Annotated in this window: 76 protein-coding genes and 4 tRNA genes; 39 read left to right on the top strand and 41 right to left on the bottom strand. The window is 68.9% G+C overall.

The window, feature by feature from the left end:
* The 3 genes from ACWEPG_RS26460 to ACWEPG_RS26450 form a co-directional block, all read right to left on the bottom strand.
* A partial coding sequence (locus ACWEPG_RS26460) for a phosphoadenosine phosphosulfate reductase domain-containing protein (protein ID WP_452595736.1) occupies positions 1-316 on the bottom strand: 316 nt, incomplete at its 3' end.
* Positions 313-1,095, bottom strand: a complete 783-nt coding sequence (locus tag ACWEPG_RS26455; protein ID WP_452595735.1) for a 3'(2'),5'-bisphosphate nucleotidase CysQ — start codon at positions 1,093-1,095, stop codon at positions 313-315. The genes ACWEPG_RS26460 and ACWEPG_RS26455, both read right to left, overlap by 4 nt.
* 12 nt (positions 1,096-1,107) lie before the next feature.
* Positions 1,108-1,719: a TetR/AcrR family transcriptional regulator gene (locus ACWEPG_RS26450; RefSeq protein WP_452595734.1), complete on the bottom strand. Its 612-nt coding sequence runs from the start codon at positions 1,717-1,719 to the stop codon at positions 1,108-1,110.
* A 77-nt stretch (positions 1,720-1,796) separates the two neighbouring features.
* Between ACWEPG_RS26450 and ACWEPG_RS26445 the strand changes: the two genes are divergently transcribed.
* From ACWEPG_RS26445 to ACWEPG_RS26425, 5 genes are all read left to right on the top strand, one after another.
* A complete protein-coding gene (locus ACWEPG_RS26445; protein ID WP_452595733.1) occupies positions 1,797-2,564 on the top strand; it encodes an SDR family NAD(P)-dependent oxidoreductase in 768 nt (255 codons plus the stop codon).
* Positions 2,565-2,569: 5 nt separating this feature from the next.
* Positions 2,570-3,838 carry a sulfotransferase family protein gene (locus ACWEPG_RS26440; RefSeq protein ID WP_452595732.1) on the top strand — a complete coding sequence of 423 codons (1,269 nt, stop codon included), beginning with the start codon at positions 2,570-2,572 and terminating at the stop codon, positions 3,836-3,838.
* Positions 3,835-5,136 (top strand): alkyl sulfatase dimerization domain-containing protein, encoded by a 1,302-nt coding sequence (locus ACWEPG_RS26435; protein WP_452595731.1) that lies wholly within the window; start codon positions 3,835-3,837, stop codon positions 5,134-5,136. Before ACWEPG_RS26440 ends, ACWEPG_RS26435 begins: the two co-directional genes overlap by 4 nt.
* Before the next feature lie 20 nt (positions 5,137-5,156).
* Entirely contained in the window at positions 5,157-6,341 is a 1,185-nt protein-coding gene (locus ACWEPG_RS26430) for an NADH:flavin oxidoreductase (protein ID WP_452595730.1), read from the top strand.
* 335 nt (positions 6,342-6,676) lie between these two features.
* Positions 6,677-7,657, top strand: a complete 981-nt coding sequence (locus tag ACWEPG_RS26425) for an alpha/beta fold hydrolase (RefSeq protein WP_452595729.1) — start codon at positions 6,677-6,679, stop codon at positions 7,655-7,657.
* Between the two features lie 120 nt (positions 7,658-7,777).
* On the opposite strand, the gene ACWEPG_RS26420 is transcribed toward ACWEPG_RS26425, so the two are convergent.
* Positions 7,778-8,968, bottom strand: coding sequence for a PucR family transcriptional regulator (locus tag ACWEPG_RS26420; protein ID WP_452595728.1), 1,191 nt, complete (start codon positions 8,966-8,968; stop codon positions 7,778-7,780).
* Positions 8,969-9,165: 197 nt separating this feature from the next.
* Here ACWEPG_RS26420 and ACWEPG_RS26415 point away from each other — a divergent pair, with 197 nt between their 5' ends.
* From ACWEPG_RS26415 to ACWEPG_RS26405, 3 genes are all read left to right on the top strand, one after another.
* Positions 9,166-10,719 carry a flavin-containing monooxygenase gene (locus ACWEPG_RS26415; RefSeq protein WP_452595727.1) on the top strand — a complete coding sequence of 518 codons (1,554 nt, stop codon included), beginning with the start codon at positions 9,166-9,168 and terminating at the stop codon, positions 10,717-10,719.
* Positions 10,716-11,615, top strand: a complete 900-nt coding sequence (locus ACWEPG_RS26410) for an alpha/beta hydrolase (protein WP_452595726.1) — start codon at positions 10,716-10,718, stop codon at positions 11,613-11,615. The genes ACWEPG_RS26415 and ACWEPG_RS26410 overlap by 4 nt, the downstream gene beginning before the upstream one ends.
* 204 nt (positions 11,616-11,819) lie before the next feature.
* Positions 11,820-12,767: a hypothetical protein gene (locus ACWEPG_RS26405; RefSeq protein ID WP_452595725.1), complete on the top strand. Its 948-nt coding sequence runs from the start codon at positions 11,820-11,822 to the stop codon at positions 12,765-12,767.
* Between the two features lie 70 nt (positions 12,768-12,837).
* On the opposite strand, the gene ACWEPG_RS26400 is transcribed toward ACWEPG_RS26405, so the two are convergent.
* A complete protein-coding gene (locus ACWEPG_RS26400; protein WP_452595724.1) occupies positions 12,838-14,430 on the bottom strand; it encodes a DUF2235 domain-containing protein in 1,593 nt (530 codons plus the stop codon).
* 429 nt (positions 14,431-14,859) lie between these two features.
* Between ACWEPG_RS26400 and ACWEPG_RS26395 the strand changes: the two genes are divergently transcribed.
* From ACWEPG_RS26395 to ACWEPG_RS26380, 4 genes are all read left to right on the top strand, one after another.
* Positions 14,860-15,234 (top strand): hypothetical protein, encoded by a 375-nt coding sequence (locus tag ACWEPG_RS26395; protein ID WP_452595723.1) that lies wholly within the window; start codon positions 14,860-14,862, stop codon positions 15,232-15,234.
* Between the two features lie 120 nt (positions 15,235-15,354).
* Positions 15,355-15,753 (top strand): DUF7144 family membrane protein, encoded by a 399-nt coding sequence (locus ACWEPG_RS26390; protein WP_450115086.1) that lies wholly within the window; start codon positions 15,355-15,357, stop codon positions 15,751-15,753.
* A gap of 125 nt (positions 15,754-15,878) precedes the next feature.
* Positions 15,879-16,355 (top strand): MarR family winged helix-turn-helix transcriptional regulator, encoded by a 477-nt coding sequence (locus tag ACWEPG_RS26385; RefSeq protein ID WP_452595722.1) that lies wholly within the window; start codon positions 15,879-15,881, stop codon positions 16,353-16,355.
* A 23-nt stretch (positions 16,356-16,378) separates the two neighbouring features.
* Positions 16,379-16,801 carry an organic hydroperoxide resistance protein gene (locus ACWEPG_RS26380; RefSeq protein ID WP_452595721.1) on the top strand — a complete coding sequence of 141 codons (423 nt, stop codon included), beginning with the start codon at positions 16,379-16,381 and terminating at the stop codon, positions 16,799-16,801.
* A gap of 12 nt (positions 16,802-16,813) precedes the next feature.
* Here the strand turns inward: ACWEPG_RS26380 and ACWEPG_RS26375 are convergent, their stop codons facing one another.
* The gene (locus tag ACWEPG_RS26375; RefSeq protein WP_450115168.1) at positions 16,814-17,338 is read right to left on the bottom strand and encodes a VOC family protein; all 525 of its coding nucleotides are present in this window, start codon (positions 17,336-17,338) and stop codon (positions 16,814-16,816) included.
* Positions 17,339-17,351: 13 nt separating this feature from the next.
* On the bottom strand, positions 17,352-18,230 hold the full coding sequence (locus ACWEPG_RS26370; protein WP_452595720.1) for an oxidoreductase: 879 nt from the start codon (positions 18,228-18,230) through the stop codon (positions 17,352-17,354).
* An 82-nt stretch (positions 18,231-18,312) separates the two neighbouring features.
* On the opposite strand from ACWEPG_RS26370, the gene ACWEPG_RS26365 reads away from it, so the two are divergent.
* Positions 18,313-19,449 (top strand): Gfo/Idh/MocA family protein, encoded by a 1,137-nt coding sequence (locus ACWEPG_RS26365; protein ID WP_450133025.1) that lies wholly within the window; start codon positions 18,313-18,315, stop codon positions 19,447-19,449.
* 79 nt (positions 19,450-19,528) lie between these two features.
* Here ACWEPG_RS26365 and ACWEPG_RS26360 read toward each other — a convergent pair whose 3' ends face one another.
* Together ACWEPG_RS26360 and ACWEPG_RS26355 are read right to left on the bottom strand one after the other, a co-directional pair.
* A complete protein-coding gene (locus ACWEPG_RS26360) occupies positions 19,529-19,672 on the bottom strand; it encodes a hypothetical protein (RefSeq protein ID WP_450115091.1) in 144 nt (47 codons plus the stop codon).
* A 116-nt stretch (positions 19,673-19,788) separates the two neighbouring features.
* Positions 19,789-21,759, bottom strand: a complete 1,971-nt coding sequence (locus ACWEPG_RS26355) for a CocE/NonD family hydrolase (RefSeq protein WP_452595737.1) — start codon at positions 21,757-21,759, stop codon at positions 19,789-19,791.
* A 256-nt stretch (positions 21,760-22,015) separates the two neighbouring features.
* On the opposite strand from ACWEPG_RS26355, the gene ACWEPG_RS26350 reads away from it, so the two are divergent.
* The 3 genes from ACWEPG_RS26350 (at position 22,016) to katG (ending at position 26,773) form a co-directional block, all read left to right on the top strand.
* Entirely contained in the window at positions 22,016-22,915 is a 900-nt protein-coding gene (locus ACWEPG_RS26350; RefSeq protein WP_452595719.1) for an RluA family pseudouridine synthase, read from the top strand.
* An 86-nt stretch (positions 22,916-23,001) separates the two neighbouring features.
* On the top strand, positions 23,002-24,210 hold the full coding sequence (locus ACWEPG_RS26345; protein ID WP_452595718.1) for a globin domain-containing protein: 1,209 nt from the start codon (positions 23,002-23,004) through the stop codon (positions 24,208-24,210).
* 337 nt (positions 24,211-24,547) lie between these two features.
* Positions 24,548-26,773, top strand: a complete 2,226-nt coding sequence (gene katG / locus ACWEPG_RS26340) for a catalase/peroxidase HPI (RefSeq protein ID WP_452595717.1) — start codon at positions 24,548-24,550, stop codon at positions 26,771-26,773.
* A 58-nt stretch (positions 26,774-26,831) separates the two neighbouring features.
* On the opposite strand, the gene aztD is transcribed toward katG, so the two are convergent.
* The 6 genes from aztD to ACWEPG_RS26310 form a co-directional block, all read right to left on the bottom strand.
* On the bottom strand, positions 26,832-28,055 hold the full coding sequence (aztD, locus tag ACWEPG_RS26335; RefSeq protein ID WP_452595716.1) for a zinc metallochaperone AztD: 1,224 nt from the start codon (positions 28,053-28,055) through the stop codon (positions 26,832-26,834).
* A 148-nt stretch (positions 28,056-28,203) separates the two neighbouring features.
* A tRNA-Phe gene (locus ACWEPG_RS26330) sits at positions 28,204-28,277 on the bottom strand.
* Positions 28,278-28,313: 36 nt separating this feature from the next.
* Positions 28,314-28,387: transfer RNA gene (locus ACWEPG_RS26325), tRNA-Asp, on the bottom strand.
* 97 nt (positions 28,388-28,484) lie between these two features.
* Positions 28,485-28,557 (bottom strand) — tRNA-Glu (locus ACWEPG_RS26320).
* Positions 28,558-28,638: 81 nt separating this feature from the next.
* A complete protein-coding gene (locus ACWEPG_RS26315; protein ID WP_450115096.1) occupies positions 28,639-29,340 on the bottom strand; it encodes a ScbR family autoregulator-binding transcription factor in 702 nt (233 codons plus the stop codon).
* Between the two features lie 245 nt (positions 29,341-29,585).
* A complete protein-coding gene (locus tag ACWEPG_RS26310; RefSeq protein WP_450115097.1) occupies positions 29,586-30,599 on the bottom strand; it encodes a magnesium transporter CorA family protein in 1,014 nt (337 codons plus the stop codon).
* 201 nt (positions 30,600-30,800) lie between these two features.
* Between ACWEPG_RS26310 and ACWEPG_RS26305 the strand changes: the two genes are divergently transcribed.
* The 5 genes from ACWEPG_RS26305 to ACWEPG_RS26285 all read left to right on the top strand — a co-directional run bounded on the left by ACWEPG_RS26305 (position 30,801) and on the right by ACWEPG_RS26285 (position 34,044).
* Positions 30,801-31,232, top strand: coding sequence for a MarR family winged helix-turn-helix transcriptional regulator (locus ACWEPG_RS26305; protein ID WP_450115098.1), 432 nt, complete (start codon positions 30,801-30,803; stop codon positions 31,230-31,232).
* Positions 31,229-32,614 (top strand): MFS transporter, encoded by a 1,386-nt coding sequence (locus ACWEPG_RS26300; RefSeq protein ID WP_452595715.1) that lies wholly within the window; start codon positions 31,229-31,231, stop codon positions 32,612-32,614. Before ACWEPG_RS26305 ends, ACWEPG_RS26300 begins: the two co-directional genes overlap by 4 nt.
* A 14-nt stretch (positions 32,615-32,628) precedes the next feature.
* Positions 32,629-32,701 (top strand) — tRNA-Lys (locus tag ACWEPG_RS26295).
* A 396-nt stretch (positions 32,702-33,097) separates the two neighbouring features.
* Complete coding sequence (locus ACWEPG_RS26290) at positions 33,098-33,460, top strand: hypothetical protein (protein WP_450115156.1); 363 nt, start codon at positions 33,098-33,100, stop codon at positions 33,458-33,460.
* A 128-nt stretch (positions 33,461-33,588) separates the two neighbouring features.
* Positions 33,589-34,044 carry an SPW repeat domain-containing protein gene (locus ACWEPG_RS26285; protein WP_450115157.1) on the top strand — a complete coding sequence of 152 codons (456 nt, stop codon included), beginning with the start codon at positions 33,589-33,591 and terminating at the stop codon, positions 34,042-34,044.
* A 7-nt stretch (positions 34,045-34,051) separates the two neighbouring features.
* Here the strand turns inward: ACWEPG_RS26285 and ACWEPG_RS26280 are convergent, their stop codons facing one another.
* Positions 34,052-35,305 carry an MFS transporter gene (locus ACWEPG_RS26280; protein WP_452595714.1) on the bottom strand — a complete coding sequence of 418 codons (1,254 nt, stop codon included), beginning with the start codon at positions 35,303-35,305 and terminating at the stop codon, positions 34,052-34,054.
* An 82-nt stretch (positions 35,306-35,387) separates the two neighbouring features.
* Here ACWEPG_RS26280 and ACWEPG_RS26275 point away from each other — a divergent pair, with 82 nt between their 5' ends.
* Complete coding sequence (locus tag ACWEPG_RS26275; protein ID WP_450115159.1) at positions 35,388-36,263, top strand: LysR family transcriptional regulator; 876 nt, start codon at positions 35,388-35,390, stop codon at positions 36,261-36,263.
* A gap of 6 nt (positions 36,264-36,269) precedes the next feature.
* On the opposite strand, the gene ACWEPG_RS26270 is transcribed toward ACWEPG_RS26275, so the two are convergent.
* Positions 36,270-36,887, bottom strand: a complete 618-nt coding sequence (locus ACWEPG_RS26270; RefSeq protein WP_452595713.1) for a hypothetical protein — start codon at positions 36,885-36,887, stop codon at positions 36,270-36,272.
* A gap of 128 nt (positions 36,888-37,015) precedes the next feature.
* On the opposite strand from ACWEPG_RS26270, the gene ACWEPG_RS26265 reads away from it, so the two are divergent.
* The 6 genes from ACWEPG_RS26265 to ACWEPG_RS26240 all read left to right on the top strand — a co-directional run bounded on the left by ACWEPG_RS26265 (position 37,016) and on the right by ACWEPG_RS26240 (position 43,892).
* A complete protein-coding gene (locus ACWEPG_RS26265) occupies positions 37,016-37,609 on the top strand; it encodes a DUF937 domain-containing protein (protein WP_450115161.1) in 594 nt (197 codons plus the stop codon).
* Positions 37,610-37,807: 198 nt separating this feature from the next.
* Positions 37,808-38,767, top strand: a complete 960-nt coding sequence (locus tag ACWEPG_RS26260; protein ID WP_450115162.1) for an acyl-ACP desaturase — start codon at positions 37,808-37,810, stop codon at positions 38,765-38,767.
* Between the two features lie 91 nt (positions 38,768-38,858).
* Positions 38,859-40,013, top strand: coding sequence for a tRNA dihydrouridine synthase DusB (gene dusB / locus ACWEPG_RS26255; protein ID WP_450115163.1), 1,155 nt, complete (start codon positions 38,859-38,861; stop codon positions 40,011-40,013).
* Between the two features lie 116 nt (positions 40,014-40,129).
* The gene (locus tag ACWEPG_RS26250; protein WP_450115164.1) at positions 40,130-42,052 is read left to right on the top strand and encodes an LCP family protein; all 1,923 of its coding nucleotides are present in this window, start codon (positions 40,130-40,132) and stop codon (positions 42,050-42,052) included.
* 100 nt (positions 42,053-42,152) lie between these two features.
* On the top strand, positions 42,153-42,824 hold the full coding sequence (gene phoU / locus ACWEPG_RS26245) for a phosphate signaling complex protein PhoU (RefSeq protein WP_450115165.1): 672 nt from the start codon (positions 42,153-42,155) through the stop codon (positions 42,822-42,824).
* A 93-nt stretch (positions 42,825-42,917) separates the two neighbouring features.
* Positions 42,918-43,892, top strand: a complete 975-nt coding sequence (locus ACWEPG_RS26240) for an endonuclease/exonuclease/phosphatase family protein (RefSeq protein ID WP_450115166.1) — start codon at positions 42,918-42,920, stop codon at positions 43,890-43,892.
* Positions 43,893-43,927: 35 nt separating this feature from the next.
* Here ACWEPG_RS26240 and ACWEPG_RS26235 read toward each other — a convergent pair whose 3' ends face one another.
* The 8 genes from ACWEPG_RS26235 to ACWEPG_RS26200 all read right to left on the bottom strand — a co-directional run bounded on the left by ACWEPG_RS26235 (position 43,928) and on the right by ACWEPG_RS26200 (position 51,830).
* The gene (locus ACWEPG_RS26235) at positions 43,928-45,094 is read right to left on the bottom strand and encodes a serine hydrolase domain-containing protein (RefSeq protein ID WP_450115167.1); all 1,167 of its coding nucleotides are present in this window, start codon (positions 45,092-45,094) and stop codon (positions 43,928-43,930) included.
* 187 nt (positions 45,095-45,281) lie between these two features.
* A complete protein-coding gene (gene pstB / locus ACWEPG_RS26230; RefSeq protein ID WP_450115334.1) occupies positions 45,282-46,058 on the bottom strand; it encodes a phosphate ABC transporter ATP-binding protein PstB in 777 nt (258 codons plus the stop codon).
* A gap of 48 nt (positions 46,059-46,106) precedes the next feature.
* Positions 46,107-47,009, bottom strand: a complete 903-nt coding sequence (gene pstA / locus ACWEPG_RS26225; RefSeq protein ID WP_450115335.1) for a phosphate ABC transporter permease PstA — start codon at positions 47,007-47,009, stop codon at positions 46,107-46,109.
* Position 47,010: 1 nt separating this feature from the next.
* Positions 47,011-48,060 (bottom strand): phosphate ABC transporter permease subunit PstC, encoded by a 1,050-nt coding sequence (gene pstC, locus ACWEPG_RS26220; protein WP_450115336.1) that lies wholly within the window; start codon positions 48,058-48,060, stop codon positions 47,011-47,013.
* A 55-nt stretch (positions 48,061-48,115) separates the two neighbouring features.
* Complete coding sequence (gene pstS / locus ACWEPG_RS26215) at positions 48,116-49,240, bottom strand: phosphate ABC transporter substrate-binding protein PstS (RefSeq protein WP_450115337.1); 1,125 nt, start codon at positions 49,238-49,240, stop codon at positions 48,116-48,118.
* A gap of 182 nt (positions 49,241-49,422) precedes the next feature.
* Entirely contained in the window at positions 49,423-50,148 is a 726-nt protein-coding gene (locus ACWEPG_RS26210; RefSeq protein WP_452595712.1) for a lysophospholipid acyltransferase family protein, read from the bottom strand.
* A 2-nt stretch (positions 50,149-50,150) separates the two neighbouring features.
* Positions 50,151-51,065 (bottom strand): mycothiol synthase, encoded by a 915-nt coding sequence (gene mshD / locus ACWEPG_RS26205; protein WP_452595711.1) that lies wholly within the window; start codon positions 51,063-51,065, stop codon positions 50,151-50,153.
* Positions 51,066-51,830, bottom strand: coding sequence for a winged helix-turn-helix transcriptional regulator (locus tag ACWEPG_RS26200; RefSeq protein ID WP_450115340.1), 765 nt, complete (start codon positions 51,828-51,830; stop codon positions 51,066-51,068).
* Between the two features lie 149 nt (positions 51,831-51,979).
* Between ACWEPG_RS26200 and ACWEPG_RS26195 the strand changes: the two genes are divergently transcribed.
* The 6 genes from ACWEPG_RS26195 to ACWEPG_RS26170 all read left to right on the top strand — a co-directional run bounded on the left by ACWEPG_RS26195 (position 51,980) and on the right by ACWEPG_RS26170 (position 56,087).
* Positions 51,980-52,759: an LmeA family phospholipid-binding protein gene (locus ACWEPG_RS26195; RefSeq protein ID WP_450115341.1), complete on the top strand. Its 780-nt coding sequence runs from the start codon at positions 51,980-51,982 to the stop codon at positions 52,757-52,759.
* The gene (locus ACWEPG_RS26190; RefSeq protein ID WP_452595710.1) at positions 52,756-53,235 is read left to right on the top strand and encodes a thioredoxin family protein; all 480 of its coding nucleotides are present in this window, start codon (positions 52,756-52,758) and stop codon (positions 53,233-53,235) included. Before ACWEPG_RS26195 ends, ACWEPG_RS26190 begins: the two co-directional genes overlap by 4 nt.
* A 213-nt stretch (positions 53,236-53,448) precedes the next feature.
* Positions 53,449-53,940: a DUF4395 domain-containing protein gene (locus ACWEPG_RS26185; protein ID WP_452595709.1), complete on the top strand. Its 492-nt coding sequence runs from the start codon at positions 53,449-53,451 to the stop codon at positions 53,938-53,940.
* A 46-nt stretch (positions 53,941-53,986) separates the two neighbouring features.
* Positions 53,987-54,820, top strand: coding sequence for a sulfurtransferase (locus tag ACWEPG_RS26180; RefSeq protein WP_450115344.1), 834 nt, complete (start codon positions 53,987-53,989; stop codon positions 54,818-54,820).
* A 5-nt stretch (positions 54,821-54,825) separates the two neighbouring features.
* Positions 54,826-55,131, top strand: coding sequence for a DUF1416 domain-containing protein (locus tag ACWEPG_RS26175; RefSeq protein WP_450115345.1), 306 nt, complete (start codon positions 54,826-54,828; stop codon positions 55,129-55,131).
* A gap of 314 nt (positions 55,132-55,445) precedes the next feature.
* The gene (locus ACWEPG_RS26170) at positions 55,446-56,087 is read left to right on the top strand and encodes an FABP family protein (RefSeq protein ID WP_450115404.1); all 642 of its coding nucleotides are present in this window, start codon (positions 55,446-55,448) and stop codon (positions 56,085-56,087) included.
* Between the two features lie 274 nt (positions 56,088-56,361).
* On the opposite strand, the gene ACWEPG_RS26165 is transcribed toward ACWEPG_RS26170, so the two are convergent.
* The 6 genes from ACWEPG_RS26165 to ACWEPG_RS26140 all read right to left on the bottom strand — a co-directional run bounded on the left by ACWEPG_RS26165 (position 56,362) and on the right by ACWEPG_RS26140 (position 64,748).
* Positions 56,362-57,579, bottom strand: a complete 1,218-nt coding sequence (locus ACWEPG_RS26165; RefSeq protein WP_450115346.1) for a lipase family protein — start codon at positions 57,577-57,579, stop codon at positions 56,362-56,364.
* Between the two features lie 89 nt (positions 57,580-57,668).
* Complete coding sequence (gene cydC, locus ACWEPG_RS26160) at positions 57,669-59,384, bottom strand: thiol reductant ABC exporter subunit CydC (RefSeq protein ID WP_450115405.1); 1,716 nt, start codon at positions 59,382-59,384, stop codon at positions 57,669-57,671.
* 44 nt (positions 59,385-59,428) lie between these two features.
* Positions 59,429-61,135 carry a thiol reductant ABC exporter subunit CydD gene (gene cydD, locus ACWEPG_RS26155; protein WP_450115347.1) on the bottom strand — a complete coding sequence of 569 codons (1,707 nt, stop codon included), beginning with the start codon at positions 61,133-61,135 and terminating at the stop codon, positions 59,429-59,431.
* Positions 61,136-62,179, bottom strand: coding sequence for a cytochrome d ubiquinol oxidase subunit II (cydB, locus tag ACWEPG_RS26150; RefSeq protein ID WP_450115348.1), 1,044 nt, complete (start codon positions 62,177-62,179; stop codon positions 61,136-61,138).
* A gap of 10 nt (positions 62,180-62,189) precedes the next feature.
* Positions 62,190-63,683, bottom strand: coding sequence for a cytochrome ubiquinol oxidase subunit I (locus tag ACWEPG_RS26145; RefSeq protein WP_450115349.1), 1,494 nt, complete (start codon positions 63,681-63,683; stop codon positions 62,190-62,192).
* Between the two features lie 192 nt (positions 63,684-63,875).
* Positions 63,876-64,748, bottom strand: coding sequence for an aminodeoxychorismate lyase (locus tag ACWEPG_RS26140; RefSeq protein WP_450115350.1), 873 nt, complete (start codon positions 64,746-64,748; stop codon positions 63,876-63,878).
* A gap of 66 nt (positions 64,749-64,814) precedes the next feature.
* Between ACWEPG_RS26140 and ygfZ the strand changes: the two genes are divergently transcribed.
* The 4 genes from ygfZ to ACWEPG_RS26120 all read left to right on the top strand — a co-directional run bounded on the left by ygfZ (position 64,815) and on the right by ACWEPG_RS26120 (position 67,891).
* Positions 64,815-65,942 (top strand): CAF17-like 4Fe-4S cluster assembly/insertion protein YgfZ, encoded by a 1,128-nt coding sequence (gene ygfZ / locus ACWEPG_RS26135; protein ID WP_450115351.1) that lies wholly within the window; start codon positions 64,815-64,817, stop codon positions 65,940-65,942.
* On the top strand, positions 65,939-66,592 hold the full coding sequence (locus tag ACWEPG_RS26130) for an MOSC domain-containing protein (protein ID WP_450115352.1): 654 nt from the start codon (positions 65,939-65,941) through the stop codon (positions 66,590-66,592). Before ygfZ ends, ACWEPG_RS26130 begins: the two co-directional genes overlap by 4 nt.
* Positions 66,589-67,545 carry an asparaginase gene (locus ACWEPG_RS26125; RefSeq protein WP_450115353.1) on the top strand — a complete coding sequence of 319 codons (957 nt, stop codon included), beginning with the start codon at positions 66,589-66,591 and terminating at the stop codon, positions 67,543-67,545. Before ACWEPG_RS26130 ends, ACWEPG_RS26125 begins: the two co-directional genes overlap by 4 nt.
* Before the next feature lie 139 nt (positions 67,546-67,684).
* Entirely contained in the window at positions 67,685-67,891 is a 207-nt protein-coding gene (locus ACWEPG_RS26120; protein ID WP_450115354.1) for a DUF3073 domain-containing protein, read from the top strand.
* 165 nt (positions 67,892-68,056) lie between these two features.
* On the opposite strand, the gene purM is transcribed toward ACWEPG_RS26120, so the two are convergent.
* From purM to ACWEPG_RS26085, 7 genes are all read right to left on the bottom strand, one after another.
* Positions 68,057-69,142: a phosphoribosylformylglycinamidine cyclo-ligase gene (gene purM / locus ACWEPG_RS26115; RefSeq protein ID WP_450115355.1), complete on the bottom strand. Its 1,086-nt coding sequence runs from the start codon at positions 69,140-69,142 to the stop codon at positions 68,057-68,059.
* Positions 69,143-69,245: 103 nt separating this feature from the next.
* Positions 69,246-70,835, bottom strand: a complete 1,590-nt coding sequence (purF, locus tag ACWEPG_RS26110; protein ID WP_450115356.1) for an amidophosphoribosyltransferase — start codon at positions 70,833-70,835, stop codon at positions 69,246-69,248.
* A gap of 136 nt (positions 70,836-70,971) precedes the next feature.
* Positions 70,972-71,358, bottom strand: a complete 387-nt coding sequence (locus ACWEPG_RS26105) for a sterol carrier family protein (protein WP_450115357.1) — start codon at positions 71,356-71,358, stop codon at positions 70,972-70,974.
* 31 nt (positions 71,359-71,389) lie between these two features.
* Positions 71,390-72,019: a CPBP family intramembrane glutamic endopeptidase gene (locus tag ACWEPG_RS26100; protein WP_452595708.1), complete on the bottom strand. Its 630-nt coding sequence runs from the start codon at positions 72,017-72,019 to the stop codon at positions 71,390-71,392.
* A gap of 80 nt (positions 72,020-72,099) precedes the next feature.
* Positions 72,100-73,836, bottom strand: a complete 1,737-nt coding sequence (locus ACWEPG_RS26095) for an alpha/beta hydrolase (RefSeq protein ID WP_450115406.1) — start codon at positions 73,834-73,836, stop codon at positions 72,100-72,102.
* 115 nt (positions 73,837-73,951) lie between these two features.
* Complete coding sequence (gene purL / locus ACWEPG_RS26090; RefSeq protein WP_452595707.1) at positions 73,952-76,231, bottom strand: phosphoribosylformylglycinamidine synthase subunit PurL; 2,280 nt, start codon at positions 76,229-76,231, stop codon at positions 73,952-73,954.
* Positions 76,232-76,414: 183 nt separating this feature from the next.
* Positions 76,415-77,434, bottom strand: coding sequence for a hypothetical protein (locus ACWEPG_RS26085; RefSeq protein ID WP_450115360.1), 1,020 nt, complete (start codon positions 77,432-77,434; stop codon positions 76,415-76,417).
* A gap of 356 nt (positions 77,435-77,790) precedes the next feature.
* Here ACWEPG_RS26085 and ACWEPG_RS26080 point away from each other — a divergent pair, with 356 nt between their 5' ends.
* Entirely contained in the window at positions 77,791-78,009 is a 219-nt protein-coding gene (locus ACWEPG_RS26080) for a S4 domain-containing protein (protein ID WP_452595706.1), read from the top strand.
* Between the two features lie 86 nt (positions 78,010-78,095).
* Here the strand turns inward: ACWEPG_RS26080 and ACWEPG_RS26075 are convergent, their stop codons facing one another.
* The 3 genes from ACWEPG_RS26075 to ACWEPG_RS26065 all read right to left on the bottom strand — a co-directional run.
* Complete coding sequence (locus ACWEPG_RS26075; RefSeq protein WP_452595705.1) at positions 78,096-79,082, bottom strand: anion permease; 987 nt, start codon at positions 79,080-79,082, stop codon at positions 78,096-78,098.
* A 6-nt stretch (positions 79,083-79,088) separates the two neighbouring features.
* The gene (locus ACWEPG_RS26070) at positions 79,089-79,706 is read right to left on the bottom strand and encodes a DUF47 domain-containing protein (protein ID WP_452595704.1); all 618 of its coding nucleotides are present in this window, start codon (positions 79,704-79,706) and stop codon (positions 79,089-79,091) included.
* A 107-nt stretch (positions 79,707-79,813) separates the two neighbouring features.
* Positions 79,814-81,307, bottom strand: a 1,494-nt coding sequence (locus ACWEPG_RS26065; protein WP_452595703.1) for a CotH kinase family protein, incomplete at its 5' end; no start/stop codon positions are given.

Here is an 81,307-nt window from a genome sequence, read left to right as displayed (position 1 = left end):
GATTGATCCCCTTCTCCACGCACTCCGGGTTCTGGTACACCAGCAGATCGAAATCCCCTGCGGCAGCGGACTCGTCACGCAGCTTGTACATCTCCCGGAACTTCCAGGTGGTGTCGACGTGCAGCAGCGGGAACGGCAACCGCGACGGGAAGAACGCCTTGCGGGCCAGGTGCAGCATCACCGCGCTGTCCTTGCCGACCGAGTACAGCATCACGGGGTTCTCACTCCCCGCGACCGCCTCTCGCATGATGTGGATGCTCTCGGCCTCGAGCCGCTCGAGATGGGTCAAGGTCCTGTTCGTCGTGGGACTGCTCATCGCCGAAGTGCCTCCAAGGCTTCGCCGGCCAGTTCGGGCCGGCAGATCAGTAGGTCGGGAAGCCAGGGATTCTCCTGGTTGTAGATCAGCGCGGAGCCGTCGATGCGCGAAACATGCAGTCCCGCAGCACGAGCCACCGCAACCGGCGCGGCCGAGTCCCACTCGTACTGACCACCGGCGTGGGCGTAGATGTCCACGTCGCCGCGGACCACTGCCATCGCCTTCGCGCCCGCCGAGCCCATCTCGACCAGCTCCGCGCCGAGCGCGGCGGCCATCGCCATCACCGGTTCGGGCCGGCGGGTGCGGCTGACGACGACGCGCGGCACAGCCGGGATCGGTTGCGCGGTGGCGTCGAGGTGCCCGTCACTCGAATAGGTGACGCCGAGCGCCGGCATCGCCACCGCACCGGCCGTCAGCTCACCGCCCTCGACCAACGCGACGTGCACAGCCCAGTCGGTCCGGCCCTGCTCGCCGAACTCCCGAGTGCCGTCGAGCGGATCGACGATCCAGACGCGGTCGGCGCCGAGGCGGACGAGATCATCGGCGCCCTCCTCGGAGAGCACAGCGTCACCGGGGAATCGCTCGGCCAACAGCGCGGCGAGCAACTCGTGACCGAGTCGATCGCCAGATTTCCTCAGCTCGGCGGGACCCATTCCCGCGGCGAGGTTTTCGCGATGGGCGAGTAGCAGCTGCCCCGCCTCGGTCGCCAACTCCGTGGCCGCGGCGGCACTACTGCCCGACCCCGCCCGGGGGCGGGCGGGGTTGTCTGCTCTGTTCATTCACAGCTCCAGTCATTCGGTGATGGCCCTTGCCACGGTGTCAGCGGAGTACGCGATCAACGCGTCCGATTCGACGTCTCGGGCCCAGTTGTTGACGAGGGTGTCGGCCAGGCCCATCAAGCCGGACCAGACGAAGGGGATGAGCGCGGGGTCGTCACGAAGTCGGAGCCCTTCGGCTGCGGCCGCTTCCATCAGTGCGCGCCGCAGTTCGGCGAACTGGTGATCTGTCGATTTACGCAACACGTGAACCGATTCACGCTCACCCGTCTCGCCGTCGACGTCGCGCCAGGTCCCCACGAGATGTCCCACGCGCGCCCATTGTCGGGTCGATGCGGGCACTATTCCGGCAATGAGCGCCGCAACACCCTCGTCGCGAGGCAACGCGGCGATGAACTCGGCCAACTCCACCTGGCTCTCGTGGAGCAGTGCGATGAAGATGTCCTGCTTGTCGACGAAGTACTGGTAGATCAGCCCGGGACTGATGCCGGCCCGTTTGGCGACCGCACGGTTCGTGAGGGCGCCGTAGCCGCCTTCGTCGAGTAGTTCAGCCGCGGCATCCAAGACTCCGCGACGTCGCGCCTCGGCGTCTCCGTAGGCCGAATTGCCGCCGTTCGTTGCTCTCATGGAGCCACTGTAGGCGCAGATTGATCAATGGTCAATATGGATTGACCATTGATCAATCTGTGCCTACAGTCACACCCATGACGACGCATGATGTGAACAGTGTTGTGACATACAACTTTTCGGGATCACAGGTTTTGGTCACCGGCGGATCCAACGGGCTGGGCCTGGCGATCGCACGGGGCTTCGTGGCAGCCGGGGCGAAGGTCACCATCACCGGTACGCGACCCGCAGCCGGCGACTACGAGCACGATCTGGACGACTTCGGATACCGGCAGTGCGTCATGACCGACCGGGAGCAGATCGCCGACGTCGCGGCAGGGCTGTCGGCGCTGGATGTCCTGGTGAACAACGCGGGGCAGACCCTCACACAGAAGGGCGAATGGAACCCGGAAGTCTTCGAGGAATCGCTCTCGGTGAACCTCGTGAGCGGTTTCCGCATGGCCACCGCATGCCTGCCGCTCCTGACGGCCAGCGAACTCGACGGCGGCGGAGCCATCGTCAATGTCGCCTCCATGGCGAGTTTCTTCGCGGTCGGCATGGTGCCGGGCTACGGCGCGTCGAAGGCCGGCATCGTGCAGATGACCAAGACCATGGGCGCCCAGTGGGCGACCGAGAACGTGCGGGTCAACGCGATCGCCCCCGGCCTGACCGCCACGAACATGACATCCGGATTGCAGCAGCGACCCGAGCACAGCAAGCCGTCGCTCGATCGCACCCCGATGGGTCGGTGGGCCGATCCCGAGATCGACGTCGCTCCGGTGGCGCTGTTCCTCGCCAGCCCGGCCGCCCGATTCGTCACCGGCCAGACTCTGCCGGTCGACGGCGGCTTCTCGATTCAGGGCTGATCCCGGTGACCACTACCACCGGTGGGCGGATCCGGATCACCGATCTGCGCAACCCGGTCCTGACCGACTCCCAACGCGAGACCTGGGCGTACGCCGAGGCGAATCCGGTGGAGCTCAGCGTCGATGCGGTCCTCGCGGCGGCCGCCGAGCAGGCAGGTCTCGACGACTTCGGACCTGATGACTTCCACGAGCGCCTCGCCTTGCAGCTCGACGAGATCGACTCCGATCCCAACCGCTCCCCCGTCTCGCGCATGGTGACGTTTGCAGGCAGCGTGCGGTACGCGGCCAACCGGCTGCGTGTGCTGGACCTGCTCAAGAGACATCCCGAGATCCGCGATATCGAGATCGAGGCACCGATCGTGGTGGTCGGGCTGCCGCGTTCGGGAACGACGCATCTGGTGAACCTACTGGCGGCGGACACGCGCTTCCGGTCGCTGCCGCTGTGGGAGAGCCAGGAGCCGGTGCCGTTCGCGGGAGACGTGGTGGGCCCGGACGGGATCGACCCCCGCATCGTCCGCTCCCAGCGCAGGTGGGACCAGATGCAGGCCAAGAGCCCGCTTGTCGCCGCCATGCACCCGATGAACCCCGACCACATCCACGAGGAACTCGAACTCGAGTGTCTGGACTTCTCCAGCTACAACTTCGAGTGGGGATCGTCTATGGCGCCTCGGTGGCGGGACTACTACCTGTCGCACGACCAGCGCCCGCACTACGCCTTCATGGCGACGATGCTCAAGGTCCTGCAGTGGCAGCGGGGACCGAGTCGATGGATCCTCAAGTGCCCACAACATCTCGAGCAGCTCGGTCCGCTGATGGACACGTTCCCCGACGCGACGGTCGTGATGACTCACCGGGATCCGGTGTCGGTGGTGCAGTCTGCGGCGACGATGGTCGGATACGGTGCCCGCTCGAACTTCCTCGTGCCGGACATGGATGCCGTGTGTGACTACTGGACCGACCGCGTCGGCCGCCTCCTCGACGCCGGAACCCGGGACCTCGCACTCATTCCCGAGGAGCGTCGGGTCGACGTGTATTTCGACAGGTTCATGGCCGACGACGTCGGCACCGTCGAACGCATTTACGCGCACAGCGGGATCGAGTTCACCGACGAGGCCCGTGCGGCCGTCGACGATCACATCGCACATCATCCGCGCGGCGCGAACGGTCAGGTCGTCTACGACCTGCGCGCCGACTTCGGTCGCGAGCCGGCCGAGCTCAGAACCCGATTCACCGAGTACTGCGAAACATTTCCCGTGAAAGTGGAGGTCCAGTGAGCCCCGTGTCCGCCGCCCAGATCGACGAGTTCATCAAGAATCGTCCCGGCAAGGTCCTACTCGACCACGTCTACGCCTCCGAGGCGGTCCGCCTGGGCGACTTCATCTACATGTCGCCGGGCTCGAGCGCCGCCTACATGCTGGTCACACCGGCAGGACGGGTGATCGTCAACACCGGGCTCGGCTACGAGGCGCCGCACCACCGCAAACTGTTCGACGACGTCTACGCGGGGCCCACTCGCTACATCGTCACAACTCAGGGGCACACCGACCATGTCGGCGGTGTCGCCGGATTCCGTGAGCCCGGCGCGATCTATGTGGCCAATGCGCTCAACCCGGCGGTGCAGCACGACGACGAACGTGTCATCACGCGGATGCGGCAGTGGGCGCCGGTGTGGTTCGGCCGCGACGCCGAGACGGTCCGCGGCTTCATCGAGGCCCGCCCCGACGTGTCGCCCGCGCAGGACATCCCCACCCCCGACCTGATGTTCGACGAGCGTCTCGAACTCAACGTCGGCGGGCTGCAGATCGAACTGCATTCCGGCGTCGGCGAGACGGTCGACGGGGCGATGGTCTGGCTTCCCCAGCACCGCATCGCGCTGATCAGCAACCTGCTCGGGCCGCTGTTCGGACACTTCCCGAACCTCAACACCATTCGAGGGCAGCGCTACCGCTTCGCGGAGCCGTACCTCGCAACGATCACCAAGCTGCGCGATCTGCGACCCGCAACGCTGATCACCGGACGCGGCGAGCCGATCGAGGGAGAGGACCTCATCGACGCGGTGCTCGAGCGAATGCACGACGCCGTGTCCTACATCCACCAGACGACGCTCGACGGCATCAACGCCGGCAAGGATGTCGAGACTCTCGTTCGCGAAGTGACGCTGCCGGATCACCTCTACGTCGGGCAGGGCTACGGTCAGGTCAAGTGGGGCGTGAAGACGATCTGGGAGACCTACCTGGGCTGGTTCCACCACAAGGCGACCTCTGAACTGCACGCCGTTCCGCGCGAGCGGACGCTCGCCGACCTGGTCCGCCTCGCCGGCAACGAGGCCGTCCTCGAGCTTGGTCGCTCACATCTGGACGGGGGCCGACCCGAGGAGGCGACCGCACTCGCGGAGGCGGTGCTGGCCCATGCGCCTGACGACTCGGCGGCGACTGCGCTCCTCCTCGACTGCCACCGTGACCTCCTCGCCGATCCGGTCACGGCCGAGAACTTCTGGGAATCAGGATGGCTGACGCATCGCATCGGCCTGCTCGAACAGCAGCTCGAATCGACGGCGACGACGGCCGGATGACCAACCCAAGAAGGAGTTCCATGAGCACCGATACGGAAACCGTTGTCCCGGACGCGTTCGCACCCGCCCGGCTCGGCCCGATCACCCTGCGCAACCGCATCATCAAGTCCGCGACGTTCGAAGGGCGAACCCCCAAGGGTCTGGTCACCGACGGACTGATCGAGTTCCATCGCCAGTTCGCCACGGGCGGAGTCGGAATGACGACGGTGGCGTATTGCGCTGTCGCTCCCGAGGGCCGCACGTCGCCGGGCCAGATCCTGTGGACCGACGAGGCCATGCCGGGCTTGCGTCGCCTCACCGACGCCATGCACGCCGAGGGTGCTGCGGTGTCCGCGCAGATCGGACACGCCGGTGCGGTGGCGCCGCCGAAGGCACTCGGGAGCGCCTCCCTGGCACCTAGCCGCCACTTCCACCTGACCACACTGAGTTTCGCGCAGGCAGCAACGGCAGCGGACATCGCGCGGATCAGACAGGCACACGTCGATGCCGCCCTCAAGGCAGTCGAGGCCGGATTCGACGCCATCGAAATGCACTTCGGCCACGGCTATCTGATCAGCTCGTTCCTGAGTAAGCGGCTCAACCACCGCACGGATGAGTACGGCGGCAGCCTCGAGAACCGGGCCCGATTCGCCCGGGAGACGGCCGTTGCCGTGCGGGCGGCAGTGGGCGACCGGATCGCGATCATGGCGAAGGTCAGCATGGACGACGGTGCGCCCGGCGGCTTCTGGCTCGCCGAAGCCATCGAACTGGTCAAATGGCTCGAGGATGACGGGTCCGTGGATGCAGTCGTCCTCACCGCGGGCAGTTCGCTCGAGAACCCGCTCTACACGTTCCGCGGCGATGCGCCGCTACGGGAGTTCGGGGCACTGATGAAGCAGCCCCAGAAGCTTGGAATCAAGCTGGTGGGCAAGCATTTCCTGCGGACCTACCCGTACCAGGACACGTACCTGCTCGACTACGCGCGTCAGGTTCGCGCGGCGGTCGATCTGCCGCTGGTGCTGCTCGGCGGGGTCACCGGCAAGGAGTCGATCGACCGTGCGATGACCGAGGGCTTCGAGTTCGTCGAGATGGGACGCGCGCTGCTCAGCGATCCCGACCTCGTCAACAACATTCGATCGAATGGCAGTGGACAGTCGCTGTGCATCCACTGCAACAAGTGCATCACAACCATCTATGTTGGGGCGCACTGCGTTCTGCGCCCGTGAACGTGTCCTGTTCCCGCCGATCGCCCCGACGCTGACGGTCGGTGGCCGACCCGGATCTTCTGGGGCGGCCACCGCCCGTCGACGCAGTTGCGGTCAGGTTCGAGCGATTGGCACCCGGTGGGTGGCGCGAAGACTTGATTACTACGAATTGTAGTAAACCTCCCAGCTGCGAACGCGACGTCGGTTAGGTTGGGCGAATGGGGATACCGGGGAGGCCTGATCTGCCTATCGCCGACACAGATTCAGGCGAGTGGACCGATGACTGTCGACCAGGGGCAGCGGAGGATTCAACGGTTCCGACACCACGGCGCCGGCTGTTTCGTGTCATGCGACGGATGTTCATCGTGCTTGTCTCGATAGTCGTTGTTGCCGTTGCAACTTCAACGACGGTCCACTGGTGGCAGACGCCACGCGACAAGCAGGCCATCGTACGGCTGATCGGCCCCGAGCACCGGTACGTCGACGTGAACGGGCACCGGATGAGCGTCGCGGTCCAGGGTTCAGGACCACGAATCATCGTCCTGATGCCCGGCCTGGCCACACCGGAACCGATCCTCGGCTTCACTCCACTGGCCCGGAACCTGGCCGAGCAGAACACGGTCGTCACCGTCGAGCCGTTCGGGCTCGGTCTCAGCGACGGCACCGACGTCCCCCGCACCAGCGAGGCGATCGTCGACGAGACCCGGTCCGCGCTCCGAGAACTGGGAATCAGCGGTCCCTACGTCCTGATGCCCCACTCGATTTCGGGTCTGTATGCGATGTGGTGGACCACCCACCACCCGGACGAGGTCGCCGCAGTGGTGGGCCTGGACGACGAGCGCTACACCTCGGGCGGCGCCCAGGACTCCCCCGACTGGCCTCGTTGGATGGCCGGCGTCAACGCTGTCGGCGGAACCCGGGACCTGATCACCCTGGACAAGAGCACCGACTACCTGGGGCTGGTGGCCGACTACCGGGACAGCCTCGGCGAAGCGGCCGAATACACCCCGGACCAGCAGGACCTGTACCTGCGTGCGTACTCGTGGGTGTTGAACCCAACCGTGCTGGACGAAATGGCCCGCGGGGCGGAGAACGTGCGAGCAGCCGAGGGCGCCATGTTCCCACCGACTCTGCCCGCCCTGTCGATCCTCGCCGCCTCCTCCCTCGAAGTGGAACCGGAGTGGGAACCCTCGCACCGCGCCGCGATCAGCAACCCGGCGATCCAACAGATCACGATCATGAACGGCCACCACTACCTGTTCCACGCCCACGCGGGCGCGATTGCCGAGGTGACACAGCGATTCCTCGACGAGCACGTTCAGACTCAACAACGATGAAAGGCCGCTGCCGCGCCCGTCCAGGAGCCCGGCACCGAGCTCCGGCTGCACTGTGACCGGCGAACGCCCAACCACGATCATCGCGGCTCCGAGGCCTCCGAGGCCTCCGAGCCAGGTGAATCAGCCTCGTGGTCCGAGCCAGTGGTCGATCTCGAGGGCCACGCCGACCTCCAACGAGCTTGCGGCCCAGCGCTGGGGCAGCAGCTGTTCGGCGCGCTGCACACGATTGAGCACCGTGTTCCGGTGCGTGAAGAGGGCACGGGCGGCACGGGCGGCGCTGTGGCCCTCGCGGACGTAGGCACGCACGGTCTTGCGCAGGTCCGGGTCTGCGGTGGACAGCCGCCCCAGGACCCGGGAGACGTAGGCGCGAGCCGCCTGCTCGTTCTGCGTCGCCAGATGGACCAGGACTACGTCGTCGAAGGCCGCCGCGCGCACCTGATGTGTCCGGAGCAGGAGTAGTTGGGCGCTCACCGCCTCGAAATGGCTGCGCCGGAAGCCCTCGACGTCGATGCCGTTGCCCCCCACCGCCAGACGCACCGCACGCTCTTCGGGCGCAACCGAGCCGTCGCCGAAGGCGTCGGCGAGGACCCGCGGGTCCAGTGGCTCGTGGGACCCCAGCCAGAGCCACAGCGAGGAGGAACTGGCGGGCACGGCCAACACCTGCGTCGCCCCGGCGCGCCGCATCAGTTCGGTCGCCGTTCTCATCAGCGCGGCTTGGTCGGGCATGGAGGCGACGGTCCACAGCACACCGGCGAGTTGGTTGCCGCCCAGTCGGTAGCCCAGGTGGTGCTCGGCGACACCGATGTCCGTCGGGTCCTCGTCCAGGAGTTGGGTGACGGTCGCGAGTCGCTCGGTGTGCGACTGCCACAGGTAGTCCTCACGTTCCCGCTGGACGAGCGCCGTCAGCTGGTCGAGGGTGGTTTCGATCAACGATTCCAGCGAGCGGGAGATCAGATCCAGCGCCGGGGCCAGGATCGCCGGATCCGCTTCCAGTTCGAAGATTCGCTGCATACAGAGCCGCCAGGCCTCCTCCTTCGCGACGTGGTACGCCTTCCATATCGCGCGATCGGCGCCCCGCCGGATCACCTCTCGGGCGATGCCGACGACGGGCAGTGCGAGCGTCGGCATCACGGGATCGTATGGGTTGGCCGCAATCGTCGTGGCCCAGTGCTGGACGTTGAGGCGGGTCGACTCCCGTACCTCCTGCACCATCACAGGATCGGTGTTGAACGGATCGCCGACCCCGGTGAGCGCTGCGTCCTCGACGCGAGAGAGCGCTCCGCTGTCCGGGTCGAGTGACCAGGTCGCCACTGTGCGCACAAGATTCTCGACGCCCCGGCGCTGTGCGCTCGACGCCTGTCGAGGATTCGGTTCGTTACCGGTCGGCACGACTGAACCCTACCCCTCTTGTGCATCTGCCCATTCATTCTCAAATTTCTGTGCACATCGCCGTTGTCTGGTGACCTACATCACGTGACGATGGACACATCGACCAGATAGGAGTTGTCGTGACGAAGACAACGCGACCCGTCCCCACTCGCACCGTGGAAGCCCATGCGCACCCCTCGGGCGCCCCCGAGGTTGATCTGCTCGTCGTCGGCGCCGGCCTCACCGGACTCGGATTCGCGTCGCGCCTGAAAGTTGAGAAGCCCGAGAAGTCCGTGCTGATCGTCGACGCCCACGAGGAAGTCGGAGGCACCTGGCACCTGTTCCGCTATCCCGGCATCCGGTCGGACTCCGACCTGATCACCTACGGCTACCAGTACAAGCCGTGGACCAAGGAGAAGGCGATCGCGCCGGGCGCCGAGATCAAGGAGTATCTCGTCGAGACGGTCGACGAGTTCGGCCTCGCCGACCGACTGCGCCTGGGCACCCGGGTCGAATCACTGGCCTGGTCGTCGACGGAGTCGCAGTGGACGGTGACGCTGCGCGACGTCGCCACCGGAGAGGTGGATACGCTACGAGCGCGGTGGATCGTTTCCGGCACAGGGTATTTCGATCACGCCGGCGGCCACCGCCCGACGTGGGAGGGCGAGCCGGACTTCGCCGGAACACTGGTCCACGCACAGCAGTGGCCCGAGGACCTGGACTACACGGGCAAGCGCGTGGTGGTGATCGGCAGCGGCGCCACGGCCGTGACCCTGCTGCCCGCCTTGGCGGAGAAGGCCGAGTTCGTCACCATGCTGCAGCGCTCGCCCAGCTACATCCTGCCGCTCCCGGCCAAGGACGTGGTTTTCGATCTGCTGCGGCGCTTCCTGCCCACCACCACCGCTTTCGAGCTGACCCGCAAGGCCAACATCCAGCGACTGCGCACGGTGGTCAGTCTCAGCCGACGCTATCCGCGTCTCATGCGGAAGCTGGTCCGGCAGATCAACAAGGCGTTCCTGCCGAGCGGCTTCGACGTCGACACCCATCTGAATCCCTCCTACAACCCGTGGGAACAGCGGATGTGCTTCGTCCCCGACGCCGACCTCTACGGGGCCATCAAGCGCGGACGCGCCACGATCGCCACCGACACGATCGAGCGGTTCGTCCCGGAGGGCATCGAACTGACGTCGGGTCAGTTCCTGGCCGCCGACATCGTGGTCGCTGCCACCGGCCTGAAGTTGCTGCCCTTCGGTGGCATCGCGGTCGAGGTGGACGGCGAGCCTCTCGACTGGTCCGATACCGTCGCCCACAAGTCGGTGATGCTCAGTGGCGTACCGAACTTCTTCTTCGGATTCGGCTACACCAACAACTCGTGGACCCTCAAGATCGACCTCGCCAGCGACTACCTCGCACGGCTGCTCGAGCTGATGGACGCTCGAGGATTCGACACCGTCGTACCTCGGCTCGACGACGCCGACGCCGAGCGAGAGCCGATGATCGACGATCTCAAGGCCAACTACGTGAACCGAAGCATCACCGCCTTCCCTCGCCAGGTCAAGGACGGGCCGTGGAGTTTCAAGAGCCACTACGGTTTCGACCTCGAACGCCTCGCGGGTCCGATCGACGACGGCACCCTGGAATTCGGGCGCAGCGCCGACCGCGTGCGGCTGACCGCGGCGGGGAGTGTCGCATGAGCCGCACCGACGTCACCTTCCGCAGCGCGGGCACCACCTGTGCCGCATGGCATTACACCGGGCAAGGCGCGGCGTTCGAAACCGAGGCCGGTCGCCCGTGTGTCGTGATGGCCCACGGCTTCAGCTGCACACGGGATGCCGGCCTCGAGGGTTATGCCGAGGGGTTCGCCGCGGTCGGCCTCGACGTACTGCTCTTCGACTATCGCGGGTTCGGCGGGTCCGATGGTGAGATGCGCCAGCACGTCGACTACCGCGGCCAGCGGGCCGATTACCGTGCCGCGGTCGCTGCCGCCCGGCGACTGGCCGGGGTCGACCCCGACCGGATCGTCCTGTGGGGTACGTCGTACTCCGGTGGACACGTGCTGGACGTCGCCGCGCACGACCAGCGGATCGCCGCGGTCCTCTCGCTCACACCCGCGGTCGACGGAGTGCCGGTGCTCGGCATGGTCGTCAAGTCGGAGGGGATCCGCAAGATTCTCGCACTCACCTGGGCCGGCCTGCGCGACCGCGTCGGTCGACGCCCGCACATGCTTCCCGCGGTGGGACCGGCCGGATCGTCGGCCGTGATCGCCAAAGACGGTGCGCTGGAGGAGTTTCTCGCGGTGGTGGGTCCGTCGTGGCGCAACGAGGTGCGCGCCCGTTGCACCCTCGACGTCGCGTTCAACCGCCCGGTGCTGAGTGTCCGCAAGATTGCTGTGCCACTACTGATTCAGGTCGGCGACCTCGACACGGTCGTCTCGTCACCTGCTGCCGAGCGGGCCGCGCGCAAGGCGACCGCTCCGAGCGAACTGCGGAATTATCCCGTGGACCACTTCGACGTGTACAGCGATCCCTGGCAGACGACCGTCCTGCGCGACCAGATCGACTTCCTGTCCCGCCGAATACTCCAGGGGTGACCTCTGCTCGCCGGCACCAACTCCACCATCCCATCCCCTGCGAAGTCACCGGTACTGGAAGGAAACTCACGCCAACCACTACCCGCGTCCAGGCCCACACAGCGAACGCGGTCGATTGGGAAGGATCGCTCCACCGTACGGGGCAAATCCTTCCCAACAGCTGCGCACCGCTCCGCTGCCGATCGGGGCGGGTAGGCTCGCATCATGCCGGTCACCTGGTCGGACGGCGTCGACGACATCCTCGGCGGCGATCTCACCTGCGGTCTCGCCTGCCTGACCCCGACGGGGAGTGCGGTCGTGGCGAGCGTCTCGCCGTTCGGCCCGCGCGACCGCGAACGCGGCAGCGTCAGTTTCACCACCTCCCTCGGCTTCGGCCGCAAACTCGAACGCATCAGGGACAATCCCCGGGTCGCGCTGGCCTACCACGCACGCGAACACGGCCTCGGCGACACCAGCAATCGACGGTTCGTGCTCGTCCAGGGCGAGGCGAACTTCGACGTCCACCCCGACCGCACCACCGTCGAGGACATCGGCCGGCGTTCGGAACCGTACCTGGGCTCACCGCGACGGGGCTGGTTCTGGAGTCGCTGGCTACACGCCTATTACGAGGATCGGGTACTGGTGACGGTGACGGCGTCCCGGGTCGTCTCCTGGCCAGACCTACGCGCGGCGGGCGAACCGGAGGTATTCGGTGAGCCGCTGCCCGACCGTCCCGCCGAACCCCAGACCCCACCCAAGAAGGGCACCGGCCCACGAGTGGATGCCGCACGGACCTGCGCTCGTGCAGCGGCGCTGCCGCACGTGCTGCTCGCGTACCGGCAGGGAGACGGATATCCCGCCGTCGCCCCGGTCGAAGTGATGTCGGCGGATTCCGCGGGTGTGCACCTGCGGGTGCCCACCTGGGTTCCTCACGGCGGCCGCCGCGCCGGCTTGCTCGCGCATTCCTACCGAGCCCAGCTCATCGGCCTCGAATCCCGCCAGAACACCGGCTGGATCGAGGTCACCGACGACGGGGCGGTGTACGCACCGCACACCGAGTCCGGATTCCGGGCACCGGCAAACAAGACGATCATCCTGTTGGCCAACGGGTTCCTGGCACGGCGCGGACTGGCGCAGGCCCGGAAGCAGGGCCGCCTGCAGGCGCTCGGCTGACCACTGCCATTCAAAGGGTAGATACGGTCGCGCCGGCCGTTGTTTCGGTCGCCCCGCGCGACCGCCGCCGTCACCGCGTCCTGGTCACCGTGAGGTGCACACTGCCCCTGTTGTTCCCGTAGAAGCCCCACGCGTCGTTGGCGAAGGCGTACAGATATCCGGAGCGGCACACGCGGTGGTTGGTTCCCGCACCGATGGCGATGCGCTCGTGCAGGGCCTGCGCACCCTTGAGGGCGATCGCGTCGTTGGCGACGACGCCGATCAGCGACATCCACGGCTGGTCTTCGTCCCGGCGGGCCAGCAGGAAGTCGGCCTGTGGGTTCCCGGTCACGCGCCGGAACAACCGCTCGCCCTGACCGAGCACGGTGCCGGCCAGGCGGAGGGCCTCCCGGGGATGGAACCGCGCCCAACCGGTCGTGCCGGCCGGGCCGGACGCGACGTTCTGGTCCGTCCATTCGCCGGTGGCGGCGAAGGCGTAGTCGCCGGCGTCGAGGTAGAGGCCGGTCCAGTTCCACGGATCGCGGGCGGATACGCCAACCGTGGCGGACTCACCGGGCGCGAGGGTCCGGGTGGTCCGGTACGGGCCGCTGGTGATCGGTGGTTCATCCTGACGGTCGTACACCGACTCGTGCACCGAGGGGCTTCTCTCGCTCGCGTCGATCTTGGGGACGGCGCGGGGCCGCGGCTGCACGAACGGCTCGATCAGCGGGCGCAGGACGGGCTCGTACAGCGGCTCGAGCAGGCCGTAGATACCTTGGTTGTCGTCGTGCAGCATGCCGAGCGGGTCGGGTTCGATCTGTTTTTCGACCGCACCGCGGAACGCGAGCTCGATCGCCTCGTGTGACTCGTCGATCATCCATTGCAGCGCACCATCACTCAGCCCCGTCTGCGGGTGCCCGCCACCGACATCCATGTGGCTGCCCGGGAACCACACCTGCTTCACGTCCTGGCCCGGCCCCAGATCGGACCACAACGTCGGTGTGAACGGTGCCCGCAGCTCGTCCATCGCCACCGCGTGGCGTCCGTGCCGCACATGGCGGTTGAACTTGACGTCGTGGAAGGCGTACCGGGTCGGCGGGTCGAGCAGGTTGGTCCACCCGAGCGTGTCCGGGACACCCAGCGCTCCGACGGTGTCCCACACCCCGACGAAGTCCACCGGGATCCGATCCGGGTGCTCGAAGTTGTAGGTGAAGCGGAGACCGTCACTCCAGCTCGGATCGGCGTCTCGTCCGCGCCGATACCGCCGCAGATAGGCGTGCCGGATCTGACGCCAGGTCGCGGCCTCGTCCAGGCAGGTGGTGTCGATCAGCCCGCACGCCGCGATCATCCCGGCGAGGCTGCGCGCGGTGAACGCGCCGCGGCTGAAACCGAACAACGCGATGGTGTCCCCGGGCCGGTACGTGGTGGTCAGCCAGTGGTAGGCGTCCATCACGTCGCTCGACAGCCCGACTCCGGCGGCTCCCCCCAGCAGCCAGCCGAACAGGCCACCACCGGTGGTCCCCACCCCGGGCTGGTACTGCGTCAACTGCTCGTGCCCGTCGGTCGCGGCCTCCCCGTCCGTCGCGGTATCCACCAGGGCGCTGTAGAAGCGGCGCACATTCGAAGGTGCCAACTGGCCCGGCGTGTTCCAGGTGCCGTCGCAGCACATGACCAGACGACGCATCTCTCGACCTCCCCTACCGGAAAGTGGACAGATCCCCTTGGGGTGGTGAAAAACCTTGGTGGACTCGGGCCGCCGCCTGCTGGATCCCCATCTCCATGGGCGACAACCCCTGAAAGGCAGGTGCGTTCATCCTGCTCTCCCGGATGTGCGGTTGTCACTGGTCGTTAGGCTTCGCAAACACCGGGTTCGCCGCCGGTAGCCACACCACATCACTCTCCGGCGAGCCTGTTACGCTGCCCGTCACGGTGACCCCGCACCCGAGCGCGTCGACGCTCGGACCTTGCCGAGTGTGCGGGGCTGAACAATGAACTCCGAACGCGCACGCCGCATCCCGGACGATGCGGGCTGCCACCGCAACAGCGTTACCGACACCCCCACGCGCGCAGTACGTGCGCCTCTCGACGAAAGGGCCGCGTCCCTTCCCCGCCGGTGAACCGGCACCGCACGCGCGCCGCGCGTCAGGACGGCGCGGCGATCCGCTACCTGGCGCAATGGCGTCAAACCGTGGAGTCGGTCGAACGCTCCGTCGCACGCGGCCCGCGACGGGGACCGGTGATCGACAACGCGATCGCCGCCAGGACCGTCATCAGCGGCGAACTCACCGATTGCCCCGCGTGCGACGCCCGACTCCTCGGCGACGGTCCCCGGGACCGGTTGGAGAGCCTCATGCGACGCGACGGCCGCCGCGCCCATCGTCTCCGCGCGGCGGTGACCCGCCTCGACGAGCGGTACCGGGACGCGACGGTCGAAGTCGAGGCACCCGCCACCCTGCCGTGGTGGGACAGGCGTGTCCCCTGGGCGTGACCTTGGTCAGGACACGAACCGGACTCGCCAACAGGCGGATTGGCGAACTGTCGCCGACAATGGGAGCGTCGGGCGCCCGCCCGCGCTCAGGATCGATCAGTCCTACGGAAGGGGACGGTCATGTCCGAAACTATGTCAACGAAGCAGGGCTGGGCGGCGGGGACGTCGCTCGGAGCGGCCATCATCATGGTGACCGTCGGCATCGTCCAGTTCTTCCAGGGGATCGCCGCGGTCGCCGAGAACGAAGTGTTCGTGGTGGGCATCGACTACGTCTACAAGTTCGACCTGACCACCTGGGGTTGGATCCACATCGTGCTCGGTGTGATCGTCGCAGGGGTCGGCTTCGCACTGTTCACGGGCGCTGGGTGGGCGCGGGTATCGGCGATCGTGGTCGCCGCGATCTCGATCATCGCGAACTTCCTCTGGATTCCCTACTACCCGTGGTGGTCGATCCTGATCATCGCTCTCGACATCGTGGTGATCTGGGCCGTGTCGACCTGGAAGCCGACCACGGTCTGAGGCATTTGCGCGACTCGGCCCGTCCCACGTCAGGGGCGGGCCGAGTCGCCCGTTGCCCGGGGAGTGGCGGTCCTCGCCCCTACGGAGACCGATGCCCTCGCGCAGATAGGTTGTGCACAATCAAAATGTGCACTACCTTTGTGCGGGTGACCGACGAACTCGCCCTCGACAATCAGCTGTGCTTCGCGTTGTACGCGGCGTCGCGGGCCACCACCGCGGTCTACCGCCCGCTGCTCGACGAACTCGGCATCACCTACCCGCAGTACCTGGTGCTGCTCGTGCTCTGGGAGCGCGACGGGCGCGGCGTGCGCGAGATCGGCGACGCACTCGACCTCGACACCGGCACCCTCTCCCCGCTGCTCAAGCGGATGGAGACGCTCGATCTGATCGAGCGGCGCCGGCTGCCGGAGGACGAACGTCGCGTCCAGATCCAGCTCACCGACGCCGGGCGGGCGCTGCGCGGACGCGCACTGGGCATACCCCGGCACCTCGCCGGATGCATCGGGCTGCCGGCCGAGGAGGCCATCGCGCTGCGGTCGACCCTCGAGCGCCTCACCGCCGCTCTGCGCGAAGCGGCGCAACCGAACGTTTCACCCGAATAACCCGACACCGCAAGGAGAATCGAATGGAAGCCATCTACACCGCCGAAGCCCTCGTCACCGGCGACGGCCGCAACGGCCAGGGCCGCAGCTCCGACGGGCGCCTCGACCTGACCCTCGCGATCCCGGTCGAGATGGGCGGCAGCGGCGAGGGCACCAACCCGGAACAGCTGTTCGCGATCGGCTACGCGGCCTGCTACCACTCCGCACTGCGGATGGTGGCCCGCCAGGCCGGCGCCGACGTCACCGACTCCGCGGTCGGCGCCCGCGTCGACATCGGCCAGATCGAGGGCGGCGGCTTCGGACTCGCGGTGACCCTCGAGGTGTCGCTGCCGCACCTGTCGCGCGATCAGGCACAGGAGCTCGCCGACAAGGCACACCAGGTGTGCCCGTACTCGAACGCCACCCGCGGGAACATCGACGTCACCGTCCTCGTCACGGAGGACTGAGCCCGTCGGCCCTCAGCGGCCCGCGAAGATTCGCTGCCACACGGCCGGGTCTTCGCGCGGTCCGCCGAGGGTGTCGGCTCCGTAGCGATCGATCTCGGCGGCGAAGTCCAGCGGCCGGGTCGGCGGCATCCCCGGTACCAGTTCCTCCTCGATCCGGTCGTCGGGAACGAGCCAGCACACCTCGAACTCGATGCCGTCGGGATCGCTCGCGTACAGCGCCTTCGTCGAGCCGTGGTTGCTCGCCCCGGTCAGTGCACCTGCGGCACCGAGCTTTTCGGCCATCGTCCGGAGTTCGGCCAGAGTGCCCACCTCCCACGCCAGGTGGTAGAGACCGACGTCGCCCGGCCGGCGCACCCCGGGGCCGTTCGGGCTCTGGAACAGCCCGAGGTCGTGGTCGTTGGCCGAATCCGAGGCCTGCAGAAACGCCGCCCCGGCGAACCCGCCCGGCAGCGGACGGAAGCCCAGGACGTCGCGGTAGAACGCTAGGCTGCGCTGCAGATCGGAGACGAACAGGACGGCATGGTTCAGACGACGAATCACTTTGCTCCTCTTACTTTTCGAACCGGTAGGTGACGCCGGTCAACCGTTCCGACTCGCCCCACAGCGACGCCGCGACGGCCCGGTCGTGGGACCGGCCGGACGAACCCACGACCTTCGGGTACCCGCGCTGCTCGAACGGACCGTTCGGGCCGACGTAACTGCCGGAGGTCACCGACTCGTCGGTCGCCGCGTACAACTCGGGCAGGGCACCCATCGCGGCGCTCTGCCCGAACAGGTTTCCGACGACCATCAACCGGTCCCAGAACGACTTGGTGTGACTCTGCAGCCCGGTCACCGCGTACCCGGGATGCGCGGCAAGCGATTTCACCTTCGATCCCGACGCCGTCAGCCGACGGTCGAGTTCGTAGGCGAACATCAGATTCGCCAGTTTCGACTGTCCGTACGCCGCCCACCGGTTGTAGCGGCGGCGCCGCCAGTTCGGGTCGTCGAGGTTGATCGCGCCCATCCGGTGCATGAGACTCGACATGGTCACCACCCGGTCGGCGATCCGGTCCAGGAGCAGTCCGGTCAGGGCGAAGTGTCCGAGGTGGTTGGTGCCGAACTGCGACTCGAAGCCGTCGACGGTGGTGGACTTCGGCACCGCCATGATGCCGGCGTTGTTGATCAGCACGTCGACCTGCTCGACGCCGTCCGCGAACTCGCGCACCGACGCGAGATCGGCGAGGTCCAGGCGTCTGACCTGCGCGTTGGAGCCGATGCGTGCGGCCACCGGGGCGGCCTTGTCCACGCTGCGGCAGGCCAGGATCACGGTCGCACCGGCAGCACCGAGCGCCGTCGCCGCCTCCGCCCCGAGCCCACTGTTCGCACCGGTCACCACGAACGTGCGGCCGGTCTGGTCGGCGATGTCGCGAGTGGTCCATTTCCCCATGTCGCCAGCCTACGTCGGTGCCCCGTCCCGGGAGACGGGAAGTTCCTCCGAGCGGGATACGAAGCGGCTATCGTCCCCTCGCATGACCGACGCCCAAGACAGCCGGACAACCGGACCGCTCAGCCCTGGTCGATCACTCGGACTCGCCGTCATCGGCACCGGATTCGGCTGCATCACCCACGTTCCCGCCTTCCGCGACGCAGGCTTCGAGGTCCGCGTCCTGATCGGCCGCGATCGGGAGCGCACCGCCGCGCGGGCGGAGCGGTTCGGCATTCCGCATGCGGCCACCTCGCTCGAGGAGGCGCTGTCGCTGACCGAGATCGACGCCGTCACCGTCGCCACTCCCCCACACACCCATGCCGACCTGGTGATCGAGGCGGTCGGCCACGGCCTGCACGTGGTCTGCGAGAAGCCGTTCGCCGCGGACCTGTCGCAGGCACGCAAGATGCTCGACGCGGCGGAACGCGCGGGCGTGGTGCACCAGGTGGGCACCGAGTTCAGGTACGCGCCGCCCCAGGCGCTACTGGCCCGGCAGATCGCGGCAGGGGTGATCGGCACGCCCAAACTGGCCACCCTGCTGCTGCACCTACCGATGTTCGCCGCCGACGGCGCCGAGGCGCCGGACTGGTGGACGGACGGAGCCTCCGGCGGCGGGTGGCTCGGGGCGCAGGGCACCCACATGATCGACCAGATCCGCTGCACGCTCGGCGAATTCGACACCGTCAGCGCAGGGCTTCCGGTCGTGGCCGATCGCGGACAGACCGCCGAGGACTCGTTCACGGTCCACTTCCGGACGGTCACCGGTGTGGACGGGGTACTGCAGAGCACCGTCGGCGCCTGGGGACCGATGATGATGACGACCCGGGTCGCGGGAACCGCCGGAACGCTGTGGCTCGACGGGGACCGGGTCCGCCGCGCCGACGCGAGCGGCGACCACGAAGTACCGATGCCGGACGACCTGGTGTCCGGGGCGCCGGTACCGCCGCCGTTCGACCTGTTCTCCACCACGTACGACTGGCTGCACGCCTCCGGGATCGACCGCGCGCCGTACACCAGGCTCGCGGACGCCTTCCGGCGCCGCATCCTCGGCGAGCCGGTCGGCGCGGGCGAGCCGCGACCGGCCACCTTCGAGGACGGAGTGGCCGGGCAGGCTGTCCTGGATGCGATTCGGATCTCAGCGGCCGAGCGACGCTCGGTGCGGCTGACCGACCTGGACTGACGCGGAAGCCGTCCAACAAGCGACGGTAGGGGCGCGGATCACTCCGCGCCCCTGCGACGATCGACTTCCCTCAGCCCGTCTACACGGGGATCTGGGGGGCGGTGACCCCACCGGCCTGGGTCATGCTTGCGATCCAGTTGAGCAGGTCGATGATCGTGGTGAGGGACGAACCGCCGCCCCCGGTCTCGTCGGTGGTCTCGTCGGCGATGAAACCCAGGGCCATACCCGTCTCCATTTCGTGTGGCCGTTGCCGCCCGTCGGCACCGGCTTTGCCGGAGGACGGTACCGCAAATCGCCCGATCACAGAACCGAAACGAAAGGAACTCCGGTGCAGAGGATTTAGTGTTCAACACCAAGGGTCGGGAAGGTCACGAAGCTCGGCTGCGCCGGGTCCAACTGCAGGTGCTGCGGGAGGAGCCCGCCGTCGGCGCGCATCGGACCGAGCGGCAGGTACCGAGGCACGCTGAGTGCGTACACGTCCACGCGCAGCCGATGCCCCGTCGCGAGCACCGCATCGGTGGGCACCATGTTCACGTCGAGGACCGTGGGCTGCCCCGGCACCGTCGGCTGCCGCTGCGCCAGGGTCAGGTGATGACGGGTGTCGGTGTAGTCGCCATTCGGCGCCTTCCCGGACTTCGCGTCGTCCACCGCACGCAGCGACGACGTGAGGGCACCGCTGGTGACAACGGTCGAGGTGCCGTCGGGCGCGACGTCGTTGACGGTCACCGCCCAGAATCCGTCCGGCGCGTCGTGAACGGTGTTGAGGTGCACGTTGATCGGGCCGGAGATCGCGGTCGGTTCGGTGACCGGCGCGCCGGTGAAGGTCAGACCGTCGCCCTCCTGGATCCGGGAGTCCTTGCTGCACACGCTGCCCAGGATCACGGTGACTCCGGCGGTTCCCTGCGCGGAGTCCCGCGAGCAGAAACCACGCACGCCGGGCGCGACCGTGAGCCGGGTGCTGTCACCGGGCGCCTGCGCGACCAGGCTGCCGTCGTGCACGCTGTGCCCTGCGGTTCCGCTGGGTGCCGCCGACAGATACAGGCGCTGGTACTCCGATCCCGCACGGGGGAACTGGTCGGTGGTGGTCCAGCCGCCGCCCTGCTGCCACAGAGTCACCGGGCCGTACTCGTCGATGCCGTTGTCGATCCCCTTGAGCCACTTGTCGAACCAGGCCCGCTCGAGGACGTCGATCCGGGGCGGCGCACCGGCGGTGCCGAAGCCCTGGCCGGGGTTCAGGTGATAGGTGTCGCCCATGACGAGCTGCTTGCGGCCGGGCGGCAGGTTGATGCCGTTGTAGATCCGCGGCTCACTGTTGGCGAAGATGTCGTGCCAGCCACCGAACACCATCGTCGGCACGGTGATGTTGTCCAGGTCGGCCAGCCGCTGCTGATAGAACGGCCCGTCCTGCGCGACGTCGAGGGTGGACGGGGTGACCTCGTCGACGGTCGGCGCCGTCACCGCCTGCACGAGCTCGGGGATCTTGACGGCAGGGTCGGCGAGGCGATCGGCGAGCCACTTCTGATCGATGGTGCCGCGCAGGATGTCCTGGGCGTTGGGTATGAGCTTCGTTCCGTTCACCAGAGTCAGCCACAGCGGCATGAAACCGACGCCGAGCCCGCCGCCGGTACCGACGATGTCGCGAAGGAGATCGTTGCCCGGTTCCACGGGAAAGATCGCCTGCAGTGCCTGCGGCCGGTGTCCGGCGGCCTGGACGGAGTTGATACCGGAGTACGAGACCCCACCCATCCCGACCGCACCGTTGGACCACGGCTGCCTGCTCGCCCAGTCGATGATCTCCACGCTGTCCTGCTGCTCGCGCGGCCCGAGCACGTCCCATACGCCCTGGGAGAATCCGGTGCCGCGGGCGTCGACGACGACCTGCGTGTACCCGCTCTGCACCAGGGGCCGGTTGACGCCGAAGGCCTTCATGCCGCCGCTCGCGACGAGCCCGGTCAGCTCCGGAAGCCCGTCGAGCGGGGTACCGGTCAGGTTGAGCTGGTTCAGGAAGGGCACCAGCGTGGCGTCCACCCCGGGAAGCGACAGGCCCGCGTCGGAGACTGCGCTCACGAGCTTGGTGTACGGGGTGACGTTCAGGATCGCCGGCAGCTTCTCGTCGACGGCGCGTCCCTGCGCGTCCGCGGGGCGATAGACGTTGGCCCGCAGCACGGTGCCGTCGCTCATCGTGATCGGCACGTCCCACTCGATCGCGATCCCGGGATACTGCGGCGCCTCGTCAGCGGTGGCCTGCCACCGCTGACCGGCGGTGCCACCGGACGGATCCGCGGCGGCGACGGCGGGGCTCACCGCCATGCCCACCCCCACCGCGAGGACGGTGATCAACGACCCCCATCGGAACCTCGTACGCACGCGCAACCGACAACCCCCTCGTGTCAGGAAGGCGACCCGGCCCACCCAGCCAGGTGACCGGCGCCACAAACCTACCGGAGGGTAGCGGTGACCGGTTACACCGTCAATGCCTCCGATCCGTGCATGTTTCACCCCGGTCGGGTGGGGCCCTCTGGGGAGAAATTCACGCAAGGGTGGCGGAGCCGCATACGGTTCTCACGTGTCCTCCGCTCCACTGCCCGTGCGCGACGGCCTCAACCCGACGCGGTTGCGGCTGCCCGCCGACGGCGCCTGGCCGACGGTGCTCGACTACCTCCTCGGCCGGTTCCCGGACGACACGACCCGACTGCGGGAGAAGGTCGACGCCGCCGAGGTCGTCGACGAGCACGGGACCCCGATCACCTGCGAAACTCCTTATCGGGCACACACTTTCGTGTACCTGTACCGAGACCCACCCGTCGAGCCGCGGGTGCCGTTCGAGGTGGAGATCCTGCACCGCGACGAGGATCTCCTCGTCGTCGACAAGCCACATTTCCTCGCCAGCACACCCCGTGGCCGGCACGTGGTGGAGTCGGCGCTGGTCCGGCTGCGCCGCGACCTCGACCTGCCGGACCTGACGCCCGTGCACCGACTGGACCGGGCGACCGCGGGAGTACTGGTGTTCACGGTCCGTCCACGGGTGCGCCGCGCCTATCAGGAGTTGTTCGCGCACCGGCAGATTCGCAAGGAGTACGAGGCGATCGCCGGGTTCGATCCGGGCCTCGCCCTCCCCCGGACCGTCCGCAGCCGCATCGTCAAGCCGGACGGCGAGCTCCGGTGCGTCGAGGTACCCGGCGAACCGAATGCGGAGACCCGGGTCGAGCTGATCGAGTCCCGCGGCGAGTTGGCCCGGTACCGGCTGCTGCCACACACGGGGAAGATGCACCAGTTGCGGGTGCACCTGAACTCGCTCGGCATCCCGATCGTCGGGGACAACTTCTATCCGACGCTGCACGACATCGCCCCGGACGACTACTCGAACCCGCTCCAACTGCTCGCCCGGTCGCTGACCTTCACCGACCCCCTGAGCGGACGCCCCCGCACCTTCACCAGCCGCCGACGCCTCGCCGCGTGGCGCTGACCAGTACCGTCATCGACTACTACATGCCGTAGTGGACTGCGTCACACTATCTTGCATCTCAAATGCAAGATTAATACCGTCAGGTCATGAGCCTCTCCGCAGCGTCCACCGAAGTCATCCGAGCCACCCTTCCCGTCGTCGGGGCAGCCATCGAGGACATCACCCCGCTCTTCTACAAGAAGATGTTCGCGGCCCACCCGGAGCTCGAACGCGACCTGTTCAACCGCGGCAACCAGCAGCAGGGCCAGCAACAGAAGGCGCTGGCCGGTTCGATCGCCGCCTTCGCCGCGATGCAGGTCGGCGACGACGCCGCGAGCACCGACCTGATCATGTCGCGCATCGCGAACAAGCACGCTTCGCTCGGCATCACCGCCGACCAGTACCAGATCGTGCACAAGTACCTCTTCGAGGCGATCGTGGAGGTGCTCGGCGCCGCCGTCACCCCCGAGGTCGCCGCGGCCTGGGACGAGCTCTACTGGCTCATGGCCGACACCCTGATCGCGATGGAACACGGCCTCTACACCGATGCCGGGGTGGAAGACGGGGATGTCTGGCAGGAGGTCGTGGTGAGCCGGCGGGTCCTGCAGTCCGCCGACACCGCCTCGTTCGTCCTGAGCCGGGCCGACGGCCACCCACTGCCGGACTACCTTCCCGGCCAGTACATCTCGGTCGGCGTCACACTCCCGGACGGAGCCCGCCAGATCCGGCAGTACAGCCTGGTCGGATCTCCCACCGCGGACGACTGGCAGATCAGCGTCAAGGCGGTCGCGGCGACCGCCACCTCGCCGGCAGGAGAGGTCTCGAACTTCCTGTACGACAACGTCTTCGAAGGCGACGTCCTGCAGGTCTCGCTGCCCTTCGGCGACCTGGTGCTCGAGGAGAGCGACGCCCCGCTGCTGCTGGTCTCCGCCGGCATCGGGTGCACTCCGATGATCGGCATCCTCCACCACCTCGCGACCACCGCCGACGAACGGCAGGTCTCGGTCCTGCACGCGGACCGCTCCCCCAGCCGGCACGCCCACCGGGCGGAGCTCACCGAGCTCGTGCAGCGGATCCCGTTCGCCACCATGCACCGCTGGTACGAGGACCTCGGGCAGCGCGAACAGGACGCCAACCTCCACCTCGGGCTGGCCGACCTGGCGTCGGTGGACATCGCCGACGGCACCCAGGTGTACCTGTGCGGCCCCATGCCGTTCATGCTCGCGGTGCGGGAATCGCTCCTCGAGCGGCAGGTGCCGGCGGCGTCGATCCACTACGAGGTGTTCGGTCCGGACAGCTGGACCGCCTCGATCTGACGCTCCATCCGGCGAGACCCCGCCGGTGAACTCCCGCGGCCCCCGGCTCTATTCGAGCCGGGGGCCGCGGCGCTTTCCGCCGATGACACGACCAATTCGTGGCCCGTCAAAGTGTTGACTGATTCCAGAAAAGTGCCATATTGACTATGTGTCCTCGATGCCGGACCACGCAGCACCGCTGCGTGACGCAGGTCCACGGACGGCCCCTCCACGGGTCGCGGCGATGGAGGCGGCCCCGGTACACCCGGCCTATGCGGACACGCTTCTCGAAGGTTCGTTCTCGTCGAGACCGCACACCTGAGCACACGTCGATTCACCCCCTCCCGGAAGGAATGCCGTGTCCGAAGAAACCAAGCCCATCGCTGAGGAACCCCGCGCCGATCGCAGCGATAGCGAGAATCCGGCGATCGCGTCTCCCACCCCCCAGGCGCATCGACCGCAGACGAACCGGGACTGGTGGCCGAACCAACTCGACCTGCGCGTCCTCGACCGACAGACGCCCGGCGCCAATCCCCTCGGTGAGAACTTCGACTACACCGAGGCATTCGCCGGCCTCGACGTCGACGCACTCAAACGTGACGTCTTCGAGGTGATGACCACCTCCCAGGACTGGTGGCCCGCCGACTACGGACACTACGGACCGCTCTTCATCCGGATGAGCTGGCACGCCGCGGGCACCTACCGCATCGCGGACGGCCGCGGTGGCGGCGGCCAGGGCGCCCAACGCTTCGCCCCACTCAACAGCTGGCCCGACAACGCGAGCCTGGACAAGGCTCGTCGGCTGCTGTGGCCGGTCAAACAGAAGTACGGCCAGAAGATCTCGTGGGCCGACCTGCTGGTCTTCGCCGGCAACTGCGCGCTGGAGTCGATGGGCTTCGAGACCTTCGGCTTCGGCTTCGGCCGGGAGGACATCTGGGAACCGGAGGAAATCTACTGGGGGCCGGAGGACACGTGGCTCGGCGACGAGCGATACAGCGGCGAACGCGACCTCGACAATCCCCTTGGCGCAGTTCAGATGGGGTTGATCTACGTCAATCCGGAGGGGCCGAACGGGAAACCCGATGCGCTCGCCGCAGGCAAGGACGTCCGCGAGACCTTCGGTCGAATGGCGATGAACGACGTCGAGACCGCCGCGCTGATCGTCGGCGGCCACAGCTTCGGCAAGACACACGGCGCCGGTGACGCCGCCCTCGTCGGACCGGAACCGGAGGCCGCGCCTCTCGAGCAGCAGGGACTCGGCTGGAAGAGCGCCTACGGCACCGGCGTGGGCAAGGACGCGATCACCAGCGGCATCGAGGTGGTGTGGACGCCGACCCCGACCAAGTGGGACAACACCTTCCTCGAAACGCTCTACGGCTACGAGTGGGAGCTGACCAAGAGCCCGGCCGGAGCCTGGCAGTACGTGGCGAAGGACGGTGCCGGCGCGGGCACGATCCCCGATCCGTTCGGCGGTCCGGGACGCGCCCCCACGATGTTGGTCACCGACATCACGCTGCGGGTGGACCCGATCTACGGGGAGATCACCCGACGTTGGCTGGATCATCCCGAAGAGCTGGCCGTGGAATTCGCCAAGGCCTGGTACAAGCTGCTGCACCGCGACATGGGACCGGTCACCCGCTACCTCGGCCCCTGGGTTCCGGAGCCCCAGCTGTGGCAGGACCCGGTTCCCGCCGTCGACCACCCGCTGATCGACGACAAGGACATCGCGGACCTGAAGGGCAAGGTGCTGCAGTCCGGCCTGTCGGTCGCGCAACTGGTCGGGACCGCCTGGGCCGCGGCGGCCAGTTTCCGAGGCACCGACAAGCGCGGCGGGGCCAACGGTGCGCGGATCCGCCTCGCGCCGCAGAAGGACTGGGAGGTCAACAACCCGGCCGGGCTCGCCGACGTACTGCCCGTACTCGAGCGGATTGCGCAGGACTTCAACGGCTCGGCCTCCGGCGGCAAGAAGGTGTCACTGGCCGACGTGATCGTGCTGGCCGGATCCGCGGGCGTCGAGAAGGCAGCCAAGGACGCCGGGTTCGACATCACGGTCCCCTTCACTCCGGGCCGGACCGACGCCTCCCAGGACGAGACCGACGTGGAGTCGTTCGCGGTGCTGGAACCCAGGGCGGACGGATTCCGCAACTACGCCCGGACCGGGGAGAAGGCCCCGCTGGAGCGGTTGCTGCTCGATCGGGCCTACATGCTGAACCTGACTGCCCCCGAGGCGACGGTGCTCGTCGGTGGTCTGCGCGGCATCGGCGTCAACCACGGCGACACCAAGCACGGCGTGTTGACCGACCGGCCCGGGGCGTTGAGCAACGACTTCTTCGTCAATCTCCTCGACATGGGAACGGAGTGGTCGGCTGCGGAGTCCGGGGAGAACGTGTACGAGGGTCGCGATCGTGCCACCGGAGAGGCGAAGTGGACCGCTACCGCTGTCGATCTCATCTTCGGCTCGAACTCGCAGCTGCGGGCGCTCGCCGAGGTGTACGCCGCCGACGACGCAAAGCAGAAGTTCGTGACGGACTTCGTCGCGGCGTGGACGAAGGTGATGAACCTCGATCGGTTCGACCTCGCCTGATCGGCAGGTGCTCGCCGGGCCCCCGGTTCGATCTTCAGCCGGGGGCCCGGTCGTGCCGTCAGCCGGTGACGCCGGTCATCTCGTTCGGCGTCTCGGGCAGCTCCGTCGTCGCGACGGCCTCGCCGGTGTGCAGGTTCACCGCGGTGAGCGCGTTGCGGGCCGGGTCGGTGACGTAAGCGGTCGCGCCCTCGACGAACAGGGTCGGCCGCGGATCCTGCCAGCGCTCCGGTTCCGTCCACGGGTCGACCACCGCAATCCGGCGGCTCACCGCGCCGGACTCGGGGTCGATCACGTGCAGGGCCCCGTCGGTGCCGAGCACCACGCCCTCGCCGTCCGGCCCGCGGCCGAGCGACCGGAAGCTGTAGCTGGCCCCGAGATCGACCGGCGTCATTCGATGTGCCACGGTGTCGACGAGCATCACCCGCTGCGGCCGTTCCAGCTCGGCATCCGGGTCGGTCTTGTAGTCCCCCAGCACGATCGGCGAGGCCTCGCTGCCGGACTGATTTCCGATGCGTCCGTACGCGTCCGGGCTCTGCACCTTGGTGATCACACCGTCCCGGACGACGAGGATGCCGTCCTGGCAGCCGAACACGAACGTCTCGTCGGCGGCCGCCGCCTCCCCGTGCACGCCCGGGCACTGCTCGTTGCGCGCGATCTCGCGGCGGTCGCGGTCGAGCACGACGATGCCGGTGCGGGCCTTGTCGTCGCCGATCGTGGTGATCAGCCCACCGTCGGGGAGGGTGACCGCGACCCCGTGGTGCGGGATGGGGACCGAGTACTCGTCGACGTCCGGCCTGCCCGCGGCGAGGTCGGCGGGATCGAAGGACACGACCTCGCCCGACCCGTCCGCGAACAGGGTGGTGCGCCCGGCGTGGCGGACGACGTGCCCCGGCTCGTCCGCGTCGAACGCCCAGTCCGCGACCCCGGGCGCGGCGGTGCGGTGGTGGGCGTGGTCACCGTGCGTCTGGGACCAGGTTCCGGTGTCGAGCACCCGGAACTGCGACCCGGCCGTGACCAGCACGTGCCGGCCGTCTCCGGCGGGATTGAGGCGGGTGAACCCGTCGACGGGCAGGGTGTCGACGACCCGCAGGGTGGTCGCGTCGACCACCATCACCCCGCCCTCGTAGGAAAGTGCCAGTCGCGGCTGCGGCGAGGGCTGCTCGGCGGGTGCCGACGTGGCGGTGGCCGACACGGGTCCGGATTCGTCGGCGGCGGCGGAGCATCCCGACAACACGGCTGTGAGCACCGTCACCGAGGCGAGGGTGTGGAGTGTCTTCGTCATGCCAACAGCTTCGCCGCTCATGAAAATCATTGTCAAAGACTTCTATGCGCATAAACCGATGGGTGCGGCGGAACCCCGAAATGCAGAAAACTCCCAACTCGAAACGAGTTGGGAGTTTCATGACCTGGTGGCCGTTTTCATGACCTCGTGGCCAGGGCCGGGATCGAACCGGCGACCTTCCGCTTTTCAGGCGGACGCTCGTACCAACTGAGCTACCTGGCCGGGCGGCACCCGAACCGAATGCCATCGCTTGTGAAGCGACCCTGACGGGACTCGAACCCGCGACCTCCGCCGTGACAGGGCGGCGCGCTAACCAACTGCGCCACAGGGCCTTGCTGTACCTCTTTTTTCTTGAGAACCACTGGCTTGTGGCTCTCGGTCTTGCTCGGTTTGAAACCTAGCAGGCGAACCCGCTACTTCCAAAATCCGTACCCCCTACGGGATTCGAACCCGCGCTACCGCCTTGAAAGGGCGGCGTCCTAGGCCGCTAGACGAAGGGGGCCCGCCGAATCTCTCCGGCAAGTACCCTCAACGGCTGTTCCGTTGGGAGCTCGCATAGCTTAGGACACATCTTTCGCAGAACTCAAATCGGCTGGTCATCGCCGGTTTTCGGCTCGTTTTCGACACTCTCGGCAGCCGCCTCGGCCAGCGGGGTGAGGTCCTGCCAGCCTTCGCGACGCCAGTTCTCCAGCCACTCCTCGGACGCCATGGCCTGCAGCAGCACCTCGAACGCCTCCTCGAACCGCTCCCGCAGGCCGGTGCTGTCGGTGGACATGTCGAGCATGTAGCGCTGGCCGGCCAGGCAGGCCCCGAGCACACGCGAGAACACGACCGGGTCGGCACCCGGCCGCAGGTGCCCCTCCCGCTGAGCCCGCAACACCAGCTCGTGCGCGGTGTGCCCCCACACCTGGCTGCCTCCGGCACGCACGTCGGAGTAGAACTCCGGCTCGATGATCAGCCGGAATTCGGCCTGGACGATCACCTCCGCGGCGAATCGATCGGCCAGCTCGACGATGATCGCGCGCAGCACCTGGAAGGGATCCGCGTCGACCCTCCTCCAGCGGTCGGTGGACTCGGTGTACTTCTCGAGCGCAGCGGTCAACACCGCCCGCGCGAGATCCTCCTTCGACTCGAAGTGGAAGTACATCGCGCCCTTGGTCGCGTGTGAGCCCTCGAGGATGGTGTTCACCGATGCCGCCGCATAGCCGCGCCGAGCGAATTCGACCGCCGCGGCCTCGACAATCGCTGCGCGGGTCCGTCGCGCGCGTTCCTGTTGACGTGCCATGTGAGCTTGTCTCGCCTCCGAAACCTGCAAGTCGTGTAGTGCGCCCCGACAGGCCACAGAAGACCTCGAACAACACTAACCCCGGGCACGGCGGATTGGACACATCGCCGCACGGGGGTCGAACAGGTATGCTCCTTACCGGCCAGTAGGGTTGGCCGAGCGATAACACACCGAGTGGTACGCTTTGAGTGACTCGGGTGCGCCGGAGGGGGGTGCGCACCCGAGTTACCCAACCACCGAGGCGGTCACAACCAGCCCCTCCGCCGGAAGTTCCACCACAGGCCGAGCCCCAATCCCAAAAGCAGCGCGACGCTGAACCAGAAGCCCGACGGCTCGCCGTACCCGGGGAACGGGATGTTCTGCCCGAAGTAGCCGGTGACGCCGGTCGGAATCGCGATGATCGCCGCCCAGGCCGTCAACCTCTTCATGATCTCGTTGAGCGAATTTCCTTGCATGGCAAGATGAGTCGCGAGAATCGACTCGATCGTGTCGCGCAAGCCGTCGATCCGCTCGGTCGCCCGCAGGGTGTGGTCGTAGACGTCCTGGTAGTACGGCACCAGACTGCCGTCCAGCACGTGGACCCCCTGCCGCAACAGGGCACTGAACGCCTCGTTCATCGGCAGCACCGCCCGGCCGAGCTGGGCCACCGCCTTGCGCAACACGAAGCTCCGCAACTGCACGGCGTTCTTCCGCCCCGAGCCGAGCAGCAGTTCGTCCTCCAGTAACTGGATCCGGTCGTCGAGGGCGTCGATCGCCTCGAAATAGCCGTCGACCAGATTGTCGAGCACGCTGTGCAGCAGGAACCCCACGCCGTATGTCGTCAGGTCCGGGTTGTCGTCCCAGTCGGCGAGGATCGGGTCGAGCGAGAACCGATCGTCGCCGCGGATCGTGATCAGAGCCCGAGTCAGGATGAAGACCGAGATGTCGGTGCCTGTGAGGCGGTCGGTCGTCGCGTCGAAGTGCACCGCGCGGGTGTGCAGCAGGCTGTGGTCGCGAAACCGGACCAGCCGCGGCCGCTGCCTGCCCGAGATCGCGCCCTCGACAGCGAGCGGATGCAACTCGACCTCACCACCGACCAGCGGCGACAGCGCGACGATGTCCGCAACCGACGGCGCGAGCAGGTCCACCCAGATCAGCGCGTTCTCGTCGGCGCGATGCGCGGCGAGTTCGTCCAGCGGCAGATCGGTGCCCGACAGCACTCCGTCGACGTACAGACGGTTGCGAATCCCGCACGACACCTGCACCCCAGTTGACTCCATCGGCCCTCCGCATCGTCGATCCACCCCATCTTCGCCCGTGCCCGCGGGGTGCCGGCGGAACCGATCCGAGCCCGCGACGCATATACTCAGTCTTGCTTTCTACTTCTTTCGATACAGTCCAGAAAATCGGCAGAATTTGGCTCGGAACAATTCAGCTAACCTGAATTGATCTGGACACACCAACACGGACCGAGGCGATCGATGACCGACACCGGAGACGCGGCGATCGAACTCCGCGAGAACATCGCCACCTTCTTCCGCCGACTCCGCGCGCAACGCGCCGAGCACATGCTCACGCCGTCCCAGCTGCAAGCCCTCGGGCACCTCGAACGCGGCGGACCGATGACGGCGTCCACCCTCGCCGCGCACGAACAGGTCACCCCACAGTCGATCTCGCGGACCGTGACACTGCTGGAGGACGCCGGCGCGATCGCACGCCGTTCCGACCCCACCGACGCGCGCGCCAGCCTGATCAGCCTCACCGACCACGGCCGGGCAGTCCTGGCCGCGGACCGCGAGCGCCGCACCCGCTGGCTCGCGGACGCCCTGGAAGCGGACTGCACCGAAGCCGAGCGGGAACTGCTGTACATCGCGGGCCGGATCCTGGGCAGACTGGGAGAGCAACGCTCGTGACCTCGACCGTCGACGTCCGCGAGCGCGCGGTCCCCCGCCGGCTGAGCATCGGTCTCGGGTCCGGCACCATTCTGCAACCGCTGAACTCGTCGATGATCGCCGTCGCGATCGTCGGGATCGGCGCACACTTCGGCTCCACGGCGGGCACCGCGTGGGTGATCTCCGCGCTGTACATCGCGACCGCCGTCGCCGCACCGACCGCCGGCCGCCTCGGCGCCCTGTTCGGTGCGCGGCGCGTCTACCTCGCCGGCCTGGCACTGATCGCGATCGGCGCCATCGCAGGGGCGCTTGCACCGAGCCTGGGCTGGCTGATCGCCGCCCGGGTGCTGCTCGGACTCGGGACCGCCACCCAGTACCCGACCGCCATGACGATCGTCCGCGAGTACGCCGACCGGCACGGCGCCGCGCCTCGGACGGCCATCGCCACGCTCGCGGCCTGCGCGCAGGTCGTGGTGGCGCTCGGGCCGACGCTCGGCGGTCTGCTCGTCGGGGCGTTCGGCTGGCAGTCGATCATGTGGGTCAACCTTCCGGTCGTCGCGATCAGCGCGATCTGGGTACTCACCGTCGCTCCACCCGACGGCCCGCGCCGGGCCGGCCACGGTGCCGCCGAGGTCCTGCGGTCGCTCGACCCGGCCGGGACGGTTCTGTTCGTGATCGGCACGTCGACGCTGATGCTGTTCCTGCTGTCGCTGACAACGACCCCGCGGTGGTGGACCGCGGGCGTGTCGGCCATCGCGTGGGTGGCGTTCGTCGGCTGGGAGGCGCACTGCGCGGCACCGTTCATCGACGTCCGGGCGCTGGCGTCCAACGGCGTGCTCAGCGCCACCCTCGCCCGCACACTGGTCACCTACACCGCGTTCTACTGCGTCTTCTTCGGGCTGCCGCAGTGGCTACAGGGCGGCCGCGGGCTTTCGCCGGCCGAGGCCGGGTTGATGATGCTGCCCGTCGCCGGGGTCGGGGTGTTCGCGACGATGACCGCCTCGCGCGTCTACGGCCGGTACGGCGCCCGCCGCACGCTGCTCGTCGGCACGACCGGGCTGCTGGCCGGCGGGCTGCTGCTCGCGCTGGTCGAGGACTCGAACTCCCCGGTGTGGCTGATGCTGGTCGTCGCTGCGATCGTCGGCATCCCCAACGGCTTCAACAACATGGGAAACCAGAACCTGGTCAACGCCGCGACCGGTGCCCGGGACGTCGGAACGGCCATCGGGATGTACCGGACGGTCCAGTACGTCGGCGCCAACCTGGCCGCGGTCGTCATCGAGGTCACGATGCACGGCGGCGCCACCGACCCGGGCCTGCACCGCACCGGGGCGGCCATCGCGGCCATCGGCGCGGTCCTGCTGGCGGGGGTCCTGTTCTCGCGTTCACTACGCGCGCACTAGACTCCAGCAGCACTGCCCCTTTAGCTCAGTTGGTAGAGCTACGGACTTTTAATCCGCAGGTCCTCGGTTCGAGCCCGAGAGGGGGCACCGCACGTCCCGCCGGAACATCCGGCGGGACGTTCTGCTGTTTGCCTCCCGTTAACCAACCGTTGTGGCGATCATCACGTTGGACGCGCGTCCAAGCGCTCACCTCCGTCGCGAAATGGATTCTGTAACACGCAGTGCCACAACAAGTTTCGATCGACGCCGTGAGATGCCGGGCATCCCGGAAGGTCCGCCACCCCGGACTCGACTTGGTAACGCTTTCCCCCGATCCTCCCCGCAGGGATTTCCGAACGGCGAGCCGTCTGATACCACTGAGGGGGCGGTGATCGTTGCGTATTGGCCAACTTGACTATGAATCAACATGATTCACGGTCGAGTCCTGGCCCTTTGTCCTGGCACGAGCACTTCCGATGAGGCCCCGAAAGGCGGTGGGTGGAAATGAAGTCTCCCCACGTCACATCCCCGATGTCCCCTCGCTCCGCAGCACTGGCCCGACCCCGTCACGGCGAACGCATCGCCGACTCCGCAACAACACGATCGACCGACGTCGACCTCGGCCATGCCACCTTCCGCACACTGGAGAACGCGGAGACGTCCCCACTCACCACCGACCAGGCCGCCGGCCTCGGACGACTGGTGCGCCGCATCGTCAACAGCCCCACCGGCCTTCCGAACGGATTCGACACCGTCGAGGACCTGTGCCGCGGCTACCTGGACCGGCAGCTGTCCGCCCCGACGGGCGATCAGACCAAGGCCGCCATGCAGCGGACCCTCGAGCGACTCCGCACACCCGGCGCCTGACGGGTATCGATCCCACTCCTCACCGCGGTGTCGATCCGCCGACGCCCCGACCGGGCAGATACGGGTCGACACCGCGAGCATTCCGGGATCAAAATGGTTTCCAGAGCTCTGGACGCAGGGAGGCCGTCATGACCGTGGATGTCGCCGACTCGAACAACTCCTACACGAGCACCCGGAACACCGCCCATGCCCGCGAGGTGCGCAGGGACATCTTCGTCGTCACCACGGGTGTGGCGCTCGTCCTGCTGAGCCTGTGGCTGCCGACGCAGGGAGACGACCAGATCACCGGCGCCATCCTGATCCTCGGGATGATCGCCTACTCGGTCGGCCTGTGGGCGATGACGACCGAGTCGCGCACCAGCCACTGGGGACTGGTGGTTCTCGGTGTGGCACTGCTGCTCACCCCGGTCGCGATGGCGTTTCCGTCCGGGACCACCGGCGCAGCCGTCGTGTCCGTCGTCGCGGGGGTGATCGTCCTCGCCGTCGGGATCGTCGGCCTGGCCACGCGGCGTGACGAGCCGACGCCCGCGCGGCATCGTCGCGAGGCCCGAATGACCGACCCGTGGGCTCCCCGCGGCTGGTGACCCGCGGTCAGCACCCGGTACCGGACGCGGCGAATGCCCGGCCCAGCCGGGCCAGCCGGGCCATCCGTGTCGCGAGCGCGAGACCGATCACGAGCAGGACCCCGATGCAGCCGACCGCGCCGGGCCATCCACCGAGGCCGTACGCGACTCCGGCGCCCGCCCCGGCCAGGCTCGATCCCAGGTAGTACGCGCACAGGTACAGCGCCGACGCCTCGGCGCGGTGCCGCGTCGCCAGTACCCCGACCCAGCCGCTGGCCACCGAGTGTGCGGCGAAGAACGCGCCGGTGAACAGCAACATGCCGATCAGCACCCACGGCAGGGAGTCGACGAGAGTGCAGGCCAACCCCCCGAGTGCGATCGCGATGCTCACGAGCAGCACCCAGCGCCTGCCGAACCGGTCGGCGACCCGGCCCGCCGCCGACGAGGTCACCGTGCCGGCCAGGTACATCAGGAAAACCAGGCCGACGACGGCCTCCGACAGGGCGAACGGTTCGTCGAGCAGCCGGAAGCCGAGCAGATTGTACGCCGAGACGAACCCGCCCATCAGAATGAATCCGAGCGCGAACAGGATCCGCAACCGCGGGTTGCGCAGGTGTTCCACCAGATTCGACGCCAGCACCCGGGGGCCCACCGGCTGCGGCCGGAAACGGCGCGATGGTGGCAACGTGCGCATCATCACCAACGCGAACGCCGCCGCCACCGCCGTGGCCGTCAGCATCGCCCACCGCCAGCTCGCGACGTCGAGCACTCCCGACGGGATCAGCCTCCCGACCAGGCCACCGATCGTGGTACCTGCGACGTAGCGCCCCATCGCCGCACCGAGATCGCCGCTGTACACCTCCTCCGCCAGGTAGGCCATCGCGACGGCCGGGATGCCCGCGACCGCGGCACCCTGCAGGACCCGGCCCGCGAGCAGGACCTCGATCGACGGACTCAACGGCAACAGCAGTCCGATGGCACAGGAGGTGAACGCCGACGCCACCATCACCCGGGTGCGGCCATAGCGCTCGGACAGTGCACTGGCGGGCACGATCACCAACGCCAGCACGCCCGTCGTCGCGGACACGACGAGCGCGGCGGTCCCGGGTCCGACCGCGAAGTCCCCGGCGATGGCCGGCAGCATCGCCTGCGCCGAGTACATGGAGACGAACGCCGTCAATCCGGCTGCGAACAGAGCCAGGGTGATCCGGGTGTAACCGGGCGTGCCGCGCCGGTAGGGCTCGGTCCGCGAGTCGAGCGCGGTGAGCGTGTCGAGTGTCATGGGTCCTCCGCGGACCATCCTGAACCGGGAACCCTTATCAGTAAAATGCGAGAACTGCGGCTTGTTCATGCTTGAATTGCATATGCTCAGTTCCGAGCTTCGCTGGTTCGTCACCCTCGCCGAGGAGGGACAGGTGACCGCGGCGGCGGCCGTACTCGGCGTCGCCCAACCAACGCTGTCCCGGCGTCTCGCGGCCCTCGAACAGCGCATGGGCGTCGATCTGTTCGACCGGCACGGCCGTCGGCTGACGCTGGGCGTGCACGGCCGGCTGCTGTACGAGCACGCCCGGCGCGCACTCGACGAGCTCACCGCCGCCGAGTCCCGGATCGCGGAACTGACCAGCGAGTCGGAGGGCACCGTGCGCCTCGACTTCCTGCACTCCCTCGGGCCGTGGCTGGTGCCGGCACTGATCCGGGAGTTCCGCGTCACCGCGCCCCTGGTGCGGTTCGCGCTGCATCAGGACGCGTCCGGCCACCTCGCCCAGCGGGTGCTCGCCGGCCACAGCGATCTGGCGGTCGTGTCACCCCGCCCCCGCGCCGACGGACTGGCCTGGCTGCTGCTCGACCACCAGCAACTCGCGCTCGCCGTCCCAACCGGACACCGGCTCGCCGACCGGACCGAGATCGACCTCCGCGAAGCCGCAGGCGAACCGTTCATCGCGATGCACCCGAACTACGGCATGCGACGGCTGCTCGACGAGGCCGCCGAGCGCGCCGGATTCGCACCCCGGATCGTGTTCGAGTCCAGCGAACTGCCCACCGCCACCGGACTGGTATCGGCCGGCCTCGGGGTTGCGCTGGTACCGATGCGCGAGTCCGCACCCTGGCCGCCCGGAGTGGTGACCGTGCCGATCCGCGGCTCCGACGCCGCCCGCGACGTCGGGATGATCTGGGCGCTGGGTCGGCCACTAACCGCCCCCGCGCGCCGGTTCCGGGAATTCGTGGCCGACCGGAAGTGACGCGGGTCAGGCCGGGGGCTGCGTGCGCTCCAACTCGGCGCGCTCCAACTCGATGCGCTCCCGTTCGGCGCGCTCGCGCTCGTCACGCTCCCGGGCGTCGTCACGCAGCCTGGACAGTTGGTCGCCGCGCCTGCGGTACCGGAACGACAGCCAGGCCGCGGCCACGATGACCAGCGCGCCCGCGATCACTCCGACCAGCGTCGCGCCGCGGAAGCCGGGTGCGTCGACGTCGAGGATCCGTTCGCCGGCGATTGCGGCGGTGCCGTTTCCGGCCACGACCGACAGGGTCAACAGGTTCGGCGCCGCCACCAGCAGCCCGGCCACCAGGGCCGCGATCACCGACACCTTCGCAAAGCGCCACCGCCGCGACCGCCAGGCCACGGTGAACAGCGACAACGGCACGAGGGTGCAGACGAACCCGAAGGTCAGCCCCCACAGGATTCCGCGGGTCATGCTCGCTGCCGCCAGCGACCCTGCCTGCTGCGCCCACCAGCGAGGCAGAAACGCGGCCAGGACGAAGTAGGAGACGACGAGGAAGACAACCAGGATCAGACCCCAGGCCGTCCGCTTCACCCAGGACGGCGTTCCGGTGGGCGGGGCGGTCGAGGAGTCGTTCGTGGTCATGTCTGCATCCTGGCGTGCTGACCCGACACGCGCCACGCGACGCGCAGGTCCACGCCGATGCCGGATTCGTCCAATACTGTGCGAAATGCCGGGTGGTCCGCAGTGGACCCCAAGAGAAAGTGAGCACCATGGCCTCCCTCGACGAGCTCATCTCCCAGATCCCGATCGCCCAGATCGCCGAGAAGCTCGGGATCGACGAGAACACCGCGGCCACCGCCGTGAAGTCCGCGATCCCGACCCTGCTCGGCGGCCTCGAGGCCAACGCGCAGGACTCGGGCGGCGCCGCCTCCCTCGAGGCTGCGCTCGCCCAGCACCAGGCCAGCGGACTGCTCGACGGCGGCGTCGACATCAACCAGATCGACGAGGCCGACGGCGAGAAGATCGTCGGACACGTCTTCGGCGACAACGCGAACCAGGTCGTCAGCACGCTCGGCAACGTCGGCGGTGCCGGCGGCAGCTCCCTGATGAGCAAGCTGCTCCCGATCCTCGCCCCGCTGGTGCTCACCTTCGTCGCCAAGCAGTTCGGCGGCGGCGCGGGCCAGACCCAGGCGGCGTCCGCCGGGTCCGGCGGCGGCCTCGGCGACCTCCTCGGTGGGCTGCTCGGCGGCGGCGCCTCCAACGGTGGCGGCCTGGGCAACGTGCTCGGCGGACTGCTCGGCGGCAACGCGGGCGGCGGCATCGGTGACCTGCTCGGCGGACTGCTCGGCGGCGGCCGCAAGTAGTCGACGCCACCGATTTTCGACGCAGGGGCGGCACCCGGTTTCCGGGTGCCGCCCTTGTAACACCCGTCACCGCCACCACGATGGTCAGGGCGGCTCGACGTGACCTGTCCGTGTCGTAACCGAATCGATCCGATCTCGGGCATGGTTACGGTCCCGTAGGCTAGGTTGAGCCGATTCCGCGACCAATGGAGGCAAGTGATGGCCAGAGTGTTGACCCAGCTCGAGTTGCTGCAGGAACTGGAGCCGGTGGCCGAGGCCAACCTGAACCGCCACCTGTCCATGGCCAAGGACTGGCATCCGCACGACTACGTCCCGTGGGACGAGGGCCGAAACTTCGCCGCGATGGGCGGTGACGACTGGGAAGAGGAGCAGTCCCGGCTCGACCCCGTCGCGAAGGCCGCGATGATCACGAACCTGCTCACCGAGGACAACCTGCCGTCCTACCACCGGGAGATCGCGGAGAACTTTTCCCGGGACGGCGCCTGGGGTACCTGGGTCGGACGCTGGACCGCCGAGGAGAACCGTCACGGCATCGTGATGCGCGACTACTTGGTCGTGACCCGCGGCGTGGACCCGGTCGCCCTCGAAGAGGCCCGGATGATCCACATGACCAACGGCTACGCCTCCCCCAGCGACACCGACGGCCTGCTGCACTCGGTCGCGTACGTCACGTTCCAGGAACTGGCCACCCGCGTCTCGCACCGCAACACCGGCAAGGCGTGCAACGACGACGTCGCCGACCGCATGCTCTCCCGGATCGCGGCGGACGAGAACCTGCACATGATCTTCTACCGCAACATCTGCGAGGCGGCCCTCGACGTCGCCCCGGACCAGGCGGTCGTCGCGATCGCCGACATCCTGCAGAAGTTCCAGATGCCCGGTGCCGGCATGCCCAACTTCCGGCGCAACGGCGTCCTGATGGCCAAGCACGGCATCTACGACCTGCGCCAGCACCTCGACGAGGTCGTCATGCCGGTGCTGCGCAAGTGGAAGATCTTCGAGCGCACCGACTTCACCGGTGTCGGCGAGGCCGCCCGCGAGCAGCTGTCCACGTTCCTGGACGACCTCGGGGTGCAGGCGAGCAAGTTCGAGGAGCAGCGCGACCGCGCGCTCGCCCGCGAAGCCCGCAAGCGCGAGATGGAAGAGCAGGCTTCCTGACCCGAGCGGTTCCAGGTCCGCTCCGGCTGAGCGGCTATCCTGTGCCCGGCACCGAACCTCGGTGCCGGGCACACTTTTTTCGAGGTAATCGATGTCTTCCGCTGACCAGCATCTGCGAATCGGCTCGCTCGAGCTGCGCAGTCCCGTCGTTCTCGCCCCCATGGCGGGCATCACGAATGTGGCCTTCCGCACCCTCTGCCGCGAACTCGAACTCGAACGGGCGGGCAGCACGTCCGGCCTGTACGTGTGCGAAATGGTCACCGCCCGGGCGCTGGTCGAACGTCAGCCTGCGACGCTGCACATGACCACCTTCGGCCCGAAGGAGACGCCGCGGTCGCTGCAGCTGTACACGGTCGACCCCGACACCACATACGCGGCGGCGAAGATGATCGTCGACGAGAACATGGCCGACCACATCGACATGAACTTCGGCTGCCCGGTGCCCAAGGTCACCCGCAAGGGCGGCGGATCGGCGCTTCCGTACAAGCGCCGCCTGTTCGGGCAGATCGTCGCGGCCGCGGTGAAGGCGACCGAGGGCACCGACATCCCCGTCACGGTGAAGATGCGCGTCGGGATCGACGCCGAGCACCACACCCACCTCGACGCGGGCCGGATTGCCGCCGGTGAGGGCGCCGCCGCGGTCGCGTTGCACGCCCGCACCGCCGCGCAGCGCTACTCCGGCACCGCCGACTGGAGCGAGATCGCCCGGCTCAAGGAGCACGTCACCGATGTCCCAGTCCTCGGCAACGGCGACATCTTCGCCGCCGAGGATGCGCAGCGGATGATGGCCGAGACCGGCTGCGACGGTGTCGTCGTCGGCCGGGGCTGTCTCGGGCGGCCGTGGCTGTTCGCCGAGCTGAGCGCCGCCCTCAACGGCACCGCGATGCCCACGCCCCCCACGCTCGGCGAGGTCGCGGCCATCATCCGCAGGCACGCCGAGCTGCTCGCCGACCACCACGGCGAGGGCAAGGGCATGCGCGAACTCCGCAAGCACGTCGCGTGGTACCTGCGCGGTTTCCCCGCCGGTTCCGACATGCGCGTGTCGATGGCGATGGTGTCGACGCTCGACGAACTGGACGGCCTGCTCGCCCAGTTGCCGCCGGACGTCCCGTTCCCGAAGGACGCCGAGGGTCCGCGGGGCAGGCAGGGCTCGCCGGGCACCGTCGCACTCCCCGAGGGATGGCTCGACGATCCCGACGACTGCCTCGTCCCTGCGGGCGCCGATCTCATGCACTCCGGCGGCTGACCTGCGCCGGTGCGTCTGCGCTGGAACGCACAGCTTCGATCAGTATCATGTGTGCACCGCCGCGGGCCGGCGGCGACGACGCATGTAGTGATGTGCACGAGAGGTGAGGACTCCAGTTGGGCGACGATCAGGATCCGGGCGCTGCGCCCGATGGTCGCGCTCCATGGGAGAGACCTATTTCCCACCTAAGCCGTCCCATTCACCGTCATCGTCCCGACCCCGAGCGCCCGGCGACACCGCCTCCCCCACCGGAGCCCCCTCCGCCGGGCGACAGCGGCCGGATCCGAGGCGGTGAGCCGAGCGACCGGCTCACGGTCGCGGAACTGATGCAGCGGGTCGGCCGTGACGACGAGCCGACCCCGGACCCGACCCCCGCCGAACCGGCGCCGGAGCCGTCGCGGCCGAGCACCAGCTGGATGTATCGCGCCGCGCCGACGGCCGTCACCCCGGACGTGCCCGCCCAGGTCGGACCGTCCTCGACGACCCGCCTGGTGGCGAGCAAGCGGCGCAAGCAGCGCCGACTGCGCGCCATCGGCCGCGTCGGCACCGCACTCGTCGCGGTGATCGTGCTGGCCATGACCGGCGTCGTGTGGGGGTATCTGCGTGCGACCGACAACGGGTTCAGTCAGGTCGCAGCTCTCGACCCGGAGAGCAGCGATGTCGTCGACCCCGGCGGTCAGTACGGTGACGAGACCTACCTGATCGTCGGCACCGACACCCGGGCAGGAACCAACGGTGGCCTCGGCGCCGGCTCGGTCGAAGACGCCGAGGGCGCCCGCGCGGACACCGTCATCCTCGTCAACGTTCCCGCCGACCGCAGCCGGGTGGTCGCGGTGTCGTTCCCCCGCGACCTCGACATCGTCCGGCCGGACTGCCAGGCATGGGACAACGACGCAGGCAAGTACACCAGCGAGACCAACTACGGCGCCGACAACGACAAGCTGAACTCCGCCTACGCGTACGGCGGACCGAAATGCCTGGTCAAGGTGATCCAGAAGCTGTCCGGCATGAAGATCGGGCACTTCATCGGCATGGACTTCTCCGGATTCGAGTCGATGGTCAACGAGGTCGGTGGCGTCGAGGTGTGCACCACCGCCCCACTGATCGACGGCGAACTCGGCACCGTTCTCGCCAACCCCGGCAAGCAGACGCTCGACGGCGCGACCGCGCTGAACTACGTGCGGGCGCGGAAGGTCGACGCCGAGGGCAACGGCGACTACGGCCGGATCAAGCGCCAGCAGGTGTTCCTGTCGTCGCTGCTGCGGTCCGCGATGTCGAACAAGGTGCTGTTCGACCCCGGCAAGCTCAACGGATTCATCAACGCGTTCACCAGGGAGACCTTCGTCCAGAATGTCGACACCAAGTCGCTGGTGACGCTCGGCCGGTCGCTGCAGAAGGTGGACGCAGGCGCGGTGACCTTCCTGACGGTACCGACCGCGGGCACGAACGAGCTGGGCAACGAGATCCCCAGGCTCGACGACATCAAGGCGATCTTCCAGGCGATCATCGACGACGAGCCGCTGCCCGGTGAGGAGCGCAAGCACGACGCGGCAGCGACGAGCGCGGCGGCCACTCCCCCGGCGACCGCGGTCACGCCGGCGCCGGCCGCCGGAGTACTCGCGGTGGATCCGTCGATGGTGTCGGTCCAGGTGTCGAACGCGTCCGGGGTGACCGGCGTGGCCGCCGAGGCCGCGGAAACCCTCGGCGCGCACGGCTTCCCCATCTACAGCGTCGGGAACTACAGCGGCACCAGCTCGTCGACGCTGGTCCGGTTCGCGGCCGGGAACGAGGAACAGGCCGCGACCGTCGCCGCCTCCATCCCCGGCGCGCAACTGCTCGAGAGCGACGACCTCTACGGCGGCATCGTCGACGTGGTCCTCGGCTCCGACTTCTCGGGCACCGTCACCGCCCCGCCTGCGGTCGGCACGGCGCTGCACCCGAAGATCGCGCCGAAGTCGACGGTCATCTCCGGGACCACGATCGAGGAGCTACCCGCCGACCTGGCGTACACCAACGCCGGCGACACGTCCTGCGCCTGACTCGCTCCGCCCTTTCCCGCCTCTGACGTGCGCCGTCGTTCATCGCACGTTCACCGTCCGCTCGTGACTTGGACCTCTACGGGAACTAGGCTGTGACCTCATGCGCGTGGCTTACAACGAACAGATGACCGAACTTGCCGACCTGCTCGGCGAGATGGCGGGTCTCGCGGGGACGGCGATGGAGAAGGCGACCCGGTCGCTGCTGCAGGCCGACCTGTCGCTCGCCGAGGAGGTCATCAGTGACCACGACCAGATCACCGAACTGAGCGTCGTCTGCGAGGAGCGGGCGTTCGCCCTGCTCGCGCTGCAGGCGCCGGTGGCCGGTGACCTGCGGCAGGTGGTCAGCGGAATCCAGATCGTCGCGGACATCGATCGGATGGGCGCTCTCGCGCTGCACGTCGCGAAGATCGCGCGCCGCCGCCATCCGAACCACGTCCTCCCGGAGGAGGTCAACGGGTACTTCGCGGAGATGGGGCGGCTCGCGGTCGCGCTCGGCGCCGCCGCCAAGGAGGTGCTCGAGACGCACGATCCCGAACGCGCCGCCAAACTCCAGGAGGAGGACGACGCGATGGACGACCTGCACCGGCACCTGTTCAGCGTTCTGATGGACCGCGAATGGAAGCACGGGGTCGCCGCCGCCGTCGACGTCACCCTCCTCGGCCGGTTCTACGAACGCTTCGCCGACCACGCCGTCGAGGTCGCGCGCCGGGTCATCTTCCTCGTCACCGGCAAGATGCCCTCCGAGCCCGAGGACACCGGCGAACTGTCCTGATCCCACCGACCCCCGAACGCGGGCGGTTGCCGGGCCCCGCTCTCGAGCGTCGGCGCCGGCAACCGCCCTTTCGCGTTCCGGCATGATCGTGTCGTGAACCATCGCCGGACCGCCGGAGTGTTCGCCGCAGTCTGCGGCCTGTACGGCGCCGCGGCGCTGGCGGCGGCCGTGCTTCGGGTGGAGAACCGGTTCCTGGTCCTGCTCGCCGGGTGGCTGCCGGTGATGCTGATCGTGGCAATGGTCGGCGCGACGGTCGCCGCCCTCGCGCGGCAGTGGCTCGTCCAGATCGGCTGCCTGGTCGTCTGCGCGCTCGGGGTGTGGCTGCTCGCCCCGCTCTACGTCGGCGACGACTCCGGAGACAGCGCGACCGGGCCGTCACTGCGAGTTCTGCAGGCCAATGTCAAACTGGGACAGGCTGATCCGGTTCATGTGGCGGACCTGGTCCGGGAGCGTGACGTGGACGTGGTGACCATGCAGGAACTGACCGACGAGGGCATCACCGGACTGCACGCGGTCGGCCTCGACGACCTGCTGCCCCACCGATTCGTGATCTCCTACGGGCCGAACGGGCTCGGCGGTGGAATCTACAGCCGCTTCCCGCTGTCGAACACGCGGATCCTCGACGGGTACCTGTCGGCGAACCTCGCTGCGGACCTGAATGTCGGTCTACGAGAACCCGTGGCGCTGTTCGCCGTTCATCCCGCACCCGCGTACCTGTTCCCGGCATGGATGTGGGCGGCCGAGTTGCGCGGCCTCGGTGCCGAGTTCGCGGCCGCCGCGGCACGGGACAACGTCGTCGCGAGCGGCGACTACAACGCGAGCTACAGCCAGCGCCAGTACCGGGACCTGCTCACCGACGGCTTCGCCGACGCCGCCGACCAGGTGGGCGCCGGACTGCTGCCCACGATGCCGGCGCACCGGTGGTATCCGGCGGTCACCGGCATCGACCGGATCGTCACGAAGGGCGCGACCGTGACGCACCTCGAACGCGTCGATCTCCCCGGCTCCGACCACCACGGACTGATCGCCGACATCGCTCTGGTCGACACTGCTGCGGCGAGCCGCTGAACTTCGCTGCGGCGAACCACTGGGCACGCCGCGTGTCACGGCAGCGCGGCCTGCAGTCCCGCGAACACTCCCGGGGCGGGGTACACCTGCTTGCCGTCGACCTCGTACGTGTCATCGCTGTTCGTCAGCACGATGATCGTGGTGTCGGAGTCGTAGTTGTGGAACAGGACGCTGTTGTATCCGGGGATGTCGCCGTCGTGGCCCCACCATCCGTTGCGGTCGCCTATGCCGATGCCGTACCCGGTGCTCGCCGTGTTCGGCGGGATGTCGTGGATGATCGAGGCCCGCCGCAGTTGCTGGGTCGCCGGGTCCAGGATCCCGTTGCCGGTGAACAGCGCGTGGCCCCACTTCTCCAGGTCGGCGAGCGTGGAGATGACGGCACCGGCGGTGAACGCGAACGACGGGTTCCAGTGCGTCGAGTCGACCGTCTGGCCGGGGGCCTGATTCTGATTGGTGAGTCCGTCCAGGTGCGGGTCACCTATGTCGGTCGATCCCCCGGGGAACGAGGTGTCGGACATCCCGAGCGGTTCGAACAGCCGATTCTCGAACACCTCGCCGATCGGCAGACCGAGGATCTGCTCGATCACCATGCCGAGCAGGACGTAGTTGGTGTTCGAGTACTCCCACCCCTGGCCGGGCGCGAAATCCGCGGGCATCGGCTTGACGGCGTCGGTGAGTTCACCGGGCGGCCAGGCGTACTGCGGGTCGGCGAAGAACTTCTCGACCACCGGCTTCGATTCCGTGTAATTGGGGATGCCGCTGGTCATGTCGGCGAGTTGGCGCAGAGTCGCGACATCCCCATTCGGCATCCCCGGAACGTACTTGCCGATCGTGTCGTCGAGGGAGAGCTTGCCCTCCTCCATCAGTTGCAGCAGCACCGTCGCGGTCATCGTCTTGGTCAGGGAACCGATCCGCGTCTTGTCCGAGGGTGTCAGCCCGCCGGTCTTCCCGGCGCCGACGGTCCCGGAGGTGCCGGTCCAGGTGCCTTCGGGCGAGCTGACCTGGGCGATGACGCCGGGGAATCCGGCTTGTGCCCGGGTCTCGTCGAGGACGTGCTGGAACGTCGTCGTCGTCGCGGCGGCGAAGGTCGCTGTCGAGGTCGTGGAGACCGCCGACTCGCTCGACGACGAGCATCCGCTCGCGGCAAGGGAAATGGCGAGTGCCGCGGTGAGCGCGGGCACGATCCGGAATCGAGAACTCATGGCACCTCGATCGACTGGTGGCGGGTGACGGCGTGGTGGCTCGCGCCAGTCGACCACACGCGAGCCCAACCCGCGCGTCGACACTCCACGACCCGAGCGCCACGGAACTCGGGACGCACCCTCTTCCCGCGAACGAAACGGCGCCCCGTCCACACGCTGTGTGGACGGGGCGCCGTCGAGTGTGCGGCTATCCGAAGCGGCCCGAGATGTAGTCCTCGGTGGCCTTCTGGGACGGGTTGGAGAAGATCTTCTCGGTGTCGTCGATCTCGATGAGCCGTCCCGGCTTGCCGGTGGCCTCGAGGTTGAAGAAGGCGGTCTGGTCGCTGACACGCGCGGCCTGCTGCATGTTGTGCGTGACGATCACAATGGTGAAGTCCTGCTTCAGTTCGGTGATCAGGTCCTCGATCGCCAGTGTGGAGATCGGGTCCAGGGCCGAGCAGGGCTCGTCCATCAGCAACACGTCGGGCGAAACCGCAATGGCGCGGGCGATGCACAGTCGCTGCTGCTGACCGCCGGACAGCCCACCGCCGGGCTTGTCGAGCCGGTCCTTGACCTCGTTCCACAGGTTCGCGCCGCGCAGCGACTTCTCGGCGACCTCGTCGAGCTCCTTCTTGTTCCGCACGCCCTGCAACTTCAGGCCGGCGACCACGTTGTCGCGAATGGACATGGTCGGGAACGGGTTCGGACGCTGGAACACCATGCCGATGGTCTTGCGGACGCCGACCGGGTCGACCTGGGAACCGTAGATGTCCTCGCCGTCGAGCAGGATCGCGCCCTCGACGCGGGCGCCGGGCGTCACCTCGTGCATGCGGTTGATGGACCGCAGCACCGTCGACTTGCCACAGCCGGACGGGCCGATGAACGCGGTCACGCTGCGCGGGTGCACCGACAGGCCGACGTCCGCGACGGCGTGGAACTTGCCGTAGTAGATGTTGACGTCCTTGAGATCAAGACGCTTGGCCATGGTGGCTCCCTTGCGTGGTGGTGACTCGAATGTCTGGAATCTGCGGGGTCACTTGCGGACCCGCGACAGGTGGCCGATCAGCTTCGCGACGATGTTGAGCACCGCGATGAGCAGGATCAGGGTGAGGGCGGCGCCCCAGATCCGGTTGGAGCCGGCCTCGGTGGGGTTGTTCATCTCCGCGACCATCACACCGGGCAGCGAGCCCATCTCGCCGTTGAACAGGTCGAAGTTGATGAAGGACGCGTAGCCGACCAGGATCAGCAGCGGCGCCGTCTCACCGAGCACGCGGGCCAGGGCCAGCATGACACCGGTGATGATGCCGGGCAGGGCGGTCGGGACGACGATCCGCATGATCGTCTTCCACTTCGGCACGCCCAGCGCGTAGGACGCCTCGCGCAGGTCCTGCGGCACGATCCGCAGCATCTCCTCGGTGCTGCGGATCACGACCGGCACCATCAGCAGCACCAGCGCGAGCGAGACCGCGAACGCCGACTTCGGGAAGCCGAAGGTCGCGATCCACAGCGCGAAGATGAACAGGGCCGCCACGATCGACGGCACACCGGACAGGATGTCGACCATGAAGGTGGTGACCTTGCCGAGCTTCGAACGCCCCGCGTACTCGACGAGGTAGATGGCGACGAACAGGCCCAGCGGGATGGAGATGACCGCGCACACCAGTCCCTGCAGGATGGTGCCGATCAGCGCGTGATAGATGCCGCCGCCCGGTGACGACGCGGACAATCCGTTGAGCGAGTTCGTGAACCAGGTCGGGCTGGTGATCGCCGCGAAGCCCTTCTGGATGACGGTGAACAGCACCCACACCAGCGGCACCAGGGCGAGCAGCACCGACCCGGTCACGAGCACCCGCGCGACGAGGTCGCTGGTGCGGCGGCGCGCGCTGACGCCCTGGAATGTCGGGGCCTTGACCGGCCGGTCCATGGTGGTCGTCATGTCAGTCCTTCTTCCCGGCGACCGCGGCGCGGGCCGCGGCGTTGACCACGAAGGTCAGCACGAACAGCACCAGACCGGCGGCGATGTAGGCGCCCGCCTGGATGTCGTTGTTGAACTCGGCGTACCCGAGGGCGATCTTCGAGGCGATCGTCGCCCCACCGTCGAACAGCGACCACGTGGCGGCGGCGGAGGTGGTGCGCAGGATCATGTACAGCGCCATCGTCTCGCCGAGCGCCCGGCCGAGGCCGAGCATCGAGCCGCTGATGTATCCGGACTTGCCGAACGGCAGGACCGCCGTCTTGACGACCTCCCACTTGGTGGCGCCGAGGGCCAGGGCCGCCTCGACGTGCGAGACCGGCGTCTGGTTGAACACCTCCCGGGTGACGGCGGTGATCATCGGCAGGATCATCACCGCGAGCACGATGCCCGCGGTGAAGATCGTGCCGCCACCCTGGATGGACCCCGACCCGTCGCCGAACAGCGGGATCCACGCGAGGTGCTCGTTCAGCCACATCGCCAGCGGCCGGATCGCCGGGGCGAAGATCAGCAGACCCCACAGGCCGTAGACGATCGACGGCACCGCGGCCAGCAGGTCGATCACGTACGCGAGCGGCCGCGCCAGCCGCGGCGGTGCGTACTGGGTGAGGAAGATCGCGATACCCAGCGCGACCGGCATTGCGAGCACCAGGGCGAACAGCGACACCAGCACGGTGACCTGGAGCAGGTCCAGGACACCGAATGCCAGGTGGTTGATGTCCGTCGTCACCCACGAGCGGCTGGTGAGGAAGTTGACCTCGTTGCGGGAGAGCGCGGGGACCGCCCGCCAGATCAGGAAGATCCCGATCGCGCCGATCAGCACCGAGATGAAGACCGCCGAACCCTTCGCCAGGGTGGTGAAGATCCGGTCGCCCGGACGGACCACCGCCTTGCCGGGGGTGGCGGACTGGGTGCGAATCGGTGCCTCCGGTGCTCCGAGCGGACCACCCGTCCCGGCCCCGGGTTCACCGGAGCCGGGTGCGGAAGGCGCCGACTGGGTTGGCGCGTCGCTCATCTGCGCTCGCATTCTGTTAGGTCCGAATATAGAGCGGTGCCGCGGTGGACCGCACTCAGCCGATCGCGGCGATCGAGGCGTTCAGCTTGTCCTGCACCGTGCCCGGCAGCGTCACGTAGCCCTGCTCGGAGAGTCCGGCCTGGCCCTCGTTCGCGGCGCTGGTCAGGAACGACTTCACCGCGGCGGAGGTGTCCGCGTCGTAGCCCTTGGAGCAGACGATCGAGTAGGTCGCGAGCACGATCGGGTACGCGCCGGCTTCGGAGGTGCCGAAGATCGAGTTCAGGTCGAGCGTCAGGTCGCCGACGCCCTCGGTCTTGAACTTCGCGCCCTCGATGGCCTTGCCCGCGGTCGCCTCGGTCAGCTCGACGGCACCGGCGCCGGAGTCGATCTTCGCGATGGCCAGCTTGTTCTGGTCGGCGAACGACTTCTCGACGTAGGTGATCGAGCCCGGTGCGCCGGCGACGGCCTGCGAGACGCCCGCCGACCCCTTCGCGCCCTCACCCACGCCGCCGACGAAGTCGGAGCCGGCGCCCTTGGTCCACACGCCCTTCGAGGCGGCGGTCAGGTACTGCTGGAAGTTGTCGGTGGTGCCGGAGGAGTCCGAACGCACCACCGGGGTGACCTTCTGGTCCGGCAGGGTGACGCCGGGGTTGAGCGCCGCGATCGCCGGGTCGTTCCAGTTGGTGATCGCGCCGGTGAAGATCTTCGCCAGCACCTCGCCGTTCAGGGTCAAGCCCTCGACGCCGTCGAGGTTGTAGGCGATCGCGACCGGGCCGAACACCAGCGGCAGGTTCCACGCGTCGTTGGCGGCGCACCGCTGATTCGCGGCGGCGGCCTGCTCGCCCTTGATCGCCGAGTCCGAACCGGCGAAGTCGATCTGCTTCGCGATGAACTGGGTGCGCCCGTCGCCGGAACCCGTCGGGTTGTACGCGATCTTGACGTCCTTGCCCTTGTCCTTGCACACCGCGATGTAGGTGGCGATGAAGTTGTCCATCGCGTTCTTCTGCGCGGAGGAGCCCGCCGCGGACAGCGACTCCTTGCCCTCGCAGGTCGCGCTCGACGCGGCGCTGTTGACGGTGGTGCCGGACGACGAGGAGTTGTCGTCGCTGCCGCAGGCGGCCAGGGTCACGGCACCGACCGCCACCACACCGAGCACGGCAGCATTGCGCTTGAAGTTCACGCTGTTCCCTCCGGGAGACTCTCAAGTCCGGGCAGCACCGCGCCGCCCTGCCGTGAAAGGTAGGGGCGAGGAATGGACAGCCGGTCCCATGAGGGTGAACGGAAAATGAACAGGTGCGCGCGACCGGGTCACGCGTACGTGATCTCCACCACCAGCGGGGTGTCGGTCGTGGACGGCCGGGTCTATCCGGCCTTCGACTCCGGTTCCCGGAAGCCGCGGACGATGTCCGCGTCGGCGGGCGCGTTCTTCAGGCTGGCGGCGTAGACGTCCACGTACTCCTGCCCGGACATCTTCATCAGCTCGTACATGATCTCGTCGGTGACGGTCCGCTCCACCCACCGGTTGCCGGCCATGCCCTCGAACCGGGAGAAGTCCAGCGGCTTGCCGAACTTGACCTGCACCCGGCGGCGACGCCACCGGAACGGGCCGGGCGGGCAGATCTCGTCGGTGCCGATCACCGCGACCGGAATCACCGGGACCCCGGTGGTCAACGCGATCCTGGCCGCACCGGTCTTGCCCTTGTACAGCCGGCCGTCGGGCGAACGGGTGCCCTCGGGGAACAGCCCGACCAGCTTGCCCTCGTCGAGGAGCCGGCGCGCCGTCGTGAGCGCCGCGTTCGCGGCGTCCGCACCGCTGCGGTCGATCGGCACCTGACCGGCGCCGGAGTAGAACGCCTTCTGCAGCGCACCCTTGAAACCGGGGGTGGTGAAGTACTCGCTCTTGGCGAGGTAGGTGATGCGCCGCGGGGACGACAGCGGCGTGAACAACCAGTCCGCGATCGACAGGTGGTTGCCCGCCAGAATTGCCGGCCCGGACACCGGGATGTTCTCCACCCCTTCGACCTTCGGTCGGTTGTAGAAGCGAATGAAAGGCCCGACGAACACGTACTTCAGCAGCCAGTAGAACATTCTTACCCTTCGCCCCCCGCGTATGCGACGTCGACGTGATACCGCTCGAACGCGAGACGGTCGTAGGTGTGCAGCGCGGACTCGTTGTCCGCCTCGGTGTACAGCAGCACCGCGCCGAGCCCGCGGTCCCGCATGTAGCGCAGTCCGGCGACCGTCAGCAGCCGGCCCAGTCCTCGACCCTGTGCGGCAGGCGCGATCGCAACGACGTACACCTCGCCGATCGCCGGGTCGGTGTCCGTCTCCGCGTGCACCTTCGTCCAGTGGAATCCGAGCATCTCACCGGTCGCGGTGTCCTCGGCCACGAACAGGCCCGCCGGGTCGAACCACGACTCGGCCACCCGCTCGTCGATCTCCCGCTGCGTCCACGAGCCCTGCTCGGGATGCCAGTCGAACGCGGCCGCGTTGACGCGCAGCAGTTCGGGGTCGTCGCTCGCGCCGGCGTAGGTGCGCAGGATGACGCCGTCCGGCACCGGCACCTCGGGCAGCGCGGGAGCGTCGAGACGGCGGCGCAGCTGCAGCAGCTCCCGCGCCGGGGTCAGTCCCAGCCGGGCCGCCACGGCGCGCGCGGCGGGCAGGTCTCCGTGGGCCCAGACGCGGGTGCCGGGACCACCACGGCGCAGGGCCGCCGACACCAGTTCGCGGCCGATGCCGCGGCCGCGATGCTCGGGATGGACGGCGGCCTCGACCATCGCCGGGTGCTCGCCGTGCGCGGGCTCCAGGCCGGCATATCCGACGACGGTGCCGTCGACCGTCCACAGCAGGTGTTCGGAGTCGGACCGCCCGGACAGCCGGTGCACCGCCTGTTCCGAGAGCGGCTCGGTCCCGTCGGCCGCGGTCGCCCGCGTCAGCAGGGCACGGATCTGGAGTTCCTGTTCCTCACTCAGCAGCGTGGACTCGCCCAACCCCGCGTCGGTCATCTAGAGGGCCGAACCGTTGGTGGTGGTGAGCGCGGTGTCGTCCGGGTCGTCGCCGAGTTCGTCCTCGTCGGGACGCGCCTGCCCCGCTCCGGCCTTGCGGCTGGGCCGCACCGCCTTGTAGCCGACGTTGCGGACGGTGCCGATCAGCGACTCGTACTCGGGGCCGAGCTTGGCGCGCAGCCGTCGCACGTGCACGTCCACGGTCCGGGTGCCGCCGAAGAAGTCGTAGCCCCACACCTCCTGCAGCAGCTGCGCGCGGGTGAAGACCCGACCTGCGTGCTGCGCGAGGTACTTGAGCAGCTCGAATTCCTTGTACGTCAGGTCGAGGGGACGGCCGCGCAGCCGCGCCGTGTAGGTGCCTTCGTCGATCATCAGCTCGCCGAGCGTGATCTTGCCGGTGGACTCCGGGCTCGCGATGCCTCCGCTGCGGCCGACGAGCAGGCGCAGCCGCGCGTCCAGTTCGGCGGGGCCGGTGCCGGGCAGCAGGATGTCGTCCAGTCCCCAGTCGGAGTTCACCGCGACGAGGCCACCCTCGGTGAGCACCGCGACCACCGGGATCGCGGATCCGGTGCTGCCGAGCAGGCGGCACAGTCCGCGCGCGGCGGCCAGGTCGGTTCGGGCGTCGACCAGCGCGACGTCCGCGGAACCGGCGTCGAGCAGCGAGGAGACCTCGGTCGGTGCGGGGCGAACGGTGTGCGCGAGCAGCGCAAGGGATGGCATGACCGACTCCGGATTCGGGTCGGAGGTCAGCAGGAGCAGCTCCACGCAGCCTCCCCTTCTTGCCGTTCAGGTGCCTGAGCACGGCCGACAGTGACGCCAAGTACGCAGTACAGACTAGCGTGCCCCGTGCTGACGTCGCCGCCGCCAGCCCCCACGGGCACGGTCGGAGGATCCCGGTCCGTCACAATGTGTGGGTGCGCAAACTGATTCTCGCCGTGGCGTGCCTGCTGGCCCTGGCCGTGGTCGTCGACTTCGGAGCCGCCGCGTATTCGGAGTTCCGGGTGTCCCGGAGCCTGCGCGAGGGCGCCGGCCTCACCGCCGACCCCGACGTCACGATCACCGGGTTCCCGTTCCTGACGCAGGTGGCGGCCGGCCGCTACCAGCACGTCGAGATCCGGGCCCGGGGCGTGCCGAGCGCCGAACTCGGAGACGTCTCCGTCGAGGCGGACCTGCACGGCGTTCAGGTCGAGGCGGCCGACCTGTTCGGCGGTTCCGTCCGCACCATCCCCGTCGAGCACCTCGACGGACGCGTGAAGATCGAGGCCACCAGCCTCGGCGCCTACCTCGGCATCCCCGACCTCCAGGTGTCGGCTCCCCCCGCCGACCGTTCCGACGGGACCGGCGGCACGGGTGGCTCCGGAATGAGCACCGGCGGCGGCATCGTGCTCACCGGCACCGTGCCCGTGGGGCCGGTGCGCGCGACGGTCAGCGTGACCGCCGACCTCCGCCTCGACGGCGACAACGTCACGATCGTCGCCACGGACCTGTACTTCGGGCCGGAGGGCAACGCCGACTTCACCGTGCCCGGGCCGCTGAAACCGGTGGTGCTCGGCCTGTTCAGCAGGCAGGTCGACGTCCGGCAGCTGCCGTTCGGGGTGCGGCCGACGAAGGTGTACGCGGAGGGGTCGCAGGTCGCGATCGAAGGGTCGGGAGAAAACGTGGTGATCAACCTCGACGAGATGATGGCGCCGTGACCGGGATCGTGGTGCTCGTGGTGGTGCTGGTCGCGGCGGGTGTCGCGGCAGTCGCCCTGAACGCGCGGTCCGGGAAGGTGCGCGCCACCGGGACGTCCGCGGCGCCCACCGACACCCGGCGGGCGCTGCTCGCCGAGGTCGGGGGGCCCGGTGCAGGTCCGACGGTCGTGCACTTCTCCGCCGACTGGTGCGGACCCTGCGCGGCGGTGCGCCGAGTGGTCGCGCAGACCCTCACCGCCCTCGACGGCCGGCTCGAGCCCGGCACGCCGCGGCCGCTCGACCTCGAACTCGACATCGACGAAAACCCCGTCCTGGCACGCGAACTCGGCGTGCTGTCGCTGCCGACGACGTTCATCTTCGACCGTGACGGTGAACAGCGCTTCCGGGTGTCGGGGGTGCCGACCACGGCAGACCTCGAGACCGCGCTGGTCCCCCTGTGCGAACCGAAGGGTTCAAATCCCAGCGAAAACCGGTAAGCTCGCCGACGTGCACACCGCCCAGGAGCTGCTGCTCACCCGACGCCGCGCAGTAGATCTGTGCCGCCTCGGCGGTTGTTGCTGTCCCTGCTGTTGATCCTCACGCTCCCTCGGCTCACCCCGGCCTGACCGGCTCGAGCCCGTGATCGATCCGACATCTCCGTGCCCTGGATTCCAGCTGTCCACGGCGCATGAACGCAGGAGCACCACGTCATGCCCAGCCACACCACGACACCCGTCTCGGCCGGTGTCGCCCCCGACCTGCAGGTCGACGTCCGCGGACCCCGGTTCGCGGCCTGGATCACCACCGCGGTACTGATCGTCGTACTGCTGGTGTCCACCTTCTCCCCGATCGCCGCCGGACTGCTGCTCGCCGTGCAGGCCGTCGTGTTCGCGATCGGGGCCGCCCTCGGGCCGCGCCGCAGCCCGTACGGCCGCCTGTTCGCACAGGTCGTCGCCCCGCGACTGGGGCCGGTCACCGAACGCGAGCCGGTCGCGCCGCTGAAGTTCGCCCAGCTCGTCGGCGGCATCTTCGCGAGCGTCGGCGTCGTCGGCTTCCTCACCGGTCTGCCCCTGCTCGGCACCGTCGCCACCGGGTTCGCGCTGTTCGCGGCCCTGCTCAACGCCGCCGTCGGCTTCTGCCTCGGCTGCCAGATCTACCCGCTCGTGGCCCGCTTCCGCAGGTCGACCCCGATCGCGGCCTAGCCGCACCCCACCCGTTCCACACAGTTCAAGTACCGAAAGGAAACCCATGGCACGCTCCGACGTTCTGGTCTCTGTCGACTGGGCCGAGCAGAACCTCGATGCGCCGAAGACGGTGTTCATCGAGGTCGACGAAGACACCTCGGCGTACGACATCGGCCACATCGAGGGCGCCATCCGCCTCGACTGGCGCAAGGACCTCCAGGACGGGGTCCGTCGCGACTTCCTCGACCGGGAGCAGTTCTCGGCGCTGCTGTCCGCGAAGGGTGTCGCCAACGACGACACCGTGATCCTGTACGGCGGCAACAACAACTGGTTCGCCGCCTACGCGTACTGGTACTTCAAGATCTACGGCCACAAGGACGTCAAGCTCATCGACGGTGGCCGCAAGAAGTGGGAGCTCGACGGCCGCCCGCTGTCGGCCGCCGAGGTCGTCCGCCCGGCCACCGACTACAAGGCCGAGGAGGCCGACACCTCGATCCGCGCCTTCCGCGACGAGGTCATCGGCGCGATCGGGTCGAAGAACCTGGTCGACGTCCGCTCCCCCGACGAGTTCGCCGGCAAGATCCTCGCCCCGGCGCACCTGCCGCAAGAGCAGGCGCAGCAGCGCGGCCACGTCCCCGGTGCCATCAACATCCCGTGGAGCACCACCGCCAACGAGGACGGCACCTTCAAGTCCGACGAGGACCTCACCAAGCTGTACGCCGACAAGGGCTTCGACGACAGCCGCGAGACCATCGCGTACTGCCGCATCGGCGAGCGGTCGAGCCACACCTGGTTCGTGCTGCAGGAGATCCTCGGCAAGCAGAACGTCAAGAACTACGACGGCAGCTGGGTCGAGTACGGCTCGCTCGTCGGTGCACCGATCGAACTGGGAGCGTAAGAATCATGTGTGGAGCACCTGTTCAGGGTCAGACCCTGCCCGCCGGCGTCGACGCGTCGAAGGAGACCGTGATCACCGGCCGCGTGCTGGCCACGGACGGTCAGCCGGTCGGCGGCGCGTTCGTCCGCCTGCTCGACGGCACCGGTGAGTTCACCGCCGAGGTCGTGGCGTCCGGCACCGGCGACTTCCGGTTCTTCGCCGCGCCCGGCACGTGGACCGTGCGGGCCCTGTCGAGCACCGGCAACGGCGACAGCACCATCAGCCCCGAGGCCAACGGCATCCACAACGTGGACATCACCGTCAGCAAGTAGGCACACCCGGCGTCGGCCACCAGTGGCACAGCCGCCATGCACATCGCGGCCCCGCACCTCACGTAGGTGCGGGGCCGCCGTCGTCCGCTGGGCGGTCCGGCGCGACGGCATCCCGCCGTCACCGGTGCCGAGGCCTCCGTCTACACTGTCCTCGTGGTCATCTTCTTCGAGGTGCTGCTGGTTCTCGCAGCCATTCTCATTGCCTGGTTCTCGCTCTACGTCGTGTACCGACTGGTCACCGACAAGTCGTGAACCAGCCCGGCGACGGTGCCGACGACACCGCCGGCCCCCAGGACGAGTCCCCCGCTCCGTCGATCAATCGAGGCAGCGGCGATCGTGCCGTGGCCGACGCGATCGAACGCGCCAAGGACACCGCCGGACTGAACATCCCGGTCCTACCCGGACTGCCGCTGCCCGAGGACACCGCGAACCTGCGACTCGGCCCGGAACTGAACCCGGAGCTGCTCGCGGTGCTGCCGCTGGTCGGCGTGTGGCGCGGTGAGGGCGAGGGGCACGATCCCGAGACCGGCGACTACCCCTTCGGTCAGCAGATTGTCGTGTCCCACGACGGCGGCAACTACCTGCACTGGGAGTCCCAGTCGTGGGTGCTCGACGCCGACGGCAACTACGTCCGGCCGGGTCTGCGCGAGAGCGGATACTGGCGGGTCGGTGGCGACGGCATTCCCGGCAGCGTCGACGAGGAAACCGTCGAACTGCTGCTCACCCACGCATCCGGCGTCGTGGAGTTGTACTACGGCACCGCGCTGACCCAGTCGAGCTGGGAACTCGCCACCGACGTCGTGATCCGCAGCAAGCACGGCGCCGTGGTCGGCGGCGCGAAGCGGCTGTACGGCATCGTCGAAGGCGGCGACCTCGCCTACGTCGAGGAACGTGTCCTCGCCGACGGTGACCTCAAGCCCCACCTCTCCGCGCGCCTGTCCCGCTACATCGGCTGACACCACACGCAGAACGACCCCCGAGCCATGTCCCACGATGGACGCTTGTCGTCGTGGGATCCCGACCGGACTGGGTCGGGGACTCGGGGGCCGGGTGACTGCTGGGATTCGCCGGCCGCGGATGCGGTTGGTGAAACCCTTCAGCATCGTCGGCTAGCGGACAGCCACCTCACGCGTCCTGTAGTTCTTCAACTTCAGACCACCTCCTTCCTCGTGTACCGCCGAACGTACGCCCGTCCCGAAACATGAGCAACGGATTATTCGGGTGGCGAACTCAGCAGGTCGAGGGGGCCGGGTCGCCGCGGAACCGGGCGTCGAGCCAGTCCAGCGCCTGAGGCAGGCCGAGCACCGCGGCGGACAGGTGATCGGGGCTCGGGGTCAGCAGCGTCTGCACCGGAACTCCGGCCCCGCAGTATCGGCGCATGGTGTTCTCGATCGCGTCGACGGGCACGAGGGTGTCGGTCGGGCTGTGCCACTCGAAGATCGGGACGGTCGGAATGCCCGGGTACAGCTCGAGGCTGTTCTCCTCCATCACCTTCCACGCGGACGGGTCGTCCATGAAGTTGACGTTGTCGGTCATCTGGCTGGCGGCGCGGCCGATTCCCCAGAACATGATTTCGTTGGTGCAGCCGTTCTTGATCATCGACAGCAGCCAGCGGCCGTTGTCGTTGAGCTGGTCGGTGACGTTCATCCGGTCCGGGTACTCGCGTTCGAGCCCGAGTGCCGCGGCCATCGCCAGACCGAACGCCGGATGCGGGTTCGTGCCCAGTGCGGTCGCCATCTTCGCGATGTTCATCGGCGCCCCACCCTCGGCCGCGCCGACGATGTTCAACTCCGGGGCGTAGGTCGGGGCCAGCGCCGCCGCCCACGATGTCGCCATTCCGCCGCCGGAGTAGCCGCCGAGCCCGACGGGACTGTTCGTCACCTGCAGTTCGGGGATCTTCTTGACGGCACGGATCCCGTCGAGGGTGACTTGGCCACCGAGTTTCGCTGCCCCGTATGCCATTCGGGGCCCCAGGTGGTCGGGCAGCGCCACCGCCCAGCCCCGGGCGAGCGCGATGTTCAGGCCCGGCGCCTCGCGGATCTGGGTGAGCGGGTCGGTGGTGTACAGCTCGGTCGCGATCTTGCACTTGTGTCCGAGCGCGTTGATGATGTGCTGGTACGACACCAGCGGACTGTCCGGCACGTGGTTCGGCGGCATCAGGAACGTCGTGTTCGCCGCGATCGGCTTGCCTTCGGAATCCGTTGTACGGAAGAGCAATTCCCACACCTGACTGCCCGGAAAGTACAGGTTGGGTGGCATCTGACGGATCTTGAGGACGTCGCCGGGCTGGTGTTCGGCGACATCCGGTGGCGCGCTGAAGAACGGGTCGGGATCGGAGGCCGGGTACACCGGGAGGGCGGACACGGCCGCGGCCCCCGTGATCGAGGCGGCGACCGCGAGGAGGGTGACCCCGGCGCCGGCGACAAGCTTGCGAATCATCGTACCCATCAACAACTCCCAGAGTCGTATGGACGTGTGACCGAGCAACGCGACGGCCCACTATGCCAGGCCGCCGTGACCTCTCGGCGCAATTCATGTCACCGGTTGGTTTCGACCTCCTCTGATTCGGTATCGAATCGATCACGCCCCGTCCCGACCACGAGGACCCGGTCCTCCCGGGTGCCGGCGGGCAGGTGGTGGGTCACCACGACCACGGTGCGGCCCGGGTCGACCAGACCACCGGAGCGGTCCAGCAGGCGACGAAGGACGTCCGCCCCGGCGGCGGCGTCGAGGTGCTCGGTCGGCTCGTCGAGGAGCAGCACCCGGGCAGGCGAGATCAGAGCCCGGGCCAGGAGGATCCGGCGGCGCTGACCACCCGAGACGGACCGACCTCCCGCCTCCAGTGCGGTGTGGACACCGTCCGGCAGCGTCGCCACCCACTCCCCCAGGCCGACCGCATCGAGCACCTCCAGTGCCCGCTGTTCGTCGAGGTCGCCGCGGGCCACCCGCAGGTTCTCCAGCAGCGACGTGTCGAACAGGTGCGCGTCCTCGGCGAAGAATCCGACCTCCCGGCGCAGCAACTGCGGGTCCGTGTCGGCGATCGGGGTGCCGTTCACCGTCACCGTGCCTGCAACCGGCGGCAGCAACCCGGCCAGGGTCATCAGCAGGGTGGTCTTCCCCGCCCCGGACGGCCCGACGACCACGGTCCGCGATCCCGGCTGCAGATCCAGGTCGACCGGGCGGTCCGACCCCGCCGAACCGGGCCAGCCGGAGCGCAACCCGGAGGCCCGCAGCCGCACCGGGGGCCGGACCTCGGCTGTGCCTGCCGCCGCTTCGTCCCCGGACCGGTCCAGCAGGTCCATGATCCGGGCGGACGCCACTCGGCCGCGGGTCAGGGCCACGGCGGCAGCAGGCAGCGCCGCGGTGGCCTCGAACGCCGACAACGGCAGCAGCACCAGGATGCCGAGGGCCATCGGGGTCATCGCTCCCACGGTGCCACCGTCGGGCCCGTACAGGGTGATGCCGATGAGGAGCGCACCGAGCACGCTCGCGCCGACCGCGAGCGGCGTCGCCGCGGCCGCGAACGCGGACGGCGCCGCGGCCCGGTCGGTGGCCCGCACGGCCTCGTCGTCGTATCCGTCTGCCCGCCGGACCACCTCGTCGAGGCGGCCCGCGACTCGGAGTTCGGCGGCGTGGTCGAGGGCGAGCACCGCCGTCTCCGAGTAGCGCGCCGTCGCCTCGGATCCGGCCGTCTCGGCCATCCGGGCGGCCCGCGCCGACAACATCGGGGCCAGCACCCCGGCAACGACGAGGGCGATCGCGAGCACCATTGCCGCCGCGGGCGAGATCAGCGCCAACCCGACGACCGCCGCCACCGACAGCACCAGCGCAACGGCCATCGGCACGAGCGCGCGGATCACCACGTCACCGAGGGCATCGACGTCGGCGCCGGTGCGGGCGAGCAGGTCGCCGCGCCGCAACCCGGCCGGCGCGGCCGGATCACCGGTGGCGAGCCGGCGGTAGAGGTTCTCCCGGGCGGACACGGTGCCGCGCAGCGCGGCGTCGTGGGTGGCGAGGCGCTCCAGGTACCGGAACAACCCGCGCGAGATTCCCAGGGCCCGAACGGCGACAACGGCCACCGTCAGGTCGAGGACCGGCGGCATCTGCCAGGCGCGGGTGATCAACCAGGCCGACAGGGCAGCGAGGGCCAGCGCGCTGCCCAGGGTCGCGACACCGGCCGCGACCGCCAGCACCACCCGCCGCGGGCTCAGCTCAAGCAGGGGCAGCGCACGCCGCAACGGATCCCGGCCCACCCCGGCGCCACTCACTTCGACGCCACTCACTTCGACACCTCTGCTCACTTCGACGCCCCGACCGTGACCACGCTGTCCGCGGCCGCCAGGACCGGCGCCCGGTGCCCGATGAGCAGCACGCCCCGCCCGGACGCGGCCAGGCCGCGGATCGCCGCGAGGACCCGCTGTTCGGTCTCCGGGTCCAGGTGTGCGGTCGGTTCGTCCAGCAGGACGAGCGGGCTGTCGGTCAGCAGCACCCGGGTCAGCGCGAGGCGTTGCCGCTGGCCGAGCGAGAGCCCGGTCCCGCCGACGCCGACCGCCGTCTCCCAGCCGGCGGGGAGATCGCGCAACACCTCGTCGAACCCGGTTGCGGTGCAGGCCTTCTCCAGGTCCTGAGGATCCACGGTGACGGGCCCGGTGAGGTCCAGGTTCTCGCGGAGGGTGCCGGGGATCAGCACGGGATGCTGCGGCAGCCACGCCACCGACCGCCACCACCGACGCAGGTCGAGGTCGCGAACATCGGTGCCGCCGACCAGCACCCGCCCCTCGTCGGGGTCGGCCAGCCCGAGGATCGCCTGCAGCACGGTCGACTTCCCGGCTCCGTTCGGCCCGGTCAGTGCGGTCACCCGCCCGGGTTCGACGGACAGGTCCACACCGCGCGGGGCCCAGCCGACCCGGCTGCGCATTCCGACACCGTGCAGCGTGACCGGGCCTGCCGGTACCGCCGTTCCACCCGTCACCGTCGAATCCGCCCGGTCGTCCAGCACACCGAATGCCTTGTCCGCGGCGGCCATTCCGTCCTCGGCGGCGTGGAACTGCGCACCGACGGTACGCAGCGGCAGGTACACCTCCGGCGCGAGCACGAGTGCGATCACCCCGGCACGCAGGCCCATCTCGCCGAACACCAGCCGCAGGCCGATGCTGACGGCGATCAACGCCACCGACAGCGTCGCCAGGAGCTCGAGAACCATCGAGGACAGGAACGCGATTCGCAGCGAGGCCATCGCGGTGCGCCGGTGCTCGTCGCCCAGCTCGCGTACCCGAGCCGCCGGTCCGCGTTCGCGTCCCAGGGCCCGCAGCGTCGGCAGTCCCGCGATCAGGTCGAGCAGCTGCGCCGACAGTATGGTCATGGTCCGCAGCGATGCGGCCGCCTTGCCCTTGGTGAGCAGGCCGATCAGGATCATGAAGACCGGGATCAGCGGCAGGGTGATCACCACGATCACCGCCGAGGTCAGGTCGGTGAACAGGATGACGAGCAGTGTCAGCGGGGTGACGGTGACCGCGAGCAGCAACGCAGGCAGATAGCCGGTCAGATAGGCGCGCAGGCCCTCGATGCCTCGGGTGAGGACGGTCGCCGTCTCGTTCCGCAGAGGGTCCAGCTCGCGCGGCGGGCGTGCGGTCGCCGCGGCGAGCACCTCGCCCCGCAGCTCCCCGATCACCCGGGACGCGGACCGGTGTGCGTAGCGCGCCTGCACCCACGTGGCCAGGGTGCGCACCACCACCGCGCCTGCGAGGACGGCGAGTTCCCCGGACCAGTGACCGACGGTGCGGGCACCGGGATCGGTGATCACCCCGGCGAGCACGGTGCCGATCATGACCGCCGAGACGATCACCGCCGCGGCGATCACCAGCGCAAGTGCCACCGTCAGAAGCAGATACCCGCGCGCGGACCGCGAGTAACGCCACAGCCGTGGATCGACCGGACCGCGCCTGCGAGTGTCCGGTCCAGACGGGGTAATCGGTGCAGGCGCGGCCGGTGTGTCGATCGTCATCTAGCGGTTTCTGATCGGCAGCCCGATGGACGGCGGGATGTGCTTGGTCGAGATCCGCTGCCGGAACACCCAGTACGTCCAGCCCTGGTAGATCAGCACCACCGGGGTGACGATCGCGGCCGCCCAGGTCATCACCTTGAGCGTGTAGGGGCTCGACGAGGCGTTGTGGATGGTGAGGCTGTACGCGTCGGAGATCGTCGACGGCATCACGTTCGGGTACAGGCTGGCGAACAGCAGTGCCACCGTGGCGATCACCGCGATGCAGGTCAGGGCGAACGCCCAGCCCTCGCGGGCGACCGCGGTCAGGCCCACGACCCCGAGCAGGGCGGCTGCCGCGATGCCGACCAGGATCCAGGTCCAGCCCTTGCCGTAGGCCAGCTGGGTCCAGAGCACGAACACGCCGGCGACGACGACCGCCGGGATCGACAGCCGGGCCGCCAGTTTCACCGCGTCCTCGCGGACCTCGTCCGCGGTCTTGAGTGCGATGAACACCGCGCCGTGCAGCGCGAAGACCAGTGCGGTGGTGACGCCGCCGAGCAGTGCGTACGGGTTGAGCAGGTCGAAGAACCCGGAGACCACCTGACGGTTCTCGTCGATCGCGACGCCGCGGACGATGTTCGCGAACGCGACGCCCCACAGGATCGCCGGCACCCAGGAGCCGAGGATGATGCCCCAGTCCCACCTCGACCGCCACGTCGCATCGTCGATCTTGCCGCGGTACTCGATCGCGCAGACGCGCACGATCAGTGCCACGAGGATCAGCAGCAGCGGCAGGTAGAAGCCGGAGAACAACGTCGCGTACCACTCGGGGAACGCGGCGAACAGGGCGCCGCCGGCGGTGAGCAGCCACACCTCGTTGCCGTCCCAGACGGGGCCGATCGTGTTGAGCACGACACGGCGTCGGGTGTCGTTGTCGGCGGACCCGTTCTTGCTGCGGCCGAGGACCGGCATCAGCATGCCGACGCCGAAGTCGAAACCCTCCAGCACGAAGTAGCCGACGAACAGCACCGCGATGAGGATGAACCAGAGTTCCTGAAGTCCCATGTCGGCTCTCCTAGTACGCGAACGACAGTTGCTCGGGCTTGCCGGTGTCATCCGGCTCGGGGCCTTCGCCCGGTGGGTGCGCGTCGTGCGGCAGCGGCCCCTCGATCGTGTAGCGGCGGATCAGCCAGAACCACACCACGCCGAGCGCCGCGTAGAGGAGCGTGAACACGATCAGCGAGGTCCACACCGTGGCCGGTGCGTGGTTGGAGACGCCCTGGTCGACGGTCAGCCGGATCATGTCGACGCCGGTGGGGTTCGGGTGCACCACCCACGGCTGACGGCCCATCTCGGTGAAGATCCAGCCTGCACTGTTCGCGAGGAACGGTGTCGGGATCGCGATCAGGCTCAGCCACGAGTACCACTTCTGGTCCGGGACACGGCCTCCGCGGGTGACCCACAGTCCGGCCAGCGCCAGGGCGGCGGAACCGGCGGCGAGACCGATCATCGCGCGGAACGACCAGTAGGTGACGAACAGGTTGGGCCGGTAGTTGCCGGGACCGAACTGCTCCTCGTACTGCACCTGCAGGTCCTCGACGCCCTGCAGGGTGACGCCGGTGAACTGTCCCTCCGCGAGGAACGGCAGGACGTAGGGCACCTCGAGGACACGGGTGACGCCGTCACAGTTGTTGTGGGTGCCCACGGTGAGGATCGAGAACTTCGGGTCGGTCTCGGTATGGCACAACGATTCCGCGGATGCCATCTTCATCGGCTGCTGCTCGAACATCAGTTTGGCCTGGATGTCGCCGGTGATGAACAGCCCGATGCCGGAGATGATCATGACCAGCATGCCGAGCCGGGCGGCGGGCCGGAACATGGTGCGCGCCTCGGACTCCATCCGCTCGGCTTCGGCCGGGGCGGCCGTCTTGGCGCGGCGCATGTTCCGGACCATCCACCAGCCCGCGATACCGGCGACGAAGGTGGCCGCGGTCAGTAGCGCGCCGGCGACGACGTGCGGGAACGCTGCCAGTGCAGTGTTGTTGGTGAGCAACGTCCAGATGCTGGTCAGCTCGGCGCGGCCGGTCTCCTCGTTGTAGATCGCCCCGACCGGGTGCTGCATGAAGGAGTTGGCCGAGATGATGAAGTACGCGGAGGCGTTCACGCCGATCGCGACCAGCCAGATGGTGGCCAGGTGAACGAGTTTCGGCAGGCGGCCCCAGCCGAAGATCCAGAGGCCGAGGAAGGTGGACTCCAGGAAGAACGCCACCAGGCCCTCGAGCGCGAGCGGGGCGCCGAAGACGTCACCGACGAAGCGGGAGTACTCGCTCCAGTTCATGCCGAACTGGAATTCCTGCACGATGCCGGTCGCGACGCCGAGGGCGAAGTTGATCAGGAAGAGCTTCCCGAAGAATTTCGTCAGCCGGTACCAGTGGTCCTTCTTCGTGACCACCCACATCGTCTGCATGATCGCGATCAGCGGTGCGAGACCGATGGTCAGCGGAACGAGAATGAAGTGGTAGACCGTCGTGATGCCGAACTGCCATCGCGAGACATCCAGTGCGTCCATGGCTACTCCCGGTACAGGGCCCGTGGGACTTCGCTTGCCGGGATTTCGGACGTGGGCTGACGCCAGAAGTCCCGGTTCAGAAGGTAACCCCCGCGGCACCAGACCGCAGCCCTTCGTCTACGACGGACAGTAGTAAACAATCTCCCGTTCGCCTACTCTCCGGTAGCAACCGTGCCGCGACTCACAACGACGTCACGCCGCGTCCTCCTCGACGCCGACCGTGTCCACAGCGAGATCGACCAGCCCGGCCAGCTCCTCGGCGATCTCCGGCTCCGGGAGCGTGAGCCCGTCGAGCGTGTGCACCCGCGCCGCGAGCGTCACGCTCGACAGCAACCAGATACCGTCCGCGGCAATCAGATCGACCGGCCGCAGCGCCGCCGTCTCGCACCGGAACCGGCGCGACCCCGCCACTTCGAAGAGCGCCTGCTGCGTGGTGCCCGGCAGAATGCCGTGCTCGACCGGCGGGGTGATCAGCGTGCGCCCCCGGGAAATCAGGACCGTGGAACGCGGACCCTCGAGCACCAGACCCTCACTGCTGGTGAAGATCACGTCGTCGAAACCGGTGGAGTGGGCGTGCCGCAGGGCCGCCATGTTCGTCGCGTAGGACAGCGTCTTCGCACCGAGCAGCAGCCACGGCGCCACCGCGGCGACATCCGCCGAGAATCCCCGCTCCAGCGTGCACACCGAAATCCCGTCACGGCGTGCGGACTCCACCCGATCCGCGAGCGGTCCGATGGTCAGGTACGCGGTCGGCTCGCCGCCGGACTCACGGCCGCGGCTGAGCACCAACCGCATCGCACCCTCACGCTCGGCGTCCCACTCGGCGACGGCCACCGCGATCGCCGATCGCCAGGCATCGAGGTCGGGCCGCGCCAGGTCCAGTGCCGCCGCCGAATTGGCGAGCCGCGCCAGGTGCAGCTCGACCGTGCGGGCGACACCGTCCCGAACCAGTACCGTCTCGAAGACGCCGTCGCCGCGCACCGCGGCCAGGTCGTCGGCGTGCAGGAGCGGAACCTCCGGGTCGTGCACCACGCCGTCCAAGGTCACCAGCACCTGATCAGCCATGCCTCCACAGTACGGCGGCGGACCGCGACAGCCGGGGACCACGCGCGAGACTCCTACACTGGAAGCGTGTCCGAGTCCGTGCGCATCAACCCGAGTCCGCTGCTCACCGCCCCCGGGGCCGTTCCCAATCCGGACGACTCCCCCGACGCCGGCGTCGCCTGGCACTACGGCGACCCGCTGCGCGAGCAACGCAACGCCGAACGCACCGCCGCCGTCGTGGACCGCTCGCACCGCTTCGTGCTCTCCATCGCCGGCGCCGAACGACTGACCTGGCTGCACACCATCTCCAGCCAGCACGTCGCGAACCTCCCGGACGGCGGCAGCGCGGAGAACCTCAGCCTCGACGTCAACGGCCGGGTGGAGCACCACTTCGTCCTGACCGACCTCGGCGAGGTCACCTGGGTGGACACCGAGGCGCCCTACGGCCCCGACCTGCTCGCGTTCCTGCAGAAGATGGTGTTCTGGGCGAAGGCCGAGCCGAAGCCCGCCCCCGACATGGCCGTGCTCAGCCTCCTCGGCCCCGACGTGCGCCGCCCGAAGCTGCTGGCCGCGCTGGGCGTTCCGGAACTGCCTCCGGTGTACGGCGCGGTCGCGCTGCCCGGCGGCGGGTTCCTGCGCACCATGCCGTGGCCCGGTGAGCACGCCTGGGACCTGGTCGTCCCCCGCGACCGCCTGACCCACTGGTGGCAGGCGTTGACGGAGGCCGGTGCCACACCAGCGGGCACCTGGGCGTTCGAGGCGCTGCGGGTCGCGGCGCTGCGCCCGCGCCTCGGGCTGGACACCGACGAACGCACCATCCCGCACGAGGTCCGCTGGATCGGCGGGGTCACCGAGCACGGTGCGGTGCACCTGGACAAGGGCTGCTACCGCGGGCAGGAGACCGTCGCGCGGGTGCACAACCTGGGCAAGCCGCCGCGACACCTGGTGCTGCTGCACCTCGACGGGTCCGCCGACACCCGCCCCGAACCGGGCGACACCGTCACCGCCGAGGGCCGCGCCGTCGGACATCTCGGCACCGTGATCGATCACCACGAGCTCGGGCCGATCGCCCTGGCGCTGGTGAAACGGACGGTCCCCGCCGACACCCCGCTGGCGGCAGGCGGCACCGCCGCCGCGATCGATCCCGACTCCGTGCCCCGCCACGACGAGTACCAGGCCGGCCGGGCCGCGGTCGATCGGTTGCGCGGCCGGTGACCGCCGGCGTCACCGCCGTCTGCGTCGTCCACGCCGAGCGCGACAGCGGCACCCGGCGGGTGCCGCGGACCGCGATCGACAAGCGGGCCGTCACCGGCCAGGTGGCCGTCGGCGTGCACGGCCTGACCGGCGACCACGTCTGCGACACCGAGCACCACGGCGGGGTGTTCAAGGCGGTGTACGCGTATCAGGAGGACGAGGCGCGGCGCTGGGCGGACGAACTCGGACGCGACCTGCCCGCCGGGTGGTTCGGCGAGAACCTGCGGGTGCACGGCGTCGAGACGAGCGACGCCGTGATCGGCGCCCGGTGGCGCATCGGCGCCACCCTCGAACTCGAGGTCACCGGGCCGCGGACCCCGTGCGGCACCTTCGGGGTGTGGTCGGGCGAGCCGGGCTGGGTGAAACGGTTCGCGCAGCGCGGCGACACCGGCGCCTACCTGAAGGTGACCCGTCCCGGGCCGGTGTCCGCGGGCGACCCGATCACCGTCGTCCACCTGCCCGACCACGGTGTCACGGTGCGCGACCTGTTCACCGGGCGCAACCCCGCCGGTCTGGCCGAGTTGCTCGCGCGCCAGCCGGATCTGTCGCCTAGTGTCGAAGACAAGGCACGCAGGCGGATCGCCGGGCTGAAGGTGCAGGTGGAGTATTGAGCGTCGAACTGGTCGAGGTGGTCCGCTCGGGCTTCCGCGAGTGTGTGCACCGCGGTTCCCTGGTCGTCCTGGACCCGGCCGGTGAGACCCGCCTCGCGCTCGGCGAGGTGAACACCCCGATCTACCCCCGCTCGGCGAACAAGCCGCTCCAGGTCGTGGCGATGCTGCGCAACGGGTTCGCCCCGGCCGACGGGCGCGAGGTCGCCATCGCCGCCGCCTCCCACGAGGGCGAACCGGAACACGTCGCCGTGGTGCTGGGCCTCCTCGCCCGTGTCGGGCTGTCCGAGCGGCAGCTGCTGTGCCCGGCGGACCTGCCCGCGAACGAGGGCGCCCGCGCGCGCGTGCTCGCGGCCGCCGGGCGGCCGCGCCGGGTCTTCATGAACTGTTCCGGCAAACACGCCGCGATGCTCGCCGTGTGCGCGGCCCGCGGCTGGCCCGCGGACACCTACCTCGACCCCACGCATCCGCTGCAGCAGGAGGTCCTGGCGACGATCGCGGACCTGTCCGGGGAGGACGAGTACGAGGTCGGCATCGACGGGTGCGGCCTGCCGATCGTGCCGCTGTCGCTCACCGCCCTCGCCCGGTCGTTCTCCGCGCTCGTCGCGGCCGCCCCGGGCAGTCCGGAGCGGACGGTCGCCGACGCGGTCCGCGAGCATCCCTGGCTGCTCTCGGGCACCGGGAAGGACGACGAGCTGCTGATGTCCGCGGTTCCCGGCCTGCTGTGCAAGGCGGGTGCGGACGGTGTGCACGCCGGCGCACTCCCGGACGGGACTGCCTTCGCCCTCAAGATCGACGACGGTCACGAACGGGCACGGCTGCCGCTGACCGCGGCGTTGCTGCACCGGATCGGGGTCGAGTGGACCGAGGAACTCGCCGAACTCGCGTCGCAGCCCGTGCTCGGCGGGGACCTTCGGGTCGGCACGGTTCGCGCCGTTCCCGGCGCGCTGAGATGAATCAGACACCCCTCCTGTGCAGGGGAAGGAGCGCGAGATGCGTTCGCACGCTAGAGTGTCTGTCAGGAAGACATAAACACTCAAACGGGGCCGCCAAAAATTCCCAGGCCGCCCCGCTTAAAGCGCGAGGGGGTTGGCCATGGGCCGCGGCCGGGCTAAGGCAAAGCAGACCAAGGTTGCACGCGAGCTCAAGTACAGTTCGCCCACCACGAACTTCGACAGCCTCCAACGAGAACTGTCGGGTGGCTCGTCGACCTCCCACCGGAACGGGTCCTTCTCCGACCAGAGTTCCGAGGACAGCGCTTCGCGCTGGGACGACGAGGACACCGACGACTGGCGCCGCTGACACAGCTGAGCAATGAAATGAGGGGGAGCCCCGGGGCTCCCCCTCATTTCAGCATGTGCACCCGGAAGGGTTCACGACGGCGGCGCCGAGTTCGGGTTCGACACGAACGACGAACCGCCCGGGTCCTTGCGGACCCGGGCGGTTCGTTGGTCTGTTACGTCGGGCTCAGAAACGCGGGTGATCGCCGACGAGGCGAACCAGCTCGCCCTCCTGCTTGTCCGACGCCTTGGCGACGGTACCGAGGGTCCAGCAGTCGATGTGCCGGGCGGTGAGCACGGCGAGCGCGCGGTCGACGTCCTCGGGCGCGACGATCGCGACCATGCCGACACCCATGTTGAAGGTCGCCTCCATCTCGGCGCGCTCGACGCGGCCACGCTGCGCGATCATCGCGAACACCGGCGCGGGGCTCCACGTTCCACGGTCCAGTTCGGCGACCAGACCCTTCGGCATCACGCGGGCCAGGTTGTTCGCCAGTCCGCCGCCGGTGACGTGGCAGAAGGTCCGCACGTCCGTCTCGGCGATCAGCGCGAGGCAGTCCTTGGCGTAGATCTTGGTCGGCTCGAGCAGTTCCTCGCCGAGGGTGCGGCCGAACTCCTCGACGTGCCCGGTCAGCGACATCCGGTCGATGTCGAGCAGCACCTTGCGGGCCAGCGAGTAGCCGTTCGAGTGCAGACCCGACGACCCCATGCCGATGACCACGTCACCGGGGCGCACCCGGTCCGGGCCGAGCACCGCGTCCGCCTCGACGACACCGACACCGGTGGCCGACAGGTCGTAGTCGCCGTCCGCCATCACACCGGGGTGCTCGGCGGTCTCGCCGCCGAGGAGCGCGCAGCCGGCCTGGATGCAGCCCTGCGCGATACCGCCGACGATCTCCGCGACCCGCTCCGGGACGACCTTGCCGACCGCGATGTAGTCCTGCAGGAACAGCGGCTCGGCACCGCACACCACGAGGTCGTCGACGACCATCGCGACCAGGTCGAGGCCGACGGTGTCGTGCTTGTCCAGCGCCTGCGCGATCGCGAGCTTGGTCCCGACGCCGTCCGTGGACGCCGCGAGCAGCGGCTCCTTGTAGCCACCCTTGAGGGCGAACAGGCCGGCGAACCCGCCGAGGCCACCGAGCACCTCGGGGCGGCTGGCCTTCTTCGCGAGCGGGGCGAACAGCTCCACCGCCCGGTCACCTGCGGCGATGTCCACCCCCGCCGCAGCGTAGGAGGCGCCGGCGGGGCGAGGGTTCTGGTCGTCGGTCATCGGGTTTTCAGCTCCAGCTGTGATCTCGCCAGTGCACCTGGCACTGTCTGGGTTCTACGTGATGTCGGTTACACCGGCGCAAGTATGCGGCCTCGGTGGCCACTCAGGGGCGACTCAACGCACTCGCGTTGTCGTTGTCGGCCCTGGGCGCCGCGCCCGCGGTGTTGTCGAGCATGCCTTCGAGCACGTTCTTGCCGATCGACGACTCGGTCGGCAGCGCGATCGGGTAGTCGCCGTCGAAGCACGCCATGCACAGCCGGGACGCGGGCTGCTCGGTCGCCGCGACCATGCCGTCGATCGAGATGTAGCCGAGCGAGTCGGCCCCGATCGAGCGGCGCACCCCCTCGACCATCTCCTCGACGCTGCCGGCCTCGTGGCTGGTGCCGCCGGCCCCGTTGGCGATCAGCTCCGCAGGCGACGCGAAGTCGATGCCGTAGAAGCACGGCCACTTCACCGGCGGCGACGCGATCCGCACGTGGATCTCGAGCGCACCGGCCTCACGCAACATCCGGATCAGCGCGCGCTGGGTGTTGCCACGGACGATGGAGTCGTCGACGACGATCAGGCGCTTGCCGCGGATCACGTCCCGGAGCGGGTTGAGCTTGAGCCGGATGCCGAGCTGGCGGATGGTCTGCGACGGCTGGATGAAGGTGCGCCCCACGTAGGCGTTCTTCATCAGCCCCTGGCCGTACGGGATGCCCGAACCCTGCGCGTAGCCGACGGCCGCAGGCGTGCCGGACTCGGGAACCGGGATCACCAGATCACCCTCGACGGGGTGCTCCTTCGCGAGCCGGCGTCCGATGTCGACGCGGGTGGCGTGTACGGACCGGCCGGCGATCGCAGTGTCGGGCCGCGCCAGGTACACGTACTCGAACACGCAGCCCTTCGGGGTGGGTGCCGCGAACCGAGAGGAACGCACCCCATCCGCGTCGATCGCGAGCAGCTCACCGGGTTCGATCTCCCGGACGAACGACGCGCCGACGATGTCGAGGGCGGCGGTCTCGGAGGCGACGACCCAGCCGCGGTCGAGCCGGCCGAGCACCAGCGGCCGCACCCCGTGCGGGTCGCGGGCGGCGTAGAGGGTGTGCTCGTCCATGAAGGTCAGGCAGAACGCGCCGCGCAACGTCGGCAGCAGTTCCATCGCGGCCTGCTCGATGGTGGTGTCACCGGCCGCGTGGGCGAGCAGGGCGCCGACGATGTCGGAGTCCGAGGTGGCGCCACCGGGCCGCTTGCTGTTCATCAGCCCCGCGGCCCGGGCCCGCTCGGCGAGCTCGGCGGTGTTGACGAGGTTGCCGTTGTGCCCGAGCGCGATGCCGGTGCCCGCGGTGGTGGTGCGGAAGATCGGCTGGGCGTTCTCCCAGGTGGTGGAGCCGGTGGTCGAGTAGCGGCAGTGCCCGACGGCGACGTGCCCCGGCATCGCGCCGAGGGTCTGCTCGTCGAACACCTGGCTGACCAGGCCGAGGTCCTTGAACACCAGGACCTGCGAGCCGTCGGCAACGGCGATGCCGGCCGCCTCCTGGCCGCGGTGCTGCAGCGCGTAGAGACCGTAGTAGGTGAGCTTGGCCACATCCTCGCCCGGAGCCCAGACGCCGAAGACGCCACACTCCTCGCGGGGCGGCTGCTCGTCCTGATCGGACAGGTCTGCGGGTGCGAGAAGATTCGGGCTGTTGACCGACAAATCGGCTGAAGTCACCGGGGTTGCTCCCTTTGGGGGTGGGTGCGGGGGGCACGCTCAGTCTACGGCCACCGAGGGGGTGCTCCCACCACGGGGCTCACGGCTGTCGCGGCGGTCACACGGACGTGTCGCCACCCGGAGCGACGCGGAGGCGTCACGTCCGGAGCAGCGGCAGCCAGTGCCCGATTTCCGCGGCCCGCGTGCCGGATGCGGTCGCGGTTCCTGCCGCCACCGCGTCGGCGAAGGTGGTCCGGCCGGTCACCAGTCGCAGCCAGGTGCGCGGATCGGTCTCGACGACATTCGGCGGCGTGCCGCGGGTGTGCCGTGGACCCTCGACGCACTGCACCGCCACGAACGGGGGCACCCGAACCTCCACCGACGAACCGGGCGCGACGTCCTCCAGGGTGCGAGCGCTCAGCCGCACAGCGGCCGCGACGACCGGACGAGCGGGCGCCGGAGCGTCCTCGTCGGCGAGCCAGTCCCGCACCGCCACGACCGCGGCCCGCATCTCGGCGGGGTCGATCCTTCGGCGTTGGGGCACCGCGCCAACCTATCAACGCGCGACGGCACCACTAGCGGTCGGCCGCGGCCTCGGCGGCCACTGCCCCACCGGCATTGACAGCCAGGTGCAGCACCGCAGGCGCGAGCACGCTGCCGCTGCGGTCCCGGAGCAGGTCGAACAACAGGGACGCGGTCGCCGTCAGCGCGACGGTGCCGGGCACCGAGTCCCCAGCGTGCCGCGCGGGCGCCACGTGCCACAGGCCGAACGTGACGGCGCCGAGCACCGGCGCCCAACGGGTCGACGCGCGCCGCGCCAGCGCGTACAGCACCGACCGGAACGCCAGTTCCTCGGCGAGCACCGTCCCGAACGGGATGTGCACGAACACCCACTCCGTGTGGTCGGCGCGCCGGGCACCGGACGCCATCCGCGCCCGCGCCCACGGGATCGCGAGCATCGTCGGATACGCGACCGCAGGCAGCGCGGACGCCGCCAGCCCCCACCGCAGCCCGGCCCCCGGCGCCCGCCAGCCCAGTTCGGTGGCCGGGACACCGGCGGCACGGACCGCCGCCGCCAGCCCCGTCGCCGCCGCCGCGTTCGCCGCCGCCCGTCCCCGGGCGCCGAGCCCGAGCCGCGGCAGCACCCAGTTGTTCCACCCGACCAGCCCGGCCGCGCACCCGAGCGCCACCCACCCCCTGTCCACCACCCACCCCCGATGGCATGAACGGAACCATTCATTCGATGTAGTCGACTGAACGCTTCCGTTCATGCGGGCAACGGAGGTCACTTTTCGGGGCCCTGGGTGCCTGCGATCGCGTCCAGCACACCCCGCACCCGTTCGGTGTCGGCGGTCGTCCAGCCGTCGGGGGCGGCGACCGCGACCCAGCCGTCCAGCACGCTGGTGCCGTAGTTGTGTCCGTGGCCGTCCGGCACCCCCGCCGCGTTCGCCAGGTCGGCGGCCACCTGCCAGAACGTGACGAAGGGGAACCAGCGCATCGACGGCAGCCGGTCGTAGCCGGGCGGCTCGGACAGCCAGTCGGGGCGGTTGAAGATCAGGTCCGGGTTCCACCACACCACCGGGTCGGACGGGTGCTGGATGTAGAGCACCCGCGGGTACAGCCAGGGGCCCGGCTGCGCGTCGATCGCGGCGGCGGTGTCCGCGAATCGGACAACCAGGCCGTCCGAGTACTCGGGCTGGACCTCGGGGCTGCCGGGATCACGACGCGCTACGAGGGTGCTCCACAACGGGTTCGCGTTGGGCGGGCCCACCCACAGCACCCCGTCGACCATCTCGCGGATGTCGGAGAGCCCGTCGAACGCGGCCTCCCCCGCCTGGGTGCCCAGCGATTCGCCGTATACCAGCAGCTTGGGCCGGGTCTCCGCCGGCTCCTGCAACCATCGCTCGTGCACCCGGTGCACCAGGGCCCGGCCCGCCTCGGCCGCCTTCTCTCGGTCGGCGAGGAAGGAGAGCCAGCTCGGCAGGTACGAGTACTGGCTGGCGACCAGTGCGGTGTCACCGTTGAACATCAACTCGACGGCGTCGGCCGCGGTCGGGTTGACCCAGCCGGTGCCGGTCGTCGGGATCACGACGAGCGCCTTGCGCTGGAACGCGCCGGTGCGTTCGAGCTCCCGGATCACCACGTCGAGGCGGGCGTTGGTGTCCTCGGCGGTCCCCAGCCCGGCGTACACGCGGATCGGTTCCCGAGCGGGCGCGCCGTTGTAACCGGCGAGCTGGTCGGCGTGCAGGCCGCGGTAGACGAACTCGCGGCCCTCGTACCCGAGGGTCTCCCACGGCGCGTACGACTCCGGACTGCCCGAGCGTTCCGGGCGGATCGGCCGCACGACACCGGCCCGGGTCTCGTCGTTCTGCAGGCTGAAGGCCGAGTTCACGAACGAGTACACGCCGTTGAAGAGCACGTCGGTGACGAGGGTGTAGCTCAGGAACGCGACCACCACGAACCCGATCGGCGCGGCCGCGGACCGCGGCACCCGCAGCCACTTGATCAGGTACCGGGCGATCAGCCGCACCAGATCCCGCAGCACCCGCCAGATCGAGATGAGCAGCGCCGCGACGGCCATGCTCAGCAGCAGGGTGCGCAGGTAGCCGGTCGTGGTGGTGCCCTCGGCGCCCATCAGCGCCGCCAGCTCGCGCTGCCAGCCCGCCGAGTACACCAGCATCACCAGCGCCGCGACGACCGACAGGATCGGCACCGCCACCTTGATCGGGGTGGTCACGCGCGCCGGCGGCGGCCACCAGGACAGCTTCGACAGCCAGTACCGGTGCGCGGCCCAGCCGAGGGCGCAGCCGACCGCGTAGCCGAACGCGGCGGTGATGCCCCCGATCAGCCCTTGGAAGAGCCAGTCTCGCGGCAGCAGCGACGGCGTCAGGGACCAGCAGAAGAACAACGCACCGAACGCGATGCCGGTGAAGTCGAGTTTGAGCAGACCCCACGCCCACGCCACGAACGGGTGCTTGTCGGCGAGTCGCTCGGTGGACCAGGGGGCGCTCCACTCCCGCAGTCGGTCGACCCAGCGGCCGGACGCGCCGACCCCCGGACGCGCGGAAACCCGGGACGGTCCGGCGGGTGCCTGATCCGTCCCGGGTTCCGGGGTCGCTGCCGTGTCGGTCACATGGCTATCCAAACAGCGCGGGCAGCGTTCCTTCGGACGTCTCGCGCAGCGTGTCGAGGGTGACGGAGAAGTGGCCCTGGACCTCGACGGAGTCGGAGCCCTCGTCGACGACGCCGATCCGCACCCACGGCAGGTTGCGGGCGGTGCACATGCCGGTGAAGCGGGTCTCCTCGGTGCGCGGCACCGCGACCAGCACGCGCCCCGCGGACTCGGAGAACAGCGTGACGAACGGGTCGGCGCCCTCCGGCAGCAGGATCCGGCAGCCGGTCTCCCCCGCCAGCGCGGCCTCGACGACGGCCTGCCCGAGGCCACCCTCGGACAGGTCGTGCGCGGCGGAGATCAGCCCGTCCCGGGAGCCGGCGAGCAGGATGTCGGCGAGCAGGCGTTCACGCTCGAGGTCGACCTTCGGCGGGACGCCGCCGAGGTGGTCGTGCTCGACCTGCGCCCAGATCGAGCCGTCGAACTCGTCGCGGGTGTCGCCGAGCAGGATCAGGGTCTCGCCGGGCTCGAGGCCCAGCCCGGTCGGGATCCGGCGGTGCACGTCGTCGATCACACCGAGCACGGCGACGACCGGGGTCGGCAGGATCGCCGTGGCGCCGGTCTGGTTGTAGAAGCTGACGTTGCCGCCGGTGACCGGGATGCCCAGCTGCGCGCAGCCGTCCGCGAGGCCGCGCACGGCCTGCTGGAACTGCCACATCACGCCCGGGTCCTCGGGGGAACCGAAGTTCAGGCAGTTGGAGACGGCCTTCGGGGTGGAGCCGGTGACGGCGACGTTGCGGTACGCCTCGGCGAGGGCCAGCTGCGCGCCCGCGTACGGGTCGAGGGCGGTGTAGCGGCCGGACGCGTCGGTGGCCAGGGCGATGCCGCGGCCGGTCTTCTCGTCGACGCGGATCACGCCGCCGTCGGCGTTCTCGGCGAGCACGGTGTTGCCGCGCACGTAGCGGTCGTACTGCTCGGTGATCCACTTGCGGCTGGCCAGCTGCGGGGAGCCGACCATCTTGAGCAGGGTGGCCTCGAGTTCGGCGTCGGACTCCGGGCGCTTCAGGCCGGCGGTGGTGTTCGCGACCAGCGCGTCCTGACTGTCCGGACGCTGGACGGGACGCTCGTAGACCGGGCCCTCGTGGGCGATGGTGCGAGCCGGGGCGTCGACGACGGTCTCGCCGTGCCAGTCGATGACGAGGTGCTCGCCGTCGGTGACCTCACCGATGACGGTGGCCAGGACGTCCCACTTCTTGCAGACGGCCATGAACGCGTCGACGTTCTCCGGGGTCACCACGGCGCACATGCGCTCCTGGGACTCGCTGGAGAGCACCTCCGCGGCGGTCATGCCCTTGGCGCGGGTCGGGACGCGGTCGAGGTTGATGTGCATGCCGCCGTCACCGGCCGCGGCAAGCTCCGACGTCGCGCAGGACAGCCCGGCGCCGCCGAGGTCCTGGATGCCGACGACCAGCCGGTCGCGGTACAGGTCGAGACAGCACTCGATGAGCACCTTCTCGGTGAACGGGTCGCCGACCTGGACGCTGGGCAGCTTCTTCGGCCGGCCGCCTGCGCTCTCGTCGAAGGTCTCGGAGGCGAGGACGGACACGCCGCCGATGCCGTCGAGGCCGGTGCGCGCACCGAACAGGATGATCTTGTTGCCTGCGCCGGACGCGAACGCCAGGTGCAGGTCCTCGACCCGCATCGCACCCGCGCACAGCGCGTTGACCAGCGGGTTGCCCTGGTACGAGGCGTCGAAGACGGTCTCGCCGCCGACATTGGGCAGGCCGAGGGAGTTGCCGTATCCACCGACGCCGCGGACCACGCCGTCGACGACGCGACGGGTGTCGGGGTGGTCGGCCGCGCCGAACCGCAGCTGGTCCATCACCGCGATCGGGCGGGCGCCCATCGCCATGATGTCGCGGACGATGCCGCCGACGCCGGTCGCGGCGCCCTGGTACGGCTCGATGTACGACGGGTGGTTGTGGGACTCGACCTTGAAGGTGACCGCCCAGCCGTCGCCGATGTCCACGACTCCGGCGTTCTCACCGATACCGGCGAGCATCGACGACCGCATCTCGTCGGTGGTGGTCTCGCCGAAGTACTTCAGGTGCACCTTGGAGGACTTGTAGGAGCAGTGCTCGGACCACATCACCGAGTACATCGCCAGCTCGGCATCCGTGGGACGGCGGCCGAGGATCTCCCGGATGCGGGCGTACTCGTCGTCCTTGAGTCCCAGCTCCCGGTAGGGCTGGGCAACATCGGGGGTCGCGGTGGCGTGGGTGACGGTATCGACCTGCGATGACACGAGGAGTCGGGTCCCTTCCCTGGAGGAATCGAATGGGCAGCCCCGTGGGGTACTGCCAGCGCAAAGTCTAACCGGGCGGCTGCGCCGGGGCCGCACTGGTCGGCGGCGGGTGCGCTCGGTCACGCACGGCTTCCGAATTGTCACGCCAACGCAGCGGGTCACCGTCGATTCGGGTGGGCGCGATCAGCGAGGGGGTCCGGCGGCCGAACCCGTCCGGTTGTGTCGGCGAATCCACAACGCCGCGGCAACTCCGCTCACGGCGAAACCCGCGACGAGGAGGGGCATGGGCACGTGGAAGCTCGACGAAGGATCATCTGCCGTCCGGGCGAGCTCGGCCGCTCTCGCGACTTCGTGAATGGGCGGCATCGGCTCGCCGCTCGCCTCGGAGGCGAGCAGCAGATCGCCGGTGTCGGTGAAGGTGACGGCTTCGCCCTGCGGCTGGTCCGGCGATTCGAGCACGACCGCCGGCGCTGCGGTGAGCGCGGCGACGATGTCCGCGACCCGGACCCGGTAGAGGAAGACGTCCTTCTTGGTGCGCAGTGCGGCGGTCGAGCCGTCGGCCGACAGGGCCGCACCGGTGATCGGCCTCACCTCGTCGTCGTGGCCCCGCGCCGGCACCGTTCCGGCGGCAACGAGAACGGTAGGGGTGTCGGCGGACATGGTGTGGACGCTCTCCCCGCCGGACGTGGTGTAGACGGTCGCCGCCTCGCCTTTGACCTTGGTGACGAGGACGGGCGTCCCGGTCCCGGCGATCAGCAGGGCTTCGACGTCGTGGGCGCCGTCAGCGAACGTCAGCGGTATCCGTTCCTGCCGTCCGGTCGACGGGTCCACACCGATCAGCGCGATCGACTCCCGCTCGACGTCGTTGTCGCCGGTGTCCGCCAGCCAGACGGTGCCATCCCCCGCGAGGGCCAGATCCTCCACATCGGTGGTGGGAAAATCGAGTTCGATCCAGCGGACGACTCGGCATCGGGAGTCGAGCACCGCCAGTCGATCGTCACTGCCACTGTCGGCGATCGCGTAGCCGCCGTCACCGGACCAGGCCAGGCCGGACAACTCCTCGAGAGCCGTGTCGGTCGGTGTGCAGTGGACGGACAGGGCCGGCGACTCTCCGCGGAGGTCGGCTGCTGTCGCGGCGGCAGCGGACCCCGCCGTCGCGACGCAGATCGCGGCGGCAACAAGCACGCATCTACCGAGCGTCACCGGGATCCCTTTCGTCGGGGACGGCACCGTACGCGCTCGCGCCGCCCGGGCGGCGGAGGCGTCGGCCGGCTGCTCACACCGGGCCCGCGACGAAGCGAGCGGGTTCCACCCGCTCCGGGTCGGGGCCACAACCCTCGGCTCCGGCCGACTTCATCAGTGTCGCAACGAATTCTGTCAACAAGCCCGGGTGGGCCTGGCAATAGACTGGCAGTCGCCGCCCCGCACGGGCAGGTGCGACCCGACAGAGGTCGCATCACGCGACGGCTGGACCCGTCACACACTCTGTTCACGTAGGTGTACGCAGCGTGCCCGGCGCGGTTGCCGGGCCGTTCATCCAGGCCGCGCACGCTGCGACCATGAACGACGAATTCGACTGCAGGCCGGTCTGCGACACGCTCGTCGAACAGAACCCGCATGTCACTCGCGCACAGGCGGTGGCGCTGGCCATGGAGGGCCTCGTCCTGGTGAACGGCAGGCCCGCTCGGCACCCGGGTCAGCTCGTCCGCCCGACCGATCAGGTGACCGTCGACGGTTACCCGGTTCCCGGGCGGCCGCGCCTCGTGGTTGTCGCCTGACCGACCGGTGATCTCGTCGCGTGACGCGGCGATGGACACGACGGGCCACGTTGGCCGGCCCGGTACCGACGCGTCGCAGCAGCCGGTCATGCGAAGGCGCCCAAGGCGAACAGTGTGACTGCCGCGATGATCGCGGCGGCGGGGAAGGTCGTGATCCACGCGACGACCATGTTGCCCGCCGTTCCCCAGCGCACCGCGGTGAGGCGTTTGGTGGACCCGACGCCCATGATCGCGGAGGAGATGACGTGCGTTGTGGAAACCGGTGCGCCCAGCCCCATCGACGCGACGTAGAGGACCGAGGCGGCAGTGGCCTCGGCCGCGAATCCCTGCGGCGGGTCCAGCTCGATGATCTTGCGTCCGAGGGTGCGCATGATGCGCATCCCACCGGTCGCGGTGCCGAGCGCGAGCACAGCGGCGGTCAGCAGGAAACACCACCACGGGATCGAGTAGTCGTCTTGATGCCCTGAGACCACCAGCGCGAGAACCACGATGCCCATCGTCTTGGCGGCATCCTGCATGCCGTGGCCGAAGGCCATCGCTGCTGCCGAGCAGGTCTGTGCCCGACGGAATCGCCGGCCCGTCACCGACGGGGACGAATTCCGGAACAACCACATGATGGCGATCATCACCAGGTAGCCGAGCACGAGGCCCACGACAGGCGAGAGGATCATCGGCAGCAGAACCTTGTCCACGACCCCGTCCCAGAGGACGGTCATGCCGCCTGCGAGCGCGGCACCGACCATGCCGCCGATCAGCGCGTGCGACGAGGAGGACGGCAGCCCGAACCACCAGGTGATCAGGTTCCAGCAGATCGCCCCCACCAGCGCGCAACCGACGATGAGCAGGGCGTGGTTACTGACGTCGAGTTCGATGATCCCGGCGCCGACCGTCGCCGCGACCTTGGCACCGAAGAAGGAGCCGACGAGGTTGCCGACGGCGGCCATCGCCAGCGCCGCTCGCATCGTCAGGGCGCGGGTCGAGACCGAGGTCGCGATCGCGTTGGCCGAGTCGTGAAATCCGTTGGTGAACGTGAACGCCATCGCCAGGGCGATGACAAGGACCAGCGCGAGCACCGTCGGTCACGACTCCTTGAGAACGATGGACTCGACGACGTGCGAGACCTTCTCCAGGGCGTCGGCGGCGTCCTCGAGTTCGTCCGCCACGTCCTTGAGCTTCATCACCGTGAGGGCGTCCCGGCTGCCGTTGAACAGCTCGGCGAGGAAGGTCCGGTAGAGGTGATCGGCGGTGTTCTCGAGTTCGTTGATCGTGATCCAGTACTTCTCCAGGCCCTTCATCGAGGACAGTCGGGGCATGGCCTCAGCGGTGATCCGCGCACTCGTCTCGAGGGTGTCGATCACCTCGACGAGTTTGTCCGGCAGTTCACTGATTCCGTACAGGGTGACCAGTTGCGCGGCCGCCTCCATGTGATCGAGCACGTCGTCGAGCGCGGCACCGAGGACGTAGATGTCGGAGCGGTCGAAGGGGGTCACGAAGCTCGAGTTCAGGGTCTGGAAGATCTCGTGGGTGATGCGGTCGCATTCGTGTTCGAGCTCGACCATCCGCGCGGAGACGGCGGCGTGGTCCGCACCGGGGCGGCCGAGCTCGGTCAGAGTCTTGGCGCCGGACTGGATGCACTGGGACGACGAGGTGAACAGCATGTAGAAGACATCGGACTTGGGCTTGAAGCGTGCGAACATCTGCTCTCTCAATACGATTGGGTGCGGGACCGGGGCACCGAACGGTCGACGGCAGCGGCTCGGAGCGGGTGCCCCATGCCGCCGCCGTCGGTGAGTCGGTGCGCTGTTCAGGTGTTGCGCTGCTCGGTCAGTGCGGCGGTGCGCTGGTCGATCCAGGTATGCATGTCGTCGACCTTCGCCTGCAGATCATCTGCGCTGAGTCCGTCGCTGACCGGAATGGACTGCGCGATCCGGTCGAGGGTTTCGGAGGCGAGTCCGCTGGGGTACATCTGGTCGAAGAGGTCCCAGTAGGCCTCCTCGTATACGGCGGTGAACGCCTCGGAGTCGAGGAACCGGGTCTTGAGGGCATTGGACTTTCCGCCGGGGCCGCCTCCCATGCCGGGTGGGCCGCCCATGCCGCCGGGTCCCTGCATCTGTGCCCCGTCCGTGCCGGTGGTGCCGCCCGTCGGTGGCGTCATCCCCTCGGGCGGCGTCATCCCCTCGAGCGGCGTCATCCCCTCGAGCGGCGTCATGCCCTCGGGCGGCGTCATGCCTGCGCCGGCCTCGCCGCCGTTGCCCATCGCTCCGGGCCCGCCCCCGCCCGGCATGGACAATCCGACGCTGTCGTGCGGGCCGGTAGTCGTGTCGCCCTGCATCGCCAGATTGAGATCCCAGGAGATGACGGTGATCTTCTTGGATTCGAGGTCGTACCAGAGGTAGTAGTTCTGTCCCGGCCCGCTCATGTCGTCGCCGTTGACGAGCAAGTTCTGTGTGGCCAGGTAGCGGGCGAACGAATCGACGTCGACCCAGTCGGCCAGGTGCGCATCGAATTCCGCGTCGTCGGCGCTGTCCATCCACTTCAGGAAGTTGATGAGCGGCTGGAGGTTGCCGCTGTCGACCGCGTTGATCTGCTTGAACTGGTCGGCGTAGGCGGACTGGTCGTCACCGGCGTACGCGAAGGTCGAGTTGGCGTCCGCCTTGTACAGGTAGCCGTCGGTGTCGAACAGCGAGTTGGCGTACGTGTCGTCGGGGTGCTCGAGCAGCAACCGGGTGGTGGTGGCGCTGTCGTTGATCGAGTACACCGTGTACGCGTAGCGCTGGGTCGCCTGACCGGTCGCCGCGGTCAGCGACAGCGCCATCGCCTCGTTCAGCACCGGGGATCCCGGGCGGACCGACAACTCCGTCATGCCCTGGTATGCCCGGCCATCTTCGTTTTCGTCGAAGCTGATGAGCAGCGGCAAGGACGTCGGATCGTCCTCCGACGCCATCCCCGCCATCGGATCGAAGCCCTCGGGAAGCTGGAAGTTCTCCGGCAACTCCATGCCCTCGGGCGGAGCGAATCCCTCACCGCCGGGCATGGCGTTCTCGCCGCGGACGCCCATCAGGGTGGAGTTGCCCTTCAACCGGACCGAGACGTCATTGACGAAGGTGCCGTCGATGGTGATGTCCGCGGTGATCCACTTCTTGTCACCGGTGGACTGGAAGGTGGTGATCATGTCCTTGTACTCGGCGTCGGTGATCTCCAGCGACACCTCGTGCGAGACCGAGTCGTCGAACAGATCCACTGTGCCGGTGATGTTGTCGGTGATCTCCGACGCGATCACCGTGGCGTCACCGGTGAT

It is taken from the genome of Rhodococcus sp. NPDC004095 (genome assembly GCF_053604015.1).
This window is presented reverse-complemented; position numbering and strand designations above follow the sequence as displayed.

Excerpts from the sequence above, each read along its gene's own strand:
- ACWEPG_RS26455 (WP_452595735.1), bottom strand. The coding sequence starts at position 1,095 with ATGAACAGAGCAGACAACCCCGCCCGCCCCCGGGCGGGGTCGGGCAGT.
- ACWEPG_RS26450 (WP_452595734.1), bottom strand. The coding sequence starts at position 1,719 with ATGAGAGCAACGAACGGCGGCAATTCGGCCTACGGAGACGCCGAGGCG.
- ACWEPG_RS26445 (WP_452595733.1), top strand. The coding sequence starts at position 1,797 with ATGACGACGCATGATGTGAACAGTGTTGTGACATACAACTTTTCGGGA.
- ACWEPG_RS26430 (WP_452595730.1), top strand. The coding sequence starts at position 5,157 with ATGAGCACCGATACGGAAACCGTTGTCCCGGACGCGTTCGCACCCGCC.
- ACWEPG_RS26425 (WP_452595729.1), top strand. The coding sequence starts at position 6,677 with ATGTTCATCGTGCTTGTCTCGATAGTCGTTGTTGCCGTTGCAACTTCA.
- ACWEPG_RS26410 (WP_452595726.1), top strand. The coding sequence starts at position 10,716 with ATGAGCCGCACCGACGTCACCTTCCGCAGCGCGGGCACCACCTGTGCC.
- ACWEPG_RS26405 (WP_452595725.1), top strand. The coding sequence starts at position 11,820 with ATGCCGGTCACCTGGTCGGACGGCGTCGACGACATCCTCGGCGGCGAT.
- ACWEPG_RS26400 (WP_452595724.1), bottom strand. The coding sequence starts at position 14,430 with ATGCGTCGTCTGGTCATGTGCTGCGACGGCACCTGGAACACGCCGGGC.
- ACWEPG_RS26390 (WP_450115086.1), top strand. The coding sequence starts at position 15,355 with ATGTCCGAAACTATGTCAACGAAGCAGGGCTGGGCGGCGGGGACGTCG.
- ACWEPG_RS26385 (WP_452595722.1), top strand. The coding sequence starts at position 15,879 with ATGTGCACTACCTTTGTGCGGGTGACCGACGAACTCGCCCTCGACAAT.
- ACWEPG_RS26380 (WP_452595721.1), top strand. The coding sequence starts at position 16,379 with ATGGAAGCCATCTACACCGCCGAAGCCCTCGTCACCGGCGACGGCCGC.
- ACWEPG_RS26370 (WP_452595720.1), bottom strand. The coding sequence starts at position 18,230 with ATGGGGAAATGGACCACTCGCGACATCGCCGACCAGACCGGCCGCACG.
- ACWEPG_RS26365 (WP_450133025.1), top strand. The coding sequence starts at position 18,313 with ATGACCGACGCCCAAGACAGCCGGACAACCGGACCGCTCAGCCCTGGT.
- ACWEPG_RS26360 (WP_450115091.1), bottom strand. The coding sequence starts at position 19,672 with ATGGCCCTGGGTTTCATCGCCGACGAGACCACCGACGAGACCGGGGGC.
- ACWEPG_RS26355 (WP_452595737.1), bottom strand. The coding sequence starts at position 21,759 with ATGGCGGTGAGCCCCGCCGTCGCCGCCGCGGATCCGTCCGGTGGCACC.
- ACWEPG_RS26345 (WP_452595718.1), top strand. The coding sequence starts at position 23,002 with ATGAGCCTCTCCGCAGCGTCCACCGAAGTCATCCGAGCCACCCTTCCC.
- aztD (WP_452595716.1), bottom strand. The coding sequence starts at position 28,055 with ATGACGAAGACACTCCACACCCTCGCCTCGGTGACGGTGCTCACAGCC.
- ACWEPG_RS26315 (WP_450115096.1), bottom strand. The coding sequence starts at position 29,340 with ATGGCACGTCAACAGGAACGCGCGCGACGGACCCGCGCAGCGATTGTC.
- ACWEPG_RS26310 (WP_450115097.1), bottom strand. The coding sequence starts at position 30,599 with ATGGAGTCAACTGGGGTGCAGGTGTCGTGCGGGATTCGCAACCGTCTG.
- ACWEPG_RS26305 (WP_450115098.1), top strand. The coding sequence starts at position 30,801 with ATGACCGACACCGGAGACGCGGCGATCGAACTCCGCGAGAACATCGCC.
- ACWEPG_RS26290 (WP_450115156.1), top strand. The coding sequence starts at position 33,098 with ATGAAGTCTCCCCACGTCACATCCCCGATGTCCCCTCGCTCCGCAGCA.
- ACWEPG_RS26285 (WP_450115157.1), top strand. The coding sequence starts at position 33,589 with ATGACCGTGGATGTCGCCGACTCGAACAACTCCTACACGAGCACCCGG.
- ACWEPG_RS26280 (WP_452595714.1), bottom strand. The coding sequence starts at position 35,305 with ATGACACTCGACACGCTCACCGCGCTCGACTCGCGGACCGAGCCCTAC.
- ACWEPG_RS26275 (WP_450115159.1), top strand. The coding sequence starts at position 35,388 with ATGCTCAGTTCCGAGCTTCGCTGGTTCGTCACCCTCGCCGAGGAGGGA.
- ACWEPG_RS26270 (WP_452595713.1), bottom strand. The coding sequence starts at position 36,887 with ATGACCACGAACGACTCCTCGACCGCCCCGCCCACCGGAACGCCGTCC.
- ACWEPG_RS26265 (WP_450115161.1), top strand. The coding sequence starts at position 37,016 with ATGGCCTCCCTCGACGAGCTCATCTCCCAGATCCCGATCGCCCAGATC.
- ACWEPG_RS26260 (WP_450115162.1), top strand. The coding sequence starts at position 37,808 with ATGGCCAGAGTGTTGACCCAGCTCGAGTTGCTGCAGGAACTGGAGCCG.
- dusB (WP_450115163.1), top strand. The coding sequence starts at position 38,859 with ATGTCTTCCGCTGACCAGCATCTGCGAATCGGCTCGCTCGAGCTGCGC.
- phoU (WP_450115165.1), top strand. The coding sequence starts at position 42,153 with ATGCGCGTGGCTTACAACGAACAGATGACCGAACTTGCCGACCTGCTC.
- ACWEPG_RS26235 (WP_450115167.1), bottom strand. The coding sequence starts at position 45,094 with ATGAGTTCTCGATTCCGGATCGTGCCCGCGCTCACCGCGGCACTCGCC.
- pstB (WP_450115334.1), bottom strand. The coding sequence starts at position 46,058 with ATGGCCAAGCGTCTTGATCTCAAGGACGTCAACATCTACTACGGCAAG.
- pstA (WP_450115335.1), bottom strand. The coding sequence starts at position 47,009 with ATGACGACCACCATGGACCGGCCGGTCAAGGCCCCGACATTCCAGGGC.
- pstC (WP_450115336.1), bottom strand. The coding sequence starts at position 48,060 with ATGAGCGACGCGCCAACCCAGTCGGCGCCTTCCGCACCCGGCTCCGGT.
- ACWEPG_RS26210 (WP_452595712.1), bottom strand. The coding sequence starts at position 50,148 with ATGTTCTACTGGCTGCTGAAGTACGTGTTCGTCGGGCCTTTCATTCGC.
- mshD (WP_452595711.1), bottom strand. The coding sequence starts at position 51,065 with ATGACCGACGCGGGGTTGGGCGAGTCCACGCTGCTGAGTGAGGAACAG.
- ACWEPG_RS26185 (WP_452595709.1), top strand. The coding sequence starts at position 53,449 with ATGCCCAGCCACACCACGACACCCGTCTCGGCCGGTGTCGCCCCCGAC.
- ACWEPG_RS26180 (WP_450115344.1), top strand. The coding sequence starts at position 53,987 with ATGGCACGCTCCGACGTTCTGGTCTCTGTCGACTGGGCCGAGCAGAAC.
- ACWEPG_RS26175 (WP_450115345.1), top strand. The coding sequence starts at position 54,826 with ATGTGTGGAGCACCTGTTCAGGGTCAGACCCTGCCCGCCGGCGTCGAC.
- ACWEPG_RS26165 (WP_450115346.1), bottom strand. The coding sequence starts at position 57,579 with ATGGGTACGATGATTCGCAAGCTTGTCGCCGGCGCCGGGGTCACCCTC.
- cydD (WP_450115347.1), bottom strand. The coding sequence starts at position 61,135 with ATGACGATCGACACACCGGCCGCGCCTGCACCGATTACCCCGTCTGGA.
- cydB (WP_450115348.1), bottom strand. The coding sequence starts at position 62,179 with ATGGGACTTCAGGAACTCTGGTTCATCCTCATCGCGGTGCTGTTCGTC.
- ACWEPG_RS26145 (WP_450115349.1), bottom strand. The coding sequence starts at position 63,683 with ATGGACGCACTGGATGTCTCGCGATGGCAGTTCGGCATCACGACGGTC.
- ACWEPG_RS26140 (WP_450115350.1), bottom strand. The coding sequence starts at position 64,748 with ATGGCTGATCAGGTGCTGGTGACCTTGGACGGCGTGGTGCACGACCCG.
- ACWEPG_RS26120 (WP_450115354.1), top strand. The coding sequence starts at position 67,685 with ATGGGCCGCGGCCGGGCTAAGGCAAAGCAGACCAAGGTTGCACGCGAG.
- purM (WP_450115355.1), bottom strand. The coding sequence starts at position 69,142 with ATGACCGACGACCAGAACCCTCGCCCCGCCGGCGCCTCCTACGCTGCG.
- ACWEPG_RS26080 (WP_452595706.1), top strand. The coding sequence starts at position 77,791 with ATGAACGACGAATTCGACTGCAGGCCGGTCTGCGACACGCTCGTCGAA.
- ACWEPG_RS26070 (WP_452595704.1), bottom strand. The coding sequence starts at position 79,706 with ATGTTCGCACGCTTCAAGCCCAAGTCCGATGTCTTCTACATGCTGTTC.